Consider the following 114,298-nt stretch of genomic DNA (forward strand, 5'->3'; position numbering starts at 1 on the left):
CAGTGGTTCGCCGTAATCGATGACGTGGTCGAGCCGGACCTCGCGCGGCAGCTTGCGGGCGGCGCCGATCGACTTCAGCACGATGTTGTAGAGGCCGCGGTACACGTTGCCGCCGGACGGGTTGCCCTCCGCCGTGTGGCCGTGCCAGCCGACGCGTTCCTTGAACGACTTGATCGTGGCCAGGAAACGCTTCGCGGTGGCCAGGTCGCGGACGTTCTTCAGCACGTACGGCTCGGCGCCGATCAGTTCGTCGGTTTCCGCGAGCACCGCCGTACCGCCGTGCCGGATGACCTCCGCGCTGACCTGACCGGCGAGCGGGTTCGCGGAAATTCCGGAAAACGCGTCAGAACCGCCGCACTGGAGGGCGATCCTGAGGTCCGCGAGCGGGACCTCCGCGCGCTGTTGAGCGTCGACGATCGGCAACCACGGCTCGATCAGCGCACCAGCGGCGGTCAGGTCGTGCTCGAAACCGCCCGCCCGGGTGAAGTACGCGTGCGGCACCTTGATCGACGGATAGTCGTGCTCGGCCATGAAGTTCTTGATCGCCTCGCCGGAGACCACGTCGCCCTCGGTGTCGACGATCAGCACGGCGCCGACGTTCGGGTTCAGCGTGAAACCGGCCAGCGTGGCGAGCAGGAAGTGCAGGTTGTTCGGGACCTCGTCCTCGCCGCCCTCGGTGTGCGCCACCGGTACGACGCCGTCGCCGGCGGCCGCGCCGTCGAAGCGCCGGGCGAGCTCGGTGACGAACCCGCTGCTCCGCGAGCTGGTGGCCAGCAGTACGACGTGGTTCCGCGTCCCGGCCGGGCCCTGCGCACGCGGATAGCCCAGGAAGGTGCCGGGCTGCTCGACGCTGGTCACCTGGGCGCCGAAGCGCAGCGCCGACTCGTCCAGCTCGAACGGGTCGAGCGGCTCGTTGGTCGCGCTCGGCTCCCCCGGCAGTCCGTCCACGCCGCGGGCGGTGACCGCGGCGAGGCTGGTCGGCGTACAGACGTAATCGCCCGGGAGCAGGTCCCGGGACGCACGCGCGAACGCGGTGTTCCACGAGGTCAGCGCGGCGCCGGCGGCGACCGGCGCGACCACGAACCGGTGTCCCTCCAGGACGGTGTGCGGCAGCGTGATCGTCGCACCGCCGAGCTCGACCTCGGTCCCGGCCTCCAGCCGGCGGGAGGCGATCGCGACGTTGTCACCGGGCTCGGGCAGCACGCCGATCTGTTCGAACCTCACCATTCGCGCCTTCCCTGGCTTGCTGGGGTCAGAATCGTGCATGATGCATGATTACCAGTGTTACCCTGCCGAAACCTGACCGGTGGGGTCAAGCCCGCGACCAGATTCCGGAGACACCAGATGAGCGAGTCCGTGGCACCGGTGGACCGGCGGCTGCTGCGCCGGCAGATGCTCGCCGACGACGTGTACGAAGCCATCAAGACGATGCTGATGGACCACGTCATCCGGCCCGGGGCGCGGATCTCGATCGACGGACTGGCCCGGGAGTTCCAGGTGTCGTCGACGCCGGTCCGGGAGGCGCTGGCCCGGCTGGAGTCGGAAGGGCTCGCGGTCAAGGAGCCGCTGAAGGGATATCGCGCGACGCCGCTGCTCTCGCTCGAGGAGTTCGACGACCTCTACCGGTTCCGGCTGCTGCTCGAGCCCTGGGCGGCCCGGCGGGCGGCCGAGCTGATCGACGACGGGGGCCGCGAGCGGCTGCGCGCCGAGCTCTCCAACGCGGTCGAGCCGACGTCGATCGACTACGCCGGCTACAAGTCGCTGACCGCGCACGACAACAGGTTCCACTCGCTGATCGCGTCGTTGTCCGGCAGCGAGCAGGTTCGGCTGGCCTTCGAGCGGACCCACTGCCACCTGCACATCTTCCGGCTGCACTACGACCGCGACATCGGCCCGGAGGTCCTCACCGAACACCGCATGCTGGTCGAGGCGATCACGTCCGGCGATCCGGTCGCCGCCGAATCCGCGATGACCCGGCACATCGAGAACTCGATGACGCTGCGCCTGCGCCGCATCTACGAATGACCCGGCGCCCGTTCCCGCTCGCCGTACCGGCTGAACTGCGGCCGTACATCCTGGACTTCCACTGGGACCTCGAACTGCTGCACGGCCTCGACCTGCCCACGGTCTCGCTCCAGGTGGCCGACCTGGCCGATCACCTGGACCTCCCGTTCTGGGCGTACGACGGCCGGCCGTTCCAGGTCACGCCGCACCAGGTCGCCGCCGCACCGGTCAGGTACCAGGAGCAGTACGCGCGGACCTTGGCCGCGGAACTTGGGCATCCGCTCGACGTCGTACGCCGGCCCGACGACCGCGTCACGATCCTCGACGGCGTCCATCGGCTGTTGCGGGCCGAGCTCGAAGGCCGGATGACCGTCGCCGTACGGGTGCTGCCGTGGAGCGAACTGGACCGCATCGCCGTCCCTGTTTGACCCCCTCGGCGTCGGGCACCAAGGGGAGAATGGAACTGCCTGCGCCACGCCCTGTCCTGTGGCCGTTGCGTCCACTGGAATCCGCGGCCGTCTCCACCTCGTCCGACGAGAGCCGCACCCTCGTCACCATCACGCACTCACCACTCGAGCAAGTCACGCCCGAGATGCTCGCGTGGTGGTACACCCATGTGCCGGGCGACATGCGGTACGCCGGCACGACCTGGCCGCGGTACCTGGTTTGGCACCCGCTCGACCACATCTCGTACGAGGCGACCACACCCGGCCGGATCGAACCGGGCGCCCGGCTGCACATCAAGGAAGCACTGGGGCGTGACCCGGCAATGCTGCTCGACCTGGAGGTCATGGTCGAGACCGTCGACAGCCAGTGCGCCGTGATCAGCAAGCGGATGCTCGGCAGCTCGATGGTCCGGCTCGAGAACGAGTTCATCCGCACCAGTTCAGGGTGCCGCTACACGACCCACCTGACGATCGGCGACACCACGCCGCTGGCCCGCCTGTTCCTCAACCGGACCGCCCACAAGCGCGCGTTCCCCGGCCCCAAGCTCTCCGCCTGGATCCGCCACCACGTCGAGGAGATCGGCAACCTGGAGAACTTCCTCCCGGACCTCTACCGCTACCGCGCCGACCGCGAGCCTTGACCGACCGGCGCCCCGCCGTACGAGACCTCGTTCCCGTCCGGGTCGAAGAACGTCGCGTGCCGCACACCGTTCTCGTACGTCTCCCGCACCGCGGGCTCCAGACCACGCTCGGCGATCCCTTTCAGGGTGCCCTCGAAGTCCTCGACGAACAGCGTGTGCTGCGCATGCCCCGCATGCTCCGGCACCACCTCGATGTAGAGGAACCGGTGCTCCCCCAGCTCCCACACCGCCTCGACGTCGTTCGGCAGGAAGCTCGGCGGCCCTCCGAGCAACTTCTGATACCAGGCGAGGGCCACGTCGTAGTCACGAACGGAGACTCCGGCAAACAGATCCATACCGGATCGTATCTGCCGGAGTCTCGTGCCCTCGGTCAGGCGGGGGCGTCGCCGTGGTCGGGTATTTCCAGTTGGACGCCGCCTTGCAGGGCGGACTGGTGGGCGTAGATGCCGGGGAGGGTGTAGCGGGCGGAGACCCAGGCGTTGATCGGCGGGAGGGTCTTGTCGGCGACCGCGCGGACGAAATCGTCGGCGAGGAAGTGGTGGGAGCCCTCGTGGCCGTTGTGCAGGCCGGCGAACTCCTCCGGCAGGCGGGAGCGGTCGTGGACCGGGGACAGGCCGGACCGGAACGCGTCGCGCAGCGCGGGGTCGACGTTCTCGAGGTCGGCGTCGTCGCCCGTCGCCTTGGTCTCCATCAGCTGCGAGACGTCCTCGACGCCTTCCTTGGTCTGCCACAGCGTCGTGGTGGCGAGCTGCTCGAAGCTGCCCTCGGTGCCGAACACCCGCAGCCGCGACTCGCGGATGTGCGACGGGTACCCGACCCGGCGCATCTCGTTGGTCCGCATGATGCTGCCGTCGGCGAGCTTGAACAGTGCGGTCGCGTTCGAGAAGTCGTTGTCGAACTGGCTGACGTCCTTGTCGAACACCCCGTCGCCGCGGTCGTCCTTGACGCCGATCGCCGACACGTGCGTGGCGTGCTGGCCGGTCACCGAGAGAACGTTGCCGACGGCGTGCGTCGGGTAGAGCAGCGGCGGGAACGACGCGGTCTTCTTCCAGTCCTCGCCGCCGGAGTACTGGTACGCCGCGTAGAACCCGAGGTCCATGTCGTGGACGTAGTCGCCCTCGCTGTAGAACACCCGGCCGAACGCGCCGTCGGCGAGCTTCTGCCGGCAGTACACCGAGGACGGGTAGTAGTAGCTGGTCTCACCCATCATGTAGGTGAGCCCGGTCTCCTTGACCAGCTCGATGATGCGCGCGATCTGGTCGGCCTCGATCGCCATCGGGACCGTCGAGTACACGTGCTTGCCGGCCTCGAGCGCCTTGATCGCCATCTCGCCGTGCAGCCAGCGCTGGGTGAAGATCGCGACCGCGTCCACGTCCGACTCGAGCATCTCCTCGAACGACGCGTGCGTCACTGTGATGCCCTGCTTGGCGGCCATCTGCGCTGTCCGCTCCGGGATGACGTCGGTCAGCCGCACCTCGGACACGTCCGGGTGCGCGGACCACAGCCGCAGGAACGAAGGAGCGAACTGGCCGGCCCCGACCACACCGATGCTGATTCCCATGCGGAAGAGCCAATCACACATTTATGTTCCACGGAAGAACAAATTCGCACGTTGAAATGTGTGCTCTGGATCACTTTGTGCACCAGGTCCGTACGGCGGGGCGCCCGGAGTGCGGATCCGGTGCACAAAGTGCGCGGGGTCAGGGCCTGAGCGCCTGGGGGTGGTCGGTGGTGATGCCGTCGACGCCCAGGGCGGTGGCCTCGGCGAGGGTGGCCGCGTCGGGGACCGGCCAGGCGGTGGCCAGCAGGCCGGCCGCGTGGATCTCGGCGACGCCCTCGGCGGTCAGGCCGGCGATGCCGCACAGGGCCCACGAAGCGCCGGCCGCGCGGGTGCGGGCGACGACCTCCGCGATCTCCGGCGTCCGGCCGAAGATGTGCCCGGTCGTCACGTCCGGGAACGCCTCCCGGACCGCAAGCAGGATCTCCGGGTGGAACGACGTGACCAGGGTCCGCTCGGCCAGCGACCGGTCCGCCTTCAGGGACTGCGCGAGCAGCGGTACGGCGGCCTCCGCCTTCACCTCCGCCTGGAACCGGACGTCGATCGCGGCGACCGTCTCCGCCCAGGTCGGCACCTGCTCGCCGAGGCCCGCGTCGAGCGCCCGCAGCTCGGCCAGCGTCAACGAGGCCACCTCACCCGTCCCGGAGGTGGTGCGGTCGACGGTGGCGTCGTGCATGATCACGAGCTCGCCGTCCGCACTCACCCGCAGGTCGAGCTCGATCTCGTCGCAGCCGTCCGCGACCGCCCGCCGGAACGAGCGCAGCGTGTTCTCCGGTTCCGTCCCGAGCGAACCCCGGTGGCCGGTGATGATCACAGAACCTTCTCCTCGTAGAGCCGCTGGACCTCGTCGCCGATCGCCTCGAGCCGGCGCGCTACCGAGGCGAACACTTTCTTCGGCTGCGCGTTGTCGGCGTAGATCTGCTGCAGTCCGGTGTAGATCTGGACGTTCGCGTTCCGTCCGTACAGCCGGATCGCGTCCTGCTGCCGGGCGTTCTCCAGCTGCGCGATCGCGACACCGTAGTTGGGCTGCTCCGCGATCAGCTTCTTCAGCTCGGCGTCCTCGCGCGCCTTGTTCACCACCGGCAGGTAGCCGGTCTGCGTCGTCCACCAGGCCGAGTTCTCCGGCGTGGCCAGGAACTGCAGGAAAGTCGCCGCGGCCTGTTTCCGTTCGGCGGAAATGTTCCGCAGCATCCCGATCCCGCCGCCGCCGGTGGCGATCCCGGCCGCGACCTCGGACGGGATGAACCCGGCGCCGACCTTGAACTTCGCCTTGCTGGTGATGGTCTTCATGCCGCCGGTCGACTCCTGGATCACGCCGACCAAGCCGTTCGCGAAGTCCGTGCTCGGGCTGCTCGCCATGTACGCCGCCCCGAGCTCGTGCACCATCTCGCGCTGCCAGTCGCCGGCCGCGACCGCCCCGGCCTCGTCGATCGTCACGTCGAGGCCCTTCGAGTAGGCGCCGCCGAACTGCCACACGTTGCCCTGGAACTGCCAGTCGCCGTCGATCTTCGCGAACGCGATCGTCCGCAGCGACCGCCCGCCGGACTGCACCTTGGCCAGCTCGGGCACCCAGGACCGCAGCTCGCTCCAGGTCCGCGGCACCCGGTCCGGCAGCCCGGCCTTCGCGAACGCGTCCCGGTTGTAGTACATGATCGGCGTACTGCGGGCGAACGGTACCGCCCAGCTCTGCCCCCTCACGACGTACTCGCCGAACAGCTTCTCCTGGAAGACGCCGGGGCCGAACCCGTCGTTGAAGTAGCCGTTCAGCGGCTCGAGCGCCTCGTTCAGGAAGAACCGTTCCCAGGTGACGTCGGACAGGACGGCGAGGTCGGGCGCCTGCTTCGCGACCAGCGCGGCGGCGACCTTCTGCGCGACGTCGTCGTAGCTGCCCTGGAACTGCACCTCGACGTACACGTCCTGCTGAGAGTCGTTGAACTTGGCAACGAGCTTGTCGACCGCCTTGCCGTTCACGCCGCCGTACGGCGACCAGAAGACCACCCTGGTCCGCTTCGCGTACTTCGACGGCACCTCGCCGGCCGGCTGTGAATAGATCGCGTCCACGGAGCGGTAGCCGCAGCCCGCCAGCCCCAGCGCCGCGGTGACCCCGAGGAAAGTACGACGTCGCATGCTCATCCCTTCAGAGCTCCGGCCGTGATCCCGCCGACGATGTAGCGCTGCGCGACCAGGAAGATCAGCAGCATCGGCGCGAGCACCAGCAGCGTGCCGGCCATGATCGTGCCCCAGGCCGCCAGGCCCTCCTCGTCCTTGAGGATCAGCAGCCCGACGGGCAGCGTCCGCATCGACGCGGTGTTGGTGACGATCAACGGCCAGACGAAGTTGTTCCACTCCTCCACCGCGGTGATCACGACGACCGTGATCAGCATCGGCCGCGACATCGGGAGTACGACGCGCCACAGGGTGCGCAGGTGTCCCGCGCCGTCGACCGCGGCCGCGTCCGTCACTTCGGTGGGCAGGGTGAGGAAGTGCTGCCGCATCAGGAACGTCGCGAACGCGGAGCCGATGCCCGGGATGATCAGCCCGGCGTAGGTGTTGATCCAGCCGAGCGTCGCCACCGTCAGGTAGTTCGGCAGCAGGGTCACGTGGCCGGGCACCATCATCGCGCCGAGCACGGCGAAGAACAGGATCTTCTTGAACGGGAACCGCAGGTAGGCGAAGGCGTACGCCGTCAGCACGGCGTTGACCACCTTCAGCGCGGTCCCGATCACCGTGATGATCGTGGAGTTCAGGAAGAACCGGTCGAACGGCGCGGCCTTCCAGGCCAGGCTGAAGTTCTCCCAGGTCAGGTGCGGCCACCAGGCCGGCGGCCACTGGTAGATCTGCGTCGGCTGCTTGAACGCCGTGGACAGCAACCAGTACAGCGGTCCGAGGAACACGGCCGCCACACCGATCAGTACGACGTACTGGATCGCGCGTGTCTTCATCGGTAGTGCACCCGCCTCTCCATCACCCGGGCCTGCACGGTGGTGACGAGCAGCAGGATGACGAACATGATGATCGACAGCGTCGCCGCGCGGCCCGCGTTGAACGCCTGGAATCCCTCGTTGTAGATCGACCAGCTCAGCGTGGTGGTGGCATCACCAGGGCCGCCACCGGTCATCACCGCGATCACGTCGAAGGCCTGGAACGTGCCGATCACCGTGGTGATCAGCAGGAAGAAGGTGATCGGGGCGAGCAGCGGCAGCTTGATCGACCGGAACCGCGTCCAGGTCGACGCGCCGTCGATCGCGGCCGCCTCGTCGAGCTCCTTCGGTAGGCCCTGCAGGCCGGCGAGGTAGATCAGCGCGGCGAACCCGACGTTCTTCCACAGGTAGACGATGACCAGCCCCGGCAGCGCCCAGTCGGAGTTGTTCATCCAGTCCGGCGGCTCGGCGCCGAACGGCTCGATCAGCGCGCGCATCAGGCCGTAGCCGGGGTCGAAGATGAACGCCCAGATGGTCGCGACCGCGGCGCCGGACAGGATGTGCGGAGCGAACGCGACCGTCCGGACCGCCCCGCGGCCCTTGAGCGGCAGGTTGAACAGGAACGCCAGCGCCAGCCCGATCACCAGGCTGCCGACCACGATCAGGCCGGTGAACACGACCGTGATCCACAGCGTCTTGTGGAACGCCGGGTCGGCCAGTGTCCGGCCGTAGTTGGCCAGGCCCACGAACTTCGGCCGGGCGGCGATCATGTTCCAGTCGGTCAGGCTGAGGAACGCGTTGTAGATGATCGGCCAGTACGCGAAGACCGCGATCACCAGCAGGTTCGGCGCGACCAGCAGCGCGAACAGGCCGTACTCGCGCCGCCGCCGGCGCTTCCGCTGGTCATTGCCTTCGGCAATTGTTCGTTCGTCCGGATGAGTCCGGGCCGGCAGGTCTACTACCGTCATACCGACCTCCTAGTGAGTAACTCGTGAAGCGGGGCGGCCACCGAGGGGGCGGCAGCCAGGATGCCTTGCGGGAAAGCCGTTCCGGCGCCCCGTACGACGGCGGCGCCGGCCTCGCGGGCGATCAGCCCGCCGGCGGCGACGTCCCAGGGCTGGATCACGTGCTCGTAGTACGCGTCCGCCGTACCGTCGGCGACCGAACACAGGTCGAGCGCGGCGGAACCGCCGCGCCGGAGGTCGCGGACGGCGGGCAGCAAGTCTTGCAGAACGGCGGCCTGCTCGGCGCGGCGCTCCGGCAGGTACGAGAAGCCCGTGCACACCAACGCCGTCGCCAACCGTGTCTGCCGCTTCAGGCCCAGTCGCAGCCCGCCGTACCAAATCGTTTGGTACGGCGTGGTGTCCGCGCGGTACGCACCAGCGCCGCGGACAGCGGACCAGGTGGTGCCTGACCGCGGCTGGTGGACGACGCCGGCCAGCGCGCCGTCTTCGTCCTCGACGGCGATCGAGACACACCAGTCGGGGCGGCCGTACAAGTAGTTGACGGTGCCGTCGAGCGGATCGATCACCCAGGTCAGCCCGGTGTTCGAAGGACGCGAAGCCCCTTCCTCACCGAGCAGGCCGTCGTCGGGGCGGGCCGCGGTCAGACCGTCGGTGATCAGCTTCTCGGAGGCGCGGTCGGCCGCGCTGACCGGGTCACTGGCCGAGCTTTTGGTCTCGACACCGGCCGCATCGATCGACAGACTCCGCTGACGGGCCAGGAGCTCCTCGCCCGCCGCGATCGCCAGCCGGACGGCCAGTTCACGCAGGTCAACGGGGTTCAGGGGAGCGGGCATGCCGGTGAAATTATCACCGAACGATGGTTACGTATAGAGAATCACTGTGATTTTCTCACGAAGATCACATCGAGAAGCAGAATCGTTGCAATCCCGCCGACCAACAGGCCGAGCCGGTGCAGGCCCGCGTCGGTCGCCGGACCCGCGAAGACGAGCGCGATCGCCGCGGCGGCGAGGTTCGCCCCGACGTACTGCGAGGTGCGGAACAGGCCCGCCGCGGCACCGGCCACCTCGGGCGGCGCGGCGCGGTAGACCGCCAGCTGGTTGCCGAGCCCGTTGAAACCGTTGGGTACGCCGAGGATCGCGCTGATCAGCACCAACACGACGATCGGCGTACCGGCGTGGACTCCGAACGCGAGCGCGGCTCCGCCGAGCAGGAGACCGGCCGAACCGACCAGCAGGAGCAGGCGTGGCCCGTGCCGCCGGGCGAGGCGGGTGGCGATCGCGACGGTGATCGCGCCGAGGGTGGCGATCGGCAGGACGATCAGGCCTACCCGCGTCGGGTCGAGACCCCGTCCCTGCTCGAGCCAGCCGGGCAGGCCGTAGAAGATCGCGTAGAACGCGACGTACGTGAGCATCGTGCGCAGATAGCCGAGGGAGAGCGGTGCGCTGCGGGCGAGCAGACGGACGTCGACGAACGGCGTCACGGAACGGCGCTCCCACACGACGAAGACGACGGCGAGCGGGACGGCCGCCGCCAGCAGCCACCAGGTCGGGTCTGTGCTCAGCGAGAGCAGGACGAGCATCAGGCCGGTCATCGCGAGCGTGAAGAGGAGCAGCCCGACCAGGTCGATCTCGCGCCAGAGCTTGCGGTCGTCGTCCGCCGGCCTCGGCGGGTCCTTGGGGACGAGGCGCAGTACGGCGCTGCCGGCGACCGCGGCCACCGGGAGATTGACGAGGAAGATCGCCTCCCAGTCGAAGGTGCCGACCAGGAACCCGCCGACGCTCGGGCCGAGCGCGGCCGAGGTCTGCGCGAAGACCGACAGCAGGCCGAGCGCGCCGACCGCGGACGCGCTGCGGCGGTCGGCAATGCGGCGGATCATCGCGACCCCGGCAGGGAACTGCGCACCGGTCCCGATGCCGAGCAGCACCCGCGCCACGATCAGCCAGCCGAGACTCGGCGCCAACGGGGCCAGCGCCGACACCACCGCTACCAGCACGAGCCCGGTGAGGAACACGCGCCTCGCGCCGAGCAGATCAGCCAGCCTCCCGGCCGTCGGCGCCGAGACCGCGGTCGCCAGATACAACCCCGATACCAGCCACTGCGTCTCGGTCCCCGCGTGGAACTCCGCCCCGATCGCCACCAGCGCAACCGCGATCATCGACGAGTTCAACGGCTGCAACAGCGTCCCCAGCCCGACCGACGCGGCGTACCTCGCCGGCACCGCCGCCACGCGAGCCTCCTCGACGACCTTCGTCACGCCGCACCGCCTCCTCCGAGGGGCACTTTGAGCGCGCACCAACCATTTCGGCGGCCCGCAAACGGTTGGTGGGTGCTCAAAGACGTCATTGGGGGACCTTGGCGAGGTTGTTCATCAGGCGGGCGGCCAGGCGGAGGAGTTCTTGTTCGGTGGGGGTGAGGGTGGCTTCCATGGCCTGGGCGAGGAAGGTGTCGCGGCGGCGGCGGTCTTCGTGGACGTGGTCGGCGCCGGTCGGGGTGATCTCCAGCAGGACCTGGCGGCGATCGGCGGGATTATCAGCACGGTTGATGAATCCGGCGGCCACCAGATCTGCGGTGGCGCGCATCATGGCCTGCGGCGTGACGCGCTCGGCCGCGGCGAGGTCGGCATTGGTCATCGGCCCCTCGCGTTCCAGCCACCCCAGGACGTTGAGACGCGAGTAGCTCAGCTCCCCCTCGGGACGCTCCTGACGGAGCCGGCGGACGAGGCGGAACAGGCTGGTGCGGATCTCGTGCGCGGCAACCTCGGAGGCAGGCATACCATCAGCTTAGCTGATGACCTCAATCGTCCTCGTCGTTCCGTAGCCGGACGCCGGTGACGCCGTCGAGGCCGTCGAGCGCGAGCACCAGATTCTGCAGCGGGGCCCGTCCGGAGAACCGCATCGAGGCCCGCACCTGTGGCCGCGCCCCGTCCCGGTGCACCTCGGTCCCGAGCACGGACGCCTCGAACCCCATCGACGTCGCAGTCGCCAGGATCGACCGCAGTACGCCGGCGCCGTCGTCGTACCGCACGGTGACGACGCGGCGCCGGTCCGGCGACGGCAGGAACCGAGCGAGCCGCGCGAACGGGCCGACCGCGACCAGGTGCAGGACGGTCGCGGCGACCGCGAGCACCGGCATCCCGGCGCCGCACGCCATCCCGATCGCGGCGGTCATCCAGATCGTCGCCGCCGTGGTCAGGCCGCGGACCACGTCCCGGCGCATGAAGATCACCCCGGCGCCGAGGAAGCCGACGCCGGAGACGATCTGGGCCGCGATCCGGGACGGGTCGAGATTGACCTCGGTCCCGAGGACGGCGCTGAAGCCGAAGCCGGACACCAGCGTGAACATCGCCGCCCCGGTGCCGACCAGTGTGTGGGTACGCATCCCGGCGCTCTTCTGCCGCACCTGGCGCTCGATGCCGATCACCATCGACAGCACGAACGCGATCAGCAACAGCAGGAGTTCGGTCCAGGTGGTGGAGGTCGCCAACTTCATGATCCGTGTCCTGTTCCCCGCTCACGCGGAGACCTGTCATGGGGCCTCCCGGTCTGGACTGAGGAGCGGCGGGAGCGAAGCGACCAGAGCGACGAGGGAAGACCGGGAGTCACAGCCCCATGACCGCCGCCCCGGAGGGGTGGCATCAGCACCGTCCGACGGGCTCCTTTCCGGCAAGGAAGGCGGCGACTGCCTCGGCGGCGATCGAACCGGCGCGGTGAGCGGTCTGCCGGGTGGCACCGGCCAGGTGCGGTGTCATCACGATGTTGGGCGCGGTCAACAGCCGCGAACCGGCCGGTACCGGCTCGGCCGGGAAGACGTCGAACGCGGCCGCGCCGAGCTGCCCCGACTCCAGCGCGTCCACCGTCGCGTCGTAGTCGAGCAGCCCGCCACGCGCTGTGTTCACCAGCACGGCGCCGCGGGGCATCGCGGCGATCTGCTCCGCACCGATCATCCCGCGGGTCTGGTCGGTCAGGCGCGCGTGCAGGCTGACGACGTCCGACCGGCTCAGCAGGTCGTCGAGCTCCACCAGCTCGATTCCCGCGGGCGCCTCGTCGACGTACGGGTCGGCGACCAGGACGCGGGCGCCGAAGGCGAGCAGCACGCGGGCGACCCGCTGGCCGATCGCGCCGTACCCGACGAGGCCGACGGTCGACCCGTCGAGCTCGATCCCGCACTCGTCGTACGCGTACAGGTCGGAGCGCCATTCGCCCTGCTCCAGCGTCCGCTGCAGCCGGGGAAGGTTGCGCAGGGCACCCATCATCAGCGCGACCGCGTGCTCGGCGGCGGCCACGGCGTTGCGACCCGGCGTCGATGCGACCGCGACACCCCGCTCGGCGGCCGCGGCGAGGTTCACGTTCACCGGGCCGCCGCGGCACACGACCAGGAAGCGCAGGTCCGGCGCGGCGTCCAGCACCCGCTCGGTGAACGGTCCCATCTGGGTGACCGCGAGCTCGACGCCGGCGAGAGCCTCGATCAGCTGGTCCTCCGCGTCGCTCGCCTCGTCCACCTCGGCCACCCGCCCGTACGGCGTCAGCGGCCAGGGCAGCGTGACCTCACCGAACTCGAACGCGACGTCCGGGATCGTGCGCAGCGCCGCGGCGAGCAGGTCGTTGCGCACGAAGTGGTCGCCGGCGAGCAGCGTCTTGACGGTTCTCATCGATCTCCTGAAAAGGTGGGTGCTGGGTCGGACCAGCGCGGGCGGGCCGACTCGATGCGGCGCAGGTAATGGGCGTAGCCCTCGGCGTAGAACGCGGCACGGGCCGGGTCCGGGTCGATCTGACGGGTCTCGGCGATCCACTCGGCTCCGGCGCTGTCCGGATCGGTCGCACGTCGCGCGCAGATCACCGCACCGCGCGCGGCGACCTGCTCGGCCTCGGCCGTGTGCAACGGCGCGTTCAGTACGTCGGCGAGGATCTGCGTCCACTCGCTGCTCCGGGCTCCACCGCCGCACACCGTGACACGGCCGGCCCACCCTGCTGCTTCCAGGCAGTGACGAGCGGCGTACGCGATGCCTTCGCAGGTCGCGCGCACCAGGTCGGCGGTCGTGGTGGACAGCGAGATGCCGTCGATCGTGCCGCGGGCGCGGGTGTCGACGAAGGGTGCGCGTTCACCGGCCTCGGACAGGTACGGCAGGACGGTCACGCCGGACGCGCCGGCCGGGCTGTCCGCCAGCAGGGACGGGAGTTGATCGGTGCCGACGCCGACCAGGGCCAGGACGCGGTCGAGGGCTGCCGTACCGACCATCGCGGGCATCGCGCGGAGCCAGACGCCCGGCGTCCACGTGCCGAGGAACAGGCCGGCGGGCTCGCCGTCGACGGGCAGCTCTCGCGTGACGACCTGGCAGGCCAGCGTGGTGCCGACGGTCAGCAGGGCGTCGCCGGGCTCGGTCACACCGGCGCCCGCCGCCGCGGCCGGGAGGTCATAAGGGCCCGCGGACACCCGAGTCCCGGCCGCCATGCCGGTCGAGTCGTCCCGCAACTCCCCCACCGGCCCAGCGGCAGCCACCGGCGCCAGCAGGTCCCGCACCCCGGACAGACCGGTGGCCGCCAACGCCTCGTCGTCGTACTTCCCCGTCCTGGGATCGAGAAAGGGTGCAGAGGCATCGGACACGTCCGTCGCCCGTACGCCGGTCAGCGCCTGCATCACCACGTCCTTGCAGTACGCCGCCGTACCGGCCCGCTCGATCACGTCGGGCTCTTCGGCCAGGACCGCGGCCAGCAACGGACCGGACGCTCCCGGAAACATTCGGTTTCCGGAACGCCGGAACACGTGTTCCGCAACCCCGTCCGCGGTCCACCGCTCGAGGATGCCGCTGCTCCGCGCGTCCAGCCACGAGATCGCCGGGCGGGTCGGCGTACCGTCGTCGTCGACCAGCCACAACCCGTCACCCTGAGCGGTGACAGCGAGGACGTCGGGGCGCGTGCCCACGGTCGCGGCCAGTTCACTGACCACCTCGTTGACCGAAGCAACTATTTCCGTCGTCTCGTGCTCGAACCGGCCGGGGCTGCGGTGCAACAGCCGGGTCGGCCGGGATGCCTCGGCCAGTGGACGGCCGTCGGCGCTGAACGCGACTGCCTTCGTGACGGTGGTGCCTACGTCAACGCCGACGTCCATACAGACGCCCCCTCCTAGATTTTGGCGACCTCCACGGTCGCGCCGTGGTCGCGCAGCGGGTCGATCAGGGTCTTCGGGGTCTTCTCGTCGACGATCACCACGTCGAAGTCGGTCAACGGGGCCAGCCGGTGCAGGGCGGTGCGCTGCAGCTTCGCGTGATCGACGAGCAGCACCTTGGTCCTCGCCGAGCGCAGCATCGCCCGCTTGACCAGGACGATCTCCTCCTCCTGGTGGAACGCGTGCGTCGCCGACACCGCGGACACCGAGCAGAACAGCAGGTCGGTGTGCAGCGCCTCGACCGCCTCCGCGCACGGCATCCCGCCGAACGAGTCGTGGGTGGCCGAGTAGATCCCGCCGAGCGCCAGCAGTGTGATGTCCCGCAGCTGGGCCAGCTTGGTGATCGCCGGCAGGAAGTTCGTTGCCACGGTCAACGGAGTGATGTCCTCGAACAGGTCCACCAGGGCCAGTGCGCTGGTCGAGTCGTCGAGCATCACCGACATTCCCGGCTCGATCATCGTGCGGGCGTGCCGGGCGATCGCGGCCTTCTCCGCGTGCGCGGTGTTCAGCCGGTACGCGACGTTGCTCTCGAAGACGCTCGTCGGCTGCGCGCTGACGCCGCCGCGGTACTTGCGGACCACCCCTTGCCGCTCGAGCTCGTCCAGGTCGCGGTGCACGGTCATCACGCTCACGCCGAACGCCTCGACCAGGTCGTTCGCCGAGACCGAGCCGTGCTTCACGACGTACGCCGCGATCTCGGCCTGCCGGCGCGCGGGACGACTCAGTTCGGTGGTGTCGCCGTCGACATCCGTTGTCATGCCAGGGTCTCCAAACGCAGAGGAGGAACGTTGTACGCCTCGAGACCCACTGTGCCGTCCTGCCACCGGAAACGCACCAGCGCCGCGGGACCGAGTGCAGGTAGCAGTCTGCGGTAGTCGTTCAGCCGCAGGCCGAGCACCCTGCACACGAGCAGCCGGATCAGCGTGTTGTGGGCGACCGCGAAGACCTTCTGCCCCTCGTGCCGGCGCCCGATCTCGTCGAACACCTCGCGCACCCGATCGGCCGCCGCGGCCGGGTCCTCGCCGCCCGGGAAGTGGTTCCGCACCGGGTCGAGCTCGAACGCCTTGCCCACCGCCGGCGGCAACTCGCTCAGCATCTTGCCCTCGGCAGACCCGAAGTCGACCTCCCGCAGCCGGGCGTCGACCGTCGGCTCCGCCGCGAGGGCCTTCGCGAGTGGTGCGATGGTCTGGCGGGCCCTGAGCATCGGCGAGCACCACAGCGCGTCCGGCGCGTAGTCGAGCGCCCACTCCCTCAGCTGCTGCGCCTGCTGGACGCCGACCTCGTCGATCGGCAGGTCCGTGGAACCGGTGTAGCGGTTGCCGTGATGCCAGGCGGTCCGGCCGTGGCGGGCCAGCACGATCGTGGTCCTCATCCGCGGTACCCCCTGCGGTCGAGTTCGGCGACGAAGGCGCCGTACAGGTCGTCGAGCCGGTCACCGCGCGGCTCGAGGACGCGGTCCACGCGCACCATCCGGCGCGCGGTCCCGGTGAGATCGGTCCCGCCGGACGCGGCCAGGACCGCCATGCCGTACGCCGGATCCGGTACGGCGGGCAGCTCCACGGGTACGCCGAGGACGTCGGCGCGCAACTGGTTCCAGTACCCGCTCCGGGTGGCGCCGCCGGTCAGCGAGACCGAGCGGACCGGGTCGGCTCCGAGTGCCTCGAGGTGCTCGAAGGCGAGACGCTCGACGAAGGCGACACCTTGGAGCACGGCGGCGTAGGTGTGCAGGTCGTCCGGCGTCTCTCCGAGTGTGAAGCGCTCGGCCCGCGGAGCCACGAACGGGAACCGCTCGCCGGTCTTGGTCAGCGGGTAGGTGACGGCCTCGACCGGGTGGGCGGCCCGGTCCAGGGCGTCGAGATCGGCTCCGGGCAGCAGCTCGGTCAGTACGCCGGCGCCGGTGCTGGACGCGCCGCCCGGAAGCCAGCCGCCGTCCGGGTGGCGGTGGCTGTAGACGGCGCCGGTGGGGTCGGTCAGCAGGCGGTCGCTGACACCTTTCAGGACGAGCGTCGTACCGAGGACGGAGTTCCAGGCGCCCGGACTCAGCGCCCCGGCGGCGATCTGGGCGGCGCACCCGTCGGTCATGCCGGCATACACCGGGACGCCGGCCGGCGTGCGGCCGAGCTCGGCGCCGGGGCGGACGACCTCGGGGAAGGCGCTGAGCGGGAGCCCGAGCTTGTCGAACGCCGCGGCCGGCCAGGCGTCGGCGATCAGGTCGTACCCGGTCTTCAACGCGTGGCTGGTGTCGGTGGCGACCGGGTGGCCGACGAGGTGCGCGGCGACGAAGTCGGCACTGTGCACGACGCGCCGGCCGGCGAGGTCGAGATCGAGGATCTTCGGCAGCGCCCACGTCGGCTGCATGCTCGTGGACCAGCGGTCCGGATCGGCGTCCACGATCTGGTCGCGACGGGCGGCCGAGCGCGCGTCGTCGTACATCAGCGCCGGGGTGACGGGGCGGCCGGTGCTGTCGGTCAGCAGGAAGGTACCGGACGTGGAGCAGATCGCGATGCCGTCGAGATCGCTCGCGCCGACCTCGGCCAGGACCTCGTCGACGGCGGTCAGCCAGGCCTGCGGGTCCTGCTCGTGCCGGACGCCGTCCCGGCGACTGCTGAGCGGGCGCGTTGCACGGGACACAACGGCGCCCTTGGCATCGGCCAGCACGGCCCGCACACTTTGCGTGCCGAGGTCGAGACCGATCCAGCCCACGAAGCGCCTCCCAGGTGAGTGTTATCTAGGTTGATAACATAACACCAGAAGACGGTAAGAACGCACCAGCCCCTGACCGAAGGCGGACAAGAGACGGCTCCCGCAGGCCGGTCGGCAGGCGGGAGCCGGTGAGAAGTTCAGGTCAGGAGTGCATGAGGACCAGCGCCGGGTCGACGGTGGCCAGTTCGAGCCGGCCGGCATCGACGGCACCGTAGGCGCCGATCGGACCGCTGCTGCGCCGGCCGTTGCGATTGAGCCAGAAGCGCCAGCCCGCGGGCGGCTCCGGCCAGGTCGGGTCCGGCGTCCAGCCGAGCGGCGGACGCCACTCCGACGTCGGCGGCTCCGGCCAGTCGGGTGGCGGGTTGAACTTGTGCACGAGCGGGTCCCTCCGGATTCCCCAGCGATCCGCTGATCGCGAACTGTCTGACAGATCAACGACCTGACGCACCGAGTGTCACGGATAAATCTTCGTAAAGTTTCATCCGGTATACGGGGACCAATCTCAGCATCGAAAACCCGCCCCGGCAACCGCCCTCTCACCAGCCGGACTGCATGTGCATCGGCACCAGCATTTGTTGCCTCGTCCACAGTGGATCTCCTGGTTGTCCACAGCAATCGCCCGTTTTCCACAGCGGTTGTCCACAGGAAACACGGACCGTGGCAAGTCCTTCACTCGCAGGCCACACCGTCGTTGTCACGATCAAGATGCGAGTCGTACCCCGGCTCACCGCGATGCAACGGCGGGCAACGGCGGCTGCGTAACCGTTGCCGTCGGCCCGGGAACGGTCTGCCGAACCGTGACAGCCGGCCCCGGAACGGTCACGGTCCTCGTCGGCCCTGGCACCGTCACCGGCGCACTGGGAGCCGCCGAGACAGCCGCCGGGCTGTTACTACCGGCGGCCGCAGCCAGGATCACCAGGAACGCGATCCCACCCGCGACCCATCCCGCGACCAGTTTCACCGGCGGCTCGGCCCCGTAGCGCCCGCTCGGCCCGCGGGTGCGCCGTCCCCGTGAGTTCAGCCAGAACGCCCAGCCGGGTGGAGCCGACGGCCAGGTCGGGTCCGGCTGCCAGCCGGATGGCGGTTGCCAGTCGGCGGTCGGCGGGGCCGGCCAGTTCGGTGGTGAGTTGAAAGTTGCCATGGTGTGAGTTCCCCCCCTCGGGGGGTACATCCGGTCACCGTGACGTTGTGTTACAGGTCTTCGAGGCGGGCCTTCACGCGGTGGTGGTCGGTGAGGGAGCCGGCCAGCGTGTAGCCGAGGGAGCGGTACGCCTCGAAGTCCCATTCGTCGTAGAACTGGTCGCCGGTGGTACGGCGCGGGAAGTCGGCGTGCTCGACGGCGTACTGCTCGAGGTCCCAGTCCAGTGGCCCGGCGAGGACCGCCTTGACGAAGAAGATCTCGGTCTTGTACGGCTTCTCCTCGCCGTCCTCGAGCGGATGCGTGGCGATGCCGTACGCCCACGGGCGGTCGGCGCGCGCCTTGGCGCCGCGGACCATCGGCGACGGGTCGATGTCGATCTCGATGCCGTGATCCATCCGGGCCGTGGCGATCGCTTCGGCGAGGGCGGTGAACCGGTCCTCGGCGTCGTTCGACGCGTCGATCGCGATCACCTGCGCGGGCTTGCGGCGCAGCGCCTCGACCAGGCCGAGGTTGTCGTAGTGCCCGCCGTCGGTCACGTAGATGCGGCGCTCGTACATCGACGGCGAGCCGACCGCCTCGTGCAGCAGCCGGTACGGGCCGGGCTTGTCGATCACGCTGCCGACGTACCGCCGGACCTTGGCGACGACGCCGTGCCGGTCCGGGAACGACGCCTCGGCGTGGTTGTTCCAGTACGGGTTCGGCAACCACACGCCGAGCCGCGCGTTCAGGACGGCGAGCAGCAGGCGGACCGGCCGCGTCCTGGCGTTCACCCGGCCGGTGAGCGGGCTGAACGCGGCGCCGCTGATCGCCATCGCCGCCGGCACCGTGACCTCGCGTTTGAGGACGTCGGCCTCGCGCTCGTAGTCGGCCGTCGCGCGGCGGCCGCCGTCCGGCAGCGACCGGTCCCCGACGATGCCGATCTGCTCGGCGTCGAACACGAACGGCACGCAGTCGCGCTGCGTCGGCACGAAGTCCGGGTCGCCGACGTTCGCGACCCCGGCGATGACCAGCTGCGGCCCGCCGTCCAGCGGCTTCCCCCAGTCCGAGTACCGCAGCCGCAGGTGGTAGTCGAGAGCGACCGCGGCGCCGTTGTCCTGCCGCTTCACCAGGAACGCGCGCGACAGCCGCTCACGGTAGAACGAGTGCAGCGAGGTGCGGTTCGCGTCGGTGAGCACCTTGATCGCGAGCGCGATCGCGACCAGCACGAGCGCGACGTTCCAGTCCTGCTGGTACGCCGGATCGGTCGCGTAGCCGCCGGTCCAGCGCAGCAGCACGACGACGGCCGCGAGCACGATGATCGCGCCTCCCGCCCACGGAGCGAGCTTGGTCCGCGCGAACGCCAGCAGCCGCGCGCGCAGCCCGGTCGCCGCCTTGCCCTCGACGGTCAGCCCGTTCCAGACCGACTTCCCCAGCCCGATCAGGACGACCACCAGTGCACCAAAGGAGGCAACTCCCTGTCTTGTTGGGTCCACCAACGCCAGCAGGGCCGACGGCAGGCTCGGCTGATCGGCCGAGTCACCCGGGATCTTCCCCAACAGGTACAGGCCTCCCGGCACGCCGAGGAGCAGGACCGCGACCGGTACGCCGTACCGCAGCGTCACGTTGCCGATGGTGGTGAGGATCGTCCGCACGACGTCGGGCATCCGCGCCCAGCGGTCCCAGACCTTCTCGATCAGGAACATCAGCGCGCTGACCGCGAGCAGGAACACCGACATGCCGACGAAGAACCAGGAATCATCCGGCCGCCAGTCGACCTCGGGGCCGGGCGTGATCACGCCCTGGTCGGCGAGGAACCAGCCGAGCACCCACGCGATCGCGCGCAGCGTGATGCCGATCAGCAGCAGGTTCACCACCAGGCCGAACAGCACCGACAGCGCGGCGCGGAACATCGCCCGGCCGCCCGACAGGAGATAGCGCGTCTGCCGGCGCAGACGCGCGAGCTCGGGCGATCCCGGCGAGAACGGGTCGGTGCAGGTCCGCCGCAGCACGTGGAACGCTGCCGCCATGTAGCCGCCGCCGCTGACGCCGATCACGGTCGACGCCTTGTCGTAGAAGCCGCGCTCGGACAGCAACTGCAACGCGCCGAGACAGAACGACGCCGAGCGGATCCCGCCGCCGGAGCAGGTGATCACGAGCCGGCCGTCGTCCTTGCCGTCGCGCTGCGGGCGCCGGAAAATCGCGGGCTGCGCCAGCTCCACGCCGTACCACTTCCGCTGGCCGAAGCGGCTCGTCGCGATCAGGCACACGGCGAGGATCAACACGCCGGCCACGAACACGGCCCGCATCAGCCACGTGAACCATCCGGTCGACAGCCCGGCGCACGGGCCCGATCCGAAGTCGTCCCACAGCACCACGTTCTCGGCGATGTCGAGGACGGCGGCGGCGAGGACGGTCCAGGAGCCGACGGCCGCGATCGCCTTCCAGGACTGGCGATTCAGGTACCTGACGTACTTGTACGCCCGGTACGCCGCGTACACGCTGGCCAGGACGAACGCCGAGTCGACGAGGATCGAGAGCCGGCCAGGAACCTCACAGCCGGCCGCCGCACCGGCCGCCTCGCCGACCGCGGCCCGCATCGGCAGTTGCACGATCGCGAGCACGACGGCGAGCTGGAGCGTCTTGGTGAAGGTCCGTCGGCGACCGACCTGCTCGATCGTGGCGTCGCCCTTGGTGCCGTCCGATTCCCCGAGCATCGCCCAATCATGCCGGGGCTCGGGGTCTACGCGACCTGCAGAGGCGCCTGGCTGATGCGGGACGGGACCCCGCCGGCGGCGATGCGCTGGTCGAGGGCGGCGAGTTCGGTGCAGGCGAGGGCGATCGCCTCGGCCTGCGTACGGCAGTCGGCGTACCAGAAGGGATCGTCCGGCTGCCGGTCGTCGGCGTCGTCGATGTCGGCGTACCAGCGATCGCACCGGTAGTGCACGACCCGCACCTTGAGCTTCATGGGAGTACGACGTCGCGCGCCGGGCGGCGGGTTCCGGCCTTTCGACCCAGGTCGAATGGCTCCGCCTCCCGGAACCTCGCCGTCGCGCCGTCGCGTCGCAACGGCAGACACAGTGCGACCGAACGGGAACGGAGTCAGCCATGGCCTGGGGACAGAGTAAGCCGCCGAGGGCAGTACGGAAGGCGGCGGAGGCGCTCGAAGCGGCCCAGCAGCGGCAGGTGGACACGCACCAGAACAGCAGGGAGATCCGGCAGCAGATGCGAGGCACAGCCGCGGCGCATCAGGCGATCAGGTCCGGCAATGCGATGAACCGCAGCGCCGACAAGAACGTGCGGAGGGCTGAGAAGGCTCTTGAGCGCGCCGCCGAGAGCGCGGCGAAGAAGGCTGCCGCCAAGGCAGCCAAGAAGGCCCGCGGACGCTAGACCTGCCACATACGGCGGTGGACCGTTCGATCCTCGTGTGAACCGTTTACAACGATGGCAAAGAGACGGTACAACCGAAGGCGAGACCGGTCCGCCCCCCAGGTTTCGAGAGGTGTGTCATGAGATTCGTCCGTGCCGCCGTGATCGCCGCCCTGCTCATCGGTGTCCTCGCGCCGTCCGCATCAGCAGCCGAGCTCCAGGAGAACGCGGTGACCTCCCAGACGTTTCGGAATCCGGTGAACCCGTCGGCGGATCCGTCGCTGATGTTCCACAACGGCCGGTACTACGTCGCGACCACCCGCGGCGACCGAATCGGGATCTGGTCGTCGACCAGCCTGGCGACGCTGCTCGTACAGCCCGAGCAGGTGGTGTGGCGCGACTCCGACCCGAGCCGCAACACGCAGATGTGGGCGCCGGCGTTCCGGCACGTCGGCAACCGCTGGTACATCTACTACACGGCCTCCGACGGCGTGGACGCGAACCACCGGATGTACGTCCTCGAGTCCGCCGGCGACGACCCGCTCGGCCCGTACAGCTTCAAGGCGAAGATCGAGGACTTCGGCGAGTACGCCATCGACGGCGAACCGATCACGGTCAACGGGCAGCAGTACTTCGTCTGGACCGGCCCGGGCCGCGGCCAGGGCGGCCCGGCGCAGCTGTACATCGTCCGGATGAGCAACCCGTGGACCGCGACCGGCGGCCGGGTCGCGATCCCGGCGGACGGCGGATGCACCGAAGTCAGGGAGGGTCCCACCCCGCTGTACGGCGCGACGCGCACGTTCCTGACCTACTCGACCTGCGACACCGGCAAGCCGGACTACCAGCTGTGGATGAAGAGCATCGCGAACGGCGCCGACCCGATGGTCGCGGCGAACTGGGTGCAGCACCCGGGTCCGGTGTTCTCCCGCAACGACGAGACCGGTGTGTGGGGTCCCGGGCATCATTCGTTCTTCAAGTCACCGGACGGGACCGAGGACTGGATCGCCTACCACGGCAAGAACACCAGCACCTACACGTACTCGTACCGCACGACGCGCGTCCAGAAGATCACCTGGAACGCCGACGGTACGCCGAACCTCGGCCGGCCGCTCGCCGCGGGCGCGACCCAGAACCTGCCGTCCGGCGACCCGGGCTCGGCGAACTACTGGATCAACGACACCGACGCGACGGTCAGCTACACCGGCGCGTGGAGCTCCGGATCCGGGTGCGGCAACCAGTGCTTCTGGGGCAACGACCACTGGAGCTGGGAACCGAACGCCACGGCCACGATCCAGTTCACCGGCACGCGCGTCGCCCTGCTGAGCGTCGCGGACACCGGCAACGGGATCGCCGCCGTCTCGGTCGACGGCGGCCCCGAGCAGCGCATCGACTACTACAGCTCGATCCGCGTCGGCGAGCAGCTGATGTACGTCAGCCCGACCTTGCCGTCCGGCCCGCACACCCTGAAGGTGCGCGTGACCGGCGACAAGAACCCCGCCTCGACGAGCGCAGTCATCAGCTTGGACCGCATCGAGGTGTACTGATCGGGCGAGGCGCGCGAGGTTCTCAGACGAACGTCTTGACGATCGTGCGGCCGTTGACCAGGAGGAAGTGGCCGTCGTTGCGGATCTGTACGACGGTGCCTGGTCTGCGGGTCCAGAAGTCCCAGACGCAGTCGTTGCTGTTGTTGTAGGTGCAGAAGGTGCCATTCGGATCGATGTTCGCGTACGCCTCCGGCCCTGCGTTCTTGCCGGTTCTCCAGAGAACCCCGGACGGTACGTCCCGGAGATCCACAGCGGTTGCGTCACGCCGCGCTGGAGCAGCGTCACGTTCCCGTTGCGCTGCATCGTCAGCGTGAAGACGCCGCTCGCCGACTTGATCGACTGCAGTGTCTGTCGCTTTGCGGCCCAGTCTGCTGGACCGAGAGGTCACCCCTTCAGGCCGGATGCGAACCCGCGGATCACGTAGCGCTGCAGGACAAGGAAGAGCAACAGGATCGGGAGCGCCGCGAGTACCAGTCCGGCGGCGACCAGGCCGTAGTCGGACGTGTATTCGTTGACGAAAGCGAACACCCGGACCGGGACCGTCTCCCGACCGGACCCGCCCAGGTACAGCAGCGGGGTGAAGAAGTCGTTCCAGATGTGGACGGCGTTGAGGATGAGGACAGTGCCCGTGATCGGCCGCAGCAGCGGGAAGATCACGTGCGCGAACGCCTGCAGGTGCGAAGCCCCGTCGATCAGTGCCGCGTTCGTGTAGTCGGCCGGCAGCGAGCGGATGAACCCGGTGTAGAGGAACACCGTGAAGGGCAGCTGGATCCCTGTGTAGAACAGGATCATGCCCTGGTACGTGCCGAGCAGCCCGAGGTCGTTGACGAGTTGGTAGAGCGGGATCATCCCGAGCTGGAACGGCAGGATGATGCCGACCAGGAACAGGATGTAGAGCGTGTAGCTCAGGCGCGTCGCCGTACGGGCCAGGAAGTACGCCGCGAGCGAGCCGAGCACGATCAGCACCAGCACACTGCTCACCGTGATCAGCGTGCTGTTCAGCAGCGCGGAGCCGAGGGATGCCGACTGCCACGCCTCGCCGAAGCTCCCGACCGTCGGCGGATCCGGCAACGACAGCGGCTTGTTGGCGATCTGACCGGGGTCCTTGAAGGCCAGCGTCACCAGGGCGTACACGGGGAAGAGGAAGGCGACGGCGGCCGCCACCATGACGACTTCCAGGAGGAACGTGCGGGGCTTGTACTTCATGCCGTCGTCTCCCTCGAACGCAGGTACCCGATCTGGATGAAGGACACCGCCGCGACGAAGATCGCCAGCACCAGGGCGACCGCGGTGCTGTAGCCGAACTTCCCGAAGACGAAGGCCTGTTTGTACAGGACCGTCGACAGCGTGTCGGTCGCGTAGCCCGGGCCGCCGTTGGTCATCGCGATGATCTGGGTGAACAGCGTCAGGCCGCCGACCGTGGACAGCATCAGGTTGATCGTCACGGCCGGTGCGAGCAGCGGCCAGGTGATGTGCCGGAACCGGGCAACGGTGCCGGCACCGTCGACCATCGCGGACTCGTGCAGCTCGGCCGGCACTCCCTCCAGGCCGGCCAGGAAGATCACCATCGAGTACCCGGCGCACTGCCAGATGACGGTGAACGCGACCGACCACAAGGCGATCGACGGGTTGCCCAGCCAGTCCTGCCGCAGACCGCCGAGACCGATCGCGCCGAGGGCCGCGTTCAACCCGGCGTCCGGCGCCGGGTTGTACACGTACTTCCACAGGAACGACACCATCACCGGGCTGACCACGACGGGCGCGAAGAAGATCACCCGCAGCACCATCCGGCTCTTGATGCCGGTATGGACGCCGAGCGCGAGCAGCAACCCGATCCCGTTCTGGACGACGACGATCGCGACCGTGAGCAGCAAGGTGTTGCGCAGCGCGCCGAGCGCCTGGTCGTCGTGGAACAACTGCTGGAAGTTGTCCAGCCCGACGAACGACCGCTGCGCCCCCACCCCGGACCAGTCCGTGAACGCGGACCCGGCCCCGGAAAACGCCGGATACAAGACCACCAGCGCGTACACCAGCAACGCCGGCACCGCGAACAACCACGGGGGCCCGATCCCCCCACCCCGCCGCCGCGGAGTCCTGACCGCGTCCCGGCGTACCGCCTGAGCTGTGACAGTCACGCGCTCTTCCGATACGCCTCGTCCATCTTCTTCAGGGCGGCGGGGACCGTGGTCTTGCCGCCGAGGAGTTCCTGGACGACGGCGAAGTGGGTCGGTTGTACTTCGGCGTTCGGCCAGCGCTGGTCCATGAACGGGACCGCCTTGTTGTCCTTCAGGTAGGGCAGGAACGGCTTGAGCACCGGGTCGACCTTCGCGTCGCCCTCGGAGTAGAGCGGGACGCAGGCGACGGCCTCGGCCCAGGCGTTGACGACGTCCGGCTGACCGCAGTACTCGACGAACTTCTTCGCCTGCTCGGCGTGCTTGCTCTTCACGTTGATCCCGATGCCGACCACGACCCCGCCCGGGATCCAGTTGTCGGCGGCCACGTCGGTGGCCGGGAACGGGAACATGCCGAGGTCGTCCGGCGTCGGCGACGCCTGCCGGAAGGCCTGCAGCACCGCCGACACCTGCACCGCCATCGCGGCCTTGCCGGTGCCGACCATCGAGGTGGCCTGCTCGTACGTCGTCCCGTTCGGGTTGTCGTTGAAGAAGCCTTTCTTCTGCAGCTCGAGGTACTTGTCCATCGCGTCCGCCCAGCCGGAGTCGGCGAAGGACGCGTTGCCGGCAATCATCTTGTCGTCGAAGTCCGGGGTCTTCGCGTACACCGTGCCCGGCACGAGCGCGTAGTCGATGAGCTGCGTGACCCATGGGGTCTGGGCGCCGAGCGCGATCGGCACGATGCCCTTCTTCTTCAGCTTGTCGCAGGCCGACAGCAGTTCCGACCAGGTCGTCGGCACCTCGACGCCGGCGGTCGCGAACGCCTTCTTGTTGTAGATCGCGCCGAGCACGCTGGTGCCGGGCGAGAAGATGAACGTCTTGCCGTCGTTCTGGAACGCGCCCTTGAAACCGGTCGGGATCTTCTGCGTCCAGGACTGGCTGCTGAGATCGGTCAGCAGGTTCGCCTTGCTGAGCTGCATCATCGACATCGCACTGCCGTTGCCGGGGTAAACCGCGTGCAGGTCGGGAGCGTTGCCGGCCGCGAGCTGCGCGCGGAGCGCGGTCTGCAGCTGGTCGGCCGGCGAGAACGAGAGGTTGAAGTCGAAGCCGGAGTTCGCCTTCTTGAAGTCGTCCAGGGCCTTGCGCAGGCCGGCCTCCTGGCTGCCGGCGCCGATCACCTTGAGGGTGCCGCCGGACGCGGAGCTGCCGTTGCCGCCACCGCAGGCCGACAGGGCGCCGGCCAGCGTCGCACCGCCGGCGAGTTGCAGGAGCCGCCGTCGGCTGACGGACCGATCGAGTGCCATGGGTTCCTCCTGAGCGCCGAAGTACCGGCCAAGAATGTGAAGTAACCGAAAGATCGTGTTACTTTTGTCACGCGGGACGCTACGTACGGCCCGGGAGGGTGTCAAGACCTCGTTGAAAGGATTCAGTCGGGACCGGTGTGAAATGACCGGGGCGGCGGGGCGGGGAAGGAATTCCACCAGCCTCCACCGGCGTTTTGGGCGGGTGCCTGTCTCGCCTGAGAAGATGGGCGACGTGTCCATGACCGCCTCCCCGCATCCGGCGCGTACGACGTCGTTCGTGCCGCCGGAGCCGACCTGTGGCCGGGTGCGGGCGTGAGACGAGTCCTCCTGGCCGGCCTGCTGTTGCTGGCCCTGGCGCTCGGCGCCGGCGGTGGCTACTACGCGGGCGACTACCTGGACGCCCCGGAGCCGACGGCGTCCGGCACCGCCGCGCCGCTCGGCGACATCTCCCCGTCCCCGACTCCGTCACCCACCGAGCCCTCGCTCCCGGTGAAGACACCGATCCCGAACAACGAGGAGCCACTCGAGACCGGGCTGAGCTACGACGAACGCACTTTCTCGGTGACTGCGAAGGACGGGCAGTCCGTCAGGCTCTCGCTCGAGATCCCGCAGGGCTGGCGGCTGACCAGGGATCCGAAGCACACCGACCAGGTCAGGTATGTGGAGAAGGTCGAGCAACGCGGCGTGCGGGTCCAGGCGGACGAGCCGGCCGCGGAGACACCCGAGGCCGAGATGTCCCAGCTCATCGTCGATCTCAAGAAGAGCCAGGCGCCGGAGAACGACGTCCGCATCCTCGACCACACGACGGAGGTGGTCACCGGCGACGACGGCGAACCACGTTCGGTCGCGACGCTGGTCTACACCTACATCCCGGGCAAGACGCTCTGGTACGTGATCGTCCGCTGGATCGCCGTGAACGGTGCGGACACCAATGTGGAGATGAGCGTGACCGGCCTGCCCCAGGACGCGGACGCCCTGCACGAGATCCTGGAGAAGGCCACCACGTCGGTCGGCGAGGTCGGCTGACCCCTTTTCACGGAATCGTTACGCAGCTGGTGCAACCTGTCCGGGAGCTCAGGTGTCTTCTGTTAGTAGGTCTGGGGAGGTGAGGACGTGGCGAGAACGGTGACCCGGCGGGCGATGCTCGGCGCCGGCCTGCTGACGCTGGCGGGGGTCGGCGGCGCGGGCGGGTACGGCGTCGGCCTGTTCCTCACCCAGGAACCCAGCCTCGCCGGCACCGCGGCCCCGCTCGCGGTCGGCCCCGCCCCGAGCTCGAGTTCGCCGACACCGACGCCGACACCCACCGGTCCGCCGCGCAAGGTCACGTACGACGACTCGCCGGCGCTGCAGGCCGACGACCTGCGGTACGCGACCCGGAACTTCACGGTCACCGACATGTTCCGGTCCCGGATCTCGGTGCGGGTGCCGTCGGACTGGGTGTACACGAAGCAGACTCCGCCGAAGAGCGGGCGGTTCACCGACCGGACCAAGAAGCGCTGGATCCGGGTCGAGGCCGGCTTCACGATCACCCGGCCGCCCGCGGACTCCCTCGCCGCCCGGCTGAAGCAGCTCGCGGCCATCTCGAAGGACCAGATGGTGACGGTCCTGTCGCAGGAGGTGGAAGCGAACTTCGCCACGCTCGCCTATACCTACGTGCCGGACGAGGAGCTCTCCCCGGAGGGCATCCTGCGGTACGTCGTCGTGCGGTGGGTTGCCGATGACAGCGGGAACTGCGCCGTCGAGATGAGTTCCACCGGTCTCCCGCAGGACAAAGATGCGCTGCTGGACGTGCTGGACCACGCGACGGACAGCGTCGAGCGCCGCGACAGCCCGCTGGGGTAAGTCAGAGCAGTCCGGCCAGCGCTTCGCGGCCGGACTCGGTCAGGTCGACGGCTCGTTGGCCCTTGCGACGGCGGAGCCAACCGCGGGCGAGGAAGGCTTCTGTGACAGCAGAGCCCAGCTGACCCGCCAGGTGGTGGCGTTGTTCGCTCCAGTCGACGCAGAAGCGCAGGAGCGGGCGGCGGGTCAGCTGAGCGCTCAGGTCCACGCCTAAGTCGGCGAAAACCTCAGGAGCCTTCGGTCCAAGGGCGTACGGGCCGTCGGGCAGTTGCTGGGCCAGGGGGTCGTCCGGGCGACGCTCGGACCCTTTGCCGCCGTCGGTACGTCGCAGGGCGTCCCGACGTACCAGCCCTTCCAGAAGGGACACGCCGAGGCGCCCGGCCAGGTGGTCGTAGCAGGTGCGTGCTTCGCGCAGCGCTGCGGCGCGGGTGCTCTGGCGGAGAGATGTGATGGGTTGGGGCTTGGCGATACGTGCCAGCGCTTCGACAGCGGCGGCGACCTCCGGACCGGCCAACTTGTAGTACCTGTGTCGTCCGGACCGCTCGACCGTGACCAGACCGCCGTCCAGCAGCTTGTGCAGATGGGCACTCACCGTTGGCGGTGAAACACCAGCCTCGGAAGCAAGCAGCGAGGCCGGTAGCGCGCGGCCGTCCGCGAGCGCCATCAGTACCTTCGCCCGCGCTGGTTCCGCCATCAGTCCTGCGGCGCGGGCCACATCGGCGTCTCCGTCCATACCTCCCATGCTCACACCAACACACTTCGACACAACCCGAACTGTTCCGGTGGAACCGTGGAAAGCATGCTTCTCGCCTTGCTGTGCGTAGGAATCTTTCTGGTCCAGCTCGACGTCACCGTGGTCAACGTGGCGCTGCCGACGATCCGGACCGATCTCCAGACCGGCGCAGCGGGACAGCAGTGGGTCGTGAGCGGCTACATGATCGTGCTGGCTGCACTGCTGCTCGTCTGTGGCGCTTGGGGTGACCGAATCGGCCACCGACGTACCGTGCTGGCTGGGCTGGCCGTATTCGGCGGGGCCTCGCTGGCGTGCGGTGCAGCACCCAACATCGAGCTCCTCGTCGCAGCACGAGCGCTCCAGGGCATCGGCGCCGCGCTACTGCTGCCGAGCACGCTGGCCGTCATCTCCGATCAGTACGCCGACAGGGCCGCAAAGGCGCGGGCTGTCGGGATCTGGGCAGGCGCGGGCGCATTGGCGCTTGTCGCCGGCCCGCTGTGCGGCGGCGTACTGGTGCGCGGGCTGGGATGGCGCGCGGTGTTCCTGATCAACCTGCCGATCATCGCGATCGCGCTGCCCGTGGCCTGGAGGATCGTGCCGCGGCAGCAGACGGCCCGGCCGGAGACCAGACGCCGGCTGCGGATCGGCGTGGACTTCGTCGGCGCCAACGTGGTGGCCGGCCTGATGAATCTGGTCGGTCTTGGCACGCTGCTCGCCTTAACGCTGTACCTGCAGGAGTACTTGCATCACGACGCTCTGCGGGCCGGACTGGAGCTAATCCCGGTTCTGTTGCCGCTGGCGGTGCTGGGGCCGGTGTCGGGTCGGGTCACTGGTCGCTTCGGTCCGCGGCTTCCGATGTCGTTCGGCCTGGCACTGGGAGCGATCGGGTCGTTCTGCCTGCTCGCCGTAGGTCCCCGCAGCGGCTACACGGCGGTCCTGCCGGTCGAGCTGTGTCTGGGCATCGGCATGGGCTTCCTGACGGCGGCTGTCGTCAACGCTGCAGTCGCCGCACTACCGCCGGAGCGCGCCGGGCTGGCCGGCGGCGTCAACAACACGGCACGGCAAGGCGTTGGTGCGCTGGGCATAGCCCTTTACAGCACTGTCCTTGGCCACTCCGCCGCGTTCACAAGTGGGCTGCATGTCCTGGGCTGGCTGGGTGGCACGTTCTGGGTACTGGGCCTGGGAATCACTTGGCTCACAGTGGAGTAGACATGCGACTGGCGACGCAGAACGTCTGGGGTGTCCGCGGCGACTGGCCCGCACGGCTCGCCCTGTTCCAAAAGGGCTTCCAGCTACTGGAGGCCGACGTATTGACGATGCAGGAGACGATACTGACGCCTGACTTCGACCAGGTCGAGGCGATGCTCGGCCCTGGCTACCACGTTGCACACTCCTCGGAGCGCGAGTACGACGGGTCCGGCATCAGCACCGCCAGCCGCTGGCCCATCGGTGACGTGCTGGAGCTCGATCTGAACGTCACGGACCGGACCGGTGACTTCGCTTGTACGGCGCTGGTCACCGAAGTGCTCGCACCGTTCGGACGGGTCTGGGTCGCGAACCACTTCCCGGACTACCAGGTGGACCACGAGCGTGAGCGGTGCGCCCAGACGGTCCTGGTCGCACGCAAGCTCGAGGAGCTGGTGGCGGACGCCCCCGGGCATGTCGTCGTCGCCGGGGATCTGGACGCGGACGATGCCGCGGACAGCGTGCGCTTCTGGACCGGACGTCATGTGCTCGACGACCTGAGTGTCTGCTACCGCAGTGCCTGGCAGGTAACGCATCCGTACGAGCCGCTGGAGACCTTCGAGCCGGGGAACCCCTGGTTCGTCGACGGCGACTGGCCGTACCGCGGCATCGATCACATCCTCGTTCGCTGCGGGCCCGAGGGCCGGCCCACCCTGCCGATCCTGTCGTGCACCCGGACGCTCGACCAACCCGGCTCGATCCCGAGCGACCACTACGGCCTAGCTGCCGACCTCGAGGAACGGCAGTAGCCACGCGAGGGTCTCGTCCGGAGCCTCTTCAGCAAGGAAGTGGCCGGCGTCGACAGGTCCGCCGGTCACGTCGTCCGCCCAGTCGCGCCAGATGTCGAGCGGGTCGCCGTACCAACGGCCCACCGCGCCCTCCTGCTCCCACAGGACCAGCGTCGGGCACATGATGCGGCGAACGCCCCGGTCCGCGGCGTCGTGCCCGCAGTCGGTCGTCGCAGCCGCGCGGTACTCCTCGCAGATCGCGTGAACGGTCTCGGGGTCGCGGAACTGGCGAACGTACTCCGCACGCACCTCCGGTGGAAACGGGTCGCCGCCCGCCCAAGTGTCCAGGAGGTGGTTGACGAACGCCCCGGGCGCTCCGCCGATCAGGGTCTCCGCGATGGGAGCCGTCATGAACGACCAGACCCAGTACGTGAGCGCGAAGTCCTTGTCGGCGCGGTCGAAGGCGTCTCCGGTCGGTACGACGTCCAGCACGCCGAGCTTGGTCACGACCTCGGGGTGGTCGAGCGCTGTCCGGTACGCGCAGCGGGCGCCGCGGTCGTGGCCGACGAGCGCGAAGTCGCCGTACCCCAGCTCTCTCATCGCCTCGACCTGGTGCCTGCCGAGCTCGCGCATCGACTGGTCACCGGAGGAGGTGCTGTCCCCGAAGCCGCTGAGATCGGTGGCGACCACGGTGAACTCGCGGGCCAGGGCCGGCGCGACCCGGTGCCACATGACGTGTGTCTCCGGGAAGCCGTGCAGCAGCAGGAGCGGCGGACCGGCACCGCCCCGGCGTCCGTGGATCGTTGCTCCGGACACCTGTACGTCGAACTCGTCGAACTCGTGGAAACCTTCGATCACACGACCGGACGTACCCAGATCCCTGACGCGTCAGTCGACCGGCCAGATGGTGCGGAAGATCTGGGAGCGCAGGCGGTAGAACCTGCGGCGGGCGGACTGCAGCAGTGCCGGCGACGGCCGGAACCGCTCGGTCGGAAAACGCATGGAGACTTCCTAGGGGGTGTACTGCACCGAATCGGCGATCTCGGTGGCCCGGTACGGCTCCGATCCAGGCACGACGACCTGGACCAGGAGCGAGCCGCCGTCCCCGTGATCGACGACTCGTTGGAGCAGCACGATATCCGCACCGAAGCAATCGCCGGAAACCCGGTCCGTGACCGTCTTCCCACCGACCGTGTGCGGGACGGCACTGCCGGCGTTGCCGCACTGCTTGCCTTCAGGGACCGCCAGCTTCACGTTCGACACCCCGATGAAGACGCCGGGCGTCCTCCCGGACCAGTCGGCGTCCTGACTCACCCGGAAGGCCGGGGTGCCGCCGGTGCCGCCCGGCGCCGTCCAGACCGATCGGGCCATCGACCGGGCCCAGGTCTCCGGCAGCCGGACCGAGAACTGGTCCTGCGAGACGACGACCATCTTGCGGCCCGAGAGGTACCAGTGTCCGGCATACCCGGCGCCGCCGCCGAGCAGCAGCGCAAGCACCGCGGCGACCACCCACCGGCCACGCCGGCGCTTCCGCGGGGCCGAGACGACCCCGACGGCGGCGGTCTCGGCGTCCGGGTCGGCCGTGTCCGCCGGATCGGTGCCCGAGTGCGCTGTCTCTGCCCGGACGCCCTCCGTTGTCACGGAACTCGCCGCGGCGACGGTCTCCGCGGTCTCCGAGGGGTCGGCGGGCTTCACGATGGTCGGCTGGTTCTCGTCGCTGAGCGCGGTCTTCGCGTCCAGGTCGTCCGACGCGATCGTCACCGTCTCGCGGGCGGCCATCGGGAAGTCGCGGGTGGGCTCGTCGAGCGCGCCGACCAGCTGCTTGGTGAACGTCTGGACGTCCGGCCAGCGCTTCTCCCGGTCCGGGTCGAGCGCGCGGACGATCGCCGCGTCGACCTGTCCCGGCAGCTCGAACCCGAGCGAGCTCGGCGGCGGCGCCACCTTCACCCGGCTGGCGGCGCCCAGCCCGTCGACCTGGTGCGGAGACCGCCCGGTCAAGGCGGCGTACGCGACCGCGCCCAGCGAGTACTGGTCGGCGCGCTGGTCGAGCCGCTCTCCGAGCGCCTGCTCCGGAGCGACGTACGACGGGGTCCCGCCGGGCATCGTGATCCGGGACACCTCGTCGAGGGACTTGCCGAGGCCGAGGTCGGACAGCACCGCCCGCTCGCCGTCGTCGGTGCTGCGGAACAGTACGTTCGCCGGTTTCACGTCGCGGTGCAGCAGGCCGCGCCGGTGCAGCGCCTGCAGGCCGCGGCCGACCTGGACGACCACGTCGACGGCGGCGGCCAGCGGGAGGGGCTCCTTCTTCAGCCGGTCGGCCAGGGTGCCGCGGTCGGCGTACGTGAGCACCAGGAACGGCCGGCCGTCCTCGAGCTCACCGACGTCGTGGGCCTGGACGACGTGCTCGGACTCGACGCGACGCAGGAACCGGCCCTCCTCGAGGAACCGCCGCCGGACCGAGTCGTCGTGCCCCCAGTTGTCGGCGAGCACCTTGATCGCCACCTCGGCGTCCAACTGCTCGTCGTGAGCCAGCCACACGGTCGCGAAACCACCCGAGCCAAGGCGTCGGCGCACGACGTAGCGACCGAGTCTGGTTGGGACCCCCATACAGGGCATTATGGGTCATTGGAGTGTCCCTACCGGGGCCGATCGAGATGCAAAGGCGCAGATGAGCGAGAGCACCAGTCCGACCGACGACCTTGCCACCCTCGCGGAGCAGGCCCAAGCGGGCGACAAGAACGCGATGGACGACCTGCTGCGGCAGGTGTATCCGCGCGTCCTGCGGATCTGCCGCAGCGTCCTGCCGTACTCCGCGGACGCGGAGGACGCCGCCCAGGAGGCGCTGCTCAACATCGCGACCAAGATCGGCACGTACTCCGGCCGCAGCAGCTTCTCGACCTGGGTCCACTCGGTCGCGGCGAACTCCGCCCGCTCGACGTACCGCAAGCTGAAGCGCTCCGCCCAGGCCGCGCACAACCCGGAGACCATGGAGAAGCCGGACCCGCGCACCACGAGCGTGATCGCCGGCACCCGCCTGGACCTCCTGGAGGCGCTGGAGACCCTGGAGCGCGACCGACCGCAGATGGTGACCCCGCTGGTACTGCGTGACGTCTACGGCCTGTCCTACGAGGAGATCGCCGCCGAGGTCGGCGCCCCGCTCGGCACCGTCAAGTCCCGCATCCACGACGCCCGCGAGGTCGTCCGGCCGCTCCTGCGCCCCAAGGACTGAAATCGGGGCCTCCCTTTCGGCGGGCTGGTGTGCTCAGATGGGGAACATGAAGAAGCTCATCAACGACCCTGCTGATGTTGTGAGTGAGGCGCTGCGCGGAATGGCGGCGGCGCACCCGGACCGCCTGCGGGTGGACCTGGAGAACCGGATCGTCTACCGCAAGGACGCGCCGAGATCCGGCAAGGTCGGACTGATCTCCGGCGGCGGGTCGGGGCACGAGCCGATGCACGGCGGGTTCGTCGGGCTCGGGATGCTGGACGCGGCCTGCGCCGGCGAGGTGTTCACGTCCCCGGTCCCGGACCAGATGATGGCCGCGACCAAGGCGGTCGACGCCGGGGCCGGCGTGTTGCACATCGTGAAGAACTACACCGGCGACGTGATGAACTTCGAGATGGCCGCCGAGCTGGCCGCCGCCGACGCCGGCACCGAGGTGCTGTCGGTGGTCACCAACGACGACGTCGCCGTCCAGGACAGCCTGTACACGGCCGGCCGGCGCGGCGTCGGTGTGACCGTGCTGCTGGAGAAGATCGTCGGCGCGGCCGCCGAGGAGGGCCGTGCGCTGCAGGAGGTCGCGGACCTCGCCAAGCGCGTCAACGACAACGGCCGCAGCATGGGGATGGCGTTGACGTCGTGCACCGTCCCGGCCGCCGGCAAGCCCACGTTCGACCTGGCCGAGAACGAGATGGAGGTCGGCATCGGCATCCACGGCGAGCCCGGCCGGCAGCGGCTGCCGCTGGCTCCGGCCCGCGAGATCGCCGAGCTGCTGGTCGACCCGGTCGTCTCGGATCTGCCGTACCAGCAGGGCGATTCGGTGATCGCGTTCGTCAACGGCATGGGCGGCACACCGCTGATCGAGCTGTACCTGATGTACAACGAGGTCGCCCAGCTCCTCGACCGGGCCGGCATCACCGTCGCCCGCTCCCTCGTCGGCAACTACATCACCTCCCTGGAGATGGCCGGCTGCTCGGTGACGCTCCTGAAGGCGGACGACGAACTGGTCCGTCTCTGGGACGCCCCGGTGAACACCCCCGGCCTACGCTGGGGCGCCTGAGCATGGGAGTCGATTCCGTCGTCAACTGGCTGCGTGACAGTGCTGGGGTGCTGCACGAGAACGCGGCGTACCTGACCGAGCTGGATGCGGCGATCGGGGACGCCGATCACGGGATCAACATGGATCGTGGGTTCACGGCGATCGGGGAGTTGCTGGACGGTACTGAGTTCGGGTCGGCGGACGAGGTGCTGAAGAAGGCCGGGATGACGTTGGTCAGCAAGGTCGGTGGGGCGAGCGGGCCGTTGTACGGGACGTTCTTCCTGCGGTTCGGGACCGCGCTGGCCGGTGCCGACCTGACGCCGGAGACGATCGGCAAGGCGCTGCACGCCGGAGTCGAGGGGGTGCTCGCGCGCGGCAAGCCGGAGCTGGGCGACAAGACGATGTACGACGCCTGGGCGCCGGCGCTGGAGGCGTACGACGGCGCGGTCGCGGGCGGAGCGGATCTCGGTACGGCGCTGACCGCGGCGGCCGAGGCGGCGGCGAAGGGGCGGGACGCGACGATCCCGCTGGTCGCGCGGAAGGGGCGCGCGAGCTACCTGGGTGAACGCAGCGCCGGCCACCAGGACCCCGGCGCGACCAGTACGACGCTGATCTTGGAGTCCGCGGCCCGCACGCTGTCATGATCGGGATCGTGGTGGTGTCGCACAGCCGTGCGCTGGCCGACGCGGCGGTCGGGCTCGCCGCGGAGATGGTTGCCGAGGACAAGCGTCCGGTGATCGCGGTGGCGGCGGGGCTGGACGCGACGACGTTCGGGACCGACGCGATGGCGGTGTCCGAAGCGATCGGCGCCGCCGACAGCGCGGACGGCGTCCTCGTGCTGCTCGATCTGGGCAGCGCGGTGCTGAGCGCGGAGATGGCGCTGGAGTTCGTCGATCCCGACGTGGCCGCGCGGGTGCGGCTGACGAGCGCACCGCTGGTCGAGGGCCTGGTCGCCGCGGTGGTCACGGCGTCGACCGGTGCTTCGCTGGACTCCGTTGCGGCCGAGGCGGTGCGCGGTCTGGCCGGCAAACAGGACCATCTCGGCGATACCCCGGCCGCCGAGGCCGCACCGATTGCCGAGGCCGATCGCACCGTGGAAGTCCTGGTGGGCAACGAGCACGGGCTGCACGCGCGGCCTGCTGCTCGACTGGTCGGGCTGGTGAACGGGTTCGACGCCGCGGTCACGCTCACCGACCTGGACACCGGCCGTGGACCGGTGGACGCGGGCAGTCTGAGCATGGTCGCGACGCTGAACGCCCAGCAGGGGCACCGGTTGCGGGTCGGCGCGAGCGGTCCCGAGGCCGCCGCGGCGCTGGCCGCGATCGAGCAGCTGGCGAAGCAGAACTTCGGCGACGAACCGGCCGTCACGGCGCCGGTCCCCGCAGCTGGGTCGGCGGGCGGATCCGGGCTGGATGTGGCGATCGGTCCCGCCGTACTGGCCGGCGCCGCGGTGGACCTGGGTGGATACGTTGCCGGTGACAACGAGCCCGGACGGCTGGAGGACGCGCTCCGGACCGCGGCCGACGAGCTTCGGGCCCTGCGGGACGGCAGCGCGGAGCACGGTGGGATCTTCGACGCGCACCTCGCGCTGCTGACCGATCGCAAGGTGCTCGACGACGTGCGTACGGCGATCTCGGGCGGCGAGTCCGCGCCGGTGGCCTGGAAGCAGGTGTACGACGAGCTGGCGTCCACCTTCGAGGCGCTCGACGACGCGTACCAGCGGGAACGGGCGCAGGACGTCCGCGCGGTGCGGGACCGGGTCCTGCGTGCGCTGACCGGGACCCCGACGGAGGAAGCCCCGGCCGACGGCATCCTCGTCGTACCGGAGCTGGACGCGGCGACTGCGGCCACGCTGGATGCCGCCCGGATCGCCGGGATCGCCGTACGGGCAGCGGGTACGACGGGACACGGGGTGATCGTGGCCCGGTCGCGCGGGATCCCGTTGATCACCGGGATCGGGAACGTCGCGGTTCCGGCCGGGACGACGGTCGCGTTCGACGCGCGGACGGGGTCGTTCGAGGTCGCGCCGGACGAACAGGCCGTCCGCGCGACGATCGCGGAGCGGGTGCACGAGCGACGTCAGGCACTCGAGGAGGCGGACCGGCCGGCAGTCACCCGGGACGGCAGGACGATCGACGTCCTGGTGAACGTGGGTGTCCTGCAGGACGCTGTGGACGCGCGCGGCGCGGACGGTTCCGGGCTGGTGCGGACCGAGGTGCTGTTCGGGGGCCGCCGGACTGCGCCGACCGTCGACGAGCAGGCCGAGACGTTCCGGGCGATCGCGCGAGCGCTGGGCGGGAAGCCGATCACGATCCGCACCTGGGACATCGGCGGCGACAAGCCGCTCCCGTTCCTGCCGCAGGCCGCGGAGGCGAACCCGTTCCTCGGCGAGCGCGGTCTGCGGGTGTTCCGTCACCGCCCCGACCTGCTGCGCGACCAGCTCGCAGCGGTCCGGCGTACGGCGGCCGAGACGCCGGTGCACGTGATGTTCCCGATGGTGACGACGGCCGACGAGGTCGACTGGGCGCTGGCGGAGCTCGGCCCGCGCGACGGTCTCGAGGTCGGGATCATGGTCGAGGTCCCCGCGGCCGCGCTGCGGGTCGCGACGCTCGCCCGGGATCTCGACTTCGTCAGCATCGGCACCAACGACCTCACGCAGTACACGACCGCGGCCGACCGCACCAACGCCGCGGTCGCGCCGCTCGCCGACGGGCTCGATCCCGCCGTACTCCAGCTGATCGACCATGTCGCCCGCACCGCCGGGGTCCGCGTCGCGGTCTGCGGCGACCTGGCCAGCGACCCCCAGTCCGCCGTACTGCTCGCTGCTCTCGGCGTGACAGAGCTGAGCGCCGTCGGGCCGCAAGTGCCGCTGGTCAAAGCGCGGCTACGGCAGGCCGACCTCGGGCTGATCGACACTGCCGCTGTGCTGGCGGCTCGGGACGCCGCTCAGGTGCGCGGCTTGCTGTAGTAGCGCAACTCGACCAAGTTGAAGCCAGAGGTGCGCTCCGGCTTCGCAGGAAGTGTGTAGGACTCTCCCGGCTCCAGGTAGGTCACGTCAGGGTGCTGCAGATCCAAGTCGACGACCAGGGCCGGGTACGGGCCGGTGTGCCAGGTGTAGGACTCGCCGGCCTCAGGGGTGACGTGCTGCACGCGGACGTCGTCCTCGTCGACGACTACCTTCGTGGGGATCTCGCCGGCCTGTTCGAAGCCTGCCGCGGCGGTGTCGACCCCGAAGTACGGGTCGCCCGATGCCTCCTCTCCCAGGTCGAGCACCTCGATCAGGCGGTTCAGGTACAGCGCATCGCCGTCGTTGGTCAGCATGTGCACCGGGGAGACCGGACGGTAGACCGATCCGCCGACCGTCTCGCTCAGGTGCCGTGCCGGGCTGCCGTCCAGCCAGTCCATGTGGCACGGCGACGTCGACAGGCACAGGACGACGTACGGGTTGTGGTGCAGGTGCCAGCCCTGGGCCTCACCCGGCTGCAGGGACACCTCCCAGACGCGGACCCGGGAGTTCTTCAGCAGCACGCGGGTCCCGATCTCACCGAGCACGACCTCGGTGCCGTCAGGGGCGGTGACAGTTGTACCGGCGGTCATGCCTTCTCCTCAATTGGTCGTTCCATCGCGACACCGGCGAGCAGGGTGCCGTCCGGCATCGGCAGCTGGGCGGACTCCACCTCGGTGAAGCCGAAAGCCTTGTAGAGCGGTACGCCGGGCAGCGTCGACATCAAAGCGAGCTTGGTGAACCCCTCCGCGCGAGCCGCGTCGGTGCAGGCGGTCAGGATCGCCCGGCCGAGCCCACGCCGCGTCCAGTCCGCCCGGACGAACATCGCCCGGATGCGGGCCGGTTCGGTCGCCGGGTCGAGCAGCCGCTCGTCCGCTCCCGCCGTACTCGCGTTGAACAGCTTGTTGCGCCGGCTCCACCCGCCGCAGGCGACGACCTCACCGTCCGCCTCCAGCACGTAGTAGGTGCCGTCGTCGATCAGTGCCGTGTCCAGCGTGGTGATGTGCTCGGCGGCACTGGCTGTCTGCTCCGCGTCGTAGTACGCCGGGAACTGCGTCTCCACCGCGGCCCGCGCCAACTCAGCCACCGCGGGCCCGTCCGCCATCACCGCCAACCGCAACTCAGCCTCCACGCCCACAGGCTAGTTCACGACTCAGGGTCGCCGTCGCGAGGAGCCGTCACTTGCGGAATCGTCTTCCGCGGTACGTCCAGGCGATCTTCGCGCCGACCAGGAGCAGGAAGAGCAGCACCGTGACGGCGCTTGCGCCGGACGTCAGAGCGTTGCCCAGGATGATCGCGATCACGACGACCACGGGCAGCGAGATCCAGAGGATCGTCGCCCAGTTGGGAGGCTGCGTCCCCGGCGGCGGCTGGTACGGCGCGGCCAGCGTGGGCTGCGGCAGGCCCTCGAAGATCGGCTCCAGGTCCGCCCGGATCCGGGCGGCGAACAGCAGATCCGTCCGCCGGTCGAGCTCCGCCTGGTCGATCCGGCCGGCGGCGAACTGGTCCGCCAAGGCGGCCGTACACACGGATCGGTCGTCGTCGGACAGCCGTAGCTTCTCCAGCGGCGTTCCCGGCGGTTGCGGCGGCCGGACGACCTGGACGGCCATCGAGCCGAACACCTTCGCCATGGTCTTGAGCGGCGATTCGACCAGGTCCTCCATGAGCTTCAGCCGGCCGGCCCCGGCCTTGGTCAGCTCGTAGTCCGGCGGGCCGGAGTCCTGCGGGCGCTTGACGACGAACGTGCCCGTGATCAGGTCGTTCAGCGCAGCCTGCACCCGCCCGTCGCTCGCGCCGGTACGGCGGACCAGCTCCGCGCGACTCAGCGGCGCGAACCGCAGGTGCTCCAGAAGCGCGTGCTCCAGCGCCGGGTCGTTCTCCACAGATTCCCCCCTCGACAGCCCCAGGTCATTGTCGCAGGCACACGTGGTCATCGAACCCACACGGAAAGCTGCAGGAAGCTGCAATCTCACGCGTGTGAAATGAGGGCGACGCCGCACCGGCTAGACAAACAGGAGCTGGAGCAAGCCTCCGGAATACGTCGGACGCAGTACGGCCTCCACCCGGACGTACTGCGTCCGCACCGGCGTGAACGCGGCCGTGTTGAGCCGGTCCACCACCACGTCGTACGGCGTGGTGTTCTGGACCGGCCGCCACGTGTCACGGTCGAGCCACAGCACCTGCCACGACTGCGGCACGCGGCACTGCCCGGAGCCGGTGTCGTCGAACCAGTACGCGGACGCCTGGGACAGCTCCCGGACCGAGCGCAGGTCGTACTCGATCCACTCCGTCGTACCTCGCCGGTCCCACCAGGTGAAGCGCGGAATCGACGTGTCCGCGGAGGATTGCGGCGTACGGCCGGAGTCCGGCGCCTCGAGCGAGTCCCCGTCGTTCACGTGCGACGCCGTGATCCTGGTGCGATAGCTCCACTCCCTGCCGTCCGGGGCGACCTGTGGGAACGACGTGACCCGCAGGCGGGCCGCACCCATCGGGATGAGCGTCACGGTCTCCACAGGCTCTTCCGACCGGGCCGGACTCGGTTGCAGCAGCCCGACGACGTCCTCGGTGTCTGTCTCCCACTGCGGGATCCGCTGCGCCTGCGTGGTCAGCGCAAGCGGCACACCCTCGGTCGTAAAGGGGTTCTCGCCCGCCTGCCGCCGTACGACGTCGAAGGAGGCGCCGGCGACCAGCCCGTAGTTCCACGGTGACTCGGGATAGACCGAGAGCTCCGGCCACTCGTCCGTGCCGCCGATGCGTTCGTAGCGTTCCTCGATCTGCAGCGAGTAGGTCAGCGGACCACGGTCCACGGACACCGAGTGCTGGTTCTCCTCCCACACCCGGGTGGTGGTGTGCATCGGCAGCGTGAGCTCGATGCGATCGCCGGCCTGCCAGGTGCGGTCGACCTTCATCCAATCGCCGGACGTGCGCACCGCCTGCCCGTTGACCTTTACGGTGGCGTCCTGTGTCCAGCCAGGACGCCTTAGATAGAAGGGGAATCGGACCGGTCGCGCGCTCTGCACAGTGAACGTGATGGTGTCCGAGAACGGGTACTCCGTCTCCTGTACCACGGTCACCGTCTCACCCGAGCCCGCTCCGACGGTCGCGGTCACCTTGCTGGCGGCGTACATGGACGCGGCCAGCCCGTTGTCCGTTGTGGCCAGCCACAGCTCCTGCACGTAGTACGGCCAGCCCATGCCGTAGTTGTGCGGGCAGCACCGGTACTGATGTACGCCGTACTTGTACGCCTGCATGGCGAACGGATTCTCGAACTGGCCGTGCTTGCGCCCGTCGTCGAGCTGCACGCTGTTCGCGCAGGTGATGTAGTGCATCACCTGCTGCCGCGGGTCGTACGACGCTGTCAGCGAGTTGAAGGCCAGCTCTTCACACCTGTCTGTCCAGGCGACGTCACCGGTGAAGCGGGTGAGCATCTCGCAGCTGTGCATCAGCTCGACGATCCCGCACGTCTCGAACCCCTGCCGCGGGTCGACGAACCCGGGCCGCGAGTTCTCGTCGCCGGCGAAGCCACCGCCCGGGAACTGGCCGTACATCCCCATCACCGTCGCGTAGTTCCGGTACGTCGCTGCTCGGTGCTCGGCCTCACCGGACAGCAGCCAGTACTGCAACGGCTCGCGGAAGCCCTGCGCCAGGTTGACGTTGTGCCAGGTGGGGATGCCACGGACGTAGTCCGCCGACCCGCTGTGCATCTTCGTCACCAGGTCGAGCAGCCACGGCTCTCCGGTGCGGTTGTAGAGCCAGTACGCGCTGTCGATGTTGTCGCCCCAGCGGAACGCACCCCACGACCGGTTGAACACCTCCGCCGGCTGCGTGTTCTGGAAGCCCAGGTACTTCGTCATGAACGGAATGACCCGCTCGTCACCCGAGTACTCGTACCAGGACCGGAACGCGGCCAGCAGCGGCATGCCCGGCCAGAAGTCCGGCCCGTCCTCCAGTGAGGTCCGCAGCCGCTCCGGACCGAACCAGCCGTCGGGCGCCTGGGTGGCGAGGATGCCGTCCATCCATCGCTGCATCCTGGTCAGTACGCCGGTGTCGCCGGTGACGTACCCGAGGTCGCCGAAGCCGCGCAGCCAGTACGGCAGCTCCTCCCACGCCCCCTGCGCGGGGTCGACCCAGCCGTTGCCTTCGTAGACCAGGAAGTCCGAGATCTCGTCGTACCGGCCGCACAGGCCATTGACCTGCAGGTCGAGCTGCTGCGCGAGCCAGCCGCGGGCCTCGATCGCGCCGGGCGGGAGCTTCTGGAACGGGACCGGCAGGAGCGGGGCTCGCTGCGGGACGTAGTGCCCGCCGCGGCCGGCCGGCAGCCCGGACGGATGGGCGGCCTCGGCCTGGGCCGGATCGACGGCGGTCATGACCGCCGCCGCGGCGAGGGAAACACCAAGGAAGTCACGTCGGGGCATTCCTTCGGGAGTGGGTTCGGGCATGGGTGTGCCTTTCGGGTGACGGGGGCGGACATCACACCGACGGAAAGACCGCACACGTTTTCCGTCGTTGACAACGTAGGACTACGGATCCGGCGGGTCAAGATCGAAGCCCAGGTCAGCAGGGCTTTTCGAGAGATCCTGCTAGGCTTCGGCGCAAGATCGGAAGGAAACATGATGAAGAGGCCAGCGGTACGGATGGTGGATGTCGCCGCGCTCGCCGGCGTGTCCGCCGGCACCGCGTCGAAAGCGCTCAGCAACACCGGGCAGCTGAGCCAGGAGACCCGGGACCGGGTACGCCGGGCCGCGGCGCAGCTCGGGTTCACACCGGACGCCCGGGGTCGTGCGCTCTCCTCCGGCCGCACGTACACCGTGGCGCTGCTGACCACCGACAGCTCGGGCCGCTTCAGCATCCCGATCATGCGCGGCGTCGAGGACGTGCTCAGCGCCGGCGAGCTCGCGACCGTCCTCTGCGACACCCGCGACGACCCGCTCCGGGAGCAGACCTACCTGCGCTCCCTCGTCGCGCGGAGCGTCGACGGCATCGTCGTCACAGGCCGGCGTACCGAGCCGCGGCGGCCGATCGACGTACCGCTGCCGGTTGTCTACGCGCTGGCCGCCTCGACGAATCCGGCCGACGCCTCGGTGATCGTCGACGACGCGGCCGGGGCCGCCGCGACCATCACCCACCTGCGCGGGATCGGTCGCACCCGCATCGCCCACGTCACCGGCCCGGCCGATCACCGGTCCGCCGCCGAGCGCGCCAAGGCCATCGCCGCTGACCTGTGCACCGAACCGCTCTTCGGCGAGTGGAGCGAACGCTGGGGCCGCCAGGCCACCGACCTGGTCCTGCGTCAGCGCCCGGACGCGATCAGCTGCGGCAGCGACCAGATCGCCCGCGGCGTCTGCGACCGGCTCCGCGAACTGGGCCACGCGGTCCCCGAGGACATCGCCGTCACCGGCTACGACAACTGGCCCGTCATGGCGCTGGCCAGCCGCCCGCCGCTCACCACCGTCGACCTCCGCCTGGAAGACCTCGGCCGCCGCGCGGCAACGCTCCTGCTGGAAGCCATCGCCGGCAAGCCGCACCACGGCGTACTGGAACTCCCGGCCCAGCTGATCACGCGGGAATCGACGCTAGGCCCTGCCTGGTGATCCAGCGCGCCGCAGCAGGCGATGGATCACCAGGCAGGGCCTACGTGCCTGAGCGGCGGCGCTCCTCGCGTTGCGGCCGGGACGCCCAGCGGTAGGTGAAGAACACCCACGCCAGCGCGGGCAGTCCGAAGATCGCCGCCGCGACCTCGCGACCGAACACCAGGAACACCAGCCCGAGCAGTGCGAACGGCAGCGCCATCCACACCGCGCCCACGAACGCCGCCCACCGCCACCGGCCGGGCTTGCGCGGCGCCGGCTTGTACAGCGACGGCGTCGGCAGACCGGCGAACACCGGCTCCAGGTCTCCGTGCGTGACGGCGTCGTTCAGCAGGTCGACCCGGCGGTGCAGCTCGGCCTCGTCCAGCCGGCCGATTGCGAACTGCTCGGCCAGCTCGTCCGTGCAGACGTGCCGCTCCTCGTCGGTGAGCCGGATGTTGACCATCCGGCGCCGGGCCGCGACCTCCCGGGCCTCCTGACCGGCCGCCGTCGCATACCCGATCAGATCGCCCGGTTTCACCGGCCGCCGCTCCGCCATCCGCCTCACCTCACCTCGTCCCTTCGAGTGTGCCAGACGCGCCGCAAGGCGTCGTCTGACGTCGCACCGGAGTGCTTGGTTGGCGAGACGCTGATCACAAGAACCGCACTCAACGTCGTCGCGGCATCGAGTCATCTCTGATCTCGACGGGCCGAACGGAGCCCCTTGACGATGGAGAAACAGACATGAAGAAGACGCTCACCGCTCGCGTTCTGGCCGGCGCCGCGATCATCGCCGCCGCGGGGCTGTTCGTCGGGATCGCGCCGAGCGACGCCGCGGTTCCGGCCCGGACCGCCGCCGTCAGCGCGCACGCCAAGCCCGCGCTGAAGGCGTCCAGCCTGCACTTCGGCTACAAGTGCTGGGGCCGCGGGAGCCACTGCAACGTCGCGGTGTACGCACCGACGGGCTGGAAGTTCACCCAGCTCAGCCGCGAGCAGGCGAAGTTCACCGACAGCTCAAACACCTGGATGCTGCGCGTCAACGGCGGCCTCGGCGGCAAGGTCAGCACGACGCGCGCCGCCGACCAGCGCATCCACGCGCTGCGCAGCGTCGCCGGCTTCAAGCTGGTGTCCCGCACCAACGGCACCGCACCGTCGAAGGTCGGCTGGTCCGCTCCGCGCGTCGCCTACACGCAGATCACCTACACCTACCGCGACGGCGCCCGCGGCCAGCGCTGGGTCACCACCCGCTTCGTCGACACCTTCGAGAACGGCCGCCGCGCCTACATCGAACTCACCGTCGCCGGCCGCCCCCAGGACAAGGCCGGCCTCACAAAGGTCCTCACCGTGGCCACCGAGCGAGTGGCACTGGTCGGTTGATGCAGCCCGCGGAGCGGCGTACGTAGCCGGTCGCCGCTCCGCGATCCCGTCGTCCGTTCAGCTGATGGGAAGAAGCATGCGGTTCCGTAGCCGGGTGAGCTGGTCGTGCGCCAGCCCGTTGGACGCGAGGAAGGCAGGCACGTCGACCGAGCTGAGGAACGCGAGCAGCTCGGCTCGAGCAGTCGCGCAATGCCTCTCCAACGCGTCCGCGGAACGTCCCGCTTCGCCGGCCCCGGGGTGCTGCTGGTAGTAGGTGTTCATGGTGCGGACGGCCAGCTCGTAGTCGTCGACGATGCAGTCCACCGGCGTGCCGGCCACCGACAGGAGCATCGCGACGATCATGCCGGTGCGGTCACGGCCCGCCCTGCAGTGCACGAGCACCCCGCCGACGGGGGCGTCCGCGATCCGCGCGAACACACCGGTGACCAAACCCGGCCAGCGCCGCAGTACGTCGCGGTAGTACGCCGGACTGTCCAGCCGCAGTCCCCACTCGGCCATGAAGACCTCGTCGTGCGGATCCTCGATCGGATGGTGGTGCTGGACCACGGCGTCGATGACCTGGACCTCCAGCCGCTCGGCCTCGTTGCGGAGGTCCACGACGGTACGGATCCCGGCCTCGGCCAGTTGCCGTCCGCCGAGGTCGCTGAGTCCGTCAGGCCGCGCCGACCGATAGACGCGGCCCGGCTGGATCGGCCCCGAGCCCGCGGGCAGGCCACCGAGATCGCGCGTGTTCACCGCACCGTCCCAGACCTGCTCGCGGTTCATCGCAAGGTCGCAGTCAGCTGAGGGCCGACGGCAGTGTGGAGGTCCACGCCTCGCGTAGCTCGGGCAGGGGGATCTCGAACTGGTCCTGGACGTCGAGGGTGTCGCCGGTGATCACGCCGATCTTCGCGTGCGGGAAGCGGCGGGCGGTGCACATGTCGGTGAACCGCACCTCTTCGGTCCGCGGTACGGCGACGACCGCGCGGCCGGCCGACTCCGCGAACAGGAACAGGAACGGGTCCAGCCCGTCCGGCGCCCACACCCGCGCGCCGACGCCGCCGCGCAGCGCCGACTCGGCCAGCGTCTGCGCGACGCCGCCGTCGCTGACGTCGTGCGCCGCGTCGATCAGCCCGTCGCGGGACGCGTTGATCAGGATGTCGGCCAACTGCTGCTCCGCCGCCAGGTCCACCGCCGGCGGCCGCCCGCCGAGGTGACCGTGGATCACGTGCGCCCACTCGGAGCCGGACAGCTCCTCCGCGGTCTCGCCGAGCAGATACAGCTGGTGGCCCTCCATCTCGGCCGTGAACCCGATCGGCGTCCGGCGGGTCACGTCGTCGATCACGCCCAGCACGCCGACCACCGGCGTCGGCAGGATCGGCGTCGCACCGGTCTGGTTGTAGAACGAGACGTTGCCGCCGGTGACCGGCGTACCGAGCTCCCTGCACCCGTCGACCAGGCCGCGGATCGCCTCGGCGAACTGCCACATCACCGCCGGGTCCTCGGGCGAGCCGAAGTTCAGGCAGTCGGTGACCGCGACCGGCCGCGCGCCCGTCGTCGCGACGTTCCGGTAGGACTCCGCGAGCGCGAGCTTCGCACCGGTGTACGGGTCGAGCTTCGCGAACCGCCCGTTGCAGTCGGTCGACACCGCGACCCCGAGGCCGCTGGTCTCGTCGACCCGGATCATGCCGCTGTCCTCGGGCTGCGCGAGCACCGAGTTGCCGAGCACGTACCGGTCGTACTGGTCCGTCACCCAGGACTTGTCGCAGAGGTTGGGCGAGGCGACCAGCGTGAGCAGCGTTTCCCGCAGTTCCGCGCCGCTGCTTGCCCGCGGCAACTTCTCGGCGCCGTCCGCCTGCAGCTCGTCCTGCCAGTCGGGCCTGGCGAACGGGCGCTCGTACACGGGACCCTCGTGCGCGACGGTCCGCGGCGGTACGTCGACCACGCGCTCGCCGTGCCAGTCGATCTCCAGCCGGCCGGTGTCCGTGACCTCGCCGATCACGTCGGCCTGCACGTCCCACTTCGCGCAGATCTTCAGGAACGCCTCGACGTTGTCCGGCGTGACGACCGCCATCATGCGTTCCTGCGACTCGCTCATCAGGATCTCTTCGGGCGCCAGCGACGCGTCCCGCAGCGGCACCTTGTCGAGCGAGACGTGCATGCCGCCGTCACCCGCGCTGGCCAGCTCGGATGTCGCGCAGGACAGGCCCGCGCCGCCCAGGTCCTGGATGCCCTCGACCACACGCGCCTGGAACAGCTCGAGCGTGCACTCGATCAGCAGCTTCTCCATGAACGGGTCGCCCACCTGCACGGCAGGCCGCTTGGTCGGGCCGCCGTCGGCGAACGTCTCGGACGCCAGCACGGACACGCCGCCGATCCCGTCGCCGCCCGTCTTCGCGCCGTACAGGATGATCTGGTTGCCGACGCCGCGGGCGTTCGCCAGGTGCAGGTCCTCGTGCCGCATGACGCCGACACAGAGCGCGTTCACCAGCGGGTTCCCGACGTACGTCGGGTCGAAGACGACCTCACCGCCGATGTTCGGCAGGCCGAGGCTGTTGCCGTATCCACCCACGCCGGACACGATCCCCGGCAGCACCCGCTTCGTGTCGGGAGCGTCCAGCGGGCCGAACCGCAGCGGGTCCATCACCGCGACCGGGCGGGCGCCCATCGCGAGGATGTCGCGGACGATGCCGCCGACCCCGGTCGCCGCGCCCTGGTACGGCTCGACGTACGACGGGTGGTTGTGCGACTCGACCTTGAACGTGACCGCGTACCCCTCGCCGATGTCGATGACGCCGGCGTTCTCACCGATGCCGGCGAGCATCTTGCCGGCCGGGGTCTCCTGCGGGATGTCGGCGAACTTGCGCAGGTGCACCTTGGACGACTTGTACGAGCAGTGCTCGCTCCACATCACCGAGTACATGGCCAGCTCGCAACTGGTCGGCCGCCGCCCGAGGATGTCCCGGATGCGCTGGTACTCGTCCGGCTTCAGCCCGAGCTCAGCCCACGGCTGCTCGACGTCCGGCGTGTTACTTGCGTTGCTCACAGTGTCGGTCGACAACTCAGGACTCCTGCACTAGGTGGGACTCAGGTGAAACGGTAGCTGGCTGGTGGGAGGCCATCAGATGGGCCACCAGGAGCGGGACGGCGAAACCGGCCATGATCGCGGGCAGTGCCACACCGGCGTCGTTGAGGAGCATGCCGACGAGGCCGCAGGTCGACAGCGCGAGCAGCGTCGGCCGGACCATCGGGAAACTGTTGTAGAAGGCGCGGTACGACTCCGAGGGAACACGCTGCGGCAGGACCGTGGCCAGCATGCAGGCGATCACGGCGACGAGCATCGCCCAGCCCGACGGTCCGGTGAAGAACTGGACTGCCATCTGCAGCTTGCGGATCAGTACGTCGCTGACGTCGCCGTCGAGAAGGCGAGCGACAAACGCGCCGAAGTGGCTGCGTTGGTCCGGCGGACGCAGGTAGTCGAGGAACGCGACCGCCGACACGGCCAGCAGACCGGCCACGCCTACACCGATCAGTGCGCGCAGTGAGATGCTCCCGCGCCACGTCAGCCAGGCCATGAGCAGGACGGCCGGCGTCAGCGCGATGATGCCGCCGAAGTCCGTCCCCCAGCCCGGTCGGCCGTCCACGACAATCGCAGCACCGCCGATGACCAGCACGGCGACCGCTGCCTGCACCCTGCTCTTGCTGATGAGCTTCTGCGCCGTCCAGCCCGCGGTGACGAGAGCGCCGACCGCCAGCGTCGCGAACGTGGAGTTACCGAAGCCGTAGAACCTCCCGCCGATCACAGGGCCGTCAGCGAACATGCTGCCGACCTGGAGCGGCGTACCGAGCACACCGTCGACCAGGAGGATCACGTACGCCGCCAGCGCGAGGCCGAGGAAGGCGTACCGCTTCAACACCACCTGCGCCAGCGCCGCCGACAGCGCGCTGAGCCCGAGAACCACGCAGTACAAGGAGAATCCGGGTGACGGCCAGCGCCACCAGACGGTGAGTGTGGACAGGAAGACCGCCACGAAGAATCCGCCCTGCACCAGCAGCGTGAAGACGAAGGTACGCCGGGACGCGGGCGAGCGCCGGAACAAGAACCAGACCAGCGCGAGCACCTCGGCCGCGACGATCGTCAGCGCCACCGCGAACAGCATCGGCCGCGGCTGCTCGAACCGCTCGTTGGTGTCCAGCCGGTCCTCGATGACAGCAGCCGCGTCGGTGTGGAGGTCCCCGGTGGCGTGGATCTCGTTGCCGTCCAGCGGACCGGCCTTGGCGGACCCCGCCGGGTCGACCTCTGCCGCGTCCCGGCCCTTCAGGATCGTCGCGGTCACGTCGGTGAGCTGGATCAGCCCCGGCCGACGGGTGCTGTCACTGGTCAGCCAGCGCGGCCCGTTGTCCGGCGGCAACTGCATGGCGACCAGCGGCTGCTGGTGCGCGTTCGCGAGCTCCTGGCTGACACCGACCAGCAGCACCCAGCCGCCGGCCGCGCGTGCCTGCGCGACCAGGTTGGCGACCTTCTGCCGCGCCTCGGCCCGGCCTTCGCGCGGCGGCAACGCACCGGCGTCGACGATCGCGTCGCCACAGTCCGGCTTCGCCAGTTGGGACGGGTCGAACTCCGGCTGCCAGTTGCGGACAGTGCCGTCCGTGCGAGCCAGGGCGATCGCGGCGCCCGGTCCGAAGCCGCAGATGGGGTACCCGGTCTGGCCGAGGCGGCCGATCGGCGCCCCGGTGTGGTGCTCGGCCTGCCGGTCGACGTACGCCTGCCAATCGGCCACCTTGCCGTTCGACACGGCGGGCGCGGCACAGGGCTGGTCGGGAACGCTCCCCCAGGCCCTGGTGCCTGCGCTGATCGTCAGCCACCCGTCGACCGGGCAGGTGTGCGGGCCCGCCGTCTTCACCGAGATCGAGCCGACGTGGGACTGGTTCACCAGGGCGGTCAGCTCGGGCGACGCCTGCACGTCGTTCCAGGTCAGCCCGGGCACGCCGATGACCACGACCTTCGCGAGCAGACCGGCAGGCTGCGCCGACGCCGTACCGGTGGTCAGCAGCAGGACCGCCGCCGTCAGCAGAACGGCGCGGACCAGGGCCTGTCTGGCGATGGATCGCCAGACAGGCCCTCGCCTGGTGAGGCTCATCAGGAGGCGACGACGGCCTTCAGCACCGAGGTGAAGAAGCCCAGGCCGTCCGTGGTCGGGCCGGTCAGTGTCTCGACGGCGTGCTCCGGGTGCGGCATCAGGCCGACCACGTTGCCCCGCTCGTTGGTGATGCCGGCGATGTCGCGGTAGGAACCGTTCGGGTTGCCGAGGTAGCGGGCCACCACCCGGCCCTCACCCTCCAGGCGGTCCAGCGTGGCCTCGTCGGCGACGAAGGAGCCGTCCTGGTTCTTCAGCACGATGGTGATCTCGTGGTTGGCGTCGTAGTCGCCGGTCCACGCGGTGCGGTTGTTCTCGATCCGCAGCCTCTGGTCCTTGCAGACGAACTTGCGGTGGTGGTTCTTGATCAGCGCGCCCGGCAGCAGGTGCGACTCGCACAGCACCTGGAAGCCGTTGCAGATGCCGAGCACCGGCATCCCCTCGCCGGCCCGCTTGATGATCGTGTCCATCACCGGCGCGAACCGGGAGATGGCGCCGGCGCGCAGGTAGTCGCCGTACGAGAAGCCGCCGGGCAGGACCACCGCGTCGACGCCGTGCAGGTCCGCGTCGCCGTGCCAGAGCGCGACCGCCTCGGCTCCGGCCACCGCGGCCGCGCGCCGCGCGTCGGCGTCATCGAGCGAGCCCGGGAAGGTGACGACCCCGATCTTCACTGGTTCTCCACGTGCAGCGTGTAGTCCTCGATCACCGGGTTGGCCAGCAGGGTGTCCGCGGCCTTCCGGATCTCCGCAATGGTCTCCTCGGTCGCCTCACCGTCCAGGGTGATCTCGAAGCGCTTTCCCTGCCGGACGTCGGCCACACGAGAGAAGCCGAGCCGGCCGAACGCGCCGTGCACCGCCTTGCCCTGCGGGTCGAGGATCTCGGGCTTGAGCATGACGTCGACGACAACGCGAGACACTGACTACTCCAGGTTCGTTGCGGGGTGACGCCTGAATCCTACCGACCGCGGCCCGGAATGCCGCATCGTGGACTATTCACTCAGTACATACACGCAGTGTATAGTTCTGGCCATGGCCACTGCTGAGCTCGTTCTCGGGCTGCTGAGCGCCGGCCCGGCACACGGGTACGACGTGAAGCGCGGCCATGACGCCTGGTTCCCGGACAGCCGGCCGCTCGCCTTCGGGCAGGTGTACACGACGCTCGGGCGACTGGAGCGCGACGGACTGGTCGAGGTGATCGACAAGACCTCCGGCGGCGGACCGGACCGGACGGTCTACGCGCTCACCGGCAAGGGCCGCGACCACCTCAGCGAATGGCTCACCGACCCGGTGCCCCCGGCCTGGGGCAGCGCCGACGAGGTCTTGCGCAAGCTCGTGGCAGCGATCCGGACCGGCGGCGACGCAGCCGGATTCCTTGCCCGCCAGCGCGCCAGTCACCTGCGCCGGATCCGTGAGCTGCGCGAGACGCCGGCCGACGACGACCCGACCTCACCACTGGTCCGCGAGTACATCGTGGCTCACCTGGACGCCGACCTGCGCTGGCTCGACAGTGCCCTTGACCGCATCTCCGAGCAGAGGGGAGCTCGCTGATGAATGCCGTTCTGGAGCTGGAGAAAGTCGAGTACGCCTACCGGCGCAACACCGCGCTGCGCGGTGTCAGCCTGCAGCTCAAGCCGGGCGAGGTGGTCGCGGTGACCGGTGCGAGCGGTTGCGGCAAGTCGACGCTGCTGCACTGTGCGGCCGGCATCCTCGCCCCGGACGCCGGTGTGGTGCAGGTGGACGGCCAGGACCTTGCAGAGCTGCCGGAAGAGCAGCGCGCGGCGCTCCGACGGACAAAGGTCGGCGTCGTGCTGCAGTTCGGCCAGCTGGTGCCGGACCTGCCGCTGGTCGACAACGTGGCGTTGCCGTTGCTGCTGGGCGGGCATGAGCGCGGCGAGGCTCACCAGGCTGCCAGGCGATGGCTGGATCAGGTCGGCATTGCCGAGGACGCGGACGCGGTTCCAGCCGAGCTCTCCGGTGGCCAGACGCAGCGTGCCGCAGTAGCACGTGCACTGATCACAGGTCCGTCTGTCGTCCTCGCGGACGAGCCCACCGGCAGCCTGAACAGCAGGGCCGGCCAGGAGTTGCTCGACGTACTGCTGGAGGCCGCCCGCTACCGCGGCGCCGCTCTGCTGATGGTGACGCACGACAACCTCGTGGCTGCGTCGGCGGATCGCGAGATCAGGCTGCGCGACGGCCTGATCCAGCACGAGGTAGCGCTCTGATGACACTCGAGACCCTGGTGCAGCTGGCACGCTCACGGACACCGGCGGACCGCAGCCGGGTCCAACTGGCCACCGCGGCTCTCGCACTCAGCGGAGCACTGCTGATCGGCGCGCTCCGCATCGCGCGTCTCGGCAAGGGCGAGCTGGGCAACGACATCTACAGCAACTACATCGCCGAGAGCGGTCTCCGCTCGGGCCTGATCGCGATCTTGATCATCCTGGCCGCGCTGACCGGTGGCCTGGCGGTCCAGGCGCTACGGCTGGGCACTGCGGCTCGCGAACGGCGACTGACCGCTCTGCGACTGGCCGGCGCATCCCGTAAGCAGCTGCGGCAACTGACCGTCGCCGACGCGGCCATTGCTGGTCTGGCCGGCGGACTGCTCGCCGGGCCTGCCTATCTGGTGCTCAGTCTGCTCTTCGGCACGCTCCCGCGGATGGCGCGGATCCTGCCCGGTGCGGAGCCGATCGACGCGCTCCTCTGGATCCCGGTCGTGGTGATGACGACAGCAGCGGGCGCGGTGATCGGCGGCCTCCTGCACCGCGACGGAACGGCCGCACCACAACCACAGTCCGCGACACAGCGTCGTACCGGCATCGTCGCCGGACCGGTCCTCGTCGCGCTCGGGCTCCTCACGTCGCCGTACATGGGCTACGTCGGGTCCACCATCGCGCTTGCCGGGACGGCGTTGCTGTTCCTGAGCACCTCAGGCCTCTGGATCCGCTGGCTCGGGCGGCGACTGCAGCGGTCCGGCGATCCCGCCAACCTGCTCACCGGCGTCCGCCTGATGACCGACTCACGGCCCAGCTCCCGGATCTGCATGCTGCTGGGCAGCTGCGGTTTCCTCGTCGGCTCGATGGCGAACGGGATCGCGAGCGTCGTCGCCGACCAGACGACGATCTCGGCGACCTCGGCGACCTCGGCGAGCTTCTACACCACCGGATTCGGTCTGACGATCGCCGGCCTCGTGCTGATCGTGCTGACCGCGATGGCCGCACTGATCGTCGGCGTCGCCGATCAACTGGTCGACCAGCGTCGTCAGCTCGCCAGCCTGACCGCGCTAGGCGTGGACCTGCCGTTCCTGCGTCGCGTCATCCGCCGGCAGCTGACCGTGGTCGCCGCTCCGGCCCTGGCCGCCGGTCTGCTGTTCGGCACGGTGATCGGTATCAACCGCGTGTCCGGCGGTGCGGTCGGGCCGTTCGATCCGGGCACGCTGCTGCTCGCGGCGATCCTGACGGCCGCGGGCTGGCTGCTCGGTCACCTCGGCGGCGCTGCCGCCGGACTCCTGCTTCGCAACCAACTGCGGGACGCACTCGATCCCGAGAATCTGAGGGCAGCTTGATGACGTCAGTTCCGTTGCTGGTCCGGCCCGCGCTGCTGCTCGGGGTGCCGAACCGGATCACACTGGCCCGGACCGTCATCGCGATGGTGGTCGCGACCTATGCGTTCCGGACCGGCGAGCTGACCTGGCTCGTGGTCGGGTACTTCACCTACTGGTTCGGCGACAGTCTCGACGGCTGGGTGGCTCGCCGGCGCGACGAGGAGTCACTGTCCGGGGCGGTCTTCGACATCGTCTGTGACCGGGCCTGCTCGTTCCTGCTGGCGGCCGCGTTCATGGCGACGTACCCGGGCACGATCGGTCCGCTGGCGATCTACCTGATCCAGTTCGGCGTGCTGGACACGATGCTGACGTTCTCGTTCCTGCTCTGGCCGTGGATGCTCAGCCCGAACTACTTCTACAAGGTCGACCGGCCGATCTTCGTCTGGAACTGGTCCAAGCCGGCCAAGGCGCTGAACACCGGCGCCGTGGTCGTCTCGCTGGTCGTCGCCGGGCAGACCGGAGCCCAGTGGCTGCCGTACGCCGTCGCGGTCGCGGCCTGCGTTGTGAAGGTCGTCTCGTCGTACCGGCTGGTCATGATCCTGGTCGGCCGGCAGGCCGCCGCCCCGGGGGAAGCTGCCGCATGAGGCTCAGGTGTGACCCTGGTCGCTCCCGGAAGTGGTGCTAACTCCCGTGGCAACGGTCTTCGTCGCACATAGCCTCGATGTCATGTGGTTGTGGCAACTGGTGCTCGCGGTGGGCTTCGGTATCGGGTCCGCCGTCGTGCCGTTCCTGAACGCCGAGGCGTACGTGCTCGGCGTCGGTGTCACCCATGCCCTGAACCCGGTGGTCGCCGCAGTCGGCGTCGCGGTCGGGCAGACCATCGGCAAGGTCGCGATGTTCCTCGCCGTCCGGTACCGGCCAGGCTACGCGGCCCGCCGGACCAAGGAACCCAAGGCGGTCGATCTGGACACCCGCTGGGGCCGTTTCGTCCAGCGCAACCGTGACCTCAGCAAGCGTCTCCTGGACGCGATGAGCGACAGCCGCTGGGGCATGCCGGTGACGCTGCTGAGCGCGTTCGTGGGCATTCCGCCGCTGTACGGCGTGGCGCTGATCGGCGGCGCCTCGCGGATGCGGACCGCCGTCTTCACGCTCGCGGTTCTGCTCGGCCGCGGCGCCCGCTTCGTCCTGCTCGCGCTCGGCGTGGGCCTGTTCTAGCCCTCGAACTTCCGGCCGGTCAGCTGTTCGTAGGCCGCGATGTACGACGCGCGGGTCCGCTCGACGACCTCGTCGGTCAGCGGCGGCGGCGCCTCGCCGGACGTCCGGTCCCAGCCCGACTCGAACTGCAGCCAGTCGCGCACGATCTGCTTGTCGTACGACGGCTGCTGCTTGCCCGGGGACCACTGGTCGGCCGGCCAGAACCGGCTCGAGTCCGGGGTCAGCACCTCGTCGGCCAGCACCAGCGTCCCGTCCGCGCGGGCGCCGAACTCGAACTTGGTGTCCGCCAGGATGATCCCGCGCTCCTCGGCCATCGCCCGCGCGGTCGTGTAGATCTCGAGCGTCGTGTCGCGCAGCACGGCCGCGGTGTCCGCGCCGACGGTCGCGACCACCGCGTCGTACGAGACGTTCTCGTCGTGCTCGCCGAGCTCGGCCTTCGAGGCCGGCGTGAAGATCGGGGTGTCGAGGCGTGACCCTTCGACCAGGCCGGCTGGCAGCGGGATCCCGCAGACCGCGCCGGTCGCGTTGTAGTCGAGCAGACCGGTGCCGCTCAGGTATCCACGTGCCACGCACTCCACCGGGTAGATCGCGAGCTTCTCGCACACCACGGCCCGGCCCGCGACCTCGGCCGGAACGTCGGTCGAGATGATGTGGTTCGGCACGTCGAGCTGCTCGAACCACCACAGGCTCATCGCGGTGAGCACCTTCCCCTTGTCGGGAATCACCGACTCCAGGATCCAGTCGAACGCGCTCATCCGGTCGCTCGCGACCATCAGCAGGTCGCCGGACTCCAGCTCGTAGAGGTCCCGGACCTTGCCGGAGTGGAGGTGCTTCGCACCGGGGATCTCGGGCGCCTGCGGAAGTGTGGTCACGACGCCGATTCTTCCATCCGCCTACTTGCGGGCGCGCAGGGCCACCAGCTTCCCGCCCACCGCGAACAGGCCGTCGCGGACCGTGCACACGATCGGGTTCCGGGTCTGGGCGAGCCGGCCGAGGCTCCGCGACCTCTTGACCAGCTTGGTCGTCGCCGGCCGCCGCTCCGCGTCGTACGCCGTCAACGCTGTCCGGAGGTCGGCGTTGCCGAGGTGCCGGCCGAGCGCGCCGGCGTCCTCGATCGCCGAGCAGGCGCCGCGGCCCAGATTCGGCGTCATCGCGTGGGCGGCGTCCCCGAGCAGCACCACCCGGCCCTGCACGAACGGCACCAGCGGCAACGTCAGGTCGTAGATGTCGTTCTGCAGGATCTTCTCGCTGCCCGCGATCAGCCGCGGGATCGGGTCGTGCCAGCTCTCGAACACGGTCGGCTCGCTCGTCGTTCCGGCCGGCTGGTTCGCGGTCCCGTACCAGTAGAACCGCCCGTCGATCAGCCGCGCGAACCCGAACAGTTGCCCACGGCCCCAGGTTTCGCCGCCGCCGTCGTCGAGGTCGACGTCCGCGATCCCGCGGTACGCCGTGAAACCGGAGTACCGCGGTCCCTTGTACTGCGGATAGAGAACGCCGCGCACCGCGCTGCGGATCCCGTCCGCGGCGACCAGGAGGTCGGCGCGCAGGTCGTCGTTGACCGTGACGCCGTCCGCGTCCTGGGTGATCGTGCGGACGTCGCACCCGGTCCGGACCGTCACCGCCGGGCCGAACTCAGCCGTGATCAGGTCGTGCAACTGGGCCCGATGAATCATCACCGGCAGCTCCATGCCGAGGTCCGGCGCGCCGACGACCCAGCGGCCGTCGGGTCTCCGCATCCCGGCAGGCCTGGACTGCACCGAGGCCTTCTCGACGCCCTTCACCCCGAGGTCCTCGAGCACCGCGACCGCCGACGGCCACACCGAGATACCGGCGCCCACCTCGCCGAGCTCCGCAGCGCGCTCCAGAACCGTGACCTGCCAGCCGCACCGCTGCAGCGCGACAGCCGCCGTGACCCCGCCGATCCCCGCTCCCACCACGATCGCCGTACTCATGACCTCGACTCTACATCTGTAGAGTTTGGTTGGGAAGTGCGAGACTGTGCCGCGTGACGAAGGAGCGTTTGCGCGGCGCGGACCGGCAGGACGCCATCGCGGACGCCGCCATCCGGCTGGTCGCGACCCGCGGGCTACGCGGCCTGACCCACCGCGCGGTCGACGCCGAGGCCGGTCTCCCCCCGGGCTCCACGTCGTACTACCTGCGCACCCGCAACGCCCTGCTCACCGCGTGCGTGCACCGGATGCTCACCCGCGACGTGACCGGGATGCCGCCGGCCGGTGCGGACGCGATCGAACTGATGGTGGCCATGACGACCGGACTCGCCCGGGACCGGCCGGAGGACCTGGTCGCACGGTACGAGCTGTCGCTGGAGGCGAGTCGTCAGCCGGAGTTGCGCGCCGCGATCAACGCGGGCGGGCAGCAGTTGCGGACGATGCTCGCGCACCTGCTGGCCGGTCTCGGCGTCCCCGATCCGGAGGCCGCGGCGTGGCCGGTCGCCGCGATGATGGACGGGTTGATGTACGACCGGGTCGCCGGGGCCGGGGGCACGCTCTCACCAGAAGCGTTCGAGGCCGCCGTACGACGCTCCGTCACGGCACTGATCGCCGGACTCAGAGACGGTCCGTGACCGCGACGAAGGTGAAATAGCAGACGCCGAGCAACATGCCGACGTGGCCGAGCACCGACAGGCCGGCGCCGGAACCCCAGGAATCACTCTGCGCATCCTCGGAGTGCTTGCCGCCACTCGGCAACCAGCGGGCGAGAAGCAACAACCCGACGGCGGTCAGCAACCACCAGCCGGCCAGGATCACCAGCGCGATCCCCCGCCGACCGGTGACCAGGGCAACAACCCACCCGAGCAACGTGACCACGCCGACCAGCGTGTGCATCCGCAGGAGAGTCGCGGAGTACCCATGCCGGCCGGCGCCGTGACCGGTGCCGTCGACAACAGTCCCCCCGAGCCGGACACGCGTGATCAGCACGACGACCGCCCCGAGCGCGGTCAGGAACCAGGTGACGTTCGACCATTCCACGTCCCGATCATTACCCCACCCCACACCCCCGCGAACCCTCCCGCGTGTCATCCCATCCCTTGACGCGCGTCAAGCCGGCCGACCCCAGGTCCACTTTGTGCACCCACCGACCATTTTCGGGCCGCCGAAATGAGCGGTGGAGGCACAAAGACGCCCGGCGGGCCGAGTGTCCGCTCGGGGCCCGCCGGGCTGCTCGGTCAGCTGGTCCGGGGTTGGCCGGGGATCTGCTGTGTGCCGGTGCCTTGGCCTTGCTGGGTTCCGCCTTGGCTTTGGTTCGGGAGGGTGCCCTGGCCCAGGCCCGTGCCCTGGCCGTTGCCTTGGGGGAAGCCACCGCGGAAACCGCCGCCGGGGCCGCCGAACTGGCCCTGCTGGTTGCTTGTGCCGTCCCATGAGTGCCCGACCGCCATGCCGCCGAGGAAGGCGAGCACCGCGAGGATCGAGCCGGCACCCGCCAGCATCAAGGTGCTCGGCCGTCCGCCCTTCGTCCCTTCGGGTTTCGCCGCTTCGGGCGGCGCCGGGGAGTACTGCGCGGACGGCTGCTGACCCACAGGCTGCTGGGGCGGCGTAGCCGGGTTGTTCTGGGCGGCCCGCGCCGCCTGGAACTGGGCTTCGGTGGACTGACTCATTTCTCAGGCTCCTGTTCCGGTGGAGAGGTCGTACACGGTGGTGTTGCCGACGGTCTGGGACTGGAAGTTGTCGCTGACCCAGGTGGCGATCTCGCTGGAGGTGCCGTCGCGGCCGCCCATCATTCCGCCGTCGCCGCTGCCGATGAAGTAATGGATCTTGCCCTGGGCAACCAACTCCTTGAACTCGGCGAGCGAGGGCGCCGGGTCGGTCCCGTTGAACCCGCCGATCGCCATGATCGGCTCGCCGGACGCGATCTGCAGCGGCGCGGCGCCGTTCGCGGTCACCGACGCGGCGGCCCAGGTGTACCCCTTCGCCCCCTGCTGCAGCAGCGTCACCAGCTCGCTCGAGACACCGCTGATCCCGCCGCCGCCAAGGAACCCGCCGACACCGCCAGGGCCGCCCTGCTGCTGCGTAGCACCGGTACCAGCCCCAGGTTGCTGCGCGTTACCGCCGGGCGGCGTACCCATGCGCCCGCCGCCGAACCCACCACGCCCGCCGCCCATCATCCCGCCGGAACCCGACGGCCCAGCGGACGGCAGTGCGCCGGCATGCGCCGCGCTGATCGTCTCGACCGAGTACGCCGTCGGCCCGGCCAGCGCGCTCACCGCGAGCAGCGTGGCGGCGAACAGCCCCGCCCGCCGAGCCGTCGTACGACGCAGCTTCAAGTCCGGCAGCAGCATCAGCGACCCGGCCGCCACCACACCGGCGGCAAGAACCACCCAGCGCAGCCACGGCTGCCACGAAGGCGTCTGATTCAGCAGCGCGAAGCTCCACCCGGCCGTCAGCACGATCCCACCAGCCAACGTTGTGCGCGGCAACCATTCCGTACGGCGCCGCCACAGGACCGCCATCGCCGCCCCGATCAACGCCCCGATCGCCGGCGCCAGTGCAATCATGTAGTAGCTGTGGATGATGCCCTGCATGTAGCTGAACACCAGACCGGTGACGACCAGCCAACCACCCCACAGCAGCGCGAACGCGCGCTTCCGGTCGGTGCGCGGCGCTTTGCCCGCGGCAACGACCAGGACGACGGTCGCGATCAGGGCCGCCGGCAGCAGCCAGGCGATCTGCGAAGCGAACTCACCGCCGAACAATCGCTGTACCCCGGCCGCGCCGCCCCAACCGGGGTTACCGGCACCGCCGCCGACCGAGCCGGTCTCGTTGCCGTTCAACCGGCCGAGCCCGTTGTACCCGAGCGTCAGCTCGAGAATGCTGTTGGTCGACGACCCACCGATGTACGGCCGAGCCGAGGCCGGCAGCAACTCGACGATCGCAACCCACCAGCCGGCGCTGATGATCAGCGACACCGTCGCCAGCACGAGATGCACCAGCCGCTTCCCGAGCGCCGGCTTCCCGGCGACCAGATAAGCGATCCCGAACGCCGGCAGGACCAGGAACGCCTGCAGCATCTTCGTCAGGAACCCGAACCCGACCAGCGCACCGGCCAGCATCATCCACCGCGCCGCGTGCTTGGTCGAGTCGATCGCCCGCGTCACGGCCCACGCGCCGGCGCACAGCAGCAGGATCAGCAGCGCGTCCGGGTTGTTGAAGCGGAACATCAGGACCGCGACCGGTGTCAGCGCGAGGATCGCCCCGGCCAGCAGACCGGCGTTCGCGGAGAACCAGCGCCGTACGGAGACGTACACGAAGCCGACGCTCGCGACTCCCATCAGCGCCTCGGGGACGAGCATGCTCCAGGTGTTGAACCCGAAGATCCGCCCCGACAGTCCCATCACCCACAGCGAGGCGGGTGTCTTGTCGACGGTGATGAAGCTCGAGGAGTCGAAGGACCCGAAGAACCAGGCCTTCCAGCTCGTCGACCCGGCCTGTACAGCCGCGGCGTAGTACTCGTTGGCGTACCCGTTCTTGGACAGGCCCCACAGGTACGCGATCGCGGTCAGCGCGAGCAGACCGCCGTACAGCACCTTGTCGCGACTCAACGTGTACGGCGTACTGATCGCGCGAGGCTCGGTGGCCTCGACGGGATCGGACAAAGTGGTCATGTCAGTTGCTCCGGGTGTTCTCGAGAACCGGCGGTTCGAAAGTGGGCAAGGTAGGCGCGTCGTCGTCGAACACCCACGTCTGGAAGAGACTGAACCGGACCACGGTGGCTGCCAGGTTCGCGATGGTCAGGACGGTGATCTCCACCGCCTGGTGCGGCGCCGAGACCGCCGTGTGCAACAGCCACAGCGACGCGGCGGTCAGGCTCCAGCCGATGCCGAAGGTGACCAGGCCGCGCAGCTGATGCCGCCAGCGGCCTTCCACCCCACGCACCCCGAACGTGATCCGCCGGTTGAGCGTGGTGTTGCCGACCGCGGTGATGAGCAGCGCCAGCAGGTTCGCGACCTGGGCCGGCATCCCCTGGCGCAGCATCAGATAGAGCAGCGCGTACGCCGCTGTGCTCAGCACGCCGACCGCGCAGAACCGCAGTACCCGCGCGGCCATCGCCGTCCGCGGATCGAGGATCCGGGGCCGCCCGTACTGCTGCCGGATCGGCTCCAGGTCGACGCGACTGCGCATCAGTCTGGCGATCCCCCGCAGATCCTCGTCGACCGTCTTCGCGATCGCGACCCGGGAGTCCAGGTCGTCCACCCAGTCCACCGGGACCTCGTGGATCCGCAGGCCGGCCTTCTCGGCCAGCACCAGCAGCTCGGTGTCGAAGAACCAGCTGGTGTCCTGCACGAGCGGCAGCAGCTCCTGTGCCACGTCGGCCCGGATCGCCTTGAACCCGCACTGCGCGTCCGAGAAGTGCGCGCTCAGCGTTGCCCGCAGCAACAGGTTGTACGAGCGCGAGATGAACTCCCGCTTCGGCCGCCGGACCACCCGGGAGCTCTTCGCCAGCCGGGTGCCGATGGCAACATCACTGTGCCCGGCGAGCAGCGGCGCGACCAGCGGCAGCAGCGCGTTCAGGTTGGTGGACAGGTCGACGTCCATGTAGGCGAGCACCTCGGCGGTACTCGCGGACCAGACCTGTTTCAGCGCCCGGCCGCGCCCGGACTGCTCGAGCCGGACCACCCGGACCCCGGGCAGCTCGGCGGCGAGCAGCGCGCCGATCTCATAGGTCGCGTCGGTACTTCCGTTGTCCGCGATGCAGACCTCGGCCGGAAACGGGAAAGCGGTGTCGAGGAACTCCCGCAACCGTCTGATGTTCGGTCCGAGGTCGTTCTCCTCGTTCTTGACGGGTACGACGATCTCGACCCGAGGGTGACCTGGAATCTGCATGCCACCGATGCTGTCCGGCCAAGCTGAGTCAGCCCCTGTGTGTGGCTGGCAGTTTGCTGGGAGCTACCGGGTTCGACGGAGCCAGAGCAGGCCGAGTACGGGCAGGAGCAGCGGGACGAAGCCGTAGCCCTGGCCGAAGTGCGACCACACGGTCGCGTCCGGGAAGTCGTCCGGTACGGCGTAGCTGAACGCGCCGATCGCGAGCACACCGATCAGCTCGGTCGCGATCGCGGCCGTGGCGACCTTGCGGGACACCGTCGTCGCCTTCGCCAGCGCGAAGGTCGCGGCGCAATAGATGATCGCGGCGACGGCCGACAGCAGGTACGCGATCGGCGCCTCGTCGAACTTGGTCGCGATCTGTACGCCGGCGCGCGCGGTCGCGGCCAGCGCGAACACGCCGTATACCGCGATCAGGATCCTTCCCGGCCCGTGCTTCGTCGCCGCCGGATCCGTCACCTCAGACCGCCCACAGATCGTGCAGCCGCAGCTCGAGGATCGGGATCACCAGACAGGCGATCGCCAGCGCCCCGGCACCCCACCGGCTGCTCTCGGCCAGCGCCCAAAACGCCCCGATCGGCAGGATCAGCAGCGACCCGATCAGGTACCCGACGAAGAACGGCCCGGACACGTCCCGGTCCGTGCCGCTGAGCTGCACGATCCCGACGACCAGCTGCGCGACCAGCAGGACCTCGACCACGCCGAGCACGCCCAGCACGGTCCAGTCGATCCGCTTGTTCCGCGCGGCCAGTACGAGGGCGTACACCATCGCAGCGAGCGACAACCCGACGAGAGCCCAGGTGAGCGGTGCGAACACAGGTCAGAGGATGTCACCCGGGGTGTAGGCGGCTGCCTCCGGGTAGCGCTTGGCGAGCTCGTCGATCTTGGCGACGACCGCGCCGACCTGTGCAACGGCCGCGCCGGTGAAGGACAGCGGCTCGCCGACGATGCCGACGATCTGCTCCTCGGTGAGACCGAGGCGCCCGTCGGCGCCGAGGCGGTGGAACAGGTCGTTCGCGGCCAGGCCCTTGCGCAGGTCCAGCGCGGTGGCGACCGCGTGCTCCTTGATCACCTCATGGGCAGTCTCCCGGCCGACGCCGTTCTTCACCGCGGCCATCAGCACCTTGGTCGTGGTCAGGAACGGCAGGTACCGCTCGAGCTCACGGCTGATGACGGCCGGGTACACCCCGAACTCGTCGAGCACGGTCAGGAACGTCTCGAACAACCCGTCCAGCGCGAAGAACGCGTCCGGCAGCGCGACCCGCCGGACGACGGAGCAGAAGACGTCGCCCTCGTTCCACTGGTTGCCGGCCAGCTCGCCGGCCATCGACGCGTAGCCGCGCAGGATCACCGCGAGGCCGTTCACCCGCTCGCAGGACCGGGTGTTCATCTTGTGCGGCATCGCCGAGGAGCCGACCTGGCCCTCCTTGAAGCCCTCGGTGACCAGCTCGTGCCCGGCCATCAGCCGGATCGTGGTCGCCAGGCTCGACGGCCCCGCGGCCAGCTGGACCAGCGCCGACACGACCTCGTAGTCGAGCGACCGCGGATACACCTGGCCGACGCTCGTCAGCGTGTGGCTGAACCCGAGGTGCTGGGCGATGTCCTGCTCCAGCTCCTCCAGCTTGGCGGGGTCCCCGCCGAACAGGTCCAGCATGTCCTGCGACGTACCCACCGGGCCCTTGACGCCGCGCAGCGGATACCGCTCGATCAGCTCCTCGATCCGCGCGATCGCGACCAGCAGCTCGTCGGCAGCCGACGCGAACCGCTTGCCCAGCGTCGTCGCCTGCGCGGCCACGTTGTGCGAACGCCCGGTCATCACCAGCGCCGCGTGGTCGGCGGCCAGCTGCCCCAGCCGTACGGCGGTCGCCACCGCGCGGTCCCGGACCAGCTCCAGGCCGGCGCGGATCTGGAGCTGCTCCACGTTCTCGGTCAGGTCACGACTCGTCATCCCCTTGTGGATGTGTTCGTGCCCGGCGAGGGCGCTGAACTCCTCGATGCGTGCCTTCACGTCGTGCCGCGTGACCCGCTCGCGGTCCGCGATCGACGCCAGGTCGACCTGGTCGATCACCCGCTCGTAGTCCTCGACGACCCCGTCCGGCACCGTCACCCCGAGCCGGCTCTGGGCCTTCAGGACGGCGACCCAGAGCTTCCGCTCGAGCACGATCTTGTGCTCCGGCGACCACAGCTCCGCCATCGACGGACTGGCGTAGCGCGCGGCGAGAACGTTCGGGATCCGGGGTTTGGTCACGAACCCCATTCTCCCAGATGAGCTCTAGCTGACGGTCACCAGACCGCAGAGCAACGCACCGGACAGCGTGCAGACTCGGTACGAACCGGCGGGCAGGTTCTTCGGCATGGCCAGCGTGAACGGGCCGGGACCGCTGTACGACGGCATGGCGATGCCCATCTCGCCGCCCATCCGGATCGCGTACGGCGTGGTGGCGTCGCCCGGGATCTTCGCGACCAGCGTGTACAGCGCGACGTCCGGCTTGGACGCCGAGGACAGCGAGAACGTCGCCGCGCGGACCTGCTGGTCCGGGAACGTGGCGACGAACTGGCCGCCGGCGACCGCGACCGTGGACTTCAGCCCGAGCGCGCCCGCCTTCGGGGACGGCTGGGTGGACGGGATCGTCTCGACCTTGGGCGGGACGACGGCGTTCGTCGGCACCGGGCTCTCGGCCACCGGCACGTTGTTCGCCGCCGGACGGAGCGTGGGGACGATCGCGACGGCGCCGACCACGGCTGCCGCGCCGATCACGGTCAGACCGGCGGTCCGGCGACGCTTGCGCGTCCGGGCCGTGGTCAGGACGGAGTCGAAGTCTCCGGTCGACTCGGCGGCGCGGCGGTCGGCCAGCGCCTGCAGGTCCTCCTGCAGATCAGGCATGGTCGTCACTCCTCAACAGCAATGAATCGGACAGGGTGTCCCGGGCGCGGGACAGGCGCGACTTCACCGTGCCTTCCGCGATCCCGAGGGCGTCGGCCACCTGAGCCACGCTCAGGTCACAGACGTAATGGAGGACGACGACCTGCCGGGTCGGCATCGGCAGGCCGGCGAGAGCCTGCTCGAGATCACCGGAATACCGGTCGGCGGGGTCCGGGACGTGCTCGGCCGGCAGCCGGTGGAACAGCTGCGTGAACCGGTTGCCGTCCCGGTGCCGGTTGGCGGCCAGCCGCACCGCGACCAGTCGCACCCAGGCTTCCGGAGCCTCGTACCGCGACACCTTCTCCCAGCGGGGCACGAGCCGGACGAACGCCTCCTGGACGATGTCCTCGGCCTCGGCACGTGACCCGGTCAGCAGCGAGATCACGCCCACCAGCCGCGGCTGATGGGCGCTGTAGAACTCCCGCAGCCCCTCCGTCTCCATACCCACCTACACCCCCGAGCCGCCGATCCGGTTCCCTGAATCCGTGACCCTATCCAAAGTCACTCTGAGTACATGACCCAGTTGACCACGTACGAGGCCGCTTGGCTGCTCGGCGGCGCACAACGGACAGCGCTGGTCGTTCTCGTCGCACTCGCCACCGACGGCCGTCTGGAGGTCGCGTACAAGCGGCAGCGGATCAAGATCCTCCGCACCGAGGCGACGTACCCGCTCGAAGCAGCGGCGCTTGCGCTGGTCCCGGCCAGTGGGCTCGGCGTCGCGGACTTCCTCGCCCGGGTCGCCGCAACGGAGGCGGTGGCGGACCTGAGGGCGGCGATCCGCGCGAAGGGCCAACTCCGGATCCTCCGCCGGTTCAGCCCGACGTACCGCGAGCTGATCGCCGATCCAGGCACCGGCGTACGGCGGGTCGCGGTGCTCGGCGTACCGGGGATCGAGGACGAGCGGTTGCGGGACATGCTGGCGAATCCGTTGCCGGCGATGCCGAAGATCGATCCGTTCAGCTCGGTGCGCGACAACACCGAGGACGGCACGATCGGCCCCTCGGAGGGGACCTGGACCGGTGGGGATCCGTAGCGGGGGTCTGGTCCTGTCCGGTGATCCGGACAGGGCCCGGTGGGATCGGGTCCATGGACCTGGCGATCAGGGCCGTTCGGTGCCTGTTCGGGGTGGGGTGCGCGGGCGAACACTCGGAGTGCAGATCAATCACACTCCGCGGCCCCGAGGACCGCGGCCCGAAAGGAACCCGCCATGCGCCGCAAGACTTTCGACGCGCTGCTCACCTCAGCCGGACTCGTCCTCGCCATCGTGCTGGGCGCTGCCGGCGGACTGTTGCTGTGGGCACACAACTTCGTCGACGACCAGGTCCACAGCCAGCTCGCCGCCCAGCAGATCTACTTCCCGAAGGCCGGCAGCGAGTCGCTCGAGGACCCGGCCGTCAAGCCGTACCTGTCCAAGTACGCCGGTCAGCAACTGGTGAACGGCGCCCAGGCTGAGGCCTACGCCAACCACTACATCAAGGTCCACATCAACGAGATGGCCGGCGGCAAGACCTACGCGCAGCTGTCCGAGGAGTCGCGGGCCAACCCGAACGACGAGAAGCTGGCCGGCCAGGTGCAGACCGCCTTCCGCGGCGAGACCCTGCGCGGCCTCCTGCTGAACGCCTACGCCTTCTGGAAGATGGGCCAGATCGCTCTGATCGCCGCGATCGCCGCCTTCGCCGCGGCCGGCATCCTGCTGATCCTGTCGATCCTCGGGTACGCCCACCTGCGGACTGTTCCCGCCGACGCCGAGGTTCTGCCGAAGCTGGCCGGCCCGACGCCGCACACCGCCTGACCACGACGGACAGAGCCGCCGGCCGCGCCTGGGCCGGCGGCTCTGTCGCGTCCGGACCTCAGACGGTGATCTCGCCGCGCTCGGCTTTCAGCGCGATGTCGGTGCGGTACTGGGAGCCCTTGATCCGGATCTGACCGACCGCGGCGTATGCACGCTGCCGGGCCTCGGCGAGATCCTTGCCGACGGCGCTGACCGCGAGCACCCGCCCGCCGGCCGTCACCAGCTCGTCGTCCGCGAGCGCCGTCCCCGCGTGGAAGACGCGGACCGTGTCGCTCTCGGCCTGCTCGATCCCCGTGATGACGTCACCGTTGCGCGGGCTCGACGGGTACTTCTTCGCGGCGACCACCACCGTGACCGCGGACGCGTTCCGCCAGCTCAGCTCACCGTGATCGGCGAGCTTCCCGGTGGCCGCGGCGTACAGCAGACCGCCGAGCGGGGTCTTCAGCATCGGCAGCAGCGCCTGCGTCTCCGGGTCTCCGAAGCGGCAGTTGAACTCGATCACCCGGACACCGCGGGACGTCAGCGCGAGCCCGGCGTACATCAGGCCGCTGAACGGCGTACCGCGGTGGCGGAGCTCGTCGACGGTCGGCTGTAGCACCTTCTCGGTGATGTCGGCGACCAGATCCTCCGGCGCCCACGGCAGCGGCGTGTAGGCGCCCATGCCGCCGGTGTTCGGGCCCTCGTCGTTGTCGCCGAGGCGCTTGAAGTCCTGCGCCGGCTGCATCGGCAGCACGGTCGTACCGTCGGTGATCGCGAACAGCGACACCTCCGGGCCGTCCAGGAACTCCTCGATCAGCACCTGGTCGCACTCGGCCGCGTGCGCGAGCGCCGCCTCGCGGTCCGACGTGACCACCACGCCCTTGCCCGCGGCGAGCCCGTCGTCCTTCACGACGTACGGCGGGCCGAACGCGTCGATCGCCGTCGCCGCCTCCTCGGCCGTCGTGCAGACGTACGCCCGGCCGGTCGGCACGCCCGCGGCGGCCATCACGTCCTTCGCGAACGCCTTCGAGCCCTCCAGCTGCGCGGCCTCGCGGGACGGGCCGAAGACCGCGATCCCGGCCTCCCGGAGCGGGTCGGCCAGGCCGGCTACCAGCGGCGCCTCCGGGCCGACGACCGCCAAGTCGACGTGCAGCTCCCGCGCCAGCGCGACAACCGCGTCGTGGTCGGAAATGTCCACCGGACGGCAAACGATCGTTTGCCCTTCGTACGCCGGGCGCAACGCGGCGATGCCAGGGTTGCCCGGGGCCGCCACCACCTGCTCGACCTCGGAATCCTGGGCCAGCGCCCAGGCCAGTGCATGCTCGCGGCCACCCGAGCCGATCACCAAGACCTTCACGGGCGCTCAGCCTAGCGTGCCCTCGCGGTAAAGGCCCCCGGCGGTGTAAGACTGCGCTCTTACTGGAGGTAAAGGATTGACTACAACAAGCTTGCCGGTGGGTGCTCGCCGCCCTCCGACCCCGGCTCCGCCGGGTCCGTCCACACCAGGACGAGCCGCCCGAGCGTCCCTGCTGTCCTGGCTGATGCTCGTGCCCTGCCTGGTCGTGTTCGCGCTGTTCATCATCTGGCCGCTCGGCAAGTCCGTGTCGCTGTCGCTGCACGGCTCCGACCTGTTCGGCCGGCCGGACGCGTACGTCGGGCTGCAGCACTACAAGGACCTGCTCGGGTCCGCCGAGTTCCGGCACATCCTCTGGGTGACGTTCGCCTTCGTGCTGCTGACTGTCGTCCCGGGTGTCCTCGGCGCGCTGGTCGTCGTCCTGCTGCTCGAGCAGCACATCAAAGGCATCCGGATCTTCCGGACCGCGTTCGCGCTCCCGTTCGCGTTCTCGGTCGCCAGCGCGTCGGTCATCTTCGCGACCATCTACAACCCGGCGATCGGGCTCGCCAACGGCCTGCTCGGCCGGTTCGGCGTCGACCGGATCGGCTGGCTGACCGACCCCTCGTGGGCGCTGATCAGCGTCGCGATCACCACCGTGTGGATGAGCGTCGGGTACAACGTGCTCGTCCTGTCCGCCGGCATCGGCGCGATCCCGACCGAGATCAACGAGGCCGCCACACTCGACGGCGCCGGCGGCTTCCGCGCGGCGCGGTACATCACGATCCCGCTGCTCGGCCCGCAGCTGTTCTTCCTGGTCGTGATCTCCACGATCCAGTCCCTGCAGGGCTTCGGGCAGATCAAGATCCTGACGCCCGAGGGCGGCCCGGAGCAGTCGACGAAGACGCTCGTCTACTCGATCTACCACACCGCGTTCGCGAACAACGCCAGCGACTTCGGCGCCGCGTCCGCGCAGGCGATCGTGCTGCTGGTGATCCTGCTCGCCTGCACGGCGATCCAGTTCGGCGTCCTGGAGAGGCGGGTGCACTACAAGTGAGGCCGGGTCGTGTCGTCACCTACGTGGTCCTGATCGGGGCCGCACTGCTGGTGATCTTCCCCGTGTACTACGTGATCGCCGGGTCGGTGATGGCGCCCGGGCAGATCTCGTCGTACCCGCCGGACCTGTTCCCGCACGGGATCTTCACCGGCAACTACCGGGGCGCGACGTCGTCGGGGACGCCGATCGGGCAGCAGTACGTGAACTCGATCCTGCAGACCTCGATCATCACGCTCGCGCAGCTGATCACCAGCGTGCTCGCGGCGTACGCGTTCGTCTTCATGAAGATGTGGGGACGCAGCGTCCTGTTCGGGCTCTTCCTGGCCACGCTGATGGTGCCGTGGGAGTCGATCGTGCTGCCGAACTACCTGACCATCACCGGCTGGTCGATCGGCGGCGAGCGGCTGACCGCGTCGTACGCCGGGACGATGATCGCGCTGGTGCTGCCGTTCCTGGCGAACGCGTTCGGGGTGTTCCTGCTCCGGCAGTCGTTCCTGCAGTTCCCCGCCGAGCTGCGCGACGCGGCCACCATCGACGGCTGCGGGCACTGGCGGTTCCTGCGGCGGATCCTGCTGCCGCTGAACAAGCCCGCGCTGATGGCGGTCGGGCTGTACGTGTTCCTGTCCGCGTGGAACCAGTTCTTCTGGCCGTTGCTGATCGGCGACTCGGCGTCCCGCCGTACCTTGCAGATCGGCATCAGCCAGCTCAACGACGCGGAGGCCGCCGACCCGGGACTCATCCTGGCCGGCGTCACGCTGTCCATCCTGCCCACGCTGGCCATCGTGGTCTTCGGCCAGCGCTTCATCGTCCGCGGGCTGACCGCGGGTGCGATTCGCTGAGAAAGGTTGGTGCTGATGAGATCCGTCCGACGTACGGCGGGTGCCGCGTCCCTACTGGCGGTGCTGGCTCTGGTCGCCGCCGGTTGCGGTGGCAACTCCTCGAATGACGACTCCGGCAGCGGGGCGCTGGACGCGCCGGACGCGAGCGCGCTCGACAAGGCGAGCGGGGTCACGAAAGTCACCTTCTGGCACGGCATGAAGGGCGCGAACGGCGCCGCCGTCGACAAGCTGGTGAAGGCGTTCAACGCCGCGAACTCCGGGAAGATCGAGGTCACCGCGGTCTACCAGGGTGATTACGACGACACGATCACGAAGTACAAGACCTCGGTGCAGCAGGGGAACACGCCGTCGGTCGTGCAGATCTACGACATCGGGTCGCGGTTCATGATCGACTCCAAGCAGACCGTGCCGGTGCAGAAGTTCGCCGACAAGGACGGCTACACGCTGGACTCGATCGAGCCGAACATCGCGAACTACTACTCCATCGACGGCAAGTTGAACTCGATGCCGTTCAACACGTCGATGCCGTTGCTGTACATCAACAAGGAAGCCTTCGTGAAGGCCGGCCTCGACCCGAACAAGCCGCCGGCGAATCTCGACGAGATCATGGCGGCCGCGAAGAAGCTGACGATCAAGCAGGGCGGGAAGACCGTCCAGTACGGCTTCAACGCGGCGATCTACGGATGGTTCATGGAGCAGCTGATCGCCCAGTCCGGGACGACGTACTGCGACAACGACAACGGCCGCAAGGACCTCGCGACCAAGGTGAACTTCGCCGACGAGCAGGGCGTCAAGGTCGCGACCTGGTACCAGGAGATGGTCAAGCAGGGCCTGATGCCGAACACCGGCAAGAAGACCGACGACGCCCAGGCCGTCTTCAAGTCCGGTACGTCGGCGATGCACCTGGAGTCGACCGGATCACTGCGCGGCTATCTGGACGCGGCGAAGGGCAAGTTCACCGTGATGACCGCGCCGTTCCCGCACCTCACCGCCTCGGACACCGGCGGCCCGATCATCGGCGGCGCCTCGCTGTGGATCGACGGTCCCGGCCACGCCGACGCCGAGAAGCGCGCCTCGTGGGAGTTCGTGAAGTTCGCGTCGTCCCCCGCCCAGCAGGCGGCCTGGCACACCGGCACCGGTTACTTCCCGATCAACAAGAAGGCCCTCGACGAGCCCGAGGACAAGGCCTGGGTGGCGCAGTACCCGCAGTTCACCACCGCGATCACCCAACTCCACAACACCAAGCCCACCAACGCCTCCTCCGGCTGCATCCTCGGCGTCATGCCCCAGGCCCGCAAAGCAGCCGAAGACGGCCTGGAAAAAGCCGTCCTGGGCACCGACCCGGCCACCGCCATGAAGGCCGCCGCCGACTCCATCAAGCCCCAGATCGACCAGTACAACAAGACAGTCAAGAAGTAGCTTCCACAACCACAGCCGCCCGGAGCCAGCAATCTTCGGGCGGCTGTTGTTCGCCCACGCGTGCTACGCAGGCGCTCACCTCGTCGCTACGCTCCTCACCGCGCCCGCTCCGCACGCTCCCACCCACCCCCCGCTTGGCGCGGTACATCTGTTTCCGGCTGACGCCGGGGACTGTCGGCTGCCGCCGACGAGTTGCGAGCTGACGCTCGCGTGCGACTGACTGCTAGAGCGGCGCTCGGCAACAAACGACGCCGACGCCTGCGACGTCTTCCGCCGCTGGGCTCGCCAGCACCGATCGTTCCTCGTCGGCCGACACCGCCGGATCAACCTTCGGGCTCGGCGCCCGCCACACCGTTGCACCTACCGACGAACTGCCGACTCAGGACACTAGAAGACGAAGCTCAGACACGGAGATGAAGCTGCCTACGGCAGGATGGCTATATGCCGAACCGACCGTACGTAGTTCTCTCCGTCGCTGCCTCGATCGACGGTTATATCGACGACAACAACCCCGAACGTCTGTACCTGTCGAATGAGGCCGACTTCGATCGCGTAGACGAGGTTAGGGCGGGCGTCGACGCCGTCCTGATCGGTGCGAACACCATCCGCCGAGATAACCCCAAGCTGCGGATCAAGTCGCAGGAGCGTCGCGACCGCCGGCTGGCCGCTGGTCTGCCTGAGCTGCCGTTCAAGGTGACGATCAGCAGCAAGGCCGATCTCGATCCCGAGTCGAATTTCTTCACAGCCGAGGACGTCGAGAAGCTGGTGTACGTCCCGACGTCAGCCGTGGACACTGCCCGTGATCGGCTCGGTGAGATAGCGACGATCGTCGGCGCCGGCGATCCTCTGGACCTCGAGGCAGTGCTCGCGGATCTCTCGAACCGCGGCGTGAGCCGTCTGATGGTCGAGGGTGGCGGCCACATTCATACCCTGTTCCTGACTGCTGAGCTGGTCGATGAGATCCACCTTGCCGTCGCACCATTCTTCGTCGGCGACTCCGCAGCCCCGCGGCTGGTCGTCGATGGCGAGTTCCCGCAAGACTTCCGCCATCGAATGCATCTAGCCGAGGTGCAGCAGATCGGCGACATCGCCCTACTGCGCTACCTCCTCAAGGAGGCGACCGGTGCCTGATACAGCTGTCCCCGACCGCCGTTGGCTCGAGGAGACGATCGAACTCTCAAAGAAGTGTCCGCCTTCGAAGACCGCCTTCTCGGTCGGAGCGATCATCGTCTCGGCCGATGGCGAGGTCATCGCGACTGGATACTCCCGCGAAGGTGATCCGCATGACCACGCCGAGGAGACCGCCCTCGCCAAGGTCGAAGGTGATTCGCGACTCGCCTCCAGCACGATCTACACCAGCCTGGAACCGTGTAGCAGGCGCTCGTCGCACCCGCTGACCTGCACTCAGCTGATCCTCGCTGCGGGGCTCCCTCGGGTGGTTCTTGCCTGGCGTGAGCCGAACATCTTCGTCGACTGCGAGGGCGCTGAGCTACTGCGCGCGGCAGGCTGCGAAGTCATCGAGATTCCCGACCTCGCTCCGGCCGTTCGAGCGGTCAACGCCCATCTTCTTGGATGACTCGGCCAACTAGTGGTCGAGGACCTTCAAGTGGTCGGCGAACAACGCTGTCAGGCTCTCTAGGACCGCCCGGCCCTTGGCCGGTGTTGCCAAGGACGGGCTACCGATGATGCCTGTCTCGGTGTAACCGCGGAGTCCAGTCACCAGCAGCTCCGGGCGGTCGCGAGCCTCATGATCCGCGGTGCGGTATGAATCGCGAACGAGGTCCGGATACGCGTGCAGCATGATCGAGGTCTCAATCTCGCCGCCATGCATGTCGCCACCCCACGTGCTCTCCAGGCCCGCGCTCGTACGGGCCGCAACCCAGTCGTCGCCTTGGGGGTACAACACCACTCGTGGCCCGGACACATTGGCTTCCTGGGTGACATTGGCAAGCACGTGGTTGCCACCGTGGCCGTTGACGATGACAAGGCGTTCGACGCCGCTCCGCGCCAAGGAAGTCCGGATGTCGTTGATCATCGTCATCACCGTCGACGCGCTGATACTGACCGTCCCGGCGAAGCCCTCATGCTCGTGCGAGCACGAGATCGTCATCGGCGGAAGGAGGCGGAGGTTGTATGTCTCGGCGATGCCCTTGGCGATCAGACAAGCGACGACTGTGTCAGTGATCAACGGCAAGTGATCGCCGTGCTGCTCAAAACTGCCGACGGGTAGAACGGCGATGGTCGCCTTGCGAGCGGCCTCGTCGGTGGAGGTGGCGGTGGTCAGCAGGTGCACGAGCATCTCCCTCTGTCTTGCGCGCGATCAGCAATGCTCATCACAGGGTGGCAAGTTGTCGCTGGAGCTGCTTCGCCTGGTCGCCGGCACCGATCGTGGTCAGAAGCCCTGGAACCCGGGCAAGCTGTCCGACGATGCGCTGGGACCGGGTATTGGCAGCGATCGACAACGATTGCTGAGCAACCGCGACAGCGTTGTCAGGCTCCTCGCTGATAGCGTATGCGACGGCTAAGCGCGACAGACACAGACCGAGGTCTCGGCGGAACTCAGGCTGCCACACCTTGAGTCCTTGGTGCAGCGTCTTTATCGCTTCCTTGGGCTTCTCAAGCTCCACCCAACAGTTGGCAGCTTCCATCTCGATATAGCTCGGTGTGCAGTACCGAGCGATGTCGTTCTCGTCCTCTACCGGCTGGTTAGCGAGCTCATAAGCCTGCTGCAGCATTCTGGCGCACCCCGTCGCGTCGCCGCTGATGGCGTGGGCTTGGGCTGCCTGACGGTAGGCCACCGCCCGGACCTGGGGTGAAAGGGCTGAGCCGTTCTGGAGTGCTTCCTTCGCAAACCCAAGCGCGAGTTTAGGTTTGTTTGCGTCGCTCGCGATGCTGCTCTTCCGCATCTGGATGTACGACGTCAGGTGTGAATCTTCAGCTTCCTGAGCGTAGTCCAGGGCGATGTTCGACCAGCGCATCGCCTCCCGGAGGTCGCCCGCGTCCTGGTTCGCCCAGCCGGCGAATTCGGCGAAGCGAGCTGCCACGTAGAGAAGCTGCGTCTGGCCCTGCCCCCGGCTCTTCCCGACCAAGTCCTCGATGAACTTGACCTGATGTGGCACGACTGGAACGAGCGAACGGGAACCGGCCAGATTGTCCGTCGCGGCGTACTGCTGCAGGGTCAACAGCAGGGAGTCAGAAACGCTCGGCCCGGCCGAAACGAGGTGTGCGGGTAGCCGCAGGTCCGAAGGCAAAGTTGCGCTGACGTTTGCCCGCAGAGGGCGCTTTGGAGTTCCGCTCGGCATGTCAAACCAAAGCACGTCGGCGGGGATGCCAAGGACCCGAGCGTAGTGCTCCAGCTTGTCCAGCTCCCGCACACGATTGCGGCCCGACTCCAGTCGACTCAGCTGGCTCTGAGTGATACCCAGCCAGTTGCTGAGGACTGTCTGCGGCAACGGTCTGTGCCCATGCGTCGGATGTGACCGGTAGGCGTAGAGCAGCGCTCCCATGTCTCGGCGTGAGGCGGCCTCATGAATCTCAGGCGATTGCCAGAACTCCGCGGGCATCTCCGGCGGCGCCGGGGCAGCGGCCTGGCGGACACGACGGCAGGGCGAACACAGCGACGCGGTGTTGTCCCGCGCCAGGACAGCGCCGCAACTGGCGCATCGCCGTGAGGCCATCTTGGCGGCCATCGGTCTCTCCCCGATCCCCGGTACTGAAGCACCGCCACCCCAGGATATCGGGCCGACACGAACAGTATGCGCGGCGCGCATAAAAGTCATGCGCGAAGAGCTTATACGGAGCGTGATCGCCTTCCTACGGTGATAACTCATCAGCCAGTTCGAGCAGGAACAGAGCGAGGTGAGTTGCATGATCCCCGGCATGTGGATCCTGGTCATCGTGGCGCTGGTGGTCGCCGCGTTGATGGTTCGCGACATCGCGCGGGAGGTGCGCGGCGAATGAGCACGCTCGTGGATGCCTCGCAGCCATCGGAGCGCAGGGTGCGTGTTTGGTTCGGCGAACACGTCATTGCGGAGTACACCGCCGAGCCAGCCAAGGCGATCCGGTACCAGGCGGCCATGACTCGCCGCTTCTACAGCCTCCGCGTGACGATCGAGCCGGCCATTCCGGTGGTGAACCTAGATGCTGTCGATTCGTGAACGGCCAGCACCGCCGCGGCTGGTGGGCCCGGCTCTGGGATCGCTTGGTGGCCACCTTCCGCCGCTGGATGGAAGAGGAGCGGTGACCGACTACACCAGGCCGCTGCTCCTCGGCTACGCCCGTCGAGATCTGTATCTGTCGGCGCAGCACGTCACGGCCTTGAAGCGCGAGCTCGGCAGGTTCGCACAGCTCGAAGGCTTCGCGATGGGATCCGTCTATCTCGAAGATCCGGAGACGACACCGGCCGTGTTCCAGGCGCTGGTGGAGTCGGTCCGCCGCTACGAGATCACCACGGTAGTGCTACCGGAGTGGCGACACCTCGCATTGGTGGGCGACCCGGAGGCGGTGAAACGACAGTTCGAGCGGGTCACGGGGGCTCGCTTCGTGCTGCACGACCCCGCTCCCTGAGCTGGCGGAACCGGTGGGGAGTCGTCGCCCCCAGCCTCCCTCACGTGCAGCTGATCGTCTGCACACCCATCGGTCCCGTCACTACTGATCTCTGTCCGAGCCTTCCCCTCCCCTGTGGAGGGCTCGGACAGAGATCACACAAGCCGGCCGCCCCGGCGTTGAGAGCGAGTCAGCGCCGGGGCTGCCGTTCCATCACAACAGAGAGGAATCGAAATGGATCCGAAGCAGTCGCTCGACACCGAATTCGAGCTGGACGTCCGCGTGGTCACCGACGTCGTACCGCCGGCCAACGCCGGCTGCGCCACGGACGACGGCTGCGCTGCGTCGTGCGCGTCGAGCTGCGCCAGCGACGTCTGACGCAGTCAATCGAGGGGCCGGAGCACTGCCCCGGCCCCTCCTCCGACTCGATCACAGGAGGACTGATGGGCAACGGCGGCAGCAAGCTCCTGTACCGCCACAGCGGTGCAGCACTGCTCCGAGCGACCGTGGCATCCACAAACGATCGCCCTGATCGATGGCCCGACTTGAACGACATCGATGATTGTCGCGCCTGGCTAGACGATGTGTGGCTCGAGCCGCGCCTCACGGACGCGATCCGACATGCCAGCTCCGGACTGGCAAAGCGGGTGGACGCCATCTGCTCCGGCGAAGCCTTCTCGAGCAAACAGGTCCGGCGAGCGACTCTGTCCATCGTCCGGTACCTCCTCCGATTGACCGGTCGTCAGATGCCGTTCGGCCTGTTCTCCGGCGTCGCCCCGGTCGCCATCAACGCAAGAAGCTCCACGTGCTGGGGAGGCGGGCACCGAACGTTCGTCCGAGCAGATGCACAATGGCTCGACGACGTGGTCGATCGGCTGGAGCGGGAACCTGGAGTGCTCGGTCGGCTCAACGTTGTGTTCACGAACCTGGCAGCCCAGCGGGGCGACGACCTCGACCTACCGCACGGCACGGCACGGCTACTCATCCGTCGCACTCGACCCGTTCAAGTGATCCAAGAGCTCTGCCAATCACCGATCCAGCTCGCTACGTTGATCAGCAAGCTAGGCGAGCGATTCCCTAGCACTCCCGAGTCGAAGATCCGAGGCCTGGTCACCGACCTAGTAAAGCAACGGTTCCTGATTACGAGCCTTCGGCCGCCGATGACTGTCGCCGACCCGCTGGAGTACGTCATTCGGCAACTGCACGAAGCCGACCTTGAACCAAGCAGGAGCGAGGCTACGATCCTGAGGCGCCTCGAGGTGATCGCGGCAGAGATCGCGCGCCACAACCACCGAGACCTGAACAATGAGGACGGGACGGACATCCGAGCCGCACTGGGCGCGCAGATGCGCCAGCTGTCCAAGGCGGGTAGAACACCACTTGCCGCTGACGTTCGCCTCGACTGCGAGGTACAAGTTCCCAAGCATGTTGCCGAAGAGCTGAGCTACGCGGCGACGGCACTGATGCGACTCACACGCCAGCCAACCGGCTCCGCGGTTTGGCGCGACTACTACATGGCCTTCTGCGACAGGTACGGCATCAACGCGTTGGTGCCGCTCAGCGATGTCGTCAATCCGGAGACCGGGCTCGGCTTGCCTGCCACCTATCCCGGCAGCACGGCGACATCCAATCCGAGTGGTCTCTCAGAGCGCGACGAACGACTGCTCGCCCTCGCCTGGGGCACCATGGCTGACAACAACCCGGAACTCGTTCTGACTGACCAGGTGATCCGAAGCCTCGCGGTCGGTGACCCGTCAGTCGAGCGGCCTATCCCGCCGCACGTCGAATTGGCTGCCCAGATTCGTGCGAAGTCGACCGATGCGCTCGATCGCGGCGACTACACACTCGTCGTCCACCCTGGGCGCTCGGCCGGGACCTTCACATCTCGCCTGGCGTATCTGGTGCCTGAGGGCGGACTTCAGGACGTCTATCGAGGTGTCCCCACAGCTGTTGACGGCGCTTTGCCAGTCCAGTTGTCTTATCCGCCGACATTCACCCACGCAGAGAACATCAGCCGAGTGCCTGCTCACGTCCCGCACGTCCTGTCGCTCGGCGAGCACCGCAGCGACAACACCAACACGATTCCGCTCGATGATCTGGCCGTGACTGCTACCCGAGACAACCTCTACCTCGTCAGCATCTCTCAGCGGCGAGTCGTCGAACCGCAGTCCTTTCACGCGCTCGCGATCGAGAAGCAGTCGCCACCGATCGCCCGCCTGCTAGGTCACCTGACTCAAAGCCTGGGCGCGGCCTGGCATCGGTTCGATTGGGGGCCGGCCGCTCGGCAGCTGCCCTACCTTCCACGAGTACGTTACCGACGAGCGGTTCTGTCACCGGCTACCTGGCGGATCGGGGCCGACGACTTGTCGTCATCCACCAACGACGCCATCTGGCGAGCATCTCTTGAAGACTGGCGGGCGCGGTGGGCCTGCCCAGCAACGGTCGAGCTGCAGGACGCCGACCGGTCGCTGCCCGTCACCCTGACCGAACCAGCCCACGCCGCCATCGTGCGTTCTCAGGTCGCACAGCACGGCGTCGTCGTACTTACCGAGACCGCGCAAGCCGGCGATTTTGGCTGGATCGGCGGCTACGCGCACGACATCGCGATGCCGCTTGAAACGACCAGGCCGCCCGCACGACCTCCGGCGGCAGCAACGAGCGGCACAGTCACGACATGCGACCACGGCCAGCTCGCTGCATCCGCAGAGGCTCGGTGGCTGTACCTCAAACTCCACACTCACCCCGAGCAGATGGACAACCTGATCACCACTGAGCTTCCGAGACTGCTCAGTGAGATCGATCATCCCGACTACTGGTTCGCGCGTTACCGCAGTCCGCGAGAGACGGACCATGTGCGATTGCGTCTTCGAGTGCAGAACGCAGAACAAAGTACGAGGTTGCTCGTAGCAACTAGCAGGTGGGCTGAACATCTTCGAGACGAGAGCAAGATCGGGCGGCTGGTTGTAGATACCTACTACCCAGAAAACGGCCGTTACGGTGGCGGCACCGCAATGCTCGCAGCTGAGGCGGTCTTCGTCGCCGACTCGCGTCTCGTCGCCGCGCAGCTGCAATACCTTCCACGAACCGTCGTCGATCCGAGCGTCCTCGCCGCGGTGAACGTGCTCGGCACCCTCGACGGCTTCTTTGGGAACCTCGCAGCGGCCTGCGGCTGGCTGACCAACAACCGACCGCCCCTCGACGCGCTTGCCGACCGCCGGCTTACCGAGTCGGTCATCAAGCTGACACGGGCCGGTCTCCCCGCCAGCATCCCAGGCTGGAACACCGAGTTGACGAGCACCTGGCAAGAGCGTGCCGATGCCCTGGCGAACTACCGAACGCTGCTGTCCGACACAGGGCGGATCAACGACGTTCTCGAATCACTCCTGCACATGCATCACAACCGCGCGATGGGGATCGACCGAGACGGTGAGGCTGTGTGTCGGCGTCTAGCCCGCCAATGCGCGATCGCCTGGAATGCGCGAATCGCACGGGTAGCCCAATGACAGCGACTGCGAGGCAATTCACATCAGCCATCGCGAGACATTCCATTGGACGCGGCACAGCTGGGCAAGCCCTCCTCCATATCGAACGGGCTCGTATCGGCCGCGGCAGCTGGCGACAGGCCCATGAGCACATCGTCAAAATGACTGGCGCGCCTGTCGCAGCTCATACCGAGAGCAGCCTGTTCGAGGGCGCGCCGGCGGTTGCCTACGTCTTGGCGACAGCCAACCAGGCTCCGTATGAACCAGCGCTCGCAACCCTCGACAGATACATCGACGAACTCACGCGAGAGCGGCTCCGACGTGCACACCGCCGCATTGAAAGCGGGTTGCTACCAGGACTGCGCGAGTTCGACCTGATCAGTGGACTGACTGGACTTGGCGTGTACCAACTCCGCCGGCACAGCGGCGGTGACGTCCTCCACCAGGTGCTGGAATACCTCGTGCGGCTCTGCGAACCACTCGCCGTCGACGACCGAGCCCTGCCTGGGTGGTGGACCGCCAACGACATTGCGGATCACCTCTCGGAGATTTGGCCGGGCGGCCACGGCAATCTGGCCATCGCACACGGCATCTCGGGCCCCCTCGCCCTGATGGCGATTGCCGCGCGACGCGGCGTCGATGTCCCGGGACAGCTCGAGGCGATCGAGAGCATCTGCTCTTGGCTTGACCACTGGCAACAGGGCGACGGAGAGACCGCATGGTGGCCTGGGACCGTCACCAAACGCGAGTTCGACAGCGATCAGCTCCAACAGGCGGGGCCGCAGCGACCCTCGTGGTGTTATGGCACCGCTGGTATTGCCCGCGCTCAGCAGCTGGCTGGACTGGCACTCAACGACCTCAGACGCCAGCGCCACGCAGAAGCAACTTTGCTGGGTTGCATCGCCGATGCCGCTCAGCTGAGTCAACTCAGCGATGCGACCCTCTGCCACGGGTGGGCGGGGCTGGTACAGGCCACCAAGCGAGTCGCCGCCGATGCCGGCGCACGGAGCCCGCTGACGGCGAAGCTACCCGAGCTGACTCAACGGTTCGAAAAGCTCGCGCCCCGTGATGCATCAATGCACCGCGCCGAACTGCTGGAAGGCAGCACCGGCGTCCGCCTGGTTCAAATCTCTGCCGCATCAACTGATGAGTCCACGTCGGACTGGGATGCCTGCCTGCTGCTCAACGGCTGACAGCGTCCCGGACGAACTGTCCGTCCGCCCAACTACGATCAACCCGCCGCCATCCAAGGCCCGGGCTCCACGAAAGGCAACGATGAACACCATCACCAGCAAGCCGGAGGTCTTGCGCGCCGCCATGGTCGACCACATCAAGGCAGTCGGCCATGCCACGAGTCCGGCAGTCGAACAGGCGATGCGCACCGTTCCGCGGCACGACTTTGTTCCCGGAGCCACCGTCGAAGACGCTTACGCCGACATTGCGGTCATCACCAAGCGCGCCAGCGATGGCTCCGCCCTGAGCTGCGCGTCCGTGCCCACGGTCGTTGCGATGATGCTCGACCAACTCCAGGTCCAACCCGGTAACCGCATCCTGGAGATCGGCGCGGGCACCGGGTACAACGCCGCTCTGCTCGCTCAGCTAACTGGTCCTGGTGGCGCCGTGACCACCGTCGATATCGACTCCGAGGTCACCGCGGGCGCCCGCAGCGGTCTGAACGCCACCGGCAACGAGCACATCGAGGTCATCACGCGCGACGGACCGCTTGGCGCTCCTGAGAACGCACCGTATGACCGGATTATCTTCACTGTCGGCGCGTGGGACCTGGCACCAGCCTTTTGGGAGCAGTTGGCTCCGGGAGGCCGCTTGGTTGTGCCGCTGCGTTGGCGCGGCCAGACGCGCAGTGTGGCGTTCGTCCGGGACGGTGATGCCCTGGTATCGGACTCGATGGAACTGTGCGGTTTCGTCCCCATGCTCGGGCAAGAGGGCGAGCGGAGCGGCTCCATCGACGCAGACGGGCTCGTGACGTTGTTCTGGGACATTGACCAAACGATCGACGCCACAAGACTGACCGGCGCCCTCGACCAGACCAAAGAGACGATCTGGTCCGACGTCATGGTCGGATCAGAGGAACCCTTCGACGGCATCTGGCTGCGGATCACCGGCCACGACAGCCGCATCTGCCGTATCTCTGCCGACCGCGCCGCTGTGGAAGCCGGCCTGTGCACCCCCGCCATCCCGATCCGCAGCCCAGCGCTGGTCGAGGATGACAGCCTGGCGTACCTCGCCATCCGGAAAGTCGAGCAGCGCAGCTACGAGCTAGGCGCCATCGGGCACGGCACGTACGGCGCCCATCTCGCCAGACAGCTCTGCGACGAGATTGAAGCCTGGAACCACGACCGCAACGCCCGGCCGTGTGTTCGCGCGTATCCGGCCGGCACGCCCACATCAGCAATCCCGTTCGACCAATCGCTGAACCACGAGGTAATTCAGAAGTCCGCGTCGCGACTGGTTGTCAGCGTGGACTGAGTCGAGCTGTTAAGGAGTTGTCCACAGGTGTAGCTCGGGGCCGCACGTCTGTGCGGCCTGGAGGCCCACGCCTGTCTCGCTCTCGTCTACCACGCAGATGACGAACCCGCATGTGCGCTGCGCTCCAGGCCGCCCAAGCCGCCGGACATGACGGCGTCTACGCGATTGCCTCGGCGAGCGACACCTAGCCGAGACGACCTGCCAAGGGGTACTCGCGAACGAGTTGTCCACGGCATCATCCACCGCCACTCCGGGGCTGCTCGAGCTAACTCCCCAAGCGGTCAGTCATCTGCCGCTTCCTCCACCGCTCCCACTCACCGAATGGCAGACCATGACCGACCGACCATGCTCAGGAGCTCCTCGCCACGATCGGCAACGCGATGGCCCGGTCAGCCTTCCCAGGATGGGAAGAAGCCGAACTGAAGATCACCGGCGCAGGGCCTTTGTCGGGGACGACCAACGCCGCGGACGGCTCTGTCAATCGCAAGACTGTCGATCGCGCTCGATCCCGAGCCGGCCATGGAAGTCAACGATGGTGTTCGCGACGTGGTTGCTCGACTGCACCACCTCCCGGGAGTTGGTCGGGTGCAGCAGAACCTTGTTGTTGGCGGTGCCGGCGGCCGCATCCATTCGCGCCATCAGATGCTCAGTACTTCGCGATATGAGGTCCAACCGGTTGTTACGGGCGGCACGGAGTGCGAGCCGATGCCGGTCCAGTTCGTCCGGGGACGCATCCAGCACTCGGTCGAGCTCGAGCACGGCGATCGCGTCTTGTAGTTGGAAGCAGCGTGCCAGAACGGCGAGCCATTCCTGAACCTTCAGCTCGGCATCTTTGGTCGACTTCGCGAGCTCACCGATCTTGGCAGCGCGCTCCGTCTTCTCCGCGAGTGCATCGAGTTGACGCAACGCGTAGGCCTGGGTTCGTGCGATGGTCATCGTAGTGGCCTGAATCTTCGACCAGGTGACCTCGGAGACGCGTCCGACCTGTTCTCGGATGGTCATGGCCTCCTCGATCACGAAGTCCACGCCGATCATGTCCGCCAACACAGCGTCCTGCTGAGCGCGGAGTACGTCGTCGAGCTTCTTGTCGATTGTGGCGAGGTAGTCCGTGATCTCATCCATGGCCTGCTGCATCGCAAGCTGCGCCATGATCCCCGCTGCACCAGCCAGCACCGCCGGGTTGGTTAGAAGTGTCCCGGGGCCCTTCGCGAATTCGACGAATCCTTTGATCTGCCCATGGCTTCCCTTCAGGGCGCCTGTACTGAGCCCTGTCTTCGAGCTGCGTCTCAGCCCGTGCTTCTGCACAAGCTGCGCGGACTCCTTCGTCAGCTTCACCCAGCGACCTGAGTTGGCCGCGATCTCGGAGCCTGCCTGTGCAACTCCAGCCCCCGCACTGAGGACGGACCCGAGCCGCTGCAACCCGAGGTCCTCTGATGGCAGTCCTTCAGAGACCAGAAAACGTTCGACAGCCGCCGGGTCACCGACCACTGCCAGCCCATCACCGTCACTGATCAGCTGAATCTCGTCATCCATCATCGGCTCCTGACTATCGGCAAGGAACATAGCTCTTCGAAGGTGAGGCTGGTGGCGAGTCCGCGGCCGTCTGGGCTCACTCACCGGATTCGTTCTGCAAGCGGCTCATCAGCGCCGCAATCTCGACGGTCAGATCGTCGGTCTCACCGAGACGATCCGCGGCCTCTCGGAACAGTTCGCGCAGCTCCTGACGAGCCTGCGAATCCTGTCCCACGCCCAGTCGAAGGCGAACGAGGCTCAATCTCAGATCCAGATATTCACGCCCTTGCGGATTGAGACGCTCGTAGGCCCTCACGATCGCCTCGAGTTCGGTCAGTGCGCGTGCTGACTCGCCGAGGGCGACACGACAAACGGCCGCCTGCCGCCGATAGTCCAGCGCCTCCTCGCTGTCCGGCCCGTCGAGTTTCGCCACCGTTGCGGCTAAGGCGTCGAACTCCGGCGCAGCCTTGCGGTAGTCGCCGCCGAGGAACAGCGCCGCGGCACGCCTGATCCGCAGGTCGACCACCGCTCCGCTGTCGCGCCCGTACGCCGACACCGCGCCTGGAAGTACTTCGCTGAGCAGGTCGGACGCCTGGGTGAACCGCTCCTCGTCGATCAAGGACTCTGCCTGATCCAGCACCCCTTCGAGATCTTCGGCAGTGACTGCGGGAGCGGGTAGGACCGCCCGCTCCGTGGGCATCGTGGGCTCCGGCCGCTCGACGGGTCGCGGCCGTGGCGCTGCCGGGCGGCGATACGGGCGCGTCGGATCCGGTACGGCGCCGGCGGGCAGCTCGCCGTCCGGCGTACTTCTGTCGATCGCAGGCAGCAGCGGAGCAAGCCGGTCGTACACTGCCCATGCGTTCTCCGGCCGATCGCCGGGATGTTTGGCCAGCAGGTCGAGTACGAGGCGCTCGAGTTCGGCGGGAATCTCGGGATCCAGCTCCCGCAGCGGTTGCGGGTCGTCCTCGAGATGCTGGTACATCAGCGCTATCTCGTCGTCGGCGTCGAAGGCCCGCTGACCGCTGAGCATCTCGTGCAGTAGACAGCCGAGTGCGTAGAGATCGCTCTGCGGAGTGATCGGGAGGTTCCTGATCTGCTCCGGCGACATGTATGGCTTGGTGCCGACCACACGTCCGGTCGAGGTGAGCTTGGTGACGTCGCTCCGCAGCAGCGCCGCGATACCGAAGTCCAGCACCTTCACCACGCCGGCGCGGTCGATCATGACGTTGCCGGGCTTCAGATCCCGATGAACGATCGGCACCGCGTGGGCGTAACTCAATACGGAACAGACCTGCGCACCGACAGACGCGGCCCACGGCACGGACAGCGAGCCTTGCTCCGCCAGTACGTCGGACACCGAGACGCCGTGGACCAGTTGCATGACGATGAAGAGCTGATCAGTCGATCCGTCGAACGCCGCATCGTACACAGCCGGTACGCCGGGATGCTCGACCTTGGCTGTCACCCGAGCCTCACGCCGGAACCGCCCGACCAACTCCTCACGATCCTCGTCGGACGCCACGATCTGAGGACGAATCAGCTTGACCGCGATATCACGGTCGAGCACAGTGTCGTACCCCCGCCAAACCTCCCCCATCCCCCCGTGTTTGAGCGGCGCGGTCAACTCGTACCGACCGGCAACGACCCTCGACTGCTCAGGCACGCCTCTCCTCCCAGACCTCACCGGACAGTCCGCCGGCGGCTCCATGCCCCGTCCATCCGCGTGGATCAGGTTTCCGGCAGGTTGTGGCGGCGGCGGATCATGCGGTACGCCGCCTTGCGGGCTTCGCGGGTCAGGCGGCCTTGGAACTCCTCGTCGGAGAAGTACTTCTCGGTGAACTTCGTGTCCGCCTCAGCACGCTCGACCATGATGTCCTGGAAACGCTTGTTGAACGGCAGCTCGAAGTCGCCCTCGTTGCGGCTCGCGAGCGCAGCCTGCTGCAGATCCGGATCCTCGATCGCCGCGGTGACGCGCTCCTCGTACATGAGCTTGTCGGCCTCGCTAAGTCCCAGGCCGTAACGGTTGTTGAAGTCCTCGATGAGCTCCGACAACAGTGCCGTCTTGGGATCCCGGACGATGCAGGTGCCACCGTCGTCGAACCCGGGCAACACCTGCTCCCCCTCGGGCTCGAGACTGACGTCGTGCTCGCCGGTCTTGCTGACCCGGAGATGCGTGAGATCGATGTCGCCGATGTCCAGACTCGGGCTACGGCGCTGCGGCAGCCGGTTGAGCAGGTGCTTGCCGTACAGGTAGAGGCGTTCGAGCTCGCGGTCGGTGAACTGCATGACCTGCGCGAGGAAACCGTACTTGCGGACATAGTCGGACAGATCGCTGCGGAACAGCTCGGCCGCCTCGCGATCCTCCGACGTCAGGCGGTTGAACCGGTCGACCGCCGGATCGATGTGCTTGTACAGATCCGCGTGCTTACGCTCCCAGCTGCGGCCGCCGTCCTCGATCGCCGAACTCGGCTGGGAGGACAGGTATGCCTCGGCGAACGAATCCAGCTCCGACTCAAGGATCAGTTGGTGATCCATGACAGCCCGCTGCTTCAAGTACAGCAGGTTCGGATCGACCGGGGTCGTGACCGCTTCCTCGTAGTACGGCTTGAACGCCTTCTGGATGTCCTCGGCCTCGTTCGCGAAGTCCAGAACGAACAGGTCGTCCTGGCTCTTCAGCGGGTGAGTGCGGTTGAGCCGCGACAACGTCTGTACGGCGGCGACGCTGGCCAATGGCTTCTCGACGTACATCGTCGTCAGCAGCGGCTGGTCGAACCCAGTCTGGTACTTGTCGGCGACAACCAGGATCCGGTACTCCTTACGTCCTTGCTCACCGTTCTTGGTGTCCGTCCGGGACTTGGCGTTCGGGTCGTCCGCACGGGTGTAGGCGAACGCATCCGGCAGCTCACTCTCGGACAGTCCATTGATCCTAGACTCGGTGAACTCGTCTCCGTCGATCGTCAGACTCCCGGAGAACGCAACCAGGACTCCGGGGTCGGCGATGCTCAGGTCGTCGATCTTGCTGCGGAGTGCCTGGTACATCCGGAAGGCGGCCTCCCGCGAACGGGTCACGACCATTGCCTTCGCGCGGCCGCCCAGCTGGCGGCGAGTGTTGGCTTGAAAGTGCCGAAGGATGATCTCGGCGTGAGCTTGCAGCGTGGCAGGGTCCGCGTAGACAAGGCGAGCCAATTCGCTGCCGGCCTTGTCCGGGTTGACCTCGATGTTCTCGGCGCCTTCCTTCGCGACCCGCCAGTACGTCTGGTACGTCGTGTAGTTCCGGAGTGCGTCGAGGATGAAGCCCTCCTCGATCGCCTGCCGCATCGAATAGATGTGGAACGCTCGCTTGTTGCCAAGGGCATCATCGATGCCGAACAACTGCAGCGTCTTGTCCTTCGGCGTCGCGGTGAAGGCGAAGTACGACAGGTTCGGGTGCCGGCCGCGCGCCATCGCCGACGAGGTCAGCGGATCGTCGTCGTCACCGGCTTCCTCCGCGCCTAGACCGCGCAGTACCTTCTTCAGCTTCGTCACCGAATCACCGGACTGACCCGAGTGCGCCTCGTCCACAATCACCGCGATGCGCTTGTCCGCCAGACTCGAGACGCCTTCGAGGACGTATGGGAAGGTCTGCACGGTGACGATGACGATCTTCGTCGCAGTGTTAGCCAGCGCCCTGGCGACCTCACCCGACTTCGATCCGCCGATACCGGTGATGCGCTCGACCACTCCCGGCGTGTGGTCGAACTGATAAATCGTGTCCTGCAGCTGCTTGTCCAGCACCGAGCGGTCGGTGATCACGACAACCTTGTGGAAGACCGGCTCGTTCGCCGCTATCCGCCTGTCGCGCACTGCCTCGTCATCCAGGCTGCCCGGCTCGGCCGAACCGTGCAGGGTCGACAATCGGTGCGCGAGCCAGGCGATCGTGTTCGACTTACCGGAGCCCGCCGAGTGCATGACGAGGTAGTTGTTGCCGGAACCGTGGCGGGCGGCGTGCTCGGTGAGCCGGCGTACGGCGTGCCACTGGTGATAACGCGGGAAGATCAACGGGCGGTCATGGACGCTGGCCCGCCCGTTTGATCGTCCGCGTGAGCGCGAGGTCGTCGGGTCTTCCACGTGGAGGAACCGCTTCAGCAGATCGAGCCAGTTGTCGAACTGCCAGGTCTCCTCCCAGAGATACGCCGTTCGGTACCCGGACCCGTCGCTGTCCACGACTGGGTTGCCGGCACCACCGATGTTGCCCGGGCCGCCCGTGCCTTGGTTGAACGGAAGGAAGACGGTGTCCTTGCCGCGCAGACGAGTCGTGACGAAGACGAGCTCCGGGTCGACCGCGAAATGCACCAGCGCCCGGCGCGCGAACAGCAACTCCTTCGGGTCGCGATCGTTGCGGTACTGCTCCTTGGCGTGCTCGACGGTCTGTCCGGTGAGCGGGTTCTTCAGTTCGGCGGTCGCGAGCGGGATGCCGTTGACGAACAGCGCCAGGTCGAGGGCCTTGGTCGAGTTCGCGCCGTACCGCAGCTGGCGAGTCACGGACAGCCGGTTCTGCTGGTACTCCGCGAGCGCATCCTCCGCGACGGTATGCGCTGGCCGGAAGTATGCGAGCCGGATCCGAACCCCACGATCCTTGATCCCGTTCCGCAACACATCAAGCACGCCGCGCTGGTCAATCTCCTTCGCGACAACTCTCGTGAGATCCCGCTCCGCAACAGCCAGGTCACCCCCCGCAAACTGCACCAGCCTTTCCCAAGCCTCCGGCTGCACCGCCTGTACAAACGGCATCAACTGCCCCGGATCAAGCCCAAGCTCCGGGTCGTAGGTGTCAGCCCACCCCTTCAGCCAGCCCGCAGCAAGGAGGGCCCCCTCCACAGCGTCCTCAAACGCCAACTCCGAATGCACCCGACTCACGAGAACCCACCTCCCCTCGCAGTTGTCACATCAATCTGCCCAGTCACCGCGGCGGCTATGAGCGCCTGCCGTCGCTCGCGAAGTAGCGTCACCCGCTCGCGTAGCAGAGATGTAGCGCGCTCGGTCGCGCTCTGCTCGAGCTCCAACCGGCGGACAATCGACTCCTGCCTGCGCGGCGGCGGTGCTGGGATAACAAGCGACTTAATCAGCTCAGCACTCAAATTCGGCTGCCCCGCACCGGACGCGAGCTGGATAATGCCCGCCTTATGCGCACGGAACCAGTAGAATGCGAAACGCGGGAGAACCTCGCCAGGATTCGACAGGACGCAGCATGCTTGATTAACGGCAGCAGCCATCTCAAGCAGGCCTACACGCCCTTTCGTGGCACCCGCGCCATACATCGCAATCACGAGCGACCCAGCAGGATGCACAACTAAAGACGGTATCTCCACTGTCGCGCGATGGGTCACCTTGCTTCGTGTGTCGGAGATTACCGCATCACGGACATCCGTACTGGTGACCCAGTATTGGTCGCCATTACGATAATATTCGAGGCGTTCAGACGGGGGCGTCGTCCCACTCCCGACTGCGAATATTCGACTGATCCGGTGCAGCGACCAATCTGCGCTAACATATGGCATCCACGCTATTCCCGTCGCTTTGACGTCAGTTGGCGAATCGCAGGTCGTCGCCACCCGCATTACTTCCTGAAGATGCTCAGCCAACGCAACGATCTGCCGCTCCGAGCGAGCCACGAGAGCATCGATCCGTGCTACCTCCGAATCGAGAAAGTCGGCGATGCGTCGCTGCTCCTCAATCGGCGGAAGTGGTACGGGCGCCTCGCTAAATCGCTCCCTACTCAGCTCGATTTGATTTGTCGCACCGAGCGACAAGGCTGCGAAGATTAGATCTTGGAATGGCGTCGACGCAAGCCAGTAGTACCCAAAGCGCGGCCAGAGAACATCGCGGCGCGTTCTTGTTATCGTAACGTGCCCGTCCGCCATGCACGCACGATTATCGGGACTACGCTGAAAGTATCCAATACGCCCGAGGGTCCCGGTCCCAGTGGAATTGACGAGAATATCCCCTGCGAGCAGATATCCACGCAGCTTCGCCGGATCTCCGCTGTGCGAGTGAAACCGTGTCCTGCTCCAGTCGAGTCCGCCAGACTGGTTCGCTGCCTGGCTGATCGCTCTAACCGGCCCATCATCAACGTAGTCAGGCGCAGTTCCGCGATTTAAGAAGGATATGCAGTCTTTGAGGCGGGCAGCCCGCCATTCAGTTGGGAGCTCGGCGCCCAGAACCTGGGTCATGACGTCACCTCGCCGAGGAGCTTCTGGATCTCGGATTCGAGTTCGCGGAGTTCGGCGTCGATTTCGGCGAGGGGGCGCGGTGGGGTGTAGACATAGAAGTGGCGGGTGAAGGGGATTTCGTAGCCGATCTTGGTCTTGGTGTGGTCGATCCAGGCGCCTGGGACATGTGGGAGTACCTCACGTTCGAGGTAGGCGGCGATGTCCTCTTCGAGTGGCACGTTCTCGTAGTCGCGGAGCTCCGGGTCGGGTTCGGGTTGGCCCTTCTTGAGTTGGACCTCGCCTTCGGGGTCGCGGACCGAGATGGCGGTCCAGACTGCCTTGTCGACAGGCGCCGGCAGTTTGCCGAGGTCAGAGACGGTGGATCGGAGCGTGGCGGCGAACTCGGTCTTCTTGTAGGACGGTTCCTTGCCCACAAGGGTTCGCAGAGCAGCCAGTAGAGCGTCGCGGTCTTCGTACTTCGACGTTGTCTTGCCGGACTTGAGGGTGAGTTCGAGGTCGGTGAGGGTCTCGTCGGTTACTTCGAAGCGGAGCTTGAGGGGGCGCTCGACGGTGATGCGGTGGTAGCCGAAGTCCTCGTTGCGGAAGACCTTCACCTTGCCGTGGAGTTCGTGGTCCGGGTTGCTGGCGATCGGGAGCGCGTCGGCGTACAGGCGCTGGATCTCGTCGATCTGCTCATCGGTGATGTACTTCCGCTTGTCGCCGAGCGACTTCCGCATCTTCGCCCAGTACTCGCGCGCGTCCAGCAGCACGACCTTGCCGCGATGCGCGGGCGCCTTGCGGTTCGTCAGGATCCAGAAGTACGTCGAGATACCCGTGTTGTAGAAGAGCTGATCCGGCAGCGCGACGACCGCCTCGAGCCAGTCGTTCTCGAGAATCCACTGACGGATCTTCGACTCGCCGGACTCGGCCGCGCCGGTGAACAGCGGCGACCCATTGAAGACGATCGCGAGCCGACTGCCACCCTCACCGACCGGACGCATCTTCGAGATCATGTGCTGCAGGAACAACAGCGACCCGTCGTTGATCCGCGGCAGACCGGCCCGGAAACGGTTCTGCCCGCGGTTTCCGTTGGCTTCGTCAACGATCTCGGCCTGGGCCTTCTTCCACTCCACCCCGAACGGCGGATTGGACAGCATGTAGTCGAACGTCTCGTGTTCCAGCTGGTCGTTGGTGAACGAGTTGCCGAGCTTGATGTTGTCCGGGTTCTGGTTCTTGATCATCAGGTCGGAGCGGCAGATCGCCCAGGACTCCGGGTTCAGTTCCTGTCCGAACGAGAAAACCTGGCCCGCGGTGTTGTGCGAGAGGATGAAGTCCTCCGCCGCCGTCAGCATGCCGCCGGTGCCGCAGGCCGGGTCGTACACCCTGCGGCTCGCCCCCGGCACCTGCAGGTCGGCGAGGTCGGGAGCGATCAGCAGACCGGCCATCAGCTTGATGACCTCGCGCGGCGTGAAGTGCTCACCAGCGGTCTCGTTCGAGTCTTCGGCGAACTTCCTGATCAGCTCCTCGAAGACGTACCCCATCTCGTGGTTCGACACCTGATTCGGATGGAGGTCGACGTCCGCGAAGCGTGCCACGACGAGGTGCAGAAGGCCGGCGTCCGACAGATAGGCGACCTGCTCGGCGAAGCGGAACTTCTCGAAGACCGCCTGCGCGTTCGGCGAGAACCCGTTGACGTACGCGGTCAGGTTCGCGACGGCGTCGTCGGGCGCATTCGCGACCGAGGTCAGCGTCAGTTTGGTGAGGTTGTAGAAGCTCTGCCCTGACTGCCTGGTCAGGAACCGAGTGGGATCGACCGTGCGCCCGGCCCACTTCTGAGCCTCGTTCAGCACCGCGTCACGCGTCGGCTCCAGAACACACTCGAGGCGTCGCAGGACCGTGAACGGGAGGATGACCTTGCCGTAGTCCGACCTTTTGTAGTCCCCCCTCAGCAGGTCGGCCACCTGCCAGATCAAGTTCGCCAGATTCTTCGGCGTGGTGTCACTCACCGGATTCCCTCTCCCCTGTCTTTCATGTCGTCAGCTCATCGTCGGCGCGCTCCGCACCGTTACAGCGGAACTCACGATGATCACACACTGTCATCTCACGCATCGTTCTGTGGCACAAGGGCCCCTCGCGTCAGTGCCGCGGAGAGGTCCCTCACCAGGCGGTGAGTCTCCTCCGCCGCCTGGTCCACCATCGCGTCGAACTCGGCCAAGCGCCGGAACGCTTCGCCGTACCGTCGCTGCTCCTCGATCGGCAGCAAAGGAACCTGCAGTCGTTTGAGGTTGACCCGGACGATGTCGCGTGTCCCGGAGGACTGCCGCGTCGCTTCGCGGCGGTTGCTGGGAGCCGTCAACATTCCCGCCAGGAACCACGGATCGACGGTTGCCGGATCGGCTCGAACGAGGCTCACATGCTGACCGAGCCGTACGCCGACCTGCTCGGCCGTCGCGACCCGCGCGACCACGGACGATCCGATCGCCGGCACGAGGACGTCACCGGCTTCGATCCGTACGGCGGTCCCGGGCGCCCGGCCACTTGGACCGCCACCCCGAACCACATCGCCGCCGGTCAGACCAGGTTCGGATGCGCCGTCGGCATCGACGTTCAACCGGGAGTACCCGCGGACGATCTCGACAGCGCCGTTCCGTACGAGCTCCTCCAAAGTCAGGCTGCGTGCCTCCGACAGGACGGGCTGGTCCGCAGCCGCAAGCGCCGGACTGTGCTCAGCGACGTCGCGCAGTCGTCCGAGCACCTGCTTCTCCGAGGCCAGCAACTCCGACGGATCGACGGGCAGGTCATCAGGTACGGCAAGCCGGCGACCGGGCGTGAGGTCTACCTCCTCGTCGAGCAGGTCGATCACCTGGACGAGCTTCACCTGTCCCGGCTGTTCCTCGACCGATGCCGGATCACGCCCGTACGACCGCCAGGCAGCCGTCGCCAGCTCACTCACCACCTCCGCCGTCGCCGGTTGGACCCGGGAGGCATCGACCATCAGCACGCGCTCGGCGACGTACCCATCAACCGGCCGTTGCAGCAGCCACAAATGCAAGCCGACCGACGTCGCCGGCAGCAGGCCTGACGGCAGGGCGATCACGGCGCGCACTGCGCCGCGACGCAGCAGTTCCCCGCGAATTCGACGGCCGGCCGACCGCCACGCTGCGGTGGGCGGCATCAGCAGGATCGCCTGACCACCGGGCCGCAGATGAGCCAAAGCGTCTTGCACCCACGCCAACTCGGGTTCGGTCCGCGGGGGAAGTCCGCCGTACTCCCAACGTGGATCGAAGGCCAGCTGGTCGTCGGCCCAGTCGTGCAGACCGAACGGCGGATTGGAGGCGACGAGATCGACCCGCTGTCCTGGAAAGGCGTCCGCCCGCAGTGAATCCCCGATCCGGACGACTGCCGAGTGATTCTTCGCCGTGAGCATGAGCCGGATCTGCGCGATGCATGCCGCCGCTGGATCGAGATCCTGGCCGAGGACCCGTACGTCGGGTGCGCTGCGAGCCGCCTCCACCAACAAGGACCCAGTGCCACAGGCTGCGTCCATCACGTCCGCGATTTGCTGCTCTGGACCAGATATGAACGACAGCATCAGGCGCGCGACGGGTAGCGGCGTCACGTAGTCGGAGGTCGCACCTCGCATCCGGAGGTACTGGGCGTAGAAGCGCTCGAAGATCTCCACCGGATCGCCGTCCACCGCGGCGACGGCGGAGAGCACGGTCGACTGCCAGGGCAGCCAGGCATGGGGCATCTCGGCGCGGAACAGCTTCTCGGCCTCGCCGCTCGCCGTACCGGCCGAAGCTGCGAGCGCACTCGGTGATGGCACGGCACTCGCCCCGTCGCCCGCGACCGATCGATGGAACAGCAGCAGGCCCGCGAGCCACAGCGCCATCCCTAGATCCGGGCCGCCGGTGGCCGCCGCGATCTCCCGCCAGGCCCGATCGGGCCCGCTGACTTCCGGCAGCTTCCCCTGAGCCCGCAGCCACTGCTCGACGGCGGCCAGGTCGAAAGACGGACTGGTCGGCGTCCCCCCGATCGGCTCGGGGAAATCGGCGTACCGCTTGCGCCAGTTACTCACTGCGGCCCGGCCGACGCCCGCGAGGCGCGCGATACCGACCGAGGACACAGTTCCCGCCGCCCCGTCGGCGCTGCCGGTATCCGGTCGATCCATGGTCACCTCCCCACTGTTGGTGGCTCGACTCTAACCGAATCCCCGGGCCGTGTACACAAGCTTGCAGATATTCTCTGTTGACATTGTTCACAGAATCTAGTCTCATGATCTCGTTCACAAACCGAGGGGGATGCACATGACGGACATCAGGTCCGACGGACAGCCGGCGACGCCGGGGGACGAGTCGGTCGTCGACACGGTCGTTGTGCTGGCCGATGAGGATGCGGCGCTGACCGACCGCCAGAAGATGCTGGTCCTGGCCGCGATGGAGAGCGCGGGGGCGCTCGCGGACGAGTTCGGCGCCGACGCCGAGCCGAGCGCGGGGAGTACGCCCGAGGCGGGGAACCCGCCCGCGTCGATGCCGGAGATCGAGCCGGTGATGGAGACGGCAGCGGGGACGGCTGCGGGGACGCGGGCGGCTACGCAGACGGAGGCGGCACCGGAACCTGTCGGGGCGTTCCTGACCTCGATCACGGTGGCCGGATTTCGCGGGATCGGCCCGGAGGCGCGCCTCGAGCTGCAGCCCGGACCGGGCCTGACCGTCGTCGCCGGCCGCAACGGTTCGGGGAAGTCGAGCTTCTCCGAGGCGCTCGAGTTCGCCCTGACCGGCGAAAGCTACCGCTGGAAAGGCAAGAAGACGTTCTGGACGGAGTCGTGGCGCAACCTGCACCAGCTCCAGAGCACACGCATCCGGATCGCCCTTGCCGAGGAAGGCCACGGGCGTACGGAGATCGGCGTCGACTGGGCCGCGACGAGCGGCCTCAAGGACGCAAAGGTGTGGACCCAGCGGCACGGCAAGAGGCGGACGTCCGGTGTCGACTCACTCGGCTGGACCAAGGCGCTGGAGCTGTACCGCCCGATCCTCTCGTACGACGAACTCAGCCAGCGTCTCGAGGGAACTCCGACCGATCTGTACCGATCCCTCGAGAGCATCCTCGGACTCGACCAGATCGCCGACGGCATCGACCGGCTCGCAGCCCAGGTCAAAGAACTCAAGGCCGGCGCGGACAATGCCAACGCAACCAAGAATGCACTCAAGGCGAAGTTGGAGCCGATCGACGACGATCGCGCGCGGACGGTCATCGGCCAGCTCACCAAGCTGAAGCCGGACCTGGGCCTGGTGACAAGGACGGCGCTGAGCTCCGTCCCGGCCGACGGAGTCGGTGAGCAACTCCGCGCCCTCAGCGAGATGGCCGTGCCGGACCGGCAGGCGGTCGAATCCGCGGCCGACGAACTCCTCAAGGCTGTCCAGCGGCTGGCCGAACTCGCGACCGACGCATCCGAGCACGCCGACACTCGGAGCCGGCTGATCGAGGCGGCACTGGCCTTTCACAGCCGGCACGGAGACCAGGTTTGCCCAGTGTGCGACGGCAACCTGCTCGACGTGGAGTGGCATCGGCGGGCTGAGGCCGACCTCGCCGCGGACCGCGCGTCGCTCGACGCACTGCGGACCGCTCGCCGGAATCTCGAAGTACGAGGGTCGGCGGCGCGCGGGCTGCTCGACGTACCGATCCTGCCGACGGAGGACGACGTACTAGGGCTGGCGACGCTCGACGAGGCGCGCGGTGTCCTGAAGACGTGGCGGGACGCGCCTGCGTCGGACGCCGAACTGGCGCGTCATCTCGGGACGACCATCGCGCCAGTCGTCGATGTTCTGGCCCGGTTGCGCGACGAAGCGGCGGCGAAGCTGCGCGAACGCGACGACGATTGGCAGGAGGTCGCCGGCGAGGTGCTGACGTGGGTCAAGCTCCGGCGCACCGCCGACGCGATCAAGGAGGACCTGGGCGACGCCAAGAAGGCGCACACCTGGCTCAAGGACAACGCGGCGCAACTGCGGAATCAGCGGCTTGAGCCGCTCGCCGAGAAGGCCAAGTGGATCTGGAGCCACCTCCGCAAGGAGAGCAATATCGACCTCGACACCATCACGTTGTCCGGTCAGCGCCGGATGGGCGCCGTCAAGCTCGCGGCGCGCGTCGACGGCGAGCCGACCGAGGCGCTGCCGGTGATGAGCCAGGGCGAGCTCAACGCGGTCGCGCTGGCTCTGTTCTTGCCGCGGGCGACCTTGGCGGCCAGTCCTCTACGGTTCGTTGTCCTGGACGACCCGGTCCAAGCGATGGATCCGGCGAAGGTCGACGGGTTGACCGAGGTGCTGGTCGAGTACGCGAAGGATCGGCAGGTGGTCGTGTTCTCGCACGACGACCGGTTGACCGAATCGGTACGTCGTACGGCGCCGGACGCGAGGATCGTCCAGGTCGAGCGCGGCGCCAGCTCCACGGTTCACGTGGTGCCGTGCAAGTCGCCGGCGGAGCGCTACGTCAAGGACGTCAGCGATCTGCTGGCCGACAAGGAAGTGCCTTCTGAGGTGCTCGGCAAGGCCATCCCGGCGTACGTCCGGCTCGCGGTCGAGGCTGCGGCTCATCAGGTCTACTTCGCCGACCAGCTGACCAAGGGGACGCCTCGGAAGCAGGTCGAGGCCGCGTGGGACTCGGCAACGACGACGAGCAACCGCGTAGCGCTCGCCGTTTACGGCACGGCGTCCGCCAGGATCGACCGGTGGCAGCAACCTCCGCACCGGAACCGGACGCTCGCGATTAGCCGCAAGGGCGTGCACTGCGGCTTGGCCGGGTCGGCTGACGCCGCAGTCCGCGACCTCCGCCGGACGGTCGACGACATCCTGGGACGTGAGAGATGAGCGACGAGCTCGAGTACGTCCGGACCATTCTCGACGGTAATCGCGCCGCGACACCGGCGTGGACGAGGATTGCGGCCTTCCTCATCAGGCAGGCGCTCGAGGCCGAGGTGGAGAGCTACTGCCTGCAGCTCGTCGGGAGTTTGCAGCACCCGGTCCGGATGCGATCGAGGCTCACGGTCCTGCACGCGCTCGACCCGACGGAGTTCCACCGCACGGCGGAGTACGCGTGGAACGCGCTGAGCCGGGCTTGTCATCACCACGCCTACGAACTGGCGCCGACTCTCTCGGAGCTACGGCACCTGCACTCGAAGGTCGCAGGTCTCGCAGCGATGCGGGCCGCCGCCTGACTGTCCTGACTCACCACTACTCAACACACCGAAGCATTTGGGGGGACAACCATGTCTCAGTATCCGCAAGACCAGCAGTACCGACCTGACCTGCCGCCGGAGCCGCCGGTCAAGAAGCGGCACACAGTGCGCAACATCGTGATCGTGGTGACGGCGGCGTTCGTCGTGTTCGCGGGCGGTTGTGCCGCCGTACTGGCAAACGGGCTCAACGAAGCGACGAGGGAGAGCACGGCAACCAAAGCCGAGGCGCCGGCGACCGCTTCGTCACCATTGCCGTCGCAGACATCCGCGGCGGCGACCGAGCCTCCCGCGAGCGCGGAGCCTACGGCTACCCCGACCGATGAGGATCGGGTTGCGAAGGTCGGGGCGACGCAGTGGTTCAAGTACAGCGACGGGATGAAGGTTCAGGTCACCAGCCTGAAGCGGTACCGGATCGGCCAGTACGCCGCCGGCGGGAAGCCCGGTGACGTCGGAGTCATCGTCACCGTGACGCTTCAGAACGGCTCCACGAACACGTTCGACACCGGACTGGTCGACGTGAAGCTCGCCAGCGGGCCGAACGGGGATCAGGCCGAATCGGTCTTCGACACGGACCAGAAACTGGGCGGCGGGTTCGAGGGCTCGATCCTTCCGGGCAAGAAGAAGACCGCCCGGTACGGCTTCGCGATCCCGAAGGCGAACGCGTCCTCGACGCTGCAGATCGAGATCGCGCCCGGCTGGGACTACGAGGGCAGCCACTTCGAGGGCTCGTTGTCGAAGTGACTCAAGGCCAGAAGACCGGCTCTGCGGAGGGAGAGAGCCGGTCTTCTGCCCGCGCGGATCGGACCGGCTTGCGCGCAAGGGAACGTCGGCCAGCCACTGATCACCGGCAAACCGAAGCCCCCGTGGTCAGAAACGGCGAATGCGTCGGGTGCGGTCTGGCTAGGAGCGTGGGAGGCAGCACTTCTTGTACTTGCTGGTTGAACCGCACCAGCAGGGGTCGTTTCGGCCGGGGGGCCAGCTGACCTCGGCGGAGCCGTCCTGCACGAGGGAATCGCTGTAGGCCTGAAGCACGTCTCCGTCCAGCTGCACGCTGTCGGTTGCCGTGGCGAACGCCGCGAGGCCATCGGCCGAACCGGCCACGGCCGCCAAGCGGACCGCGCCGTGCTCGGCGAAGAGTTTGAAGTCTCGCTCTGTCATTGCTCGATGCTCGTCCCACGTCGCGCCACAGTCGACGGCCAGATTCGGCCAGCGGCTGAGGGCTTCGTCGTACTCCGGCCTTGGCAAGAACATCAAGACCTGCCCGTCGCCGTCGTCTGCCTCCCCCAGCGCATCCAGCAACTCGTCCGCCAGGTCGTCGCGATCGTCGTGCGGCAGTTCAAGCTCGTGCCGCACAGCATGGCGAGCCTGGAGGAGTTCGAAGGCCACCATCGCGACCTCGTCGGACGACGAGGCCGTAGGTTCGGACTCCAGTTCATCGTGACGCCGGAGAGCAACGTCGAGTGCCTCCGTCAGCCAGGCCTCGGCGGTTTCCGCTCGACCATGCGACACGAGCACGTCGCTGAGATAAGTCGCGGCCTCGGAGTCCTCAGTCAACTGGTCACGCAGAAGCGAGAGTTGCGTCATCGCCTCCTCGTCGCGGCCGGCGAGAAACAGCACGTCCGCGCGAACCGCCATCGGGTAGCACGCTGACTCGTTGCCGGATCGCTCGTAGGCTTCGATACCGCGCTCTGCCAAGGCGATCGCGGCATCTGGCTCGCCGGCATCAGCGGTGATCTCGGCCGCGACGATCAAGGCGTACGAGGTGTCAGCATCGTCTTTCAGACGGCCGTGCTCGACAGCATCGACCAAGGAAGCCGCGAGTAACTCGGGCGACTCGCTGTCGACCGCCTCCTCCGCGATGCGATCGATGTCTTCCGTCGACAACACGCTGTTCATGCGCACACCCCACGGTATCAGCGTCGTCGAAAGCAGACCTACTGCGAGGACGGCGCGCAGAAGATCAGTAGTGCCAGTAGTTGCGGCCGTCGGTGTTCCACTCCAGAGGGACTGTGGTGCGGTTCGTGAAGGCCATGCCCAGGCCCTCGGCGAGCTCGACGGTGCGGGTGAGCTGCAGGGAGAAGGCGTGCTGGTTGTCGTCCCACCACTGCTCGTACTGGGTGATGCAGGTGCGGCCGGCGTAGCACGGGTTGGAGCAGGGATGCGGCGGTAGCCACTTCTGGAGGTGGCGGAAGTTGACTGTGGTGGAGCCGCCGGAAGACTCGATGGTGCCGATGGCGTCCAGGCAGTAGCCGGTGGTTGGGATGGTCCACTTCACGTAGTGCTGGCGGCCGCCGTCGGACGGGAGGGGCTGCATGTCGGTGCAGTTCGGGTCGCCGAGGGATTCGGTGGTGACGCGTTGGATCTGCGTGAGCGGGCGGCCGGCGCCGTCGTTGTAGCCCTCGAGGAGGACCCAGTCGCCGTCGTGGACGAAGTGCTCCGCGGAGGCGGGCGGCCAGACTTCCGGGTCGCCCCAGGAGATGTCGGACTCGGTCGCGCTCAGCGGAGTCCAGGCCCACTGACCGGCCGCGGTGCCGCCGGCGAAGTACTGGCCGGCGGCCTTCTCGAACATCAATGAGTACTGCGCATACGTTTCCGGTGCAGGCACCGTCAACAAACTGACTACCAGAACGAGCGCTTTGATCACAGAGCGCTACTTTAGCCGAGCACCTCGCGGAGCTTGGCGGCGAACTCCTCGGGCTTGCCGGGCTGGCCGTATTCGTTGCCGAGGAAGCCGCCGTGGTTGCTCGGGAACACGACGGGCGTCAGACCGAGCCGCTCGGCGGCGGCCTTTCCGCCGCGGCCCGCGAGGGCGTTGTGCGACTCCTCGCCGACGCCGACCACGATGCGGTCCCGGACCTTGCCCAGGGCGTCGAAGTCGGGCTGGTACGACGTACAGCCGCGCAGGTTCTGCCCGAGCAGCGCGTCCGTGCGTGACCCGTCGTCCTCAGCCGGCAGGCCGAACATCGCGGGATCCGGCGCGGGCTGCTGCGTGTAGTCGGCGGGGATCTCGCCGTCGTACATGACCAGCGCGATGAACTTCGCCATGCCCGGCCCGAGGCCGTCGCGCTGGTAGGTCTCGTACATGTCCGCGATCGCGGCCTGCGCGCTCTGGTGGTCCGGGATGATCCCGGCGAGCGGCGGCTCGTGCGCGACCAGCGTGTTGATCAGGTCGGGGCGACGGGCGGCCAGCGCCAGTGCGTTCACCGCGCCGCCGCTGCTCGCGAAGATGTCGACCGGCCCGACGTCCAGGTGGTCGATCAACGCGGCGAGGTCGGCCGCGTGGTCCTCCGGCGACAGCTCGGTCAGCTCGCCGTCACGGACGCTGCGCTCGACGCCTCGCGGGTCGTACGTCACCACAGCCCGGTCCTCGAAGTACGACGCCAGCGTCGGGAACCCGCTGGCGCCCATCGGCGACCCGATGATCAACAGCACCGGCCGCTGCGCCAGGTCCCCACGAACGTCGTACGTCAACGTCGCCCCGGGTACGTCGAGCGTCCGGGTCACAGGCTCCGTCATCACATCTCCCCAAAGGTCCGGCCCACCCCCATTGGTCGGCCCTACCGGGAGCCTAAACCGTCCGGATTCCCCGGGACAGAAGAGTGATCCGTGAAAGCGGGCTGAAAGCCGGTGCGCCTTTACTGCGATGGACATCAAACTCGGGAGGGATCAATGCAGACCACGACGAAGCACCGCAGAACCGCACGCGCATTGGCCGCGGCAGGGGCCACCCTGGCCACCACAGCCGCCGTCGGCATCGCCACGGCATCCACGGCCGACGCGGCCACCTGCAATGCCGGCAGCGCCTGCGTCTACCAGACGCTGTCCAACGGCTCCAGCAGTCTCCGGTACCAGAACGCCGGCAACGCGACCATCTCGCTCACCACCGGCCCCTACGGCGGCTGGGTCTGGAACAACGGAGTCCGCTACCCCGGCGCCGACCACATCACGCTGACCACGACCTACAAGGGCAACCGCTGGAGGATCTGCCTGCATTACGGCCCCGCCGACCACAACCAGGGCACCGGCAAGACCACCGCGGCCTGGCTACAGCCCACTGAGGTCGTGACCGGTTGGCGATGGCGAGGCGAGTGCGCTGCCGGCGAGGACACCTGGCGCACGTACTGACGGACAGCCTTCGGTGGTTCCGCCCAGAGCGGAACCACCGGGGGCAGGCCGGCGGCCGGCGTGCGGTCTGCTTAGCTGGGGGTATGACTGAGAAGCCAGAGATCGACTTTCCGGACGGTCCGCCGCCGGCGGATCTCGAGATCACCGACATCACCGTGGGCGACGGCGACGAGGCCAAGGCCGGTTCGCGGGTGAACGTGCACTACGTGGGCGTCGCCCACTCCACCGGCGAGGAGTTCGACGCCTCGTACAACCGCGGCGCCCCGCTGGCGTTCCAGCTCGGCGTCGGCCAGGTCATCCAGGGCTGGGACACCGGCGTCCAGGGCATGAAGGTCGGCGGCCGGCGCAAGCTCGTCATCCCGCCGCACCTGGCGTACGGCGACCGCGGCGCGGGCGGCGCGATCAAGCCCGGCGAGACCCTGATCTTCGTGGTGGACCTGGTCAGCGTCAGCTGAGCACACGGACAACAGCCGGCAGTGACCTCCTGGGTCACTGCCGGCTGTCTCATGTCGTCACCGGATCGCGGCCGCCCGGATCACCTCCTGGCTGACCTTGTTGCCGGAGTCGTCGGTCGCGGTCGCCCGCAGCGAGAGGTACGACGCACCCTTCGGCAGCAGTACGTCGGCGGACCAGTCGGCGCCGGTCCGCGACAGCGGCCCGGCCTGCCAGCTGGCGCCGTCGTCGTACGAGACCTCCAGCGTCGCACCCGTGAGCTTGCCCGCACCCTCGACACCGTCGAGGTGGAACGCGGACAATCCGATGCGCTGCCGAGTCCCACCCGCGAACGCACCGTTGAGATCCGTCGCCAGGCGGTAGTCGAGCTGGATCAGCGGCAGATAGACGAAGTCGCTCGCGGCCGTCGTCTGTGCCCGGAAGTCCCAGGCGCTGCTCGTCTTCGTACCCAACTCCCAGGCCGCCGGCCGGGTGGTGTCCATCTCGAACCGGTAGTCCGCCCATCCGGACGTCGCCGGGACACTCGCCTGGACCGCCTGGAACGGGCTCTTCCGAATCAGCGTCCCGTTCTGGAACAACCGGGTCTCGACCGTCGACTCGTCGTTCATCGAGCCGGTGACTCCCTGGTCGCCACTGCTGGCCGTCGGTACGTTGACCGCGAAGAAGGCACCGTTCCGGCGAGGGTTCCAGTACCCCGAACCGACTCGCGGCCGAACGGCAGGCGCGAACCAGGAGTTCGTCTGCACAGACAGCGGCTGGTACGTGTGCCGATCGCCCCGCTGCTCCCAGCCGCCCGGGTGCATCGTCTGCTCGTACCAGTCCGTCCCGGCCTGCGTCGACACGTAGTCGACCCGCTGGGTCCCGAGGTGGATCGGCTCGGTGACCTGCAGGCACGGCGGCCAGAACCCGATGCGGCAGTCGGCCCGGGTCTCGAACGCGAGCTCGTCGGTCGGCCCGACGAACCGGTTGACGACCGTCGCCAGCTCCTCGGCCCGCGGCGCGTACCGCAGGTCGGCCGGGATCGCACCGGTGTAGGCCTTCACCAGGTCGTACAGGTACGGCGGCGCCTCGGTACCCATCACCCGCAGCCGAACGTTGCCGCCGGCACTGATCCGGGCCACCAGCGGCTCACCCTCGGCGGCCGTCAGCGAGTACACGGGCAGATCGGTTCCGCCGGCCAGGTCGTAGTACGTGCCGGCAGCGTTGTTCACGACGACGAGCAACCGCGCTCCGGCGTCGCGAGCAGCCACCGCCCGCGCGCTCGGCGTCACCGCACTGCTCGCCGTCACGAACACGGCCTTGCCCCGAACGTCCTTGCCCACATAGTCCGCGGCAGCGCCGGCACCGGCGTACGCCGCCGTCAGCGTCGCCTTGCCGTCCCAGCGCTTCGACCCGCGCTGGAGCAACGGGTGCAACTGCGTGAGGTCGACGCTCATCGACACCAGCGGCGACGTACGACGCCAGCGGGAGGAGAAGTCGAACACGCCGCCGGCCACCGCGCCGGTCGGAGCGGCGTACACCTTGGTCACCACCGGCGTCGGCACGTACTGGCTGAGGAACGTCGCGAACTGCCCGCCGATCCCGGAGTCGTGGTACCAGCCGGACCGGCGGTAGACGTCCTCACCGGGCAGCGGTGTGCTGAGCGTGATCGGGTTTGCCTCCCGTGCGTCGAGAGCGAGGTCGGTGTTCCGCTCGACCACGAGGTGCGGGTTGCCGACCAGCGCGACGCCTTCCGCACCGTCGACCGGCAGCCAGGAGTACGCCGCGTACACGCCCGGCTCGAGGCGCTGCTTCGAGACGGTCCCGGTGGCCGGGTCGATCTCGAGCGTCGTCACGAACTGATCGCCGTACTTGTACAGCGTCAGGAACCCACCCGCCGGCTTGCCGTCGCGGCCGACTGCGTGCACGTCGAGGTCGTACCGCTCGCCCTCCATGACCAGGCCGACCGCGGTCTGCGCGATCTGCTTGCCGTCCTGCTTGGCGATGACGGTGCCCGAGTACGACAGGCCCGGCGTGGCGAGGTTCGGCGTCGCGGTCACGGTGACCGACGCGGTGCCGTTGGCGGGTACGGTGACCTGCGCCGAGCCGAGCGTGAACAGTCCGGCCGGGGCGGGCGTCGTACCGTCGCTGGTCACGTCGGTCGACAGGTCGAGCGTGGCAGCGGTGTCGCCGAGGTTCGTGTAGGTGACGGTGCGCTCGACCGGCGCGTCGTCACCGTGCGGCCAGGCGTGGAACCCGAACTCGCGCGTCGCGGTCGCGGTGATCTTCCCGAACGCGGCCGCCGGTACGTCGAGCCGCCCGCCGCCGACCTGGTACGCCGTCTCGCCGGCCAGCGGCTTCGCGGTGCTGACCAGTGCGGACTTGACCTGCTCCCCCGTCCAGTCGGGGTGCTTCTGGACGAGCAGAGCCGCGGCGCCGGCGACGTGCGGCGTCGCCATCGACGTACCACTGAGGGACTTGTAGAACCCGGTACCCGACGACTTCGCGGCGCGCGCCGCGAGCACGGACACGCCCGGTGCGACGATCTCGGGCTTCACGGTGGCGTCGCCGAGCCGCGGACCCATGTCCTGGAAGTACGCCCGCTGGTCGAACTTGTCGACAGCGCCGACGGTCAGCGCGGACGACGCCGCGCCCGGCGAGCCGATCCCGCTGACCCGTCCGTAGTTGCCGGCGGCAATCACGAACAGGGCGCCGGTCTCGGCGCTCAGCTGGTCGACCGCGAGCGCCATCGGGTCGGTGCCGTCGCTGGCCTCGGTGCTGCCGAGGCTCATGCTGACCACCTTGGCGCGGTGTGCGGCCCACTCCATCCCGTCGATGATCCAGGACGCGGCGCCCGAGCCGCTGTCACTGAGCACCTTGCCGATGGCGAGCTGCGCGGCCGGTGCGACGCCCTTCTCGACGCCGTTCGACGCGGCGCCGGTACCGGCGACCGTGGACGCGACGTGCGTGCCGTGGCCGTTGACGTCCTCGGTGGTCTCGCCCGGGACGAAGCTCTTGGTCTCGACGATCCGGCTGGTCACGTCGGGGTGGGTCTGGTCGATCCCGGTGTCGAGGACGGCGACCGTCGTACCGGCACCGTCGAGGCCCTGGGCCCAGGCGCCCGGCGCGCCGATCTGCGCGACGCTCTCGGCCAGGCTGGCCTCGACCTTCTCGTCGAGGAAGACCTTCTGGATCCCCGCGCCGAACTGCCCCGGCGTCGCGGACCGAGCGGTGCCGGTGGTGGTGATACCGGACCAGAACTGCGCGGCTTCTGCCTTGCGCGCGGACAGGCCCTGACCGCCGATGCTCTCCAGCGTGGCGCCACGCTCGGCGTGCTGCGGAGTCGCCGCGGCGGCCCGCAGACCCGGGCGGTACTGGACGATCAGCGGGATCGACTTCACCGACGCGTCGTCGTACCCCTGGTCGACGAGCGAGGTGACGTTGAAGAGCTCGGGGTCGAGACGGCCCGAGGCGAGGTACGGCAGCGCGACGTCGGGTACGACGTGCAGGTCGTCGCCGACCTGCTGGATCTGGACGCCGCCGGCGTTTCCGGCCGCTTGCTCGACGGAGGCGGCCGGCGGGCCGCCGGCGGTATCGGTCAGGGTCACCACGTCACCCGTCACGAGCGTGACGCGGTGGGTGGACCCGGTGGCGGCCTGGGTCGGTGGAGCGGCATCAGGTACGGCAGCGCCGCCGGCCTGCGCGGGCGTCGTCGTCACCGCGGCCAGAGCCACGAGTGCGGCGAGCCCACCGGCGACGGCACGGGCGGATCGGGACATGGGCGGACCCTTCCTGGGGAGGATCTGGGGAACGGATGGCATGAACATGTCACGCCGCCGTAGACTGCTCAATGGCGGGATTACGGCATGACACGTGTCCGCCACGCCGGACACCACCGGAGGGCCCTCGAAGGAGCGCACGATGCTCGACGTGCTGGGACTGGATGCGATCGAGGAAGGCGCCTACCGGCGGCTGATCGCGCTGCCGTCGGAGTCGCTGGAGACCTTGGCCGCCACGATGCGGGTCGACGTCGCCGACCTCGCCGCGGCGCTCGACGGTCTCGAGGAGAAGGGCCTGGTGGCGCGGTCGACCGCGATGCCGGGGCACTTCGTCGCGTCCCCGCCGGCGCTCGCGCTCGGGTCGCTGATCGTGCAGCGCCAGGAGGAGATCCGGCGCGCACAGCTCGAGCTCGGGCGGCTCGCCGAGCAGTACCGCGGGGTGATGGCGGATCGGTCCGACACCGACGTGATCGAGGTGGTCCGCGGCGCGCAGGCGGTGGCGCAACGGTTCGGCCAGATGCAGCGCGGGGCGTCGGACGAAGTCCTGGCGCTGGTGAAGGCGTCGGTGGCGATCGTGTCCGCGGACGAGAACGTCGACGAGGACGTCGCACTGGCGCGCGGCGTGACGTACCGGGTGGTCGTCGAGCGGGCGGCGTTCAGCAAGCCCGGGTTCGTCGACCTGGTGTCGGAGTCGCTCAAGGCCGGTGAACTGATCCGGGTCACCGGCGACCTGCCGCTCCGCTTGGTGGTCGCCGACCGCTCGCTCGCCTTGTTGCCCTTGGCCCCTACCGCGACCGATTCCGCCGGCGGCGGACTGCTCGTCCACCCGTCGGGACTGCTGGACGCGCTGCTGCACCTGTTCGACCTGATCTGGGCGAGCGCCAACGAGGTGCTTCCCACCGACACGGGCACCACCGAGCTCGCCGCCGATCGCCTCGACGACGTCGACGCTCGGATCCTGACCTTGCTGCTGGCCGGTCTCACCGATCAGGCCATCGGCGGCCAGCTCGGGATGTCGCTGCGCACCGTGCAGCGCCGGGTCAGCCAGCTCATGGATCGCGCCCAGGTGGTCACCCGGTTCCAGCTGGGCCACGAAGCTTCCCGTCGCGGCTGGCTGGGTGTCTGATGTTCGGGTAGTTGTACTCATCCGCCGGACGCGGCGGCCGGATTGACTGGCGGTATGACGACGATGGTTGCCACACCCGCGGCGCGAGCGGACTGGGTCCGGCACGCCGCCGTACTCGCCAAGGTCCTGCTGTTCGGGTTGTTGCTGTCGGCACTGATCTGGCCGGATCTCAGCGGGATCAAGGGTAAGGCTTCGACCGCCCGGCTGATCGTCTACCCGATCGGCGCGATGATCCTGCCGTTGTGGTGGTGGGTGTACGGGCGTGCACGCAGCACGCTGCACCGGAGCTTTCCCTGGGCCGCGGACCTGCTGATGACGCTGCCGTGGCTGATCGACCTGATCGGCAACCGGCTGAACCTGTTCGACACCGTCGACTGGTGGGACGACGCGATGCACTTCGTCCTCTGGGGCTTCCTGACCGCCGGAGCGCTGCTGGCCTTCGCACCGCGTGACCTGTCGCGAGGCCTCACCGTCTTCGTCGCCCTCGGCTTCGGTACGACGGCGGCAGTCGTCTGGGAGCTCGGCGAGTACGTGACCTTCGTCCGCAACTCCCCCGAACTGCAGACCGCGTACACCGACACCCTCGGCGATCTGGCTCTCGGCACACTCGGCGCGCTACTCGCCGGCCTCGTGCTGTACCAGCTGCGCAGGAACGTCAGCCCCTCTACTTCCAAGCTATAGCGAACCGGGGGACTTGCCGCAAGCCCCGGTTCGACGCGCAGAATTGCCGGCCAGCGCCCCCTGGGGAGATCGAGGGAATGGGGATCCGACGTGCGCGTACTGTTGACGGCCTGGGGATCACGTGGCGACGTCGAACCACTCGTTGCCCTGGCGGTGGCACTCCGCGGGCTCGGCGCCGATGCCTTGGTGTGCGTCCCGCCGGACGAGGACTTCGCCGTCCTGGGGGGTCGATCCGGCGTCCCGCTGGCGCCGCTCGGCCCGCCGGTGCGTTCGATCGTCTCGCGGTCGAAATCGGCGTCCCGGCCCGACCCGTTCCGTCTGGCGTCCGAGCTGGTCGCCGCGCGGTTCGAAACGCTTACCGCGGCGGCCGAGGGCTGCGACGCGCTGGTCGCGACCGGGCTGATGCCGGCCGGCGCGCGAGACGTGGCTGACCGGTTCGGCCTTCGCTACGTCCTCGCGTGCTACCACCTCCTCGGGCTTCCCTCGCGGCACTACTCGCCCGGCGCCCGGCCAGGTACTCCGTCACCGCAGGACGAGACCGACAGACGCGTGCTGTGGGAGCAGGACGCTCAGCGCGTCAACGCCCTCTACGGCCCTGCGGTGAACAGCCACCGCGCAACACTCGGCCTACCGCCCGTGGAGAACGTCCGGGACTACGTACTGACCGATCAGCCATGGCTCGCGGCCGACCCGACCCTGTGCCCGTCGGCGGGCCTGACCGAGCTCGACGTCGTACAGACCGGAGCCTGGTTCCTGCCGGACGACCGCGCGCTCCCTGCGGAGCTGGAGACGTTCCTGGATGCGGGAGAGCCGCCGGTGTACGTCGGGTTCGGCAGCATGTCCGCGCACGCGCCGCAGGACATCGCCCGCACCGCCGTCGAGGCGAGTCGCCGACACGGGCGGCGTGTGCTGCTCTCGCGGGGCTGGTCGGAGCTGGATCTGGCCGACTACGGCGACGACTGCCTCGTGATCGGCGAGGTCAACCAGCAAGCGCTCTTCCCTCGCCTGGCAGCCGTGGTACACCACGGTGGCGCCGGCACCACGACAGCTGCCGCGCGCGCCGGCGTACCTCAGGTTGTCGTGCCGCTCCTCGGAGACCAGCCGTACTGGGCGTCCCGGGTCGTGGCACTGGGCATCGGCACGTCGTACGAGAGCTCGACGCCGACCGCCGACTCGCTGTCCGAGACGCTCGGCGAAGCGCTGGCCCCCGAGATCCGCTCGCAAGCGGCAGACAGAGCCGGCGCGATCAAGCCCGACGGTGCGACGGTCGCGGCGCGACTCCTCCTCGACTGACCACACGCCCCGACCGCTTCGCCGAGTCGTGGCGAATGGCTGCTGCCGGGGTTCGCGAGTCGTGGATCGTCGCTCTTCTGCAGAGCCGGTGCTCACGACTCGGCGACTTGCTGCGGAGTTCAGGCGTCGGTTGGGCGGTGGAGGGCCTCGAGGAGGTGGGTGACGACTGCGTCGGGGGAACGAGACCAGTCGGTGGTGAGGACGTGGTGGACTCGCCAGCCGGTGGTCTTCAGGGCGGTCGGGTGGGTGGTGAGACGCTCCAGAAGGGTGTCGGCGGCGACGCGCTCCGGAGTGTCGACGAGCACTGCGAGTCGGTGGCCGGCGTCGCCGGGGAGCTTCAGCGCGAGGTCGCAGCGGAACACGGACTCGCCCACGGCGAGGTCGACCTCCACGCCCCGCGCCTCGAGCGCGGCGGCGAGTTGCTCGACAACGGGAGTGGGACGAGCGGCGGTCACCGAAGTCGTGCGCAGGCTGTACGACGCGAGCGCGGCCTTGGCGGCGGCCTGGTCACCCCGGGAGACGGCAGCGGCGTACCCCAGGAAGCGGCGCAGCGTGTTCGCGCCGTCGTTGTAGGTGTTGGTGATCGCGTCGGGCTCGATGCTGCTGACGACGACCATGTGCTCGCGCGCCCGGCTGAAGATCACGTTCAGGCGCTTCTCGCCGCCCGACGTGTTGATCGGCCCGAAGTTCATCAGCATCCGGCCGTCCGGGCCGGCCGCGTAGCAGACGCTCATCAGGATGATGTCGCGCTCGTCGCCCTGCACGTTCTCCAGGTTCTTCACGAACAGCCCGGCGTCCTGCTCGCCGTGCGTCCGCACCTGCTCGGCCTCGTACAGCGCGGCGAACGACGGGTCGCGCTCGGCGAGCTCGTCCAGCGCCCGCTCGATCTCGCCCTGCTGCGCCTCGGAGAACGCCACGATCCCGAGGCTCTTGCCGGTCTCGCGCGCCAGCAGCTCCCGCACCAGCGAAGCGATCCAGCGCGCCTCGGCCGGATTGGTCCGCCGGACGTACACGCCGTCGACGAGTCGCACCGACGTGATGCTCCCGGCCAGCACGCTGTCGCACACGTCCGACACCTCGGCGTCGGCCTGCATGGTCCACGGCGGCGCGGCGTGCGGTGGCAGCCGGTCCGGAACGGTCGCCAGCTTGCCCTGGTAGAACGCCGCGTTGCTGAAGGAGATCAACGCCTCGGAGCGACTCCGGTAGTGCCACGTCAGCATCGTCGACGCCAGCCGCAGCGCACTGATCGAGAGGAAGCTGTCCTCGGTCAGCGCGATCCCGACCTGCTCGGCGGCCTCGTCGTCCACCTGCAGGTCGTCGGTCTCGGTCCGGACCCGGAAGTACTGCGTCGGCGGGAGCTGCATCTGGTCGCCGACGACGATCACCTGCGGCGCCCGGTGCAGCGCCGGGATCGCCTCCTCCACGGGGATCTGACTCGCCTCGTCGTACACCACGACGTCGAACGACGCGGTCAGCGGCAACGTCTCGGACACCGACGACGGGCTCATCAGCCAGACCGGGCGCAGGACCGACACCACCTCGCCGGGCGCACCGGATGCGAGGTCGCGGATCGACCGGTACCGCATGACCTTGCCGAACTCGTGCTCCAGCTCGCGCCGCCCGGTCGCGAAGGTCTTCTTGCGCTCGCGATCCTCCGTGGACATGCCGGTCACGCTGCGCTCGGAGTGGTCGACCGCGGCCAGGAAACGACGCCGGACCTGCGCGACGACGACTTCGGCGTTGAGCGCGGTCAGATCGTCGTACACCATGCTCAGCTCGCCGACGATCGCGTCGACCCGCTCCGAGGACAACTGCAACGCCGCGGCCGAGCGGGCGCGCTCCCACTCGGCGGCGCATACGGCGTACTCGAGCTGGTCGGGCGTGGCGTCGAGGTGACGGAGAGCCGTCCGGACCGGGAGCGGGACGCCGGCGAGGTCGCGGAGCCGGGACGCGACCGCACGGGCGGTCGGGCTCTCGGACTCCAGCCGACCGAGCAGTTCGCGGAGGTCGTCGACCGTCAGCGCGTCCCACTGGTAGGCGAGCAGGTCGCGCGTCGGCGCCTCGGCCTGCTCGAAGCGGTCGGCCAGGCGCGAGAGCTGAGCGGGTGCGCCGTCGCGGAGGACGAAGCGCCAGTCAGGGATGTTCTTGCGCGCGGCGGCGAGTTGGTCGATCAGGTCGCGCGGGTCGTCCACGCCCCAGTCGAGCCGGCTCTGTTCGGCGTGTTGTGCCACCGCTGCCGTGGCGGACTGTGCGGCGATCAGATCGGTGAGGATGTCGGTGACCGACGGCGGTACGGCCCGGGTCGTCGCGTCGAAGCGGCTGCGGACCAGGCTCTGCACCCGGCGCCAATCCCCGCTGAGGAAGGAGAACAACGCACCTTCCTTGCTCTGAGCAACTTTCAGCGCGGCGCGCGCATCCGCCGGCGCCAAGGGCTCCTTCCAACCGGCCGCTTCCTTCCATGCAGCCTGCTCCGCGCCTACAAGCTGCTTCCGCTCGGCGGCGGCCGCCGCCAGATCCTGCGCTGCCGGCGAGCGTGGAACAATCGCCTCGACCCGATCCAACGCGGCCAACGGCTCCAGCAACCGCCCAAATCCCGCCAACTCACGCACGTCCTGGACAGCCACCGCCCCGCCTCCGGCACCTCCTCCGGCTTCGGCTTCGGCTTCGGCTTCGGCTTCGGCTTCGGCTTCGGCTTCGAAAGCAGGGTCGTTCGACAGGTCGACCGCCGCCAAGGCGGTCGCCACCGCGTCCCACTGGGCGCGGAGCTCGCGTGCCGCGGTCGGCATCTCGGCGTCGTCCCAGCGATCGGCCACGACGAAGGCGAGCGAGCTGCGCGCCAGCACCCCGCCGGTCGACGGATCCGCCGCGGCCAGCCCCGTGGCAACTTCTCGGACGACGTCCCGCGCAGCCCACCAGTCCCCGATGGCCGGCAGCCCCACCCCGAACCGTGCGTTCTGCTCCGGGTCCGGCGTCCAGGCGTGCGCGTGCAGTTCGGCCAGGCGATTCACGACGTCGCGAAGCCGAGGGCTGCCGGAGGCCAACTGCCCCTCGAACGCATCGACGGTCGCCAGCAGCCGATCGACGCGGGTGATCAGATCGGCGCGCCGCGCGGTCAGCGCGTCCAGGTCGTCCTCCGCGGACAACCACGACTCGTACGTGTCCCGGAGCCCGTGGACGAACGCCTTCTTGTCGCCCTGGGAGTCGTGGATCAGCGCGCACAGACCGTCCAGCCGCCGGCTCGCCAGCCGCGCGTGCACGACGTCCAGCGCGGCCCGCTTCTGGCAGACGAACAGGACCCGCTGCCCGCGCGCGACGAAGTCCGCGATCAGGTTGGTGATCGTCTGCGACTTGCCCGTCCCGGGCGGTCCCTGGATCACGAAGCTCTCACCGCGCCGCGCCCGCGCGATCGCCGCGACCTGCGACCCATCCGCCGGCACCACCAGGTGGCGATCGGCCGACGGCAGCTCGGGCAGCACGGTGCCGACCGGCCGGGGCCGGTCCGAGAACAGGTGATCGAACGAGGCCGCGGACTCCCCGGTCGTCAGCAGCTCGTCGTAGTCACGCACCAGCCCCAGCGTCCGGTAGTTGAAGTTCGCCAGCGAGACCGCGCACAGGTCGACATCCCACGAGTACGGCCCGCCCTCGGTGTCGAGCGAGTACACATCGGTCTCGATCGCGCCCGGCCGCCGCGGCTCCTCGCCGAGCGCAACCCCGAGCGGCAGCACCTGCTGCGCGATCTGCGTCCGGAAGATCTGCACGCCGAGCGGCTGGTAGTCGGACCGCCGATAGGAGTACGGATACTGCTTCCCGCCGAACCCGGTCGCGACGTTCCCGTGCCGGCGACGGTTGTACGTCCGCAGCCGCGTCATCGCGCGTTGCCGCACCAAGTCGATCCGCGGCTTCTCCCGCAGATGCAGCTGCAGCCCCGGCTCGGTCGCCTGGATCTCCTTCGCGAGCCGCTCGTGCAGCTCCCGCAACGCACCCGGTGCCGACAAGTCGACAGTCTCCGGCAACGAGATCCCGTACAGCTGCCGCAGACTGTGGCGCAGCGTCGGATTGACCTCGGCGATCGGATCCGTGATCTGCAACGTGTACGAGTCCCGCACGCCGCGCTTCTTCGTCAGCTGCACCTTCGCCAGCACCAACGGCGACGCGAGGCGGGTGTCCCGATCGTTCTTCAGGTCGTGCCAGCGCAGGAAGGCCGGCACCAGCCGAAGCTGGTCCTGCCCGTAGTCGGCCCGGTCCCGGCGCGCGGTGGAGATCAGTTTGTCCAGCGTGTTCGCGGCGTACGGCGCCTCGTCGTACCGGATCCACTTGCCGAGCGGCTGCGCCTTCTTCAGCAACGGACCCGCGAGGTCGTCGCGCCAGGTGAACAGTTGCTCCGAGCGGATCGTCCGGACGTCGAGCATCAGCGGGACGGAGACCTCGGTGAGGTTCAGCGTCTGCGCGGTCGCCCGGAAGTTGATCAGCCGGTTCCGCCGGGAGAGGTCGAAGAGCCGGTCGCGGAGCGCGCCGAGCACCGCCGTCCGCCGGTCCGCCGCGCCCCGGACGATCGCCTCGACGTCGAAGTCGAGCGGCTGGTCGCGGTAGTTCTCCAGCTGCTCGATCAGCGAGTGCAGGTCCTGCGCGCGCCGGTGCCGGTCCGGCTCGGCCATCTGCGCCGCGACCGAGACGATCACCGGATGCAGGTCCGGGTCCAGCCGGTATAAGTTGCCTCGGGCATCGATCAGCGCGGCGACGTCCGCAGTCCTGGACAGGTCGAGCCCGCACCCGAGCGCGAGCAGCAGCTGACCCAGGCTGAAGATGTCGGTGAGCTGGTCGTGGTGCCCGACGACGTGTTCCCAGCTCTGCCATCCCGCCACCAGTGTCGGCGCGGCGATCGCGTCCGGAACCGGCTCCGGCACAACGGTGGTCTCGCGGCCGCCGCTCTCCCCCAGGTCGAGGTCGGCCTGCCGCTGCGCGACCACCTCCACGGCTGCCGGCCGCTTGCCCTGCCGGGCGTCGATCTGCTGGGTGGCCAGCGTCGGCCGGCCGGCGTCCTCGGGCGCGAAACCGAGCCTGTTCTGCTCGTCGACCACGATTCGGTCCAGGCCGCGCAGCGGCGCGACCAGTCCGCGCTCGTGCACCGCGGCCGTCTCGTGAAACAGCGGCAGCACGGCCGCGAGCAACGCGTCGTTGCCCAGACCGCCCTGCGAAACGGCCAGCGCGACCAGGTCTTCGGCGCTCATCCGGCCACCTCCGCGGCCTGCACGAAGCGCACCCGCTGCTTGTCGCTCCACCCGAGCTCGTCGTCCGCGATGTCGACGTACCCAGGCAGCCCGGAACGGCGGGCGACGACCAGCGAGGCGATCAGCCCGGCGTCTCCGGTCTCCGGATCGGCTGTCGCGAGATCGAGCAACAAGTACGACAGGTAGCGCTTGGTGGCCGCGGCCAGCGGGCGTGGTCGCGGCAGCGGCGCACCGTCCACGGGACGCACCGCCAACGGTTCGTCGAAGCGCACGGCTCCTCCTGGCACCCCGAGCGGACCAGCCGGATCCGCGAAGCCGGCGGCCGCCGCGGCGACCGCATCGGTCCGCAGCCCGTCGGCGTACGCCACCGCCGCCGCGAAGTCCCGGCTCAGCTCGCGCAGCAGCACAGCGTCGAGCAGATCAGGCGCGTCCACGTCGAGCGGCCCGGTCACCAGGACCTCGACGTCCTCGCCGTCGAGCCAGTTCTTCAACGCCCAGGCCCGTCCGACCGCTTCCGGGTGCGACGTCCCTCGGCTGCCCGA

The 114,298-nt window shown here is 68.6% G+C and carries 106 protein-coding genes and 1 pseudogene (2 of these 107 only partly in view); 43 read left to right on the top strand and 64 right to left on the bottom strand.

What is annotated here, in order from left to right:
* Positions 1–1,227, bottom strand: partial view of a UxaA family hydrolase gene (locus tag ABZX12_RS20095; protein WP_355695058.1) — the beginning only. The gene continues 1,488 nt to the left of window position 1, outside the view; 1,227 of the gene's 2,715 nt are visible here — the first part of the coding sequence; the start codon lies at positions 1,225–1,227; the stop codon falls past the left edge of the window.
* Between the two features lie 117 nt (positions 1,228–1,344).
* On the opposite strand from ABZX12_RS20095, the gene ABZX12_RS20100 reads away from it, so the two are divergent.
* From ABZX12_RS20100 to ABZX12_RS20110, 3 genes are all read left to right on the top strand, one after another.
* A complete protein-coding gene (locus ABZX12_RS20100; RefSeq protein ID WP_355695060.1) occupies positions 1,345–2,025 on the top strand; it encodes a GntR family transcriptional regulator in 681 nt (226 codons plus the stop codon).
* Complete coding sequence (locus ABZX12_RS20105; protein WP_355695061.1) at positions 2,022–2,432, top strand: hypothetical protein; 411 nt, start codon at positions 2,022–2,024, stop codon at positions 2,430–2,432. The genes ABZX12_RS20100 and ABZX12_RS20105 overlap by 4 nt, the downstream gene beginning before the upstream one ends.
* 65 nt (positions 2,433–2,497) lie before the next feature.
* Entirely contained in the window at positions 2,498–3,091 is a 594-nt protein-coding gene (locus ABZX12_RS20110) for a hypothetical protein (protein ID WP_355695063.1), read from the top strand.
* Here ABZX12_RS20110 and ABZX12_RS20115 read toward each other — a convergent pair.
* The 20 genes from ABZX12_RS20115 to ABZX12_RS20210 all read right to left on the bottom strand — a co-directional run bounded on the left by ABZX12_RS20115 (position 3,067) and on the right by ABZX12_RS20210 (position 21,485).
* Positions 3,067–3,426, bottom strand: coding sequence for a VOC family protein (locus ABZX12_RS20115; RefSeq protein ID WP_355695065.1), 360 nt, complete (start codon positions 3,424–3,426; stop codon positions 3,067–3,069). The genes ABZX12_RS20110 and ABZX12_RS20115 overlap by 25 nt on opposite strands.
* A 35-nt stretch (positions 3,427–3,461) precedes the next feature.
* Positions 3,462–4,652, bottom strand: coding sequence for a Gfo/Idh/MocA family oxidoreductase (locus ABZX12_RS20120; protein ID WP_355695067.1), 1,191 nt, complete (start codon positions 4,650–4,652; stop codon positions 3,462–3,464).
* A 139-nt stretch (positions 4,653–4,791) separates the two neighbouring features.
* On the bottom strand, positions 4,792–5,463 hold the full coding sequence (locus ABZX12_RS20125; RefSeq protein ID WP_355695069.1) for a glycerophosphodiester phosphodiesterase family protein: 672 nt from the start codon (positions 5,461–5,463) through the stop codon (positions 4,792–4,794).
* Complete coding sequence (locus tag ABZX12_RS20130) at positions 5,460–6,776, bottom strand: ABC transporter substrate-binding protein (protein WP_355695071.1); 1,317 nt, start codon at positions 6,774–6,776, stop codon at positions 5,460–5,462. Before ABZX12_RS20130 ends, ABZX12_RS20125 begins: the two co-directional genes overlap by 4 nt.
* Before the next feature lie 2 nt (positions 6,777–6,778).
* Complete coding sequence (locus tag ABZX12_RS20135) at positions 6,779–7,591, bottom strand: carbohydrate ABC transporter permease (RefSeq protein ID WP_355695072.1); 813 nt, start codon at positions 7,589–7,591, stop codon at positions 6,779–6,781.
* Positions 7,588–8,538 carry a sugar ABC transporter permease gene (locus tag ABZX12_RS20140; RefSeq protein WP_355695074.1) on the bottom strand — a complete coding sequence of 317 codons (951 nt, stop codon included), beginning with the start codon at positions 8,536–8,538 and terminating at the stop codon, positions 7,588–7,590. Before ABZX12_RS20140 ends, ABZX12_RS20135 begins: the two co-directional genes overlap by 4 nt.
* A complete protein-coding gene (locus tag ABZX12_RS20145) occupies positions 8,535–9,368 on the bottom strand; it encodes an inositol monophosphatase family protein (protein WP_355695076.1) in 834 nt (277 codons plus the stop codon). The genes ABZX12_RS20140 and ABZX12_RS20145 overlap by 4 nt, the downstream gene beginning before the upstream one ends.
* Before the next feature lie 41 nt (positions 9,369–9,409).
* Complete coding sequence (locus ABZX12_RS20150; RefSeq protein WP_355695078.1) at positions 9,410–10,789, bottom strand: MFS transporter; 1,380 nt, start codon at positions 10,787–10,789, stop codon at positions 9,410–9,412.
* An 85-nt stretch (positions 10,790–10,874) separates the two neighbouring features.
* Positions 10,875–11,306, bottom strand: coding sequence for a MarR family transcriptional regulator (locus ABZX12_RS20155; protein WP_355695080.1), 432 nt, complete (start codon positions 11,304–11,306; stop codon positions 10,875–10,877).
* A gap of 22 nt (positions 11,307–11,328) precedes the next feature.
* A complete protein-coding gene (locus ABZX12_RS20160; RefSeq protein WP_355695082.1) occupies positions 11,329–12,024 on the bottom strand; it encodes an MgtC/SapB family protein in 696 nt (231 codons plus the stop codon).
* A 145-nt stretch (positions 12,025–12,169) separates the two neighbouring features.
* Positions 12,170–13,183, bottom strand: coding sequence for a 2-hydroxyacid dehydrogenase (locus tag ABZX12_RS20165; RefSeq protein ID WP_355695084.1), 1,014 nt, complete (start codon positions 13,181–13,183; stop codon positions 12,170–12,172).
* Positions 13,180–14,640 (bottom strand): FGGY family carbohydrate kinase, encoded by a 1,461-nt coding sequence (locus tag ABZX12_RS20170; protein WP_355695086.1) that lies wholly within the window; start codon positions 14,638–14,640, stop codon positions 13,180–13,182. Before ABZX12_RS20170 ends, ABZX12_RS20165 begins: the two co-directional genes overlap by 4 nt.
* Before the next feature lie 14 nt (positions 14,641–14,654).
* Positions 14,655–15,455: a DeoR/GlpR family DNA-binding transcription regulator gene (locus ABZX12_RS20175; RefSeq protein ID WP_355695088.1), complete on the bottom strand. Its 801-nt coding sequence runs from the start codon at positions 15,453–15,455 to the stop codon at positions 14,655–14,657.
* Positions 15,452–16,069, bottom strand: coding sequence for a histidine phosphatase family protein (locus ABZX12_RS20180; protein WP_355695090.1), 618 nt, complete (start codon positions 16,067–16,069; stop codon positions 15,452–15,454). Before ABZX12_RS20180 ends, ABZX12_RS20175 begins: the two co-directional genes overlap by 4 nt.
* Positions 16,066–17,400, bottom strand: a complete 1,335-nt coding sequence (locus ABZX12_RS20185; RefSeq protein ID WP_355695092.1) for an FGGY-family carbohydrate kinase — start codon at positions 17,398–17,400, stop codon at positions 16,066–16,068. Before ABZX12_RS20185 ends, ABZX12_RS20180 begins: the two co-directional genes overlap by 4 nt.
* Positions 17,401–17,542: 142 nt before the next feature.
* On the bottom strand, positions 17,543–17,776 hold the full coding sequence (locus ABZX12_RS20190) for a hypothetical protein (protein ID WP_355695094.1): 234 nt from the start codon (positions 17,774–17,776) through the stop codon (positions 17,543–17,545).
* A 293-nt stretch (positions 17,777–18,069) separates the two neighbouring features.
* Positions 18,070–18,138, bottom strand: a complete 69-nt coding sequence (locus ABZX12_RS20195; protein WP_355695453.1) for an excalibur calcium-binding domain-containing protein — start codon at positions 18,136–18,138, stop codon at positions 18,070–18,072.
* On the bottom strand, positions 18,125–18,541 hold the full coding sequence (locus tag ABZX12_RS20200) for a hypothetical protein (protein ID WP_355695096.1): 417 nt from the start codon (positions 18,539–18,541) through the stop codon (positions 18,125–18,127). The genes ABZX12_RS20195 and ABZX12_RS20200 overlap by 14 nt, the downstream gene beginning before the upstream one ends.
* A 50-nt stretch (positions 18,542–18,591) precedes the next feature.
* The gene (locus tag ABZX12_RS20205) at positions 18,592–21,234 is read right to left on the bottom strand and encodes a hypothetical protein (protein WP_355695098.1); all 2,643 of its coding nucleotides are present in this window, start codon (positions 21,232–21,234) and stop codon (positions 18,592–18,594) included.
* A gap of 26 nt (positions 21,235–21,260) precedes the next feature.
* Positions 21,261–21,485: a hypothetical protein gene (locus ABZX12_RS20210; protein ID WP_355695100.1), complete on the bottom strand. Its 225-nt coding sequence runs from the start codon at positions 21,483–21,485 to the stop codon at positions 21,261–21,263.
* 140 nt (positions 21,486–21,625) lie between these two features.
* Here ABZX12_RS20210 and ABZX12_RS20215 point away from each other — a divergent pair, with 140 nt between their 5' ends.
* Positions 21,626–21,907, top strand: coding sequence for a hypothetical protein (locus ABZX12_RS20215; protein WP_355695102.1), 282 nt, complete (start codon positions 21,626–21,628; stop codon positions 21,905–21,907).
* Between the two features lie 119 nt (positions 21,908–22,026).
* On the top strand, positions 22,027–23,430 hold the full coding sequence (locus ABZX12_RS20220; RefSeq protein ID WP_355695104.1) for a family 43 glycosylhydrolase: 1,404 nt from the start codon (positions 22,027–22,029) through the stop codon (positions 23,428–23,430).
* Positions 23,431–23,452: 22 nt separating this feature from the next.
* On the opposite strand, the gene ABZX12_RS20225 is transcribed toward ABZX12_RS20220, so the two are convergent.
* From ABZX12_RS20225 to ABZX12_RS20240, 4 genes are all read right to left on the bottom strand, one after another.
* Positions 23,453–23,680 (bottom strand): hypothetical protein, encoded by a 228-nt coding sequence (locus tag ABZX12_RS20225; protein WP_355695106.1) that lies wholly within the window; start codon positions 23,678–23,680, stop codon positions 23,453–23,455.
* 134 nt (positions 23,681–23,814) lie between these two features.
* Positions 23,815–24,636 (bottom strand): carbohydrate ABC transporter permease, encoded by an 822-nt coding sequence (locus ABZX12_RS20230; protein WP_355695107.1) that lies wholly within the window; start codon positions 24,634–24,636, stop codon positions 23,815–23,817.
* On the bottom strand, positions 24,633–25,565 hold the full coding sequence (locus tag ABZX12_RS20235; protein ID WP_355695109.1) for a sugar ABC transporter permease: 933 nt from the start codon (positions 25,563–25,565) through the stop codon (positions 24,633–24,635). The genes ABZX12_RS20230 and ABZX12_RS20235 overlap by 4 nt, the downstream gene beginning before the upstream one ends.
* Complete coding sequence (locus ABZX12_RS20240) at positions 25,562–26,845, bottom strand: extracellular solute-binding protein (protein ID WP_355695111.1); 1,284 nt, start codon at positions 26,843–26,845, stop codon at positions 25,562–25,564. The genes ABZX12_RS20235 and ABZX12_RS20240 overlap by 4 nt, the downstream gene beginning before the upstream one ends.
* A 312-nt stretch (positions 26,846–27,157) precedes the next feature.
* On the opposite strand from ABZX12_RS20240, the gene ABZX12_RS20245 reads away from it, so the two are divergent.
* Together ABZX12_RS20245 and ABZX12_RS20250 are read left to right on the top strand one after the other, a co-directional pair.
* A complete protein-coding gene (locus ABZX12_RS20245; protein ID WP_355695113.1) occupies positions 27,158–27,871 on the top strand; it encodes a hypothetical protein in 714 nt (237 codons plus the stop codon).
* An 87-nt stretch (positions 27,872–27,958) separates the two neighbouring features.
* Positions 27,959–28,687, top strand: coding sequence for a hypothetical protein (locus ABZX12_RS20250; protein WP_355695115.1), 729 nt, complete (start codon positions 27,959–27,961; stop codon positions 28,685–28,687).
* Position 28,688: 1 nt separating this feature from the next.
* Here ABZX12_RS20250 and ABZX12_RS20255 read toward each other — a convergent pair whose 3' ends face one another.
* Positions 28,689–29,417, bottom strand: coding sequence for a winged helix-turn-helix domain-containing protein (locus tag ABZX12_RS20255; RefSeq protein ID WP_355695117.1), 729 nt, complete (start codon positions 29,415–29,417; stop codon positions 28,689–28,691).
* A gap of 66 nt (positions 29,418–29,483) precedes the next feature.
* Here ABZX12_RS20255 and ABZX12_RS20260 point away from each other — a divergent pair, with 66 nt between their 5' ends.
* Both ABZX12_RS20260 and ABZX12_RS20265 read left to right on the top strand, forming a co-directional pair.
* Positions 29,484–30,626 carry an MFS transporter gene (locus ABZX12_RS20260; protein WP_355695119.1) on the top strand — a complete coding sequence of 381 codons (1,143 nt, stop codon included), beginning with the start codon at positions 29,484–29,486 and terminating at the stop codon, positions 30,624–30,626.
* A gap of 2 nt (positions 30,627–30,628) precedes the next feature.
* Positions 30,629–31,411 (top strand): endonuclease/exonuclease/phosphatase family protein, encoded by a 783-nt coding sequence (locus ABZX12_RS20265; protein WP_355695121.1) that lies wholly within the window; start codon positions 30,629–30,631, stop codon positions 31,409–31,411.
* On the opposite strand, the gene ABZX12_RS20270 is transcribed toward ABZX12_RS20265, so the two are convergent.
* Positions 31,382–32,248 carry an alpha/beta hydrolase gene (locus ABZX12_RS20270; protein WP_355695123.1) on the bottom strand — a complete coding sequence of 289 codons (867 nt, stop codon included), beginning with the start codon at positions 32,246–32,248 and terminating at the stop codon, positions 31,382–31,384. The genes ABZX12_RS20265 and ABZX12_RS20270 overlap by 30 nt on opposite strands.
* 153 nt (positions 32,249–32,401) lie before the next feature.
* Positions 32,402–33,997 carry a serine/threonine-protein kinase gene (locus ABZX12_RS20275; protein ID WP_355695125.1) on the bottom strand — a complete coding sequence of 532 codons (1,596 nt, stop codon included), beginning with the start codon at positions 33,995–33,997 and terminating at the stop codon, positions 32,402–32,404.
* A 61-nt stretch (positions 33,998–34,058) separates the two neighbouring features.
* Between ABZX12_RS20275 and ABZX12_RS20280 the strand changes: the two genes are divergently transcribed.
* The 5 genes and pseudogenes from ABZX12_RS20280 (at position 34,059) to ABZX12_RS20300 (ending at position 38,617) form a co-directional block, all read left to right on the top strand.
* Positions 34,059–34,619: a sigma-70 family RNA polymerase sigma factor gene (locus ABZX12_RS20280; RefSeq protein WP_355695127.1), complete on the top strand. Its 561-nt coding sequence runs from the start codon at positions 34,059–34,061 to the stop codon at positions 34,617–34,619.
* A gap of 46 nt (positions 34,620–34,665) precedes the next feature.
* Positions 34,666–35,670, top strand: coding sequence for a dihydroxyacetone kinase subunit DhaK (gene dhaK, locus ABZX12_RS20285; RefSeq protein WP_355695129.1), 1,005 nt, complete (start codon positions 34,666–34,668; stop codon positions 35,668–35,670).
* A 2-nt stretch (positions 35,671–35,672) separates the two neighbouring features.
* Positions 35,673–36,293 (top strand): dihydroxyacetone kinase subunit DhaL, encoded by a 621-nt coding sequence (gene dhaL / locus ABZX12_RS20290; protein WP_355695130.1) that lies wholly within the window; start codon positions 35,673–35,675, stop codon positions 36,291–36,293.
* Positions 36,290–36,670 (top strand): annotated as a pseudogene (gene dhaM / locus ABZX12_RS20295) (dihydroxyacetone kinase phosphoryl donor subunit DhaM); the annotation flags it as partial. The gene dhaL and the pseudogene dhaM, both read left to right, overlap by 4 nt.
* A gap of 84 nt (positions 36,671–36,754) precedes the next feature.
* Positions 36,755–38,617, top strand: a complete 1,863-nt coding sequence (locus ABZX12_RS20300; protein ID WP_355695455.1) for an HPr family phosphocarrier protein — start codon at positions 36,755–36,757, stop codon at positions 38,615–38,617.
* Here ABZX12_RS20300 and ABZX12_RS20305 read toward each other — a convergent pair.
* From ABZX12_RS20305 to ABZX12_RS20320, 4 genes are all read right to left on the bottom strand, one after another.
* Positions 38,596–39,246, bottom strand: a complete 651-nt coding sequence (locus tag ABZX12_RS20305; protein WP_355695132.1) for a hypothetical protein — start codon at positions 39,244–39,246, stop codon at positions 38,596–38,598. The two genes, ABZX12_RS20300 and ABZX12_RS20305, sit on opposite strands and share 22 nt — an antisense overlap.
* Positions 39,243–39,785, bottom strand: a complete 543-nt coding sequence (locus ABZX12_RS20310) for a GNAT family N-acetyltransferase (RefSeq protein ID WP_355695134.1) — start codon at positions 39,783–39,785, stop codon at positions 39,243–39,245. The genes ABZX12_RS20305 and ABZX12_RS20310 overlap by 4 nt, the downstream gene beginning before the upstream one ends.
* A 46-nt stretch (positions 39,786–39,831) precedes the next feature.
* Positions 39,832–40,536: a DUF1707 domain-containing protein gene (locus ABZX12_RS20315; RefSeq protein ID WP_355695136.1), complete on the bottom strand. Its 705-nt coding sequence runs from the start codon at positions 40,534–40,536 to the stop codon at positions 39,832–39,834.
* Between the two features lie 120 nt (positions 40,537–40,656).
* Positions 40,657–43,020 carry a beta-L-arabinofuranosidase domain-containing protein gene (locus ABZX12_RS20320; RefSeq protein ID WP_355695138.1) on the bottom strand — a complete coding sequence of 788 codons (2,364 nt, stop codon included), beginning with the start codon at positions 43,018–43,020 and terminating at the stop codon, positions 40,657–40,659.
* 246 nt (positions 43,021–43,266) lie between these two features.
* On the opposite strand from ABZX12_RS20320, the gene ABZX12_RS20325 reads away from it, so the two are divergent.
* On the top strand, positions 43,267–44,244 hold the full coding sequence (locus ABZX12_RS20325; protein ID WP_355695140.1) for a LacI family DNA-binding transcriptional regulator: 978 nt from the start codon (positions 43,267–43,269) through the stop codon (positions 44,242–44,244).
* Between the two features lie 40 nt (positions 44,245–44,284).
* On the opposite strand, the gene ABZX12_RS20330 is transcribed toward ABZX12_RS20325, so the two are convergent.
* The gene (locus ABZX12_RS20330; RefSeq protein ID WP_355695142.1) at positions 44,285–44,779 is read right to left on the bottom strand and encodes a DUF1707 domain-containing protein; all 495 of its coding nucleotides are present in this window, start codon (positions 44,777–44,779) and stop codon (positions 44,285–44,287) included.
* Between the two features lie 185 nt (positions 44,780–44,964).
* On the opposite strand from ABZX12_RS20330, the gene ABZX12_RS20335 reads away from it, so the two are divergent.
* Positions 44,965–45,597: a hypothetical protein gene (locus ABZX12_RS20335; protein ID WP_355695144.1), complete on the top strand. Its 633-nt coding sequence runs from the start codon at positions 44,965–44,967 to the stop codon at positions 45,595–45,597.
* A 57-nt stretch (positions 45,598–45,654) separates the two neighbouring features.
* On the opposite strand, the gene ABZX12_RS20340 is transcribed toward ABZX12_RS20335, so the two are convergent.
* Genes ABZX12_RS20340 through purS form a run of 5 tightly spaced genes read right to left on the bottom strand, consistent with a single transcriptional unit; the run spans position 45,655 to position 51,630 of the window.
* Positions 45,655–46,362, bottom strand: coding sequence for a tyrosine-protein phosphatase (locus tag ABZX12_RS20340; protein ID WP_355695146.1), 708 nt, complete (start codon positions 46,360–46,362; stop codon positions 45,655–45,657).
* Positions 46,363–46,375: 13 nt separating this feature from the next.
* Complete coding sequence (gene purL / locus ABZX12_RS20345; RefSeq protein ID WP_355695148.1) at positions 46,376–48,637, bottom strand: phosphoribosylformylglycinamidine synthase subunit PurL; 2,262 nt, start codon at positions 48,635–48,637, stop codon at positions 46,376–46,378.
* A 1-nt stretch (position 48,638) separates the two neighbouring features.
* The gene (locus ABZX12_RS20350; RefSeq protein ID WP_355695150.1) at positions 48,639–50,717 is read right to left on the bottom strand and encodes a hypothetical protein; all 2,079 of its coding nucleotides are present in this window, start codon (positions 50,715–50,717) and stop codon (positions 48,639–48,641) included.
* A complete protein-coding gene (gene purQ, locus ABZX12_RS20355) occupies positions 50,717–51,385 on the bottom strand; it encodes a phosphoribosylformylglycinamidine synthase subunit PurQ (RefSeq protein ID WP_355695151.1) in 669 nt (222 codons plus the stop codon). The genes ABZX12_RS20350 and purQ overlap by 1 nt, the downstream gene beginning before the upstream one ends.
* Positions 51,382–51,630: a phosphoribosylformylglycinamidine synthase subunit PurS gene (purS, locus tag ABZX12_RS20360; protein ID WP_355695153.1), complete on the bottom strand. Its 249-nt coding sequence runs from the start codon at positions 51,628–51,630 to the stop codon at positions 51,382–51,384. The genes purQ and purS overlap by 4 nt, the downstream gene beginning before the upstream one ends.
* A 112-nt stretch (positions 51,631–51,742) precedes the next feature.
* Here purS and ABZX12_RS20365 point away from each other — a divergent pair, with 112 nt between their 5' ends.
* From ABZX12_RS20365 to ABZX12_RS20385, 5 genes are all read left to right on the top strand, one after another.
* Complete coding sequence (locus ABZX12_RS20365; protein WP_355695154.1) at positions 51,743–52,261, top strand: PadR family transcriptional regulator; 519 nt, start codon at positions 51,743–51,745, stop codon at positions 52,259–52,261.
* Positions 52,261–52,935 (top strand): ABC transporter ATP-binding protein, encoded by a 675-nt coding sequence (locus ABZX12_RS20370; RefSeq protein WP_355695156.1) that lies wholly within the window; start codon positions 52,261–52,263, stop codon positions 52,933–52,935. Before ABZX12_RS20365 ends, ABZX12_RS20370 begins: the two co-directional genes overlap by 1 nt.
* Positions 52,935–54,275 carry an FtsX-like permease family protein gene (locus tag ABZX12_RS20375; RefSeq protein WP_355695158.1) on the top strand — a complete coding sequence of 447 codons (1,341 nt, stop codon included), beginning with the start codon at positions 52,935–52,937 and terminating at the stop codon, positions 54,273–54,275. The genes ABZX12_RS20370 and ABZX12_RS20375 overlap by 1 nt, the downstream gene beginning before the upstream one ends.
* Positions 54,275–54,898 carry a CDP-alcohol phosphatidyltransferase family protein gene (locus ABZX12_RS20380; RefSeq protein WP_355695160.1) on the top strand — a complete coding sequence of 208 codons (624 nt, stop codon included), beginning with the start codon at positions 54,275–54,277 and terminating at the stop codon, positions 54,896–54,898. Before ABZX12_RS20375 ends, ABZX12_RS20380 begins: the two co-directional genes overlap by 1 nt.
* A gap of 82 nt (positions 54,899–54,980) precedes the next feature.
* Positions 54,981–55,469, top strand: a complete 489-nt coding sequence (locus ABZX12_RS20385; RefSeq protein WP_355695161.1) for a hypothetical protein — start codon at positions 54,981–54,983, stop codon at positions 55,467–55,469.
* On the opposite strand, the gene ABZX12_RS20390 is transcribed toward ABZX12_RS20385, so the two are convergent.
* The gene (locus ABZX12_RS20390) at positions 55,466–56,341 is read right to left on the bottom strand and encodes a phosphoribosylaminoimidazolesuccinocarboxamide synthase (protein WP_355695163.1); all 876 of its coding nucleotides are present in this window, start codon (positions 56,339–56,341) and stop codon (positions 55,466–55,468) included. The genes ABZX12_RS20385 and ABZX12_RS20390 overlap by 4 nt on opposite strands.
* A gap of 21 nt (positions 56,342–56,362) precedes the next feature.
* Positions 56,363–57,421 (bottom strand): FAD-dependent monooxygenase, encoded by a 1,059-nt coding sequence (locus ABZX12_RS20395; RefSeq protein WP_355695165.1) that lies wholly within the window; start codon positions 57,419–57,421, stop codon positions 56,363–56,365.
* Between the two features lie 53 nt (positions 57,422–57,474).
* On the opposite strand from ABZX12_RS20395, the gene ABZX12_RS20400 reads away from it, so the two are divergent.
* On the top strand, positions 57,475–58,053 hold the full coding sequence (locus ABZX12_RS20400) for a TetR family transcriptional regulator C-terminal domain-containing protein (RefSeq protein WP_355695166.1): 579 nt from the start codon (positions 57,475–57,477) through the stop codon (positions 58,051–58,053).
* Here ABZX12_RS20400 and ABZX12_RS20405 read toward each other — a convergent pair.
* The 9 genes from ABZX12_RS20405 to ABZX12_RS20445 form a co-directional block, all read right to left on the bottom strand.
* Positions 58,037–58,459, bottom strand: coding sequence for a hypothetical protein (locus ABZX12_RS20405; protein ID WP_355695168.1), 423 nt, complete (start codon positions 58,457–58,459; stop codon positions 58,037–58,039). The genes ABZX12_RS20400 and ABZX12_RS20405 overlap by 17 nt on opposite strands.
* Before the next feature lie 197 nt (positions 58,460–58,656).
* Complete coding sequence (locus tag ABZX12_RS20410; RefSeq protein ID WP_355695170.1) at positions 58,657–59,085, bottom strand: hypothetical protein; 429 nt, start codon at positions 59,083–59,085, stop codon at positions 58,657–58,659.
* A 3-nt stretch (positions 59,086–59,088) separates the two neighbouring features.
* Positions 59,089–61,089, bottom strand: coding sequence for a glycosyltransferase family 39 protein (locus tag ABZX12_RS20415; protein ID WP_355695172.1), 2,001 nt, complete (start codon positions 61,087–61,089; stop codon positions 59,089–59,091).
* 1 nt (position 61,090) lies between these two features.
* A complete protein-coding gene (locus ABZX12_RS20420; RefSeq protein WP_355695174.1) occupies positions 61,091–62,308 on the bottom strand; it encodes a bifunctional glycosyltransferase family 2/GtrA family protein in 1,218 nt (405 codons plus the stop codon).
* Between the two features lie 63 nt (positions 62,309–62,371).
* A complete protein-coding gene (locus ABZX12_RS20425; RefSeq protein ID WP_355695176.1) occupies positions 62,372–62,764 on the bottom strand; it encodes a hypothetical protein in 393 nt (130 codons plus the stop codon).
* A 1-nt stretch (position 62,765) separates the two neighbouring features.
* On the bottom strand, positions 62,766–63,122 hold the full coding sequence (locus tag ABZX12_RS20430) for a hypothetical protein (protein ID WP_355695178.1): 357 nt from the start codon (positions 63,120–63,122) through the stop codon (positions 62,766–62,768).
* 3 nt (positions 63,123–63,125) lie between these two features.
* A complete protein-coding gene (purB, locus tag ABZX12_RS20435) occupies positions 63,126–64,562 on the bottom strand; it encodes an adenylosuccinate lyase (protein ID WP_355695180.1) in 1,437 nt (478 codons plus the stop codon).
* Between the two features lie 15 nt (positions 64,563–64,577).
* Positions 64,578–65,189, bottom strand: coding sequence for a hypothetical protein (locus ABZX12_RS20440; protein ID WP_355695182.1), 612 nt, complete (start codon positions 65,187–65,189; stop codon positions 64,578–64,580).
* Entirely contained in the window at positions 65,182–65,670 is a 489-nt protein-coding gene (locus ABZX12_RS20445) for a SigE family RNA polymerase sigma factor (protein ID WP_355695183.1), read from the bottom strand. Before ABZX12_RS20445 ends, ABZX12_RS20440 begins: the two co-directional genes overlap by 8 nt.
* 72 nt (positions 65,671–65,742) lie before the next feature.
* Between ABZX12_RS20445 and ABZX12_RS20450 the strand changes: the two genes are divergently transcribed.
* Together ABZX12_RS20450 and ABZX12_RS20455 are read left to right on the top strand one after the other, a co-directional pair.
* Positions 65,743–66,261, top strand: a complete 519-nt coding sequence (locus ABZX12_RS20450) for a TIGR04222 domain-containing membrane protein (protein WP_355695185.1) — start codon at positions 65,743–65,745, stop codon at positions 66,259–66,261.
* Between the two features lie 174 nt (positions 66,262–66,435).
* Complete coding sequence (locus ABZX12_RS20455; protein WP_355695187.1) at positions 66,436–67,020, top strand: hypothetical protein; 585 nt, start codon at positions 66,436–66,438, stop codon at positions 67,018–67,020.
* Between the two features lie 58 nt (positions 67,021–67,078).
* Here ABZX12_RS20455 and purD read toward each other — a convergent pair whose 3' ends face one another.
* Complete coding sequence (gene purD / locus ABZX12_RS20460; protein WP_355695189.1) at positions 67,079–68,356, bottom strand: phosphoribosylamine--glycine ligase; 1,278 nt, start codon at positions 68,354–68,356, stop codon at positions 67,079–67,081.
* 184 nt (positions 68,357–68,540) lie between these two features.
* On the opposite strand from purD, the gene ABZX12_RS20465 reads away from it, so the two are divergent.
* The 5 genes from ABZX12_RS20465 (at position 68,541) to ABZX12_RS20485 (ending at position 73,223) form a co-directional block, all read left to right on the top strand.
* The gene (locus ABZX12_RS20465) at positions 68,541–69,389 is read left to right on the top strand and encodes a sugar ABC transporter permease (protein ID WP_355695190.1); all 849 of its coding nucleotides are present in this window, start codon (positions 68,541–68,543) and stop codon (positions 69,387–69,389) included.
* Positions 69,386–70,228 carry a carbohydrate ABC transporter permease gene (locus tag ABZX12_RS20470; protein ID WP_355695192.1) on the top strand — a complete coding sequence of 281 codons (843 nt, stop codon included), beginning with the start codon at positions 69,386–69,388 and terminating at the stop codon, positions 70,226–70,228. Before ABZX12_RS20465 ends, ABZX12_RS20470 begins: the two co-directional genes overlap by 4 nt.
* 15 nt (positions 70,229–70,243) lie before the next feature.
* The gene (locus ABZX12_RS20475) at positions 70,244–71,647 is read left to right on the top strand and encodes an ABC transporter substrate-binding protein (protein WP_355695194.1); all 1,404 of its coding nucleotides are present in this window, start codon (positions 70,244–70,246) and stop codon (positions 71,645–71,647) included.
* 441 nt (positions 71,648–72,088) lie between these two features.
* Positions 72,089–72,778 (top strand): dihydrofolate reductase family protein, encoded by a 690-nt coding sequence (locus tag ABZX12_RS20480; RefSeq protein WP_355695195.1) that lies wholly within the window; start codon positions 72,089–72,091, stop codon positions 72,776–72,778.
* Positions 72,771–73,223, top strand: coding sequence for a deaminase (locus ABZX12_RS20485; protein WP_355695197.1), 453 nt, complete (start codon positions 72,771–72,773; stop codon positions 73,221–73,223). Before ABZX12_RS20480 ends, ABZX12_RS20485 begins: the two co-directional genes overlap by 8 nt.
* A 9-nt stretch (positions 73,224–73,232) precedes the next feature.
* Here ABZX12_RS20485 and ABZX12_RS20490 read toward each other — a convergent pair whose 3' ends face one another.
* Positions 73,233–73,940: a creatininase family protein gene (locus ABZX12_RS20490; protein ID WP_355695199.1), complete on the bottom strand. Its 708-nt coding sequence runs from the start codon at positions 73,938–73,940 to the stop codon at positions 73,233–73,235.
* Between the two features lie 40 nt (positions 73,941–73,980).
* On the bottom strand, positions 73,981–75,336 hold the full coding sequence (locus ABZX12_RS20495) for a helix-turn-helix transcriptional regulator (RefSeq protein ID WP_355695200.1): 1,356 nt from the start codon (positions 75,334–75,336) through the stop codon (positions 73,981–73,983).
* A 267-nt stretch (positions 75,337–75,603) separates the two neighbouring features.
* Here ABZX12_RS20495 and ABZX12_RS20500 point away from each other — a divergent pair, with 267 nt between their 5' ends.
* The 6 genes from ABZX12_RS20500 (at position 75,604) to fxlM (ending at position 82,161) form a co-directional block, all read left to right on the top strand.
* Positions 75,604–75,804, top strand: a complete 201-nt coding sequence (locus ABZX12_RS20500; protein ID WP_355695202.1) for a hypothetical protein — start codon at positions 75,604–75,606, stop codon at positions 75,802–75,804.
* Between the two features lie 82 nt (positions 75,805–75,886).
* Entirely contained in the window at positions 75,887–76,213 is a 327-nt protein-coding gene (locus ABZX12_RS20505; RefSeq protein WP_355695203.1) for a hypothetical protein, read from the top strand.
* Between the two features lie 213 nt (positions 76,214–76,426).
* Complete coding sequence (fxlA, locus tag ABZX12_RS20510; RefSeq protein WP_355695205.1) at positions 76,427–76,570, top strand: FxLD family lanthipeptide; 144 nt, start codon at positions 76,427–76,429, stop codon at positions 76,568–76,570.
* 65 nt (positions 76,571–76,635) lie between these two features.
* Positions 76,636–79,695, top strand: coding sequence for a lantibiotic dehydratase (locus ABZX12_RS20515; RefSeq protein ID WP_355695207.1), 3,060 nt, complete (start codon positions 76,636–76,638; stop codon positions 79,693–79,695).
* Positions 79,692–80,867: a lanthionine synthetase C family protein gene (locus tag ABZX12_RS20520; RefSeq protein WP_355695209.1), complete on the top strand. Its 1,176-nt coding sequence runs from the start codon at positions 79,692–79,694 to the stop codon at positions 80,865–80,867. Before ABZX12_RS20515 ends, ABZX12_RS20520 begins: the two co-directional genes overlap by 4 nt.
* Positions 80,868–80,949: 82 nt before the next feature.
* A complete protein-coding gene (gene fxlM, locus ABZX12_RS20525; RefSeq protein ID WP_355695210.1) occupies positions 80,950–82,161 on the top strand; it encodes a methyltransferase, FxLD system in 1,212 nt (403 codons plus the stop codon).
* A gap of 477 nt (positions 82,162–82,638) precedes the next feature.
* On the opposite strand, the gene ABZX12_RS20530 is transcribed toward fxlM, so the two are convergent.
* From ABZX12_RS20530 to ABZX12_RS20555, 6 genes are all read right to left on the bottom strand, one after another.
* Positions 82,639–83,694 carry a hypothetical protein gene (locus ABZX12_RS20530; RefSeq protein WP_355695212.1) on the bottom strand — a complete coding sequence of 352 codons (1,056 nt, stop codon included), beginning with the start codon at positions 83,692–83,694 and terminating at the stop codon, positions 82,639–82,641.
* 76 nt (positions 83,695–83,770) lie between these two features.
* Positions 83,771–85,381, bottom strand: coding sequence for a serine/threonine-protein kinase (locus ABZX12_RS20535; RefSeq protein WP_355695214.1), 1,611 nt, complete (start codon positions 85,379–85,381; stop codon positions 83,771–83,773).
* Positions 85,382–85,401: 20 nt separating this feature from the next.
* Positions 85,402–88,398 carry a type I restriction endonuclease gene (locus ABZX12_RS20540; protein WP_355695216.1) on the bottom strand — a complete coding sequence of 999 codons (2,997 nt, stop codon included), beginning with the start codon at positions 88,396–88,398 and terminating at the stop codon, positions 85,402–85,404.
* 167 nt (positions 88,399–88,565) lie between these two features.
* Positions 88,566–89,882 carry a restriction endonuclease subunit S gene (locus tag ABZX12_RS20545; RefSeq protein WP_355695218.1) on the bottom strand — a complete coding sequence of 439 codons (1,317 nt, stop codon included), beginning with the start codon at positions 89,880–89,882 and terminating at the stop codon, positions 88,566–88,568.
* Entirely contained in the window at positions 89,879–91,867 is a 1,989-nt protein-coding gene (locus tag ABZX12_RS20550; protein WP_355695220.1) for a class I SAM-dependent DNA methyltransferase, read from the bottom strand. Before ABZX12_RS20550 ends, ABZX12_RS20545 begins: the two co-directional genes overlap by 4 nt.
* Positions 91,868–91,962: 95 nt before the next feature.
* Positions 91,963–94,032, bottom strand: coding sequence for an N-6 DNA methylase (locus ABZX12_RS20555; protein ID WP_355695222.1), 2,070 nt, complete (start codon positions 94,030–94,032; stop codon positions 91,963–91,965).
* 136 nt (positions 94,033–94,168) lie between these two features.
* On the opposite strand from ABZX12_RS20555, the gene ABZX12_RS20560 reads away from it, so the two are divergent.
* The 3 genes from ABZX12_RS20560 to ABZX12_RS20570 are packed head-to-tail and all read left to right on the top strand — an operon-like array spanning position 94,169 to position 97,833.
* Positions 94,169–96,724 (top strand): AAA family ATPase, encoded by a 2,556-nt coding sequence (locus ABZX12_RS20560; RefSeq protein WP_355695224.1) that lies wholly within the window; start codon positions 94,169–94,171, stop codon positions 96,722–96,724.
* Positions 96,721–97,071 (top strand): hypothetical protein, encoded by a 351-nt coding sequence (locus ABZX12_RS20565; protein ID WP_355695226.1) that lies wholly within the window; start codon positions 96,721–96,723, stop codon positions 97,069–97,071. The genes ABZX12_RS20560 and ABZX12_RS20565 overlap by 4 nt, the downstream gene beginning before the upstream one ends.
* Positions 97,072–97,122: 51 nt before the next feature.
* Positions 97,123–97,833: a DUF4352 domain-containing protein gene (locus tag ABZX12_RS20570; protein ID WP_355695228.1), complete on the top strand. Its 711-nt coding sequence runs from the start codon at positions 97,123–97,125 to the stop codon at positions 97,831–97,833.
* Between the two features lie 159 nt (positions 97,834–97,992).
* Here the strand turns inward: ABZX12_RS20570 and ABZX12_RS20575 are convergent, their stop codons facing one another.
* From ABZX12_RS20575 to ABZX12_RS20585, 3 genes are all read right to left on the bottom strand, one after another.
* Entirely contained in the window at positions 97,993–98,988 is a 996-nt protein-coding gene (locus ABZX12_RS20575) for an SEC-C domain-containing protein (protein ID WP_355695230.1), read from the bottom strand.
* Between the two features lie 64 nt (positions 98,989–99,052).
* Entirely contained in the window at positions 99,053–99,697 is a 645-nt protein-coding gene (locus ABZX12_RS20580) for a hypothetical protein (RefSeq protein WP_355695232.1), read from the bottom strand.
* Positions 99,698–99,747: 50 nt separating this feature from the next.
* Positions 99,748–100,608 (bottom strand): alpha/beta hydrolase, encoded by an 861-nt coding sequence (locus tag ABZX12_RS20585; protein WP_355695234.1) that lies wholly within the window; start codon positions 100,606–100,608, stop codon positions 99,748–99,750.
* Positions 100,609–100,761: 153 nt separating this feature from the next.
* On the opposite strand from ABZX12_RS20585, the gene ABZX12_RS20590 reads away from it, so the two are divergent.
* Positions 100,762–101,217, top strand: coding sequence for a hypothetical protein (locus ABZX12_RS20590; RefSeq protein WP_355695235.1), 456 nt, complete (start codon positions 100,762–100,764; stop codon positions 101,215–101,217).
* An 83-nt stretch (positions 101,218–101,300) separates the two neighbouring features.
* Complete coding sequence (locus ABZX12_RS20595; protein ID WP_355695237.1) at positions 101,301–101,672, top strand: FKBP-type peptidyl-prolyl cis-trans isomerase; 372 nt, start codon at positions 101,301–101,303, stop codon at positions 101,670–101,672.
* 57 nt (positions 101,673–101,729) lie between these two features.
* Here the strand turns inward: ABZX12_RS20595 and ABZX12_RS20600 are convergent, their stop codons facing one another.
* Positions 101,730–105,428 carry a S8 family serine peptidase gene (locus tag ABZX12_RS20600; protein WP_355695239.1) on the bottom strand — a complete coding sequence of 1,233 codons (3,699 nt, stop codon included), beginning with the start codon at positions 105,426–105,428 and terminating at the stop codon, positions 101,730–101,732.
* A gap of 142 nt (positions 105,429–105,570) precedes the next feature.
* On the opposite strand from ABZX12_RS20600, the gene ABZX12_RS20605 reads away from it, so the two are divergent.
* The 3 genes from ABZX12_RS20605 (at position 105,571) to ABZX12_RS20615 (ending at position 108,528) form a co-directional block, all read left to right on the top strand.
* Positions 105,571–106,554, top strand: coding sequence for a hypothetical protein (locus tag ABZX12_RS20605; RefSeq protein WP_355695241.1), 984 nt, complete (start codon positions 105,571–105,573; stop codon positions 106,552–106,554).
* A gap of 54 nt (positions 106,555–106,608) precedes the next feature.
* The gene (locus ABZX12_RS20610; protein ID WP_355695243.1) at positions 106,609–107,235 is read left to right on the top strand and encodes a hypothetical protein; all 627 of its coding nucleotides are present in this window, start codon (positions 106,609–106,611) and stop codon (positions 107,233–107,235) included.
* A gap of 90 nt (positions 107,236–107,325) precedes the next feature.
* Positions 107,326–108,528 carry a glycosyltransferase gene (locus tag ABZX12_RS20615; RefSeq protein ID WP_355695244.1) on the top strand — a complete coding sequence of 401 codons (1,203 nt, stop codon included), beginning with the start codon at positions 107,326–107,328 and terminating at the stop codon, positions 108,526–108,528.
* A 119-nt stretch (positions 108,529–108,647) separates the two neighbouring features.
* Here ABZX12_RS20615 and ABZX12_RS20620 read toward each other — a convergent pair whose 3' ends face one another.
* Positions 108,648–113,756, bottom strand: a complete 5,109-nt coding sequence (locus tag ABZX12_RS20620; RefSeq protein WP_355695245.1) for an AAA domain-containing protein — start codon at positions 113,754–113,756, stop codon at positions 108,648–108,650.
* Positions 113,753–114,298, bottom strand: partial view of a M48 family metalloprotease gene (locus tag ABZX12_RS20625; RefSeq protein ID WP_355695247.1) — the end only. 618 nt of this gene lie beyond the right edge of the window; the window shows 546 of its 1,164 coding nt (coding positions 619–1,164); its start codon lies off the right edge, out of view; it ends in the stop codon at positions 113,753–113,755. The genes ABZX12_RS20620 and ABZX12_RS20625 overlap by 4 nt, the downstream gene beginning before the upstream one ends.

Origin of the sequence: Kribbella sp. NPDC003505, assembly GCF_040610875.1 — a bacterium.
GTDB lineage: Bacteria > Actinomycetota > Actinomycetes > Propionibacteriales > Kribbellaceae > Kribbella.

Bases quoted from the DNA above. Each gene is read 5' to 3' on its own strand.
- ABZX12_RS20100 (WP_355695060.1), top strand. From the start codon at position 1,345: ATGAGCGAGTCCGTGGCACCGGTGGACCGGCGGCTGCTGCGCCGGCAG.
- ABZX12_RS20105 (WP_355695061.1), top strand. From the start codon at position 2,022: ATGACCCGGCGCCCGTTCCCGCTCGCCGTACCGGCTGAACTGCGGCCG.
- ABZX12_RS20115 (WP_355695065.1), bottom strand. From the start codon at position 3,426: ATGGATCTGTTTGCCGGAGTCTCCGTTCGTGACTACGACGTGGCCCTC.
- ABZX12_RS20120 (WP_355695067.1), bottom strand. From the start codon at position 4,652: ATGGGAATCAGCATCGGTGTGGTCGGGGCCGGCCAGTTCGCTCCTTCG.
- ABZX12_RS20130 (WP_355695071.1), bottom strand. From the start codon at position 6,776: ATGCGACGTCGTACTTTCCTCGGGGTCACCGCGGCGCTGGGGCTGGCG.
- ABZX12_RS20135 (WP_355695072.1), bottom strand. From the start codon at position 7,591: ATGAAGACACGCGCGATCCAGTACGTCGTACTGATCGGTGTGGCGGCC.
- ABZX12_RS20140 (WP_355695074.1), bottom strand. From the start codon at position 8,538: ATGACGGTAGTAGACCTGCCGGCCCGGACTCATCCGGACGAACGAACA.
- ABZX12_RS20145 (WP_355695076.1), bottom strand. From the start codon at position 9,368: ATGCCCGCTCCCCTGAACCCCGTTGACCTGCGTGAACTGGCCGTCCGG.
- ABZX12_RS20155 (WP_355695080.1), bottom strand. From the start codon at position 11,306: ATGCCTGCCTCCGAGGTTGCCGCGCACGAGATCCGCACCAGCCTGTTC.
- ABZX12_RS20160 (WP_355695082.1), bottom strand. From the start codon at position 12,024: ATGAAGTTGGCGACCTCCACCACCTGGACCGAACTCCTGCTGTTGCTG.
- ABZX12_RS20165 (WP_355695084.1), bottom strand. From the start codon at position 13,183: ATGAGAACCGTCAAGACGCTGCTCGCCGGCGACCACTTCGTGCGCAAC.
- ABZX12_RS20170 (WP_355695086.1), bottom strand. From the start codon at position 14,640: ATGGACGTCGGCGTTGACGTAGGCACCACCGTCACGAAGGCAGTCGCG.
- ABZX12_RS20175 (WP_355695088.1), bottom strand. From the start codon at position 15,455: ATGACAACGGATGTCGACGGCGACACCACCGAACTGAGTCGTCCCGCG.
- ABZX12_RS20180 (WP_355695090.1), bottom strand. From the start codon at position 16,069: ATGAGGACCACGATCGTGCTGGCCCGCCACGGCCGGACCGCCTGGCAT.
- ABZX12_RS20200 (WP_355695096.1), bottom strand. From the start codon at position 18,541: ATGGCAACTTTCAACTCACCACCGAACTGGCCGGCCCCGCCGACCGCC.
- ABZX12_RS20205 (WP_355695098.1), bottom strand. From the start codon at position 21,234: ATGCTCGGGGAATCGGACGGCACCAAGGGCGACGCCACGATCGAGCAG.
- ABZX12_RS20210 (WP_355695100.1), bottom strand. From the start codon at position 21,485: ATGAAGCTCAAGGTGCGGGTCGTGCACTACCGGTGCGATCGCTGGTAC.
- ABZX12_RS20215 (WP_355695102.1), top strand. From the start codon at position 21,626: ATGGCCTGGGGACAGAGTAAGCCGCCGAGGGCAGTACGGAAGGCGGCG.
- ABZX12_RS20220 (WP_355695104.1), top strand. From the start codon at position 22,027: ATGAGATTCGTCCGTGCCGCCGTGATCGCCGCCCTGCTCATCGGTGTC.
- ABZX12_RS20230 (WP_355695107.1), bottom strand. From the start codon at position 24,636: ATGAAGTACAAGCCCCGCACGTTCCTCCTGGAAGTCGTCATGGTGGCG.
- ABZX12_RS20240 (WP_355695111.1), bottom strand. From the start codon at position 26,845: ATGGCACTCGATCGGTCCGTCAGCCGACGGCGGCTCCTGCAACTCGCC.
- ABZX12_RS20255 (WP_355695117.1), bottom strand. From the start codon at position 29,417: ATGGACGGAGACGCCGATGTGGCCCGCGCCGCAGGACTGATGGCGGAA.
- ABZX12_RS20260 (WP_355695119.1), top strand. From the start codon at position 29,484: ATGCTTCTCGCCTTGCTGTGCGTAGGAATCTTTCTGGTCCAGCTCGAC.
- ABZX12_RS20265 (WP_355695121.1), top strand. From the start codon at position 30,629: ATGCGACTGGCGACGCAGAACGTCTGGGGTGTCCGCGGCGACTGGCCC.
- ABZX12_RS20275 (WP_355695125.1), bottom strand. From the start codon at position 33,997: ATGGGGGTCCCAACCAGACTCGGTCGCTACGTCGTGCGCCGACGCCTT.
- ABZX12_RS20280 (WP_355695127.1), top strand. From the start codon at position 34,059: ATGAGCGAGAGCACCAGTCCGACCGACGACCTTGCCACCCTCGCGGAG.
- dhaK (WP_355695129.1), top strand. From the start codon at position 34,666: ATGAAGAAGCTCATCAACGACCCTGCTGATGTTGTGAGTGAGGCGCTG.
- dhaL (WP_355695130.1), top strand. From the start codon at position 35,673: ATGGGAGTCGATTCCGTCGTCAACTGGCTGCGTGACAGTGCTGGGGTG.
- ABZX12_RS20305 (WP_355695132.1), bottom strand. From the start codon at position 39,246: ATGACCGCCGGTACAACTGTCACCGCCCCTGACGGCACCGAGGTCGTG.
- ABZX12_RS20320 (WP_355695138.1), bottom strand. From the start codon at position 43,020: ATGACCGCCGTCGATCCGGCCCAGGCCGAGGCCGCCCATCCGTCCGGG.
- ABZX12_RS20325 (WP_355695140.1), top strand. From the start codon at position 43,267: ATGAAGAGGCCAGCGGTACGGATGGTGGATGTCGCCGCGCTCGCCGGC.
- ABZX12_RS20330 (WP_355695142.1), bottom strand. From the start codon at position 44,779: ATGGCGGAGCGGCGGCCGGTGAAACCGGGCGATCTGATCGGGTATGCG.
- ABZX12_RS20335 (WP_355695144.1), top strand. From the start codon at position 44,965: ATGAAGAAGACGCTCACCGCTCGCGTTCTGGCCGGCGCCGCGATCATC.
- ABZX12_RS20340 (WP_355695146.1), bottom strand. From the start codon at position 46,362: ATGAACCGCGAGCAGGTCTGGGACGGTGCGGTGAACACGCGCGATCTC.
- ABZX12_RS20350 (WP_355695150.1), bottom strand. From the start codon at position 50,717: ATGAGCCTCACCAGGCGAGGGCCTGTCTGGCGATCCATCGCCAGACAG.
- ABZX12_RS20365 (WP_355695154.1), top strand. From the start codon at position 51,743: ATGGCCACTGCTGAGCTCGTTCTCGGGCTGCTGAGCGCCGGCCCGGCA.
- ABZX12_RS20370 (WP_355695156.1), top strand. From the start codon at position 52,261: ATGAATGCCGTTCTGGAGCTGGAGAAAGTCGAGTACGCCTACCGGCGC.
- ABZX12_RS20375 (WP_355695158.1), top strand. From the start codon at position 52,935: ATGACACTCGAGACCCTGGTGCAGCTGGCACGCTCACGGACACCGGCG.
- ABZX12_RS20380 (WP_355695160.1), top strand. From the start codon at position 54,275: ATGACGTCAGTTCCGTTGCTGGTCCGGCCCGCGCTGCTGCTCGGGGTG.
- ABZX12_RS20385 (WP_355695161.1), top strand. From the start codon at position 54,981: ATGTGGTTGTGGCAACTGGTGCTCGCGGTGGGCTTCGGTATCGGGTCC.
- ABZX12_RS20395 (WP_355695165.1), bottom strand. From the start codon at position 57,421: ATGAGTACGGCGATCGTGGTGGGAGCGGGGATCGGCGGGGTCACGGCG.
- ABZX12_RS20410 (WP_355695170.1), bottom strand. From the start codon at position 59,085: ATGAGTCAGTCCACCGAAGCCCAGTTCCAGGCGGCGCGGGCCGCCCAG.
- ABZX12_RS20415 (WP_355695172.1), bottom strand. From the start codon at position 61,089: ATGACCACTTTGTCCGATCCCGTCGAGGCCACCGAGCCTCGCGCGATC.
- ABZX12_RS20420 (WP_355695174.1), bottom strand. From the start codon at position 62,308: ATGCAGATTCCAGGTCACCCTCGGGTCGAGATCGTCGTACCCGTCAAG.
- purB (WP_355695180.1), bottom strand. From the start codon at position 64,562: ATGGGGTTCGTGACCAAACCCCGGATCCCGAACGTTCTCGCCGCGCGC.
- ABZX12_RS20440 (WP_355695182.1), bottom strand. From the start codon at position 65,189: ATGCCTGATCTGCAGGAGGACCTGCAGGCGCTGGCCGACCGCCGCGCC.
- ABZX12_RS20445 (WP_355695183.1), bottom strand. From the start codon at position 65,670: ATGGAGACGGAGGGGCTGCGGGAGTTCTACAGCGCCCATCAGCCGCGG.
- ABZX12_RS20450 (WP_355695185.1), top strand. From the start codon at position 65,743: ATGACCCAGTTGACCACGTACGAGGCCGCTTGGCTGCTCGGCGGCGCA.
- ABZX12_RS20455 (WP_355695187.1), top strand. From the start codon at position 66,436: ATGCGCCGCAAGACTTTCGACGCGCTGCTCACCTCAGCCGGACTCGTC.
- ABZX12_RS20465 (WP_355695190.1), top strand. From the start codon at position 68,541: ATGCTCGTGCCCTGCCTGGTCGTGTTCGCGCTGTTCATCATCTGGCCG.
- ABZX12_RS20475 (WP_355695194.1), top strand. From the start codon at position 70,244: ATGAGATCCGTCCGACGTACGGCGGGTGCCGCGTCCCTACTGGCGGTG.
- ABZX12_RS20480 (WP_355695195.1), top strand. From the start codon at position 72,089: ATGCCGAACCGACCGTACGTAGTTCTCTCCGTCGCTGCCTCGATCGAC.
- ABZX12_RS20495 (WP_355695200.1), bottom strand. From the start codon at position 75,336: ATGGCCGCCAAGATGGCCTCACGGCGATGCGCCAGTTGCGGCGCTGTC.
- ABZX12_RS20500 (WP_355695202.1), top strand. From the start codon at position 75,604: ATGAGCACGCTCGTGGATGCCTCGCAGCCATCGGAGCGCAGGGTGCGT.
- fxlA (WP_355695205.1), top strand. From the start codon at position 76,427: ATGGATCCGAAGCAGTCGCTCGACACCGAATTCGAGCTGGACGTCCGC.
- ABZX12_RS20515 (WP_355695207.1), top strand. From the start codon at position 76,636: ATGGGCAACGGCGGCAGCAAGCTCCTGTACCGCCACAGCGGTGCAGCA.
- ABZX12_RS20520 (WP_355695209.1), top strand. From the start codon at position 79,692: ATGACAGCGACTGCGAGGCAATTCACATCAGCCATCGCGAGACATTCC.
- fxlM (WP_355695210.1), top strand. From the start codon at position 80,950: ATGAACACCATCACCAGCAAGCCGGAGGTCTTGCGCGCCGCCATGGTC.
- ABZX12_RS20530 (WP_355695212.1), bottom strand. From the start codon at position 83,694: ATGGATGACGAGATTCAGCTGATCAGTGACGGTGATGGGCTGGCAGTG.
- ABZX12_RS20535 (WP_355695214.1), bottom strand. From the start codon at position 85,381: ATGGAGCCGCCGGCGGACTGTCCGGTGAGGTCTGGGAGGAGAGGCGTG.
- ABZX12_RS20545 (WP_355695218.1), bottom strand. From the start codon at position 89,882: ATGACCCAGGTTCTGGGCGCCGAGCTCCCAACTGAATGGCGGGCTGCC.
- ABZX12_RS20555 (WP_355695222.1), bottom strand. From the start codon at position 94,032: ATGGATCGACCGGATACCGGCAGCGCCGACGGGGCGGCGGGAACTGTG.
- ABZX12_RS20560 (WP_355695224.1), top strand. From the start codon at position 94,169: ATGACGGACATCAGGTCCGACGGACAGCCGGCGACGCCGGGGGACGAG.
- ABZX12_RS20565 (WP_355695226.1), top strand. From the start codon at position 96,721: ATGAGCGACGAGCTCGAGTACGTCCGGACCATTCTCGACGGTAATCGC.
- ABZX12_RS20570 (WP_355695228.1), top strand. From the start codon at position 97,123: ATGTCTCAGTATCCGCAAGACCAGCAGTACCGACCTGACCTGCCGCCG.
- ABZX12_RS20575 (WP_355695230.1), bottom strand. From the start codon at position 98,988: ATGAACAGCGTGTTGTCGACGGAAGACATCGATCGCATCGCGGAGGAG.
- ABZX12_RS20585 (WP_355695234.1), bottom strand. From the start codon at position 100,608: ATGACGGAGCCTGTGACCCGGACGCTCGACGTACCCGGGGCGACGTTG.
- ABZX12_RS20590 (WP_355695235.1), top strand. From the start codon at position 100,762: ATGCAGACCACGACGAAGCACCGCAGAACCGCACGCGCATTGGCCGCG.
- ABZX12_RS20595 (WP_355695237.1), top strand. From the start codon at position 101,301: ATGACTGAGAAGCCAGAGATCGACTTTCCGGACGGTCCGCCGCCGGCG.
- ABZX12_RS20600 (WP_355695239.1), bottom strand. From the start codon at position 105,428: ATGTCCCGATCCGCCCGTGCCGTCGCCGGTGGGCTCGCCGCACTCGTG.
- ABZX12_RS20605 (WP_355695241.1), top strand. From the start codon at position 105,571: ATGCTCGACGTGCTGGGACTGGATGCGATCGAGGAAGGCGCCTACCGG.
- ABZX12_RS20610 (WP_355695243.1), top strand. From the start codon at position 106,609: ATGACGACGATGGTTGCCACACCCGCGGCGCGAGCGGACTGGGTCCGG.
- ABZX12_RS20620 (WP_355695245.1), bottom strand. From the start codon at position 113,756: ATGAGCGCCGAAGACCTGGTCGCGCTGGCCGTTTCGCAGGGCGGTCTG.